General features: G+C 71.1%; 105 protein-coding genes, 1 pseudogene and 2 riboswitches (2 of these 108 running past the window's edge). Of the genes and pseudogenes, 51 read left to right on the top strand and 55 right to left on the bottom strand.

The window, feature by feature from the left end:
* A protein-coding gene (locus ACIA5D_RS30455; RefSeq protein WP_396033752.1) for a S8 family serine peptidase crosses the window boundary here: on the bottom strand, positions 1–1,407 show its 5' end (the start). Its footprint begins 1,749 nt before the window's first position; 1,407 of the gene's 3,156 nt are visible here — the first part of the coding sequence; it begins with the start codon at positions 1,405–1,407; its stop codon lies off the left edge, out of view.
* Positions 1,408–1,449: 42 nt separating this feature from the next.
* The gene (locus ACIA5D_RS30450; protein ID WP_396033751.1) at positions 1,450–3,726 is read right to left on the bottom strand and encodes a putative bifunctional diguanylate cyclase/phosphodiesterase; all 2,277 of its coding nucleotides are present in this window, start codon (positions 3,724–3,726) and stop codon (positions 1,450–1,452) included.
* Between the two features lie 137 nt (positions 3,727–3,863).
* Between ACIA5D_RS30450 and ACIA5D_RS30445 the strand changes: the two genes are divergently transcribed.
* From ACIA5D_RS30445 to pseI, 3 genes are read left to right on the top strand one after another with little or no spacing between them, the layout of a single operon-like run.
* Complete coding sequence (locus ACIA5D_RS30445) at positions 3,864–4,925, top strand: glycosyltransferase family 2 protein (protein WP_396033750.1); 1,062 nt, start codon at positions 3,864–3,866, stop codon at positions 4,923–4,925.
* 4 nt (positions 4,926–4,929) lie between these two features.
* Entirely contained in the window at positions 4,930–5,382 is a 453-nt protein-coding gene (locus tag ACIA5D_RS30440; protein ID WP_396033749.1) for a GNAT family N-acetyltransferase, read from the top strand.
* Positions 5,382–6,410: a pseudaminic acid synthase gene (gene pseI, locus ACIA5D_RS30435; protein WP_396033748.1), complete on the top strand. Its 1,029-nt coding sequence runs from the start codon at positions 5,382–5,384 to the stop codon at positions 6,408–6,410. The genes ACIA5D_RS30440 and pseI overlap by 1 nt, the downstream gene beginning before the upstream one ends.
* Before the next feature lie 144 nt (positions 6,411–6,554).
* Here pseI and ACIA5D_RS30430 read toward each other — a convergent pair whose 3' ends face one another.
* From ACIA5D_RS30430 to ACIA5D_RS30385, 10 genes are all read right to left on the bottom strand, one after another.
* Positions 6,555–8,363 carry a hypothetical protein gene (locus ACIA5D_RS30430; protein ID WP_396033747.1) on the bottom strand — a complete coding sequence of 603 codons (1,809 nt, stop codon included), beginning with the start codon at positions 8,361–8,363 and terminating at the stop codon, positions 6,555–6,557.
* Between the two features lie 388 nt (positions 8,364–8,751).
* A complete protein-coding gene (locus ACIA5D_RS30425; protein WP_396033746.1) occupies positions 8,752–10,974 on the bottom strand; it encodes an MMPL family transporter in 2,223 nt (740 codons plus the stop codon).
* 71 nt (positions 10,975–11,045) lie between these two features.
* The gene (locus ACIA5D_RS30420) at positions 11,046–11,690 is read right to left on the bottom strand and encodes a response regulator (RefSeq protein WP_396033744.1); all 645 of its coding nucleotides are present in this window, start codon (positions 11,688–11,690) and stop codon (positions 11,046–11,048) included.
* Between the two features lie 29 nt (positions 11,691–11,719).
* Positions 11,720–13,021: a sensor histidine kinase gene (locus tag ACIA5D_RS30415; RefSeq protein WP_396033743.1), complete on the bottom strand. Its 1,302-nt coding sequence runs from the start codon at positions 13,019–13,021 to the stop codon at positions 11,720–11,722.
* Positions 13,022–13,114: 93 nt separating this feature from the next.
* A complete protein-coding gene (locus tag ACIA5D_RS30410) occupies positions 13,115–15,385 on the bottom strand; it encodes a hypothetical protein (RefSeq protein WP_396033742.1) in 2,271 nt (756 codons plus the stop codon).
* Positions 15,382–16,569, bottom strand: a complete 1,188-nt coding sequence (locus ACIA5D_RS30405) for an acyl-CoA reductase (protein WP_396033740.1) — start codon at positions 16,567–16,569, stop codon at positions 15,382–15,384. Before ACIA5D_RS30405 ends, ACIA5D_RS30410 begins: the two co-directional genes overlap by 4 nt.
* Complete coding sequence (locus ACIA5D_RS30400; protein WP_396033738.1) at positions 16,566–17,600, bottom strand: acyl-protein synthetase; 1,035 nt, start codon at positions 17,598–17,600, stop codon at positions 16,566–16,568. The genes ACIA5D_RS30405 and ACIA5D_RS30400 overlap by 4 nt, the downstream gene beginning before the upstream one ends.
* Positions 17,597–18,829, bottom strand: a complete 1,233-nt coding sequence (locus ACIA5D_RS30395) for an AMP-binding protein (RefSeq protein WP_396033737.1) — start codon at positions 18,827–18,829, stop codon at positions 17,597–17,599. Before ACIA5D_RS30395 ends, ACIA5D_RS30400 begins: the two co-directional genes overlap by 4 nt.
* Entirely contained in the window at positions 18,826–19,560 is a 735-nt protein-coding gene (locus ACIA5D_RS30390) for an SDR family NAD(P)-dependent oxidoreductase (protein ID WP_396033736.1), read from the bottom strand. The genes ACIA5D_RS30395 and ACIA5D_RS30390 overlap by 4 nt, the downstream gene beginning before the upstream one ends.
* Positions 19,553–19,798: an acyl carrier protein gene (locus tag ACIA5D_RS30385; protein WP_396033734.1), complete on the bottom strand. Its 246-nt coding sequence runs from the start codon at positions 19,796–19,798 to the stop codon at positions 19,553–19,555. The genes ACIA5D_RS30390 and ACIA5D_RS30385 overlap by 8 nt, the downstream gene beginning before the upstream one ends.
* 277 nt (positions 19,799–20,075) lie before the next feature.
* On the opposite strand from ACIA5D_RS30385, the gene pseB reads away from it, so the two are divergent.
* The 6 genes from pseB to ACIA5D_RS30355 are packed head-to-tail and all read left to right on the top strand — an operon-like array spanning position 20,076 to position 26,279.
* A complete protein-coding gene (pseB, locus tag ACIA5D_RS30380) occupies positions 20,076–21,059 on the top strand; it encodes a UDP-N-acetylglucosamine 4,6-dehydratase (inverting) (protein WP_396033733.1) in 984 nt (327 codons plus the stop codon).
* Complete coding sequence (locus tag ACIA5D_RS30375; RefSeq protein WP_396033732.1) at positions 21,059–22,183, top strand: DegT/DnrJ/EryC1/StrS family aminotransferase; 1,125 nt, start codon at positions 21,059–21,061, stop codon at positions 22,181–22,183. Before pseB ends, ACIA5D_RS30375 begins: the two co-directional genes overlap by 1 nt.
* Before the next feature lie 4 nt (positions 22,184–22,187).
* Positions 22,188–23,030: a hypothetical protein gene (locus tag ACIA5D_RS30370; protein WP_396033731.1), complete on the top strand. Its 843-nt coding sequence runs from the start codon at positions 22,188–22,190 to the stop codon at positions 23,028–23,030.
* Positions 23,027–24,559 carry a hypothetical protein gene (locus ACIA5D_RS30365; RefSeq protein ID WP_396033730.1) on the top strand — a complete coding sequence of 511 codons (1,533 nt, stop codon included), beginning with the start codon at positions 23,027–23,029 and terminating at the stop codon, positions 24,557–24,559. The genes ACIA5D_RS30370 and ACIA5D_RS30365 overlap by 4 nt, the downstream gene beginning before the upstream one ends.
* Complete coding sequence (locus tag ACIA5D_RS30360; protein WP_396033729.1) at positions 24,556–25,281, top strand: cytidylyltransferase domain-containing protein; 726 nt, start codon at positions 24,556–24,558, stop codon at positions 25,279–25,281. Before ACIA5D_RS30365 ends, ACIA5D_RS30360 begins: the two co-directional genes overlap by 4 nt.
* Positions 25,278–26,279 (top strand): PseG/SpsG family protein, encoded by a 1,002-nt coding sequence (locus tag ACIA5D_RS30355; RefSeq protein ID WP_396033728.1) that lies wholly within the window; start codon positions 25,278–25,280, stop codon positions 26,277–26,279. Before ACIA5D_RS30360 ends, ACIA5D_RS30355 begins: the two co-directional genes overlap by 4 nt.
* Here ACIA5D_RS30355 and ACIA5D_RS30350 read toward each other — a convergent pair.
* From ACIA5D_RS30350 to ACIA5D_RS30335, 4 genes are read right to left on the bottom strand one after another with little or no spacing between them, the layout of a single operon-like run.
* Positions 26,266–27,279, bottom strand: a complete 1,014-nt coding sequence (locus ACIA5D_RS30350) for an NADPH:quinone reductase (protein ID WP_396033725.1) — start codon at positions 27,277–27,279, stop codon at positions 26,266–26,268. The genes ACIA5D_RS30355 and ACIA5D_RS30350 overlap by 14 nt on opposite strands.
* A 22-nt stretch (positions 27,280–27,301) precedes the next feature.
* On the bottom strand, positions 27,302–27,796 hold the full coding sequence (locus ACIA5D_RS30345) for a GNAT family N-acetyltransferase (protein ID WP_396033723.1): 495 nt from the start codon (positions 27,794–27,796) through the stop codon (positions 27,302–27,304).
* Positions 27,793–29,082 carry a type II toxin-antitoxin system HipA family toxin gene (locus tag ACIA5D_RS30340; protein WP_396033722.1) on the bottom strand — a complete coding sequence of 430 codons (1,290 nt, stop codon included), beginning with the start codon at positions 29,080–29,082 and terminating at the stop codon, positions 27,793–27,795. The genes ACIA5D_RS30345 and ACIA5D_RS30340 overlap by 4 nt, the downstream gene beginning before the upstream one ends.
* Positions 29,079–29,342, bottom strand: coding sequence for a helix-turn-helix domain-containing protein (locus tag ACIA5D_RS30335; protein ID WP_396033721.1), 264 nt, complete (start codon positions 29,340–29,342; stop codon positions 29,079–29,081). Before ACIA5D_RS30335 ends, ACIA5D_RS30340 begins: the two co-directional genes overlap by 4 nt.
* Positions 29,343–29,502: 160 nt before the next feature.
* Between ACIA5D_RS30335 and ACIA5D_RS30330 the strand changes: the two genes are divergently transcribed.
* Entirely contained in the window at positions 29,503–29,985 is a 483-nt protein-coding gene (locus tag ACIA5D_RS30330) for a response regulator transcription factor (protein WP_396033720.1), read from the top strand.
* 53 nt (positions 29,986–30,038) lie between these two features.
* Positions 30,039–31,523, top strand: coding sequence for an MFS transporter (locus tag ACIA5D_RS30325; protein ID WP_396033719.1), 1,485 nt, complete (start codon positions 30,039–30,041; stop codon positions 31,521–31,523).
* On the opposite strand, the gene ACIA5D_RS30320 is transcribed toward ACIA5D_RS30325, so the two are convergent.
* Complete coding sequence (locus ACIA5D_RS30320) at positions 31,507–32,529, bottom strand: LD-carboxypeptidase (protein WP_396033717.1); 1,023 nt, start codon at positions 32,527–32,529, stop codon at positions 31,507–31,509. The two genes, ACIA5D_RS30325 and ACIA5D_RS30320, sit on opposite strands and share 17 nt — an antisense overlap.
* 16 nt (positions 32,530–32,545) lie before the next feature.
* Positions 32,546–33,169: a response regulator transcription factor gene (locus tag ACIA5D_RS30315; protein ID WP_396033716.1), complete on the bottom strand. Its 624-nt coding sequence runs from the start codon at positions 33,167–33,169 to the stop codon at positions 32,546–32,548.
* Positions 33,170–33,407: 238 nt separating this feature from the next.
* Here ACIA5D_RS30315 and ACIA5D_RS30310 point away from each other — a divergent pair, with 238 nt between their 5' ends.
* The 7 genes from ACIA5D_RS30310 to ACIA5D_RS30280 all read left to right on the top strand — a co-directional run bounded on the left by ACIA5D_RS30310 (position 33,408) and on the right by ACIA5D_RS30280 (position 45,085).
* Positions 33,408–36,704, top strand: a complete 3,297-nt coding sequence (locus ACIA5D_RS30310; RefSeq protein WP_396033715.1) for a BTAD domain-containing putative transcriptional regulator — start codon at positions 33,408–33,410, stop codon at positions 36,702–36,704.
* Between the two features lie 149 nt (positions 36,705–36,853).
* A complete protein-coding gene (locus ACIA5D_RS30305) occupies positions 36,854–37,933 on the top strand; it encodes an ABC transporter substrate-binding protein (protein ID WP_396033714.1) in 1,080 nt (359 codons plus the stop codon).
* A gap of 91 nt (positions 37,934–38,024) precedes the next feature.
* A complete protein-coding gene (locus ACIA5D_RS30300; RefSeq protein ID WP_396033713.1) occupies positions 38,025–40,757 on the top strand; it encodes an AbfB domain-containing protein in 2,733 nt (910 codons plus the stop codon).
* A 4-nt stretch (positions 40,758–40,761) separates the two neighbouring features.
* Entirely contained in the window at positions 40,762–42,282 is a 1,521-nt protein-coding gene (locus ACIA5D_RS30295; protein ID WP_396033712.1) for a sugar ABC transporter ATP-binding protein, read from the top strand.
* A complete protein-coding gene (locus ACIA5D_RS30290) occupies positions 42,279–43,235 on the top strand; it encodes an ABC transporter permease (protein WP_396033710.1) in 957 nt (318 codons plus the stop codon). The genes ACIA5D_RS30295 and ACIA5D_RS30290 overlap by 4 nt, the downstream gene beginning before the upstream one ends.
* A 2-nt stretch (positions 43,236–43,237) precedes the next feature.
* Positions 43,238–44,248, top strand: a complete 1,011-nt coding sequence (locus ACIA5D_RS30285; RefSeq protein WP_396033813.1) for an ABC transporter permease — start codon at positions 43,238–43,240, stop codon at positions 44,246–44,248.
* A gap of 3 nt (positions 44,249–44,251) precedes the next feature.
* A complete protein-coding gene (locus tag ACIA5D_RS30280) occupies positions 44,252–45,085 on the top strand; it encodes an oxidoreductase (RefSeq protein WP_396033708.1) in 834 nt (277 codons plus the stop codon).
* Positions 45,086–45,098: 13 nt separating this feature from the next.
* Here the strand turns inward: ACIA5D_RS30280 and ACIA5D_RS30275 are convergent, their stop codons facing one another.
* The 3 genes from ACIA5D_RS30275 to ACIA5D_RS30265 form a co-directional block, all read right to left on the bottom strand.
* A complete protein-coding gene (locus ACIA5D_RS30275) occupies positions 45,099–45,809 on the bottom strand; it encodes a zf-HC2 domain-containing protein (RefSeq protein WP_396033707.1) in 711 nt (236 codons plus the stop codon).
* Positions 45,806–46,327, bottom strand: a complete 522-nt coding sequence (locus ACIA5D_RS30270; protein WP_396033706.1) for a sigma-70 family RNA polymerase sigma factor — start codon at positions 46,325–46,327, stop codon at positions 45,806–45,808. Before ACIA5D_RS30270 ends, ACIA5D_RS30275 begins: the two co-directional genes overlap by 4 nt.
* 145 nt (positions 46,328–46,472) lie before the next feature.
* On the bottom strand, positions 46,473–47,768 hold the full coding sequence (locus ACIA5D_RS30265; protein ID WP_396033705.1) for a neprosin family prolyl endopeptidase: 1,296 nt from the start codon (positions 47,766–47,768) through the stop codon (positions 46,473–46,475).
* A 276-nt stretch (positions 47,769–48,044) separates the two neighbouring features.
* Between ACIA5D_RS30265 and ACIA5D_RS30260 the strand changes: the two genes are divergently transcribed.
* The 4 genes from ACIA5D_RS30260 (at position 48,045) to ACIA5D_RS30245 (ending at position 50,639) form a co-directional block, all read left to right on the top strand.
* Positions 48,045–49,037, top strand: coding sequence for a magnesium transporter CorA family protein (locus ACIA5D_RS30260; RefSeq protein WP_396033704.1), 993 nt, complete (start codon positions 48,045–48,047; stop codon positions 49,035–49,037).
* 41 nt (positions 49,038–49,078) lie between these two features.
* Positions 49,079–49,522 carry a hypothetical protein gene (locus tag ACIA5D_RS30255; protein ID WP_396033703.1) on the top strand — a complete coding sequence of 148 codons (444 nt, stop codon included), beginning with the start codon at positions 49,079–49,081 and terminating at the stop codon, positions 49,520–49,522.
* A gap of 242 nt (positions 49,523–49,764) precedes the next feature.
* A complete protein-coding gene (locus ACIA5D_RS30250) occupies positions 49,765–50,238 on the top strand; it encodes a cysteine dioxygenase (RefSeq protein WP_396033702.1) in 474 nt (157 codons plus the stop codon).
* Positions 50,232–50,639, top strand: coding sequence for a rhodanese-like domain-containing protein (locus ACIA5D_RS30245; protein WP_396033701.1), 408 nt, complete (start codon positions 50,232–50,234; stop codon positions 50,637–50,639). Before ACIA5D_RS30250 ends, ACIA5D_RS30245 begins: the two co-directional genes overlap by 7 nt.
* Positions 50,640–50,649: 10 nt before the next feature.
* Here ACIA5D_RS30245 and ACIA5D_RS30240 read toward each other — a convergent pair whose 3' ends face one another.
* A complete protein-coding gene (locus ACIA5D_RS30240; protein ID WP_396033700.1) occupies positions 50,650–52,323 on the bottom strand; it encodes an MFS transporter in 1,674 nt (557 codons plus the stop codon).
* 52 nt (positions 52,324–52,375) lie between these two features.
* Between ACIA5D_RS30240 and ACIA5D_RS30235 the strand changes: the two genes are divergently transcribed.
* From ACIA5D_RS30235 to ACIA5D_RS30225, 3 genes are all read left to right on the top strand, one after another.
* Positions 52,376–53,089 carry a TetR/AcrR family transcriptional regulator gene (locus ACIA5D_RS30235; RefSeq protein WP_396033699.1) on the top strand — a complete coding sequence of 238 codons (714 nt, stop codon included), beginning with the start codon at positions 52,376–52,378 and terminating at the stop codon, positions 53,087–53,089.
* Positions 53,090–53,171: 82 nt separating this feature from the next.
* Entirely contained in the window at positions 53,172–54,707 is a 1,536-nt protein-coding gene (locus tag ACIA5D_RS30230) for a diguanylate cyclase (protein ID WP_396033698.1), read from the top strand.
* 473 nt (positions 54,708–55,180) lie between these two features.
* On the top strand, positions 55,181–55,498 hold the full coding sequence (locus ACIA5D_RS30225; protein WP_396033697.1) for a helix-turn-helix domain-containing protein: 318 nt from the start codon (positions 55,181–55,183) through the stop codon (positions 55,496–55,498).
* A 15-nt stretch (positions 55,499–55,513) separates the two neighbouring features.
* Here ACIA5D_RS30225 and ACIA5D_RS30220 read toward each other — a convergent pair whose 3' ends face one another.
* Positions 55,514–56,071: a hypothetical protein gene (locus ACIA5D_RS30220; RefSeq protein WP_396033696.1), complete on the bottom strand. Its 558-nt coding sequence runs from the start codon at positions 56,069–56,071 to the stop codon at positions 55,514–55,516.
* 133 nt (positions 56,072–56,204) lie between these two features.
* Complete coding sequence (locus ACIA5D_RS30215) at positions 56,205–57,203, bottom strand: LacI family DNA-binding transcriptional regulator (protein ID WP_396033695.1); 999 nt, start codon at positions 57,201–57,203, stop codon at positions 56,205–56,207.
* A 73-nt stretch (positions 57,204–57,276) separates the two neighbouring features.
* On the opposite strand from ACIA5D_RS30215, the gene ACIA5D_RS30210 reads away from it, so the two are divergent.
* The gene (locus ACIA5D_RS30210; protein ID WP_396033694.1) at positions 57,277–58,512 is read left to right on the top strand and encodes an MFS transporter; all 1,236 of its coding nucleotides are present in this window, start codon (positions 57,277–57,279) and stop codon (positions 58,510–58,512) included.
* Between the two features lie 57 nt (positions 58,513–58,569).
* Positions 58,570–58,998, top strand: coding sequence for a hypothetical protein (locus tag ACIA5D_RS30205; protein WP_396033693.1), 429 nt, complete (start codon positions 58,570–58,572; stop codon positions 58,996–58,998).
* Here the strand turns inward: ACIA5D_RS30205 and ACIA5D_RS30200 are convergent.
* Together ACIA5D_RS30200 and ACIA5D_RS30195 are read right to left on the bottom strand one after the other, a co-directional pair.
* Entirely contained in the window at positions 58,992–59,321 is a 330-nt protein-coding gene (locus ACIA5D_RS30200; RefSeq protein ID WP_396033692.1) for an Atu4866 domain-containing protein, read from the bottom strand. The two genes, ACIA5D_RS30205 and ACIA5D_RS30200, sit on opposite strands and share 7 nt — an antisense overlap.
* Before the next feature lie 88 nt (positions 59,322–59,409).
* Positions 59,410–60,009 (bottom strand): TetR/AcrR family transcriptional regulator, encoded by a 600-nt coding sequence (locus ACIA5D_RS30195; protein ID WP_396033691.1) that lies wholly within the window; start codon positions 60,007–60,009, stop codon positions 59,410–59,412.
* A gap of 179 nt (positions 60,010–60,188) precedes the next feature.
* Between ACIA5D_RS30195 and ACIA5D_RS30190 the strand changes: the two genes are divergently transcribed.
* Together ACIA5D_RS30190 and ACIA5D_RS30185 are read left to right on the top strand one after the other, a co-directional pair.
* Positions 60,189–61,085, top strand: a complete 897-nt coding sequence (locus ACIA5D_RS30190) for an ABC transporter permease (protein WP_396033690.1) — start codon at positions 60,189–60,191, stop codon at positions 61,083–61,085.
* A complete protein-coding gene (locus tag ACIA5D_RS30185) occupies positions 61,078–61,854 on the top strand; it encodes an ABC transporter ATP-binding protein (protein ID WP_396033689.1) in 777 nt (258 codons plus the stop codon). The genes ACIA5D_RS30190 and ACIA5D_RS30185 overlap by 8 nt, the downstream gene beginning before the upstream one ends.
* Positions 61,855–61,877: 23 nt before the next feature.
* Here the strand turns inward: ACIA5D_RS30185 and ACIA5D_RS30180 are convergent, their stop codons facing one another.
* Positions 61,878–62,852, bottom strand: coding sequence for a coiled-coil domain-containing protein (locus ACIA5D_RS30180; protein WP_396033812.1), 975 nt, complete (start codon positions 62,850–62,852; stop codon positions 61,878–61,880).
* Between the two features lie 40 nt (positions 62,853–62,892).
* A riboswitch (cyclic di-AMP (ydaO/yuaA leader) is annotated at positions 62,893–63,042 on the bottom strand.
* A 208-nt stretch (positions 63,043–63,250) separates the two neighbouring features.
* Positions 63,251–63,401: riboswitch (cyclic di-AMP (ydaO/yuaA leader) on the top strand.
* Between the two features lie 3 nt (positions 63,402–63,404).
* Between ACIA5D_RS30180 and ACIA5D_RS30175 the strand changes: the two genes are divergently transcribed.
* Positions 63,405–64,448 carry a coiled-coil domain-containing protein gene (locus tag ACIA5D_RS30175; RefSeq protein ID WP_396033688.1) on the top strand — a complete coding sequence of 348 codons (1,044 nt, stop codon included), beginning with the start codon at positions 63,405–63,407 and terminating at the stop codon, positions 64,446–64,448.
* Positions 64,449–64,504: 56 nt separating this feature from the next.
* Here ACIA5D_RS30175 and ACIA5D_RS30170 read toward each other — a convergent pair whose 3' ends face one another.
* From ACIA5D_RS30170 to ACIA5D_RS30145, 6 genes are all read right to left on the bottom strand, one after another.
* Positions 64,505–66,871 (bottom strand): glycoside hydrolase family 65 protein, encoded by a 2,367-nt coding sequence (locus ACIA5D_RS30170; RefSeq protein WP_396033687.1) that lies wholly within the window; start codon positions 66,869–66,871, stop codon positions 64,505–64,507.
* Between the two features lie 61 nt (positions 66,872–66,932).
* Positions 66,933–67,673: a beta-phosphoglucomutase family hydrolase gene (locus ACIA5D_RS30165; protein ID WP_396033686.1), complete on the bottom strand. Its 741-nt coding sequence runs from the start codon at positions 67,671–67,673 to the stop codon at positions 66,933–66,935.
* A gap of 91 nt (positions 67,674–67,764) precedes the next feature.
* Positions 67,765–68,235 (bottom strand): ATP-binding protein, encoded by a 471-nt coding sequence (locus tag ACIA5D_RS30160; RefSeq protein ID WP_396033685.1) that lies wholly within the window; start codon positions 68,233–68,235, stop codon positions 67,765–67,767.
* Between the two features lie 92 nt (positions 68,236–68,327).
* Complete coding sequence (locus tag ACIA5D_RS30155) at positions 68,328–69,620, bottom strand: ABC transporter ATP-binding protein (protein WP_396033684.1); 1,293 nt, start codon at positions 69,618–69,620, stop codon at positions 68,328–68,330.
* Between the two features lie 145 nt (positions 69,621–69,765).
* Positions 69,766–71,916, bottom strand: coding sequence for a CDP-glycerol glycerophosphotransferase family protein (locus ACIA5D_RS30150; RefSeq protein ID WP_396033683.1), 2,151 nt, complete (start codon positions 71,914–71,916; stop codon positions 69,766–69,768).
* Positions 71,913–73,775: a DUF5941 domain-containing protein gene (locus ACIA5D_RS30145; RefSeq protein ID WP_396033682.1), complete on the bottom strand. Its 1,863-nt coding sequence runs from the start codon at positions 73,773–73,775 to the stop codon at positions 71,913–71,915. Before ACIA5D_RS30145 ends, ACIA5D_RS30150 begins: the two co-directional genes overlap by 4 nt.
* Positions 73,776–73,973: 198 nt before the next feature.
* Between ACIA5D_RS30145 and ACIA5D_RS30140 the strand changes: the two genes are divergently transcribed.
* Positions 73,974–74,156 (top strand): PspC domain-containing protein, encoded by a 183-nt coding sequence (locus ACIA5D_RS30140; RefSeq protein WP_396033681.1) that lies wholly within the window; start codon positions 73,974–73,976, stop codon positions 74,154–74,156.
* Between the two features lie 45 nt (positions 74,157–74,201).
* Here the strand turns inward: ACIA5D_RS30140 and ACIA5D_RS30135 are convergent, their stop codons facing one another.
* The 6 genes from ACIA5D_RS30135 to pdxH form a co-directional block, all read right to left on the bottom strand.
* Positions 74,202–74,942, bottom strand: a complete 741-nt coding sequence (locus ACIA5D_RS30135; RefSeq protein WP_396033680.1) for a DUF4230 domain-containing protein — start codon at positions 74,940–74,942, stop codon at positions 74,202–74,204.
* A gap of 65 nt (positions 74,943–75,007) precedes the next feature.
* Positions 75,008–75,304, bottom strand: coding sequence for a type II toxin-antitoxin system VapB family antitoxin (locus tag ACIA5D_RS30130; protein WP_089296050.1), 297 nt, complete (start codon positions 75,302–75,304; stop codon positions 75,008–75,010).
* Between the two features lie 37 nt (positions 75,305–75,341).
* Positions 75,342–75,962 (bottom strand): nitroreductase family protein, encoded by a 621-nt coding sequence (locus ACIA5D_RS30125; RefSeq protein ID WP_396033811.1) that lies wholly within the window; start codon positions 75,960–75,962, stop codon positions 75,342–75,344.
* On the bottom strand, positions 75,962–76,882 hold the full coding sequence (locus tag ACIA5D_RS30120; protein ID WP_396033679.1) for an aldose 1-epimerase family protein: 921 nt from the start codon (positions 76,880–76,882) through the stop codon (positions 75,962–75,964). Before ACIA5D_RS30120 ends, ACIA5D_RS30125 begins: the two co-directional genes overlap by 1 nt.
* Positions 76,879–78,204 (bottom strand): MFS transporter, encoded by a 1,326-nt coding sequence (locus tag ACIA5D_RS30115; protein WP_396033678.1) that lies wholly within the window; start codon positions 78,202–78,204, stop codon positions 76,879–76,881. The genes ACIA5D_RS30120 and ACIA5D_RS30115 overlap by 4 nt, the downstream gene beginning before the upstream one ends.
* The gene (gene pdxH / locus ACIA5D_RS30110) at positions 78,201–78,857 is read right to left on the bottom strand and encodes a pyridoxamine 5'-phosphate oxidase (RefSeq protein ID WP_396033677.1); all 657 of its coding nucleotides are present in this window, start codon (positions 78,855–78,857) and stop codon (positions 78,201–78,203) included. The genes ACIA5D_RS30115 and pdxH overlap by 4 nt, the downstream gene beginning before the upstream one ends.
* 160 nt (positions 78,858–79,017) lie before the next feature.
* Between pdxH and ACIA5D_RS30105 the strand changes: the two genes are divergently transcribed.
* The 6 genes from ACIA5D_RS30105 to ACIA5D_RS30080 all read left to right on the top strand — a co-directional run bounded on the left by ACIA5D_RS30105 (position 79,018) and on the right by ACIA5D_RS30080 (position 85,648).
* Complete coding sequence (locus tag ACIA5D_RS30105) at positions 79,018–80,154, top strand: citrate synthase 2 (protein WP_396033676.1); 1,137 nt, start codon at positions 79,018–79,020, stop codon at positions 80,152–80,154.
* 29 nt (positions 80,155–80,183) lie between these two features.
* Positions 80,184–81,311 (top strand): phosphoserine transaminase, encoded by a 1,128-nt coding sequence (gene serC / locus ACIA5D_RS30100; RefSeq protein ID WP_396033675.1) that lies wholly within the window; start codon positions 80,184–80,186, stop codon positions 81,309–81,311.
* Positions 81,312–81,344: 33 nt separating this feature from the next.
* Positions 81,345–82,310 carry an intradiol ring-cleavage dioxygenase gene (locus ACIA5D_RS30095; RefSeq protein ID WP_396033674.1) on the top strand — a complete coding sequence of 322 codons (966 nt, stop codon included), beginning with the start codon at positions 81,345–81,347 and terminating at the stop codon, positions 82,308–82,310.
* A gap of 1,135 nt (positions 82,311–83,445) precedes the next feature.
* Complete coding sequence (gene sepH / locus ACIA5D_RS30090) at positions 83,446–84,522, top strand: septation protein SepH (RefSeq protein WP_396033673.1); 1,077 nt, start codon at positions 83,446–83,448, stop codon at positions 84,520–84,522.
* Positions 84,471–85,010: an RNA 2',3'-cyclic phosphodiesterase gene (gene thpR / locus ACIA5D_RS30085; RefSeq protein WP_396033810.1), complete on the top strand. Its 540-nt coding sequence runs from the start codon at positions 84,471–84,473 to the stop codon at positions 85,008–85,010. Before sepH ends, thpR begins: the two co-directional genes overlap by 52 nt.
* Positions 85,011–85,039: 29 nt before the next feature.
* Positions 85,040–85,648: an endonuclease/exonuclease/phosphatase family protein gene (locus ACIA5D_RS30080; protein ID WP_396033672.1), complete on the top strand. Its 609-nt coding sequence runs from the start codon at positions 85,040–85,042 to the stop codon at positions 85,646–85,648.
* Here ACIA5D_RS30080 and ACIA5D_RS30075 read toward each other — a convergent pair.
* On the bottom strand, positions 85,618–86,226 hold the full coding sequence (locus ACIA5D_RS30075; RefSeq protein WP_396033670.1) for a TetR/AcrR family transcriptional regulator: 609 nt from the start codon (positions 86,224–86,226) through the stop codon (positions 85,618–85,620). The genes ACIA5D_RS30080 and ACIA5D_RS30075 overlap by 31 nt on opposite strands.
* Positions 86,227–86,274: 48 nt before the next feature.
* On the opposite strand from ACIA5D_RS30075, the gene ACIA5D_RS30070 reads away from it, so the two are divergent.
* On the top strand, positions 86,275–86,607 hold the full coding sequence (locus ACIA5D_RS30070) for a cytoplasmic protein (RefSeq protein WP_396033668.1): 333 nt from the start codon (positions 86,275–86,277) through the stop codon (positions 86,605–86,607).
* On the opposite strand, the gene ACIA5D_RS30065 is transcribed toward ACIA5D_RS30070, so the two are convergent.
* Positions 86,604–87,056 carry a hypothetical protein gene (locus tag ACIA5D_RS30065; RefSeq protein ID WP_396033667.1) on the bottom strand — a complete coding sequence of 151 codons (453 nt, stop codon included), beginning with the start codon at positions 87,054–87,056 and terminating at the stop codon, positions 86,604–86,606. The genes ACIA5D_RS30070 and ACIA5D_RS30065 overlap by 4 nt on opposite strands.
* A gap of 104 nt (positions 87,057–87,160) precedes the next feature.
* Between ACIA5D_RS30065 and ACIA5D_RS30060 the strand changes: the two genes are divergently transcribed.
* The gene (locus ACIA5D_RS30060) at positions 87,161–89,824 is read left to right on the top strand and encodes an AAA domain-containing protein (RefSeq protein WP_396033666.1); all 2,664 of its coding nucleotides are present in this window, start codon (positions 87,161–87,163) and stop codon (positions 89,822–89,824) included.
* Positions 89,825–90,089: 265 nt separating this feature from the next.
* Here ACIA5D_RS30060 and ACIA5D_RS30055 read toward each other — a convergent pair.
* The 3 genes and pseudogenes from ACIA5D_RS30055 to ACIA5D_RS30045 all read right to left on the bottom strand — a co-directional run.
* Positions 90,090–91,358: pseudogene (locus ACIA5D_RS30055) on the bottom strand (MFS transporter); the annotation flags it as partial.
* Positions 91,359–91,426: 68 nt separating this feature from the next.
* Positions 91,427–91,873 carry a MarR family winged helix-turn-helix transcriptional regulator gene (locus tag ACIA5D_RS30050; protein ID WP_396033809.1) on the bottom strand — a complete coding sequence of 149 codons (447 nt, stop codon included), beginning with the start codon at positions 91,871–91,873 and terminating at the stop codon, positions 91,427–91,429.
* Positions 91,874–91,978: 105 nt separating this feature from the next.
* Positions 91,979–93,424 carry an NCS2 family permease gene (locus ACIA5D_RS30045; protein ID WP_396033665.1) on the bottom strand — a complete coding sequence of 482 codons (1,446 nt, stop codon included), beginning with the start codon at positions 93,422–93,424 and terminating at the stop codon, positions 91,979–91,981.
* Positions 93,425–93,589: 165 nt separating this feature from the next.
* Here ACIA5D_RS30045 and ACIA5D_RS30040 point away from each other — a divergent pair, with 165 nt between their 5' ends.
* Entirely contained in the window at positions 93,590–93,793 is a 204-nt protein-coding gene (locus tag ACIA5D_RS30040) for a DUF2530 domain-containing protein (protein WP_396033808.1), read from the top strand.
* An 18-nt stretch (positions 93,794–93,811) separates the two neighbouring features.
* Here the strand turns inward: ACIA5D_RS30040 and ACIA5D_RS30035 are convergent, their stop codons facing one another.
* Positions 93,812–94,684, bottom strand: a complete 873-nt coding sequence (locus ACIA5D_RS30035; protein WP_396033806.1) for a DUF3027 domain-containing protein — start codon at positions 94,682–94,684, stop codon at positions 93,812–93,814.
* A 53-nt stretch (positions 94,685–94,737) separates the two neighbouring features.
* Here ACIA5D_RS30035 and ACIA5D_RS30030 point away from each other — a divergent pair, with 53 nt between their 5' ends.
* The 3 genes from ACIA5D_RS30030 to ACIA5D_RS30020 all read left to right on the top strand — a co-directional run bounded on the left by ACIA5D_RS30030 (position 94,738) and on the right by ACIA5D_RS30020 (position 98,011).
* Positions 94,738–96,501: an MFS transporter gene (locus ACIA5D_RS30030; RefSeq protein WP_396033664.1), complete on the top strand. Its 1,764-nt coding sequence runs from the start codon at positions 94,738–94,740 to the stop codon at positions 96,499–96,501.
* Positions 96,501–97,127, top strand: a complete 627-nt coding sequence (locus ACIA5D_RS30025) for a futalosine hydrolase (RefSeq protein ID WP_396033663.1) — start codon at positions 96,501–96,503, stop codon at positions 97,125–97,127. Before ACIA5D_RS30030 ends, ACIA5D_RS30025 begins: the two co-directional genes overlap by 1 nt.
* Positions 97,128–97,198: 71 nt before the next feature.
* On the top strand, positions 97,199–98,011 hold the full coding sequence (locus ACIA5D_RS30020) for a 1,4-dihydroxy-6-naphthoate synthase (protein ID WP_396033661.1): 813 nt from the start codon (positions 97,199–97,201) through the stop codon (positions 98,009–98,011).
* On the opposite strand, the gene ACIA5D_RS30015 is transcribed toward ACIA5D_RS30020, so the two are convergent.
* The 3 genes from ACIA5D_RS30015 to ACIA5D_RS30005 all read right to left on the bottom strand — a co-directional run bounded on the left by ACIA5D_RS30015 (position 98,008) and on the right by ACIA5D_RS30005 (position 99,256).
* The gene (locus tag ACIA5D_RS30015; RefSeq protein ID WP_396033659.1) at positions 98,008–98,394 is read right to left on the bottom strand and encodes a cold-shock protein; all 387 of its coding nucleotides are present in this window, start codon (positions 98,392–98,394) and stop codon (positions 98,008–98,010) included. The two genes, ACIA5D_RS30020 and ACIA5D_RS30015, sit on opposite strands and share 4 nt — an antisense overlap.
* Before the next feature lie 62 nt (positions 98,395–98,456).
* Positions 98,457–99,065, bottom strand: coding sequence for an HAD family hydrolase (locus tag ACIA5D_RS30010; protein ID WP_396033657.1), 609 nt, complete (start codon positions 99,063–99,065; stop codon positions 98,457–98,459).
* Positions 99,066–99,067: 2 nt separating this feature from the next.
* Positions 99,068–99,256 carry a hypothetical protein gene (locus ACIA5D_RS30005; RefSeq protein WP_396033656.1) on the bottom strand — a complete coding sequence of 63 codons (189 nt, stop codon included), beginning with the start codon at positions 99,254–99,256 and terminating at the stop codon, positions 99,068–99,070.
* 83 nt (positions 99,257–99,339) lie between these two features.
* On the opposite strand from ACIA5D_RS30005, the gene ACIA5D_RS30000 reads away from it, so the two are divergent.
* Positions 99,340–101,799 carry a helicase-associated domain-containing protein gene (locus tag ACIA5D_RS30000; RefSeq protein WP_396033655.1) on the top strand — a complete coding sequence of 820 codons (2,460 nt, stop codon included), beginning with the start codon at positions 99,340–99,342 and terminating at the stop codon, positions 101,797–101,799.
* 138 nt (positions 101,800–101,937) lie between these two features.
* Positions 101,938–103,599: a DNA repair helicase XPB gene (locus ACIA5D_RS29995; RefSeq protein ID WP_396033654.1), complete on the top strand. Its 1,662-nt coding sequence runs from the start codon at positions 101,938–101,940 to the stop codon at positions 103,597–103,599.
* Between the two features lies 1 nt (position 103,600).
* Here ACIA5D_RS29995 and ACIA5D_RS29990 read toward each other — a convergent pair whose 3' ends face one another.
* From ACIA5D_RS29990 to ligD (ACIA5D_RS29970), 5 genes are read right to left on the bottom strand one after another with little or no spacing between them, the layout of a single operon-like run.
* Positions 103,601–104,131 carry an HAAS signaling domain-containing protein gene (locus ACIA5D_RS29990; RefSeq protein WP_396033653.1) on the bottom strand — a complete coding sequence of 177 codons (531 nt, stop codon included), beginning with the start codon at positions 104,129–104,131 and terminating at the stop codon, positions 103,601–103,603.
* A complete protein-coding gene (locus ACIA5D_RS29985; protein WP_396033652.1) occupies positions 104,128–104,463 on the bottom strand; it encodes a PadR family transcriptional regulator in 336 nt (111 codons plus the stop codon). The genes ACIA5D_RS29990 and ACIA5D_RS29985 overlap by 4 nt, the downstream gene beginning before the upstream one ends.
* Positions 104,464–104,466: 3 nt before the next feature.
* Complete coding sequence (locus ACIA5D_RS29980; protein WP_396033651.1) at positions 104,467–104,952, bottom strand: VanZ family protein; 486 nt, start codon at positions 104,950–104,952, stop codon at positions 104,467–104,469.
* Between the two features lie 22 nt (positions 104,953–104,974).
* The gene (gene ligD, locus ACIA5D_RS29975; protein WP_396033650.1) at positions 104,975–105,886 is read right to left on the bottom strand and encodes a non-homologous end-joining DNA ligase; all 912 of its coding nucleotides are present in this window, start codon (positions 105,884–105,886) and stop codon (positions 104,975–104,977) included.
* Positions 105,876–106,826 carry a non-homologous end-joining DNA ligase gene (gene ligD / locus ACIA5D_RS29970; RefSeq protein ID WP_396033648.1) on the bottom strand — a complete coding sequence of 317 codons (951 nt, stop codon included), beginning with the start codon at positions 106,824–106,826 and terminating at the stop codon, positions 105,876–105,878. The genes ligD (ACIA5D_RS29975) and ligD (ACIA5D_RS29970) overlap by 11 nt, the downstream gene beginning before the upstream one ends.
* Positions 106,827–106,915: 89 nt before the next feature.
* Here ligD (ACIA5D_RS29970) and ACIA5D_RS29965 point away from each other — a divergent pair, with 89 nt between their 5' ends.
* From ACIA5D_RS29965 to ACIA5D_RS29955, 3 genes are read left to right on the top strand one after another with little or no spacing between them, the layout of a single operon-like run.
* Entirely contained in the window at positions 106,916–107,791 is an 876-nt protein-coding gene (locus tag ACIA5D_RS29965) for a Ku protein (RefSeq protein WP_396033647.1), read from the top strand.
* A 13-nt stretch (positions 107,792–107,804) separates the two neighbouring features.
* Positions 107,805–108,290, top strand: a complete 486-nt coding sequence (locus tag ACIA5D_RS29960) for an NUDIX domain-containing protein (RefSeq protein WP_396033646.1) — start codon at positions 107,805–107,807, stop codon at positions 108,288–108,290.
* A 40-nt stretch (positions 108,291–108,330) separates the two neighbouring features.
* Positions 108,331–109,614 carry an MFS transporter gene (locus ACIA5D_RS29955; RefSeq protein WP_396033645.1) on the top strand — a complete coding sequence of 428 codons (1,284 nt, stop codon included), beginning with the start codon at positions 108,331–108,333 and terminating at the stop codon, positions 109,612–109,614.
* 226 nt (positions 109,615–109,840) lie between these two features.
* On the opposite strand, the gene ACIA5D_RS29950 is transcribed toward ACIA5D_RS29955, so the two are convergent.
* Positions 109,841–111,034, bottom strand: coding sequence for a DNA polymerase III subunit delta' (locus tag ACIA5D_RS29950; RefSeq protein ID WP_396033644.1), 1,194 nt, complete (start codon positions 111,032–111,034; stop codon positions 109,841–109,843).
* Positions 111,035–111,195: 161 nt separating this feature from the next.
* Between ACIA5D_RS29950 and ACIA5D_RS29945 the strand changes: the two genes are divergently transcribed.
* The 3 genes from ACIA5D_RS29945 to ACIA5D_RS29935 are packed head-to-tail and all read left to right on the top strand — an operon-like array spanning position 111,196 to position 112,410.
* Complete coding sequence (locus ACIA5D_RS29945) at positions 111,196–111,522, top strand: YbaB/EbfC family nucleoid-associated protein (RefSeq protein WP_396033642.1); 327 nt, start codon at positions 111,196–111,198, stop codon at positions 111,520–111,522.
* A gap of 1 nt (position 111,523) precedes the next feature.
* Entirely contained in the window at positions 111,524–111,820 is a 297-nt protein-coding gene (locus ACIA5D_RS29940) for a hypothetical protein (protein WP_396033641.1), read from the top strand.
* A complete protein-coding gene (locus ACIA5D_RS29935; RefSeq protein WP_396033640.1) occupies positions 111,820–112,410 on the top strand; it encodes a hypothetical protein in 591 nt (196 codons plus the stop codon). Before ACIA5D_RS29940 ends, ACIA5D_RS29935 begins: the two co-directional genes overlap by 1 nt.
* A 252-nt stretch (positions 112,411–112,662) precedes the next feature.
* Here ACIA5D_RS29935 and ACIA5D_RS29930 read toward each other — a convergent pair whose 3' ends face one another.
* Positions 112,663–113,854, bottom strand: partial view of a hypothetical protein gene (locus ACIA5D_RS29930; protein ID WP_396033639.1) — the 3' portion only. Its footprint extends 482 nt past the window's final position; only the last 1,192 of its 1,674 coding nucleotides appear in the window; its start codon lies beyond the right edge, outside the window; it ends in the stop codon at positions 112,663–112,665.

The following is a 113,854-nucleotide window of genomic DNA, read 5'->3' as shown; positions in this document are numbered from 1 at the left end:
GGTCCAGGACAGCGAGGGCCCGCCGACCACACCCGAGAGCGCCTTCGCCGCGTTCAGCCGCCCCGCCCCGCTCGTGTAGAGATCCCCCTCGGCGAGCGGATCGGAGGCTCCGACCAGCGCCGCCTTGAGCTGATCCGCCCGCCACGACGGATGCCGCTGAGCGAGCAGTGCCGCCGCCCCCGCCACGTGCGGCGTGGCCATCGAGGTCCCCGATGCCGCGACGTGCCGGTCGTCGATCACCTCGCCCATCGCGGTGCCCGCCGCCCGGGCGGCCACGATGTCCACCCCCGGCGCCACGATGTCGGGCTTGGCCGCGTGGCTGCCGGCCAGCGGCCCCCGGCTCGAGAAGTCCGCGAGCACGTCCGTCCCGTCCACGGCGCCGACGGTCAGTGCCTTGGCGGCCGCCGCCGGCGACGAGATGGTCGAGTCGCCCGGCCCGTCGTTGCCGGCTGCCACCACGAACAGCGCCCCGGTCCGGTCGGAGACGGCGTCGAGGGCGAGCGACAGCGGGTCGTTGCCGTCGCTGGGCTCCCAGCCGCCCAGGCTCATGTTCACCACCGGCGCGCGGGTCGCGGCCCATTCCATGCCCGCGATGACCTGCGAGTCGGTGCCGCCGCCCTCGTCGTCGAGCACCTTGCCGACGACGAGGCTCGCGCCCGGCGCCACGGCCCCGACGATCGACGCCACGTGCGTCCCGTGGCCGAAGTGGTCGACCGCGTCGCCGCCCTCGACCGTGAAGTCCTCGGCCTCGGCGACGCGCCCGGCCAGGTCGGGATGGGTGGCGTCGACGCCGGTGTCCAGCACCGCGACCTTGGCGCCGGCGCCGGTCCAGCCGGCGCTCCAGGCCCGCGGCGCGGAGATCTGGGTCAGGTTGTGACCGATGGCGGTGGCCTTCACCGGGCGGTCGAGCCACACCTTGGGCGGCGGTCCGGCGAGGCGCGCCGAGCCCGCCACGGCGGGAAGCCCGCCGCCCTTCGCCCAACGCCCGGCCACCGCGTCGATGCTGGGCAGCGAACGGGCGCCGGCAACCCGGGCGAGAGAGGCGCCCGGGTTGCGGACGATCAGCGGCAGATCCTTGGTGTGGGCATCGTCGTAGCCGTCGAGGATCAGCGTGGTCACGTCGAACAGCGCCGGGTCGAGAACCTCGCCGATCAGCGGTGCGACCCGGGCCGGCACGACCCGCACGTGGCCGTCGGGGCCGCAGCTGCGGTGCAGGACGCCGCTCGCGGCGGCCGGGCGCACGCTGACCGCCGGGCATCCGGTGGGTCCGCCGCTCACGGTGACGACGTCGCCGGTCAGCAGCGTCACCGTGTGGGCCGGGCCAGGCGGCAGGGAGGCGGAGGGAGACAGGGTGGACGGGACGGCGCCGAGCGAGGCCAGCAGCACCGCCACAGCAGATATCGGCACATTCACATCTATGAGACGTGATCGGCCGCCCGGAAGGATGCTTCAGGCCGCCGACGGCGAGGTGAGCAGTTCCCCGAACTCCTCTGGCGAGAGCGGATGCGCGAAAAGGAAGCCCTGCGCCGACCGGTAGCCGAGCTCGTGCAGCCGCTCGGCCTGATCCGGCGTCTCCACCCCCTCGGCGATCGTCTGCAGCCCGAGCGAGTCGGCCAGCCGCAGGACGGTCGCGGCCACCGGAGCCCGCGCGGCCTGGGTGAACGAGCCGTCCAGCTTGAGCTGGTCGATCGGGTAGTCGTGCAGCATGGTCAGCGTCGACTGCCCGGTTCCGAAGTCGTCGAGCGACACGCGTACGCCCAGCGACCGCAGCGCCGACAACGTCGTCGCCGACTCGTGCGGGTCCACCGGCATCGCCTCGGTGACCTCGAGCGTGATGCGGTGCGGCTCGATGCCGTACTCGTCGAGAAGGGCCGCCACCGAGGCCGCGAACCCGGGCTCGCGCAGGTCCCGCGGAGAGACATTGATGTTGAGGACGCCCGGCGCGTCCACGCCGTGTGCGGCCGTCCAGTCGGCCAGCTGCCGGACGGCGGCCCGCAGGACCCACCGGCTCAGCGGCACGATCAGCCCGGTTCGCTCGGCGACCGGCAGGAACGTCTGCGGCGGCATCGTGCCGTGTGTCGGATGCGCCCAGCGCACCAGTGCCTCCGCCCCGAGCACCCGGCGGTCCGGCAGCGCCACGATCGGCTGGTAGAGCAGGTACAGCTGGCCGTCGTCGATCGCCTCGCGCAGCTCGGCCCCGAGGTGGGCGTTGTCCGTGCCGGCCTGCGCCATGGCCGGCGTGAAGTGCTGCGACGCCGTGCCCGCGATGGCCTTGGCGGCGTACATCGCGATGTCGGCGTGGCGCAGCAGCAGGCTGGGATCGTCGCCGGAATGCCCGTCGGCGATGCCGATGCTCGCCCGGATCGCCAGCTCGTGCCCGTCGGCGACCACCGGCACGCGCAGCGCCTCGATCATGCGCTGGGCGGCGAGGTCGGCCGCGGCCGGATCGGCGCCGTCGAGCACCACCACGAACTCGTCGCCGCCGAGCCGGGCCACGGTGTCCTCGGCGCGGATGCAGGCGTCGAGGCGCTGGGCCACGGCGATCAGCAGCAGGTCGCCGACCTCGTGGCCGAGGGTGTCGTTGACCTCCTTGAAGTCGTCGAGGTCGATGAGGGCGACCGCCACCGAGCGCTCGCCGGGCGCGCCGAGCGCCTTGTCGAGGCGCTCGTGGAAGAGCGCGCGGTTGGGCAGCTGGGTGAGCGCGTCGTGGGTGGCGCCGTGGTCGAGGCGGTTGAGCAGGCGGCCGTTGTCGAGGAACGCGGTGATCTGGCGGACCACGACCAGGGCGGTGAGCACCACCGCGCTGATCACGATGACCCGGCGGTCGGGGGCGTTGTCCGGCAGGGCGACGCTGAGCAGCAGACCGTCGACGGCGGCGATGGCGACGTAGGGCAGGACGCTGAACGAGCGGCGGCGGGGCTCCCGTACGCCGCGGCGCGGGCTGTAGTCGGCGGCGCGCTGGCGCTCGGCGGCCCACGACGCGAAGAAGAAGATCAGCGGCATGCTGACGATGTCGGGAAACAGGTGCGGGTCGAACGGCTCGAGCAGCGGACGCAGGGTGGGCCCGACCGCGCCGATCAGCACCGCGATGCCGATCCGCTGCAGCGCGCCCCGGTCGAGGTATCCGACCGGCCGGGTCAGCACCACCTTGGCGACGGCGAAGACGGCGACCAGCGCGAGGGTGGTCAGTGCCAGCGAGATGTAGATGATCTTCTCGTCGCCGCCGTGCAGGGCGTACCGGGTGGAGAAATGCCAGGCGAAGACGGCGCAGGCCAGCATGACCGTGCCGGCGTCGAGGGCGATGCGGAACAGCTCGCCCCGGCTCTGTCTCCCGAACGGCAGCCGCAGCAGCGCGTAGATGATCAAGACGATCGCGAGGCCGTCGAAGACCATCTGGCCGGCGCTGACGTGCTGACCGGCCGGATCGGCCGCGGTGACGATGTTGTACGCCTGGGCGAAGCTCCCGAGCCCGACCAGGATCGCCACCGTGAGCAGATGCCGCCAGAACCGCCGGGTGGGCTCGGGCAGGCGCTCGTCCCGGGCCGTACGCCGGAAGTTGGCCATCAGCAGCAGGGAGCCGAGGACGCTCGGCAGCCACAGGGTGAACCACGGCAGCACCGGGTCGACCGCGTTGATCACGAAGAACAGCGCCGCGATGAACGTGAGCACGGCCGAAGCGACCAGCGCCCGGCCGGACATCGTGATCCGTGACCAGAGCACGCTCATCCGCCAGCCTCCTCGACCCTGCTTCTGCGGGCCTTGGATCGGCCGGGGACGGCCGGACGTGAGGAATTGCTCTCGGAAGCAGGCTCCGGCCAACTTGGGTTCGCCTGAACTTCACCTGGGTGCACAACCTTTGCTCGATGTCCGTGCGATTGAGCGTCGTCGTGCCGGTGTACCGCGTCGAGCCGTACCTGATGGAATGCCTCGACTCGATCCGTGCCGGTCTCACCCTCGACGAGCTCGCCCGAGTCGAGATCATCGCCGTGGACGACGCGTCCCCCGACCGGTGCGGCGCGATGCTCGACGATTTTCAGGCAAGGCACGATTTCGTACGGGTGGAGCACCTGCCCCACAACGTCGGGCTGGGGCTCGCCCGCAACGCGGGTCTGGCCGAGGCGACCGGCGACTACGTGTGGTTCGTCGACAGCGACGACCGGCTGCCCGACGGCTCGGTCCGTGCCGTGCTGGAGGCGTTGGACGCCGAGCGCCCCGACGTGCTGCTCATCGACCATCTGCGGGTGCACGAGGACGGCCGCCGCAAGGTCGACGCCAGCTCGCATCTGCTGGCCGGCGAGCCGGCGCTGGAGCGCATGCTCGGCGTGCAGCACACCGCGTGGAACCGGATCGCCGGCCGCAAGTTCCTGCGGCGCAACGGCTTGCGCTTCGGCCCCGGGTGGTACGAGGACGTCTCGTTCAGCCACCCCGTCCTGCTGGCCGCCGACCGGATCGCCGCGCTGAACCGGGTCTGCTACCACTACCGCGTCGGCCGCCTCGGCGCGATCACCGCGACCCGCAGCGTCCGCCACTTCGAGGCCTTCGACCAGTACGACCGCCTCCAGGAGTGGGTGGCCGCGCACGCCGTCTCCCCCGAGATTCGGGCCCGGCTGTTCACCCTGATGATCAGCCACCTGCTCGTGGTGGCCGGCAACGACGGCCGGATGCACCCCGCGCACCGGCGGCGGTTCTTCGAGAAGACGGCCGCGCTCCACCGCCGGCACCGCCCGCAGGGGTACCACCCGCCGAGCGGGATGAGCGGTCTCAAGCACCGGCTGGTGTCGTCCGGGGCGTACGGCGTGTACTCCCTGCTCAGGACCGGCTACCGGGTGGCCGGGAAAAGGCGCCGGAAACCCGAACGGACACCTCTGGTTTCCCGGGAGGTTCCTTCTGCGCCACACCCGGCACAGTCCGCGTCCATAATTTGAGGTTGTGCTTCGACCTGCCGCGTACGCCGATCGCGATCTGATCCTTCCCTGGCGCAACCACCCGTCGGTGCGGGCCGTGAGCCTCACGACGCACGAGATCAAGCCGGAGGAGCACGCGCGCTGGTGGGAGAAGCGATGGCCGGACGTCCTGATCTACTCCGACGACCAGGGCACTCCGGCGGGTGTCGTGATCTTCGACGGCAACACCTGGTCGTTCTACCTGGATACGGTGGGCCTCGGCGACCGGCTGCTGCCCGCGTGGATGCGCCTGGAGAAAGAGGCCGTCGAGTACGCGTTCGGCACCCTCGGGCTGGAGACCCTCGGCGGCGAGACGCTTGCCGACAACAAGCAGGTCCTGGCGCTGCACCGGCGCTTCGGCTTCAAGGAGACGCGCCGCTACGAGCGACTCGTCGACGGTGAGATGAAAACGATCGTCTGGACCGAGAGAGGTAAGTAATGGCACAGTTCGGGCCCGACAAGCGGCCGTACATCGTCGCGGAGATGTCCGGGAACCACAACGGCTCCCTCGACCGGGCTCTGGCGCTGGTCGACGCGGCGGCGGACGCCGGCGCCGACGCGATCAAGATCCAGACGTACACCGCCGACACGTTGACGCTTGACGTGAAACACCCCCGGTTCCGACTCTCCAAGGGCCACGAGCTCTGGGGCGGCGAGTACCTCTACCAGCTGTACGAGCGGGCCCACACGCCGTGGGACTGGCACCAGCCGATCTTCGACCGGGCTCGCGAGCTCGGCATCACCCCGTTCTCGAGCCCGTTCGACCCGACCGCCATCGACCTGCTCGAGAAGCTCGACGCGCCGATGTACAAGATCGCGTCCTCGGAGATCACCGACCTGCCGCTGATCCGCCTGGCCGCGAGCACCGGCAAGCCGGTGATCATCTCGACCGGCATGGCGTCGGTCAAGGAGATCGCGGCCGCGGTCGAGGCCGCCCAGGGCGCGGGCGCTTCGGAGGTCACGGTCCTGAGCTGTACGGCCTCGTACCCCGCCCCGCCGGAGGAGACCAACCTGCGGCGCATCCCGGTGCTGGCCCAGATGCTCGAGCTGCCGATCGGCCTCAGCGACCACACGCTGGGCATCGGCGTCCCGATCGCGGCGGTGGCCTTCGGCGCCTGCCTGATCGAGAAGCACGTGACCCTCGACCGGGCCGACGGCGGCGTCGACTCGGCGTTCTCGCTCAACCCGGCCGAGCTCAAGCTGCTGCGCGAGGAGTCGGAGCGGGCCTGGCAGGCGCTCGGCACCACGCACATCGGCTCGACCGAGCACGAGAAGGAGGGGCTGCGGTTCCGCCGCTCGCTCTACGTGGTGGCCGACGTGAAGGCCGGCGACAGGGTCACGCCCGAGAACGTCCGCTCGATCCGCCCGACCGGCGGCCTCGAGCCCGACGCCATCGGCTCGGTCCTGGGCCGCACCTTCACCGCCGACGCTGAGAAGGGCACCCCGCTGACCTGGGACCTGATCTGACGCCGACAGACCCCGGCTGTGGATAACGGCCAGAAACTGTCAGACCCGAGTGGTTGACTCGGCCCCTCCCTACCGGGTGGGGCCGAGTAGAACAGCCAGGTACGACGATCACCGCGCCGGGTACGCCGGCGGCGCCCGGCTCGGCTAGCGGCGCAGCAGGCGCTTGATGGCCTTCTTGCCGTCGCGGGCCGCGAGCCGGTACGCATGGCGGCCGGCGATCAGGGCCTTGCCCGCGAAGCGGCGACGGTAGAACTGGATCTCCAGGTCGAGCTTGCTGAGCGTGTTGTCGCGCGACTGGATGATCTGCTCGGTCCACTCCATCATCGCGAGCAGGTGGCTCGCCTCGTAGCGCTGTCGCCAGAGCGCCTCGGTCAGCTCGCGGAAGCCGGGGATGTCGACGCTCCCCGTGCCGGCGGTGACCGCGAGCAGCTGCAGTCGCCGGGCGTCCTGCTCGGCGAGCGTGAGCTCGAACTCGGCGGCCTCGAGCCTGACGTGCAGATCCACCGCGGCTCGAAGCTGATCGTCGGTCACGCCGCGGCCGACCATGCCGAGCAGGGTCGAGGTCAGCTCGACGGCGCTCGACGTGATCGGCCATGGGTGCGGCCGGGCCGAGGTGATCAGCTGGACGGCGAACGCCCAGAACGCGCGGACCAGGGCGGTCTCGTACGCGATCGGCTCGATCGGCGCCCAGCGGGTCGGCAGCGGCACCGGGCCGTCGGCGGCGACCATGACGTCGGCGAGGTCGGCGAGCGCCATTGGCCCGGCGAGGGCGCCGTCGACGGCCTGACCGGACAGCCATGACTCGTACTGGCCCAGCTCGACCCGCAGCTGACGCAGGCCGGCCGTGGCGCAGAGGTGGAGGAGCCGCTCCTCGAGCACGTAACCGTCGTCGGCGCCGGCGGCGAGCGGCTCGGCGACGCGACGCAGGCCCTCGCGCTCGATCGGGGACGCCAACGGCTCGAGCACGGTGGTCACGGTGCTCACCTCGTACGCGAAAGTGCCGCGTGCGTCGCCCACCAGAAGCTCATGCGGGTCGACGGCGGGCGTGTCGCCCGCCCGGGCGATGATCAGCCAGGCCGGCGCCACAGTCTCTTCGGCGCCGGCCCGCAGCGCGCGGGTGACCAGCACGCGCGGATCGCTGAGCACCGGACGGCCACGGTAGGCGAGGGCGAACGCCTGCGACAGCGCGGTGCCGAGACGGGGACGCAGCGGCGACGAGACGTTGCCGAGCAGGCCCGGCCCGATCAGCACGGTCGGCGCGCCCGGCTCGGGAAAGGCCGCGTACGCCACGTCGACCGCGAGGCCCGCGCCGGCGAGCCGGTCGGTCAGCTGCTCGCGGGAGGCGGGGCGGTGGGTGTCGTGGTCGTCCACGGGGTACCACGCCGCGTCCTGCGCCTCGCGCGAGCCGGGCTCGAGCCGCACGGTGTGGTGCACGCCCAGGCGATTGTCGTGCATGAGGAGAAGGACGCCGTCGGCGCGCACCGCCTCGGCGAGCCGGTCGACGAGCTGACCGGCGTCCATCTGCTCGCCCTCGGACGAGTTCAGCCGGTCGACGCCGTCGACGGCCACCACCAGGTCGAAGGTCTCGGCGGGGTCGAGTTTGACCGCGGCGCCGGCGAGCACGGTGACCTGGGGGTGGGCGCGGGCCGATTCCTCGGCGTCGACCAGCGAGCGCAGCAGCCAGGTGACCGTGGCGCCGCCGTCGACGAGCAGGGTGACCAGGTCGTCGGCGATCGGGCCGGCGACGAGGACGGCGCGGCCGGGGGCGGCGAGCCCGCCGATCAGATGGCAGAGGAGCGCGCCGCGGGGCAGCGAAGGGCCGCGCCGGGGGTCGCGATCGGTCCAGTTGAACATCTCGCCGCCGAGGCGGCGCAGATTGTCGACCGGCGGTGTGGCCAGGGCGGCAGCGTAGTCCGAACCCTGCGCGGGAATCAGGGCAGCGGCGTCGGACATACTTCGACCCTCTCGTTGCGGTACGGGCGCCGGAAGTTACCACCCCAGGGTAAATCGGGGATGAATTCCGCGGGTGTGCAGTGACATCGGTCTATTGCCGGATTTGCCCTGCAAGTCGGATGAGTGAGTGAGATCACGTTACCCCCGCCCCGGCCGCGCGATCGTTGCCACCCGGAACAACAATTCGCCGAGTGGTCGCCTACAGTGGACGCTCAACGTGAATAATTTTCAGGGCCCACGATTTCCAGGACCGAGGTCGAGCCCTCCCCCGGGCTCCCACGGAAAACGGCCGGGGTGGACGCCGCCACGTCTCCCCGGCCGCTCGCCGCCGGCCCGGCGCGGGGTTCTTGCCCCCACCCTGCGCCGGGCCGGCTCGCGTGCATTTTTCCTACGAAGTAGTGATCAATTCTCGTGAGGAGCGCTCCGGGGCCGGCTGCGGCGCCGGCGCGTGGGCGATCTGCGGGAGCCAGCCCAGCCACCGCGGCAGCCACCAGTTCTTCTCGCCGAGCAGCGCCATCACCGCCGGCAGCAGCACCGCCCGGATGATCGTCGCGTCCAGCAGGACCGCCGCCGCCAGGCCGATGCCCAGCTGCTTGGTCGAGGCCAGCGGCAGCGTCGCGAACAGCGCGAACACCGCCACCATCACCACGGCCGCGCTGGTGATGACGCCGGCCGTGCGGCCGATGCCTTCCCGCACCGCGTCCCGCGTGGACAGGCCGCGGTCGTATCCCTCGCGGATCCGGCTCAGCACGAAGACGTGGTAGTCCATCGACAGGCCGAACAGGATGATGAACAGGAACAGCGGCATCCAGTTGGTGATGCCGTCGGTCGCCTGGAACTGCAGCTGCTTCTCGAAGTGGCCGTACTGGAAGACATAAACCAGCATTCCGTACGCCGCAGCGACCGATAGCAGGTTGAGCACGACCCCGGTGATCGCCACCACGACCGAGCGGAACGAGACCAGCAGCAGCAGGAACGCCAGTCCGAGCACGAAGCCGAACACCCACGGCAGGCTCGCGTCGAGGCGGGCGTTGAAGTCGGCGTCACCCGCCCTCTCCCCGGTGACCAGCGCGGTCGCGCCGTCCACCGTGCCGAAGGTCGCGGGCACCACGTTCTCGCGCAGCGAGGAGAGCGCGTCGTCGCCGACCAGGCCGACCGAGACGATCGCGACCGTGCCGGCCGGGTTGATCCGCACCTCGACCGGGCCGGTGAGCTTGCCCTGGCTCTGGGAAACAGCTTTCTTGAAGGCGCCCAGCTGTCCGTTGAAGGCGGCGCTCTTGACTGTCGACGCCTCGACCACGACCTCGGCCGGCGACGTCTTGCTCGGGAACGCCGCGTCGACCGCCTTGAACGCCTGCACGATCGCCGCGTTGGGCGGCAGATCCTCGATGCTCTCGGCCTTGGTGCGCAGGTCGAGCACCGGCGAGGCGATCACGGCCAGCGCGCCGACCGCGACCAGCGCCGAGATGAGCGGCTTGGCCAGCACGACGCCGAGGAAGGCGTTCCAGGCGCGGCCGTCGCTGCGCCGCCGGTACAGCCCGGGAATCTTGACGGCATCGACCTTGTCGCCGAGCGCCGCCAGCATGGCCGGCAGCACGGTCAGCGAGCCCAGCACGGCGGTGGCGACGACCAGGATCGTGCCGACCGCGAAGCTCACGAAGGTGGTGTCGAAGGTGAGGAACATGCCGGCCATCGCCACGATCACCGTAAGGCCCGAGACCCAGATCGACCGGCCCGAGGTCTGCGCCGCGACCACCAGCGCCCGGTGGGCGTCGGCGCCGGCCCGCCGCTCGTCGCGTTCCCGCTTGATGTAGAACAGGCAGTAGTCGACCCCCACCGCCAGGCCGACCAGCAGCATCACGTGCATCGTGGTGTCGACCGTGGGCGCCAGCCGGCTGGCCGCCGCGAGCAGGCCGATCGCCGCCACCACCGCGGTGATCGCCAGCGCGACCGGCAGCAGCGCCGACACGACCGCCCCGAAGGCGACCAGCAGGATGCCCAGCGTCACGGGGATCGAGAGCATGCCAAGCCGCGAAAGTCCCTTGTCGAGGTCGTCGCCGATCAGCTTGTCGCCGCTCGCGTCGCCGCCCTCGGCGATGTAGAAGTCCGTGTGCGCGGCCTGCACCTTCGCGACCGTGTCGAGGGCCGGTGCCACCCGGTCCTTCGCGGTCTCCGAGTCACCGGCGATGCTGAAGGTGACCAGCGACGACCGCTTGTCCGGCGACTCGATCGCCGGCTGCACCCCGGTGACGTCGGCGGTGTTCTTCAGCTGCTTGGTCAGATCGGCGATGGCCGCGGCGCGGTCCGTGCCGGCCCGGTTCTGCACGATGACCATCTCGCCGGCCGGCTGCTCCGGGAACCCGGCCTGCTCGACGATCCGGTCGGCCTTTCCGGAGTCGCCATGGCCCTGGTCGGCGTTGGTGGCCTCGTGCGTCCCCAGCTGTCCACTCAGGATCGTCACGCCCACCACGAAGGCGATCCACCCCAGGATCGCGAGCGTCCGATGGCGGGCGCTCCACATCGCGGCCCGCGCCGCGATCCCCTTGACATTCGGTTCGCCTTTAGTCCGCTTATGGGTGGCGGGCGGGGCGGTTGGATGGCTGTTCCTCATGGGGAAAACGCTATGGAGAACGCCGATCCCGATCGATGCGGCTGACTCCCCGGTTCGGGGTAGTGCTAGCACTACCCCTGTAGATAGGCCAGCACGGCCAGCACCCGGCGGTGCTGTTCTTCGTCTTGGTGGAGGTCGAGCTTGGTGAAGATGTTGCGGACGTGCTTCTCGACCGCGCCATCGGTGACGACCATCTTGCGGGCGACCGCCGTGTTCGACAGGCCTTCCGCCATCAGGCTCAGCACCTCGCGCTCGCGCGGGGTGAGGTTGCGCAGCGGGTCGTCGCGGCGGCGGCGCACCAGCAGCTGGCCGACCACCTCAGGGTCGAGCACGGTGCCGCCGGCCGCGACCCGGCGCAGGCCGTCGAGGAACTCGGCGATCTGGGAGACCCGATCCTTCAACAGGTAACCGACCCCACCCAGGCGGTCGGCGAGCAGGTCGTCGGCGTACGAGACCTCGACGTATTGGGAGAGCACGAGGATCGGGCTGCCGGGCACCAGCGAGCGGGCCTCCACGGCGGCGCGCAGGCCCTCGTCGGTGTGCGTGGGCGGCATCCGGACGTCCACGATGGATACGTCCGGCCGGTGCTCGGCGATCGCGGACACGAGGGAAGGCCCGTCGCCGACGGCCGCCACCACCGTGTGGCCGTTCTCTTCGACGAGCCTTATCAGACCCTCGCGCAACAGCACCGCGTCATCAGCAATTACGACCCGCATGCTGCCAATGCTGTCAGATCGGCAGAGCTTTAGAGGGGCAGGGCGGCCGTAAGCCTTGTACCCCCACCCACGGGGCTGTCGACCGCCAGCACCCCACCGGCCGCGCGGACCCGGTCGTCGAGCCCGGCCAGGCCGTGCCCCTTGGCGAGGCTGGCGCCGCCGATCCCGTCGTCGGCCACGGTGACCATCAGGCCGGTCGCGATCCGCTGCACGCTGACCTGCACCTCGCTGGCCTGGCTGTGCTTCGCGACGTTGGTCAGGGACTCGGCGACCACGAAGTACGCGGTCGACTCGACGGCGGCGTCCAGCCGGCCGATCGCCGGGGCGTCGAGGTCGACCGGAACCGTGCAGCGCCCGGCCAGCGCGGTGAGCGCCGCCTGCAGGCCCCGGTCGACCAGGATCGGCGGGGCGATGCCGCGGGACAGGGCGCGCAGCTCGTCGAGGGTCTCCCGGGTCTGGGTGAGCGCCTCGGTGATGGTGGCGCGGGCCGCGTCGGGGTCGGTGGAGAACTGCTGCTCGGCGCGGCCGAGGTCCATGGCCAGGCGGACCAGGCGCTGCTGCGGGCCGTCGTGGATGTCGCGCTCGAGCTTGCGCAGGGCGGTGGCCTCGGCCGAGACGGCGGCGGCCTTCTGCTGCTGGGCGACCTCGCGGGCGGCCTCGGCCTGGGCGACCTGCTCGCGCAGCTCGTTCACCCCGCTGAGCAGGCCGCGGGCGAACCAGGCCTCGAGCAGGGCGGCCCCGCGGACCACCCAGAACAGGGTGCCGGCGAAGAAGATGCCGGCGGCCAGGTAGAACGCGACCTTGGTGCCGTAGCTGCCGTCGAAGCCGAGCAGCTCGGGGAGGTCCTGGTCGTCGGGGCCGCTCGGCAGCGACCAGCCCCACAGGCCCCAGGTGAGGCCGCCGAGCGCGCCCGCCCACCAGGTGACCACGAACGCGAACGAGATCGTGCTGGGGATGAAGCGGAACATGCCGTGCAGCAGGTCGAGCCAGCTCTGCCCGTCGGTCAGCGGGGTGAACACCCGGCGGAAGAAGCTGTCGTCCTTCGGCTTCTTGTAGTACGGGTGCTGGAGGCTGCGGTGGAAGACCGGGCCGATCCGGGCGCGCTCGAGCACGGCGAAGCCGCGGGCCACATACATCGTCGCGAGCAGGATCGGCAGGCCGACCCAGATGACGATCGTCCCGACGCCGACCCAGAACAGGCTCATGAGCAGCGAGATGGTGAGGATCCCGAGCGGAAAGCCGATCAGGACGTACTGCGTGTCGATGCCGATCTGGCGCAATACCCGAACGGGCGGGGCGGGGCTGGTCGTCATGTCATCGACGCTAGACATCGGCGACCTCTCCTCCGATCCCGCTGACCGCCCAATCGGCGGTAGGGCTAACCCTACGTTCGCCTGCCTGGTCGACGCGGGCAAGGTCGTGCTCTACCCCAGCTCGTAGATCGTGACCGGGCCGGCCGTGTGCCGCACGACGGCCGAGCGGGCCAGCTGGGGCGAAACCGGCCCGTATCGGCTGTCGGCGAAGAGCCAGCGCACGTGGTACTGCGTGCGCAGCTCGGCCACGTCGGCCGGGTCGCCCCGGGCGAAGACCCGCTCGTTGAGCGCGAACCGCTCGGGGTACGGCGCGGGCTGGTAGACGTATTTCAGGCCGTTCACGTTGTTGGCGGCCACCGCCTGGTCGGTGTATGACCAGCTCTCCACCACGGCGCGCCGGCCGGTCAGCGCGACGACCCAGAAGGCGCGGGCGTCGCACACCTTGGCGCGGTTGGGCAGCAGCTGGCAGTGCACGTTGGTGGCGATCACGTCGTTCTTGCCGGCCTGCCGGTCGAGCCACTGGGCCGCCGCCATCTCGTCCCGGCTGACCATGCGGCTGGGCGCCGGCGGCGCCGGCGTCTTCAAGGCCGCAGGCGTGGACTTGGCGGTCTGGAAGGCGAAGGCGCCCAGGCCGGCGCCGAGCACGGCCGCGAGCAGCGCGATCGGGATGGCCTGCCGGCGACGCCGCAGCAGGAGCGCGCCGACGGCGGCGACCAGGGCGGTGAGCAGGACCGGCCGCAGCAGCGCCCACGACCAGGAGACGATCGTGTGGGCCGGCGGGTCGAAGAACCACAACCCGATCAACGATGCGATCACCGCCCACACGAAGCCCGCGGCCAGACCGGCGAACACCGGGCGCAGGCCCGGCGACCGTTCGGCGAGCAGCCAGACGGTGAGGACCGTCGCGAACGGGAGCACGCCGGTGTAGAAGTACCCCTGGCTGGCCGACGGGTGCCAGAGCAGCCACATGCCGCCGGCCCCGGCCACGGTGATGCCGGCGAGCAGCCAGGCCGACGGATCGCGGCGAACGATCATGGTGAGCCCGGCCAGCCGGCCGGCCTGCATGAGGGCCCACCAGACGAGCAGGGCGGCCACGAAGAGCAGGCCACCGGCCGAGGCATGGGCGATGCCGGGCGGGAAGACGCCGTCGTTCAGGTCGTGCACGCCGAGCGTCTGCCGGTACGGCGCCACCAGGTAGAGGAACGTCAGCGGCTGGAACGTGAGCACGCCCGCGCCGCCGCCGCTGAACAGCTTGAGGCCGACGACCATGGCGGCGAGCACGAGGCCGAGCAGCGCCAGCGTGGACCTCAGCCGTTCGCGGTGCCAGAGGACGACCGGCAGGCCCGCCGCGACCAGGCCCGCCACGATCGGCGGCAGGCCGCTCGACTTCGAACCCGCGCAGGCCACCGCGAGCGGGAAGACGATCAGCCAGGTCCAGCCCACCCGGCGGCCGCGCAGCACGTCGACCGCGATCGACAGCAGCAGCGCGACCAACGGCAGCTGGTAGACCGCCGAGGGGCTCAGGAAGCTGAGCGCGTAGCTGCCGGCGGCGATGGTCGGCGTGCCGAGCACCAGCGGGAACCCGCCCACCGCGAGGGCGCCGCCGAGCGCGCCGGCCCACCATTTGCCGGCGAGCTGGCGGGCCAGCGCCGCGGTGACCAGGGCGGTCAGCGCGGCGATCGCGGGCAGCCAGAGACGGAGCAGCATGGTCGCCGGGTCGATCCGGGTGATCATCGACGCGGTCGCCATGTCGGCGTCGGAGAGGTAGTGATAGTGCAGGATGTCGCCGGCCAGCTGCGGCACCTGGAACGGCATCGAGCGCATCAGCTCGCGTACGAGCGCGAGGTGGTACCCGAGGTCCTGGTACCAGATCGCGTCGGCCGGGGGCAGCGGCGAGCTGCGCCAACTCGGCAGGAGCCAGAACACGACCAGGGTGACCCCGAAGGCCAGCGCCCAGTGCCAGCCCTGCGGGAGCGGCTGGGGCTCGGCGATCCGCCAGTGCCGGCGCAGCTGCGGCACGACCACGAACAGCGCGACGATCAGCACCGGCCAGGCCGGGAGCAGGATCTGCAGGCCGGTCGCGGCGGCGAGCGCCCAGTCGGCCAGCATCAGGAGAAGGCCGGTGGCGCCGCCGAGGCCGAGGTCCTCGGGGAGGTTGCCGCGGGTGCCGCGCAGCGCCCGGTGCACGAGCGTGCCGGGCAGCAGCACGGCGAGGCCGAAGTAGGCGGCGTAGCGGATGATGTCCCACGCCGGGGTGCCGGTTGCGAGCAGGGCCACGACCAGCACGGCCGCCGGGATCAGCCAGGGCAGTCCCGCCGGGATCCGGCTCGGTCGAGGACTGGGCGCCGAACGTACCTCGGGGGTACTCAGCACCTGTGTCATGAAGCGACCGTCGTCAGCCGGGTGAACTCGCGCGGCAGGTCGTACCCGTCCCAGATGGCGCTGAAGGTCAGCGCCTGGCCGAACGGCACGATCCGGTCGACGCCGCGCCCACCCAGTTCCAGCGCGAACGCGCGCAGCTCGGCGGGGGAGAAGCCGAAGTGGCTGAACGTCTGGTCCTGCCGGTTCATCGCGGGCACCAGGTCGAGCAGCGAGCCGACCTCGGCGAACGGGAAGGCGCCCGCCCCGATCCAGCGCCGGGGCGCGTCCGCCACGGCGGCCAGCGACAGCGCGGTCACCGTGTTGGCCGGGAAGTCCATGCGCGAGACTGCACCGGCGGCCGCCAGCCCGTACGCGTTGACCCGCTTCTCCACCGCCATCGCCGCGTCGACCTGCCAGCCGCGCTTGTCGACGACCTCGAGCAGCAGGTCGACGAACTCGGCGCGGACGTCCGCGGTGTCCTCGCCCACGAGGAAGACGGTCCGCGGCGAGGAGCACGCGGCCTGGTCGAACCAGTAGGCGTCGTTCGAGAAGCCGACGACCGCCTCGCGCCGGGTCGCCGGGTCGGCGGCCCGCCAGCCGGCCGCCGAGATCGCGGCCCATGAGGTGCGGTCGGGAAAGGTCAGATCGCGGGCCGAGGGCCGCAGCGGGTGCTTGCGGATCGCCTCGACCGCCGCGTCGCCGCCCCAGATCACCCGCAGGTCGCACCACTGGCTGAGCGCCGCGGTCACCGCGTCGTCCCGGCCGTAGGTGACCATGCGCTGGGTGCGCCCGATCACCGGGTCGGCGTCGCCGAGCACCTCGTTGAGCGCCTCGAGGATGGTGTCGGCCGCGTTCGCCGAGCGCTCGGAGATGCGTACGACGTTGTGGTTGCCGGCCAGCGCGGACAGCGCCCAGGAGTACACGAAGATGGTGTCGACGTTCGCGGGCGGCACGTGGAAGACGTTGCCGCGCGGGAAGACGAACGCGTCCTCGCGCCGCATCCGCGTAACGGCCCGGTGCAGCTCGGCCGGGCGCATGAAGAAGCCGAGCGAGCCCAGCTCCGGGTGCCGACGGGCCACCGCGGGCGCGAGCAGCTTGCGGGCGACCTTCGCCAGGAAGTCGATCACCCGATCATCGCCGACGGTCAGCCGATCATCGACCGGCGCCGTGACGTCGCTTTCCGAGCCGAAACGGAACCTGATCACGCCGCCTCCCGGTACGTGTCGGAGCACCCGCGCGCCTCGGCCCGCGGCAACCGCCCGAGCACCGAGAACCGCTTGCCGGGCCAGTCGCCGTCGTCGATGCCGTGCACCACGCCGAGGTCCTCGGTGAGCAACACGTGCCCGGGGTACGAGGTGGGCAGCGTGCTCACCACCTCGAGGAGACCCGGTTCGCCGGGCGGCAGCTCCCGCCAGGTCTGCGGGTCGCGAACCACCACGTCCGCGAAGTCCGGGCAGTACAGCGACCCGCCGGACGGGGCCTCGAGAAAGATCGTGCCAATTTGCTCGACCATCCCGTAGAAGTTGTGGGAGTGAACCAGCCCGAGCCCGGCCAGCCGCGCCCGGAAATCGGAGGGCGAGACGGCCTGGTCGACCAGCTTCTTCCAGCCGCCGGAGTGGATCAGGATGCCATGGGTCAGGTCGAGCCCGTTGTCCCGGGCGACCTCGTAGAGGTGCAGCCAGACCATGTAGGTGAAGCCGAAGATCAGGAAGGGCGCGTCGCCGTGCTTGGCGAGGAAGCCGCGGATCGCGTCGAGATCGACGTGGCCCTCCTCGTCGAGCGCCCAGACGTGGTCGCGGCCGAAGGTCGACATGCCGAGCACGCCGGCGCCGCGGGCGCTGAACGAGCGGCGGTCCTTGAGCATGGCCTTGGTGTCGACCAGAAGCATCGGCAGGCGCTTGGGGCCGAGAACGGTCTGCACGGTGGCGCCGAGCAGCCGGGTCTGGGTGGCTGCAGCGGCTTTGTCCAAATAAATCCGGCTGACCTCGCCGGTCGTCCCGCTCGAGGTCAGGACCTTGAACACCTCGTCGTCCGGGATGCTCTTCAATTCGAGATTCTTGAAGAGCCGAACCGGCAGCCACGGCAACTCCGCGACCGATTCGGCTTGTGCGAACCCGGAAGCCGCCAAGATCCGGGCGTACGGCTCACAACGCGCGCGGTGATGCTCGGTCAGCGCCGAGAGCTCCTTGAGCAGGACCTCTTCCTTGGCGGCCTGCGGAAGGGTGAAGACACTCACAGCGACGCCTCCAAGGCGCGGTAATCGATCTTGCCGTTCGGGAGCAGCGGCAGCGCATCGATGCTGCGCACGACCACGCCGGAGAAATGCGTCCCGAGCCACTCGGCGATCTTGGTGCGCAGGTCGCGCGCCTCGTCGTCCGATATGCCCTCGGCGAAGACCTGCAGCTTGTCCTCGCCGGCCACGGTCGCGACCGGGAAGTTCTTCTCCACGTCGTCCAGGTTGATCCGGACGCCGAAGACCTTGCCGATCCGCTTGGCGCGGCCGGTGATGAACAGGAAGCCCTCGTCGTCGAGCCGGCCGAGATCGCCGGTGGGCAGCACGCCACCCATCTCGTCGCCCTTGGCGAGATCGGCGGCGGTTTCCGCGTACCCCATCATGACGTTGGGGCCGCGGTAGACGACCTCCTCGTCGGCCGAGATCGAGAAGGACCCGCCGGGAAGCGCGAGCCCGACCGACCCGAGCTTCTCCGGCAGCCGGGCGGGCGGCAGCGTCGCCATCCGCGGTGCGGCCTCGGTCGTGCCGTACATGACGTAGAGCGACCCGCCGACCGTCGTCATCCGCTGGGCGAAGTCGGTGACCAGGTCGGGGCGCAGCCGGCCGCCGGCCTGGGTGAGCTTGCGCAGCGCCGGGTACTTGGCCGGGTCGAAGCGCAGCCGCCGCAGCATCTCGTACTGGTAGGGGACGAAGGCCATCGAGGTCGCGCCGTGCTCGACGGCGGCGGTCCAGAAGTCGCGCTGCATGATGCCCGTCCGCTCGAGGACCACGGTCGCGCCTCGCAACAAATGCGAGTTCAAGACCGATATTCCGTACGAGTAGAAGAGCGGCAACGTGGTGATGGCCACGTCGTCGGCCCCGATGTCGAGCACGGTGGCGATCTGCTCGGCGTTGGTCAGCACCGCCTCGCGGGAAAGGCGCACCAGCTTGGGGTTGCCGGTCGAGCCGCTGGTGGTGAGCAGCAGCGCCAGGTCGGGATGCACCTCGTCGGTGGCGAAGCGCTCGGCCCAGTGCGCGTTGTCGCCGTCGGGGTCGAGCAGCACGATCGGCCGGCCGAGCCGCAACGCGGCGAGATAGCGCGCAATATCGGGAATCGTCGTCGAGATCGGGTGGAACACCACCGCGCCCGGCTCGGCGGCCAGGGCATCGGCCGCGGCCCGAACCAGGTCGGCGGAGAGCGTCTCGCCGGTCGCGGCGTCGATCACGCGCGCGCCGGGGTGAAGCAGGTTCACAGCGTCAATCCCCCGTCCACTCCGAGAACCTGGCCGGTCACGAACCGGGCCTGCTCGGAGAGGAGGAAAGCGATCACGTCGGCGACCTCGCCGGCCTCGCCGAGCCGGCCCAGCGCGGTGCCGGCGACGCGCTCCGCGCGCCCCTTCTCGTCGAGCGTGTCGAGCATGTCGGTGGCGATGAACCCGGGCTCGACGGCGTTGACCCGGATGCCCTGCGGGCCCAGCTCTTTGGCGGCCGACTTGGCCAGGGCCGCCACGGCGGCCTTCGACGCGGCGTAGACGGCCTGGCCGGCGATGCCGCGCGTCGCGGTGATCGACGACACCAGAACCACCGCCGGGATACGCCCGCGGGCGAGCAGACGGGCCGCGCCCCGCAGCGTGTAGGCCGCGCCGGCCGAGTTGACCGCGAACAGGCGCTGGATCGTCGCGTCGTCGGTCATGCCGAGCATGCCGGCGGCGTGTGTGCCGGCGTTGACCACCAGCGCGTCCAGCCGCTTGAAGTTGGCGAACGCCAGCTGCATGAGCGCCTTGCTCGTCGCCGGGTCGGCGATGTCGCCGTGGCCCGCGAAAGCCGCGACGCCGTACTTGGCGGCGACTTCCTCGGCAACTGCCGCAATTGACTCACGGTGGCCGTGCAGCACGAGGTCATAACCGCGCTCGGCGAGCTTTTGCGCGGTGGCGCGACCGATTCCGCGGGAGGCTCCGGTTATCAGAGCCACCCGATCAGTCATTGATGTTCACCTCGTATTTGCCAAGGATTCGTACGGCCTCCGCAAAGCTTGACATGTTGATCACATCGTCGGTGTCAATCATGATCGAGAACTCGTCCTCGATGGTCGCAATCAGCGACATGTGCGCGAGGGAATCCCACTTCTCGTTGTCCTGGTAGTGCAGATCATCCACGGGCGCATCCGCCGGGAGGTCCAGGGCGGTGCGGAAGGCTTCCCGCAGTCTCTGCAGCTCAGTCACAGTTGCTCCAAGTCGATGGGATGTCTTCGGTCCGGTCAAGGGTGGTGGGCGGGGCGGTTGGATGGGGACAGAGGACTCCTACTTTCTTACAGGGTTCTGGACGACATGACCAATCTCGCCTGAACTCCAGTTGAACGAGTGTTGTCCTTTTCCATCTGGCCTGGAAAGCGCAGCAATCGTGGTTATGCTTCCGCCTCGTACGGCCTTCCTGACCCCATCCAACCGCCCCGCCCACCTCCCTTAAGCGGACTGAAGACGAACCCCTCGGAGCTTCAACGTGTCTGAAATCAGCGGATCCTCGATCCTCGTCACCGGTGCCACCGGGTCATTCGGGAAGGCGTTCCTCAAGTACGCCATCGAACACCTCGACCCGCAGCGCATCGTCATCCTTTCCCGGGACGAGCTGAAGCAGTACGAGGTCCGCCAGATGTTCGGCGACGACAAGCGCCTGCGTTTCTTCCTCGGCGACATCCGCGACCGGGACCGGCTGGCCCGCGCCGTGCACGGCGTCGACTACCTGATCCACGCGGCCGCCCTCAAGCAGGTCGACACGGCGGAGTACAACCCCTCCGAGTTCGTCGCCACCAACATCAACGGCTCGCAGAACGTCATCGACGCCGCGATCAACGCCGGCGTGAAGAAGGTGGTGGCGCTCTCGACCGACAAGGCGTCCAGCCCGATCAACCTGTACGGCGCCACCAAGCTGGTCGCCGACAAGTCGTTCATCGCCGGCAACCACTACGCCGCCACCCACCCGACCCGGTTCGCCGTGGTCCGCTACGGCAACGTGATGGGCAGCCGCGGCTCGGTCGTGCCGCTGTTCCGCAAGCTGGCCGCCAACGGCGAGAGCCTGCCGATCACCGACAAGCGGATGACCCGCTTCTGGATCACGCTCCCGGCGGCCGTGAAGTTCGTGGTCGACTCGTTCGACGCGATGGAGGGCGGCGAGCTGTTCGTGCCGCGCATCCCGAGCATGCGGATCATGGACCTGGTCGAGGCCGTCGCGCCCGGCTCGGCGACGCACGAGACCGGCATCCGCCCCGGCGAGAAGCTGCACGAAGAGATGATCGCGGCCGACGACAGCCGCCGTACCCTGCGCTTTCCCGACCGCTACGTGGTGCAGCCGGTCGTCGCGAGCTGGGGCTACCGGACCCCGCAGGGCGGCGAAGAGGTCGCCGACGGCTTCAACTACCGCTCCGACAACAACGACCTGTGGCTGAGCATCGACGACATGCGCAAGCTCATCGACGAGGACAACTGATGCTGCCGTACGGGCGGCAGTCGATCGACGACTCCGACATCGAGGCGGTGGTCGCCGCGCTCGGCAGCGACTGGCTGACCACCGGACCCCGGGTCGCGCAGTTCGAGAAGGACATCGAGGCCGTCGCCGGCGCGCCCGCCGTGACGGTGACCAACGGGACGACCGCCCTCAACACCGCGTACGCGGCGGCCGGCATCGGGCCCGGCGACGAGGTCGTCGTCACCCCGATGACGTTCGTGGCCACCGCGTCCGGCGCGGCCACGCTCGGCGCCACGGTCGTCTTCGCCGACGTCGAGGACGACACCGCCAACCTGGACCCGGCGGCGGTCGAGGCCGCGGTCACCTCGCGCACCCGGGCGATCGGCGCGGTCGACTACGCCGGCCACCCGGCCGACTACGACGCGCTCCGCAAGATCTCCGACCGGGTCGGCGCGGTGCTCATCGGGGACGCCGCGCACGCGATCGGCTCGACCGACCAGGGCCGGCCGGTCGGCACGCTCGCCGACCTGACCACCTTCTCGTTCTTCCCCACCAAGAACCTGACCACCGCCGAGGGCGGCGCGGTCGCCTCGACCCGGCCCGACCTGCTCGATCGCGCCCGCACCTACAGCCGCATCGGCATGGTGCGCGAGCCCGGGAAGCTCCGGCGGCCCGACGAGGGCGGCTGGTTCTACGAGGTGCACGAGTTCGGCAACAACTACCGCCTGCCCGACTTGCTCTGCGCGCTCGGCAGCTCCCAGCTGAGCCGGCTCGCCGAGTTCAAGGCGGCGCGGCAACGGCTCACGGCCCGCTACGACGAACTGCTCGCCGACGTGCCCGGCCTCCGGCTGCCGATCCAGCGCGACGGTGTCGACCCGATGCGGCACCTCTATCCCGTACGCGTGCTCGACGGCCGCCGCCGCGAGGTGTACGACCGGCTGCGCGCGGCCGGGATCGGGGTGCAGGTCAACTACATCCCCGTCTACTGGCACCCGGTGTTCGAAGACCTCGGCTACCGGCGGGGGATGTGCCCCGTGGCGGAGGCCTTCTACGCCGAGGAGCTGTCGCTGCCGCTCTTCGTGGACCTCACCGACGCCGACCAGGATCGCGTCGTGGAGGGGCTGCGGCAGATCCTGGGGAGCTGACAGGGTGCACCACGCGAACCACTTCTACGGCCACGCGCACGTGCTCGCGCAGTACTGCGGCCTCGATCCCGAGCACCCGCCCCGGATCGAGGGCTACGTGCAGCACGGGTGGAACGTGGTGGACGGGCTCGGCGCCGGCACGCCGTACATGCCGGGCCGGCCCATCTTCGTCTGGTCCGAGCAGACCCGCCGGCGTGCGTGGTCGATGGGGCGCCGGCAGGCCACGGTGATCGGCGCGCCCTTCCTCTATCTGCTGGAGGTCGCCGCGGAGGAGGAGCCGATCGCTCGCGAGGGAACGATCTGGTACCCGTTCCACGGCTGGGAGAGTCAGCAGGTGCGGGGCAGCCACGCCCGGCTGATCGACGAGATCATGGCGACCGAGGACGGCCCCGTCACGTTCTGCCTGTACTGGAACGAGTACCGCACCGACCGAGTCCGCGCCGAGTACGAGAAGGCCGGCCGGGTGGTGTGCCACGGCTACCGCGGCTTCCAGTGGCTCGACACCGACACCCGGTTCCTCCACAACCAGCTCGCCGAGCTGCGGCGACACCGGCGGGTGGCGTCGAACAGGCTCAGCAGTGCGATCTTCTACGGTGTGGCGGCGGGCTGCCTCCCGGCCGTCTACGGTGACCCGATGCGCCTGGAGAACGAGGACCGGCCGACCGCCGAGCGCATCCGCCGGCAGTGGCCCGAGCTGCACGGCACGCATCCCGACCCGGCCGCGGCCCGGCCGGTCGCGATGGCCGAGCTCGGCGCCGGCTACCTCGCCTCCCCGGCCGAGCTGCGCGCCATGCTGGGCTGGTCCGGGCCGGTCCGGTCCGACGACCGCGCGGCGGTGGCGGCGTGATCCGGTTGATCGGCGGCGAGATGCCCGGCTTCGCGGAAGACCGGCCACCGGCCGGCGGCGCGCTGCTCGGCTACCTGACCGGTCGGATGCCGGCCGGCGTGAGCGTGCTGGTCGCCGGCCCGCACGAGCCCGCGCTGGTCGACGAGCTCGCCGTGCGCACCTCGGTGACCTGCCTGGTCCGCTCCGAGCCCGCGGCGATCGAGCTGGACGGCCGCGGTCTCGACGTCCTGTGCGGCACGCTCGCCAAGCTCCCCGAGCCCGGCCGCTGGGACGTGGTCGTGGCGCTCGACGGCCTCGGCCGGCTCTGCTCGGCCGAGGGGCCGCAGCTCGACTGGGCCGAGAGCCTTCAGGCGGTCAAGCGGGCGCTGCGCCCGGGCGGCACGCTGCTGCTCGCCGTGGAGAACGAGCTCGGCGTGCACCGCCTGGTCGACCCGGCGACCGCCACCTCGGCGCAGACCGACGACGCGTGGCGGCCGCTCGGCGAGTTCGACGACACCAAGCCCGGCACTCCGGCCCGGCTGGCCGCGCGGCTCGCCGCCGAGGGGCTCGCGGTCGACTGGCTCGCCGCGGGCTGGGCCGAGCCCGGCCGGCCGGCGTTGCTCGCCACGCCGAGCGCCCTGCGGGACGGGCCCGTGGACGCGCTCGCCGCCCTGACCGCGCGGGCGGCCGGCACCGGGTACGCGAATCGCAGTGTCCTCTCGGATCCCCGCCGCCTCGCCGCCGCGGCCGTGCGGGGCGGACTCGGACCCGAGCTCGCCGCATCCTGGCTGGTCGTCGCCCACCTCGCGCCCCGGCCCTCGGCGGTTCTCTCCCTACCGCCGGTACTGCTCGGCGACGGCCCGGCCCTGCTCGGCGACGGCCCGGTTCTCGAGGTGTCGCCGGGCCCGGACGGCGTCTGGACCCGGCGCGTGCTGCGCGAGGCTGCCGGACGCGACCTGTCGGCTCTCGACGGACCGCTGCCCCGGGGCCGGCTGGTCGAGGAGCTGCTGATCGGCGCCTGCCTGCGGCACGACCTGCCCGCCGTGCGCCGGCTCCTGACCGGCTGGATCGCGGCGCAGCCCTGGGCCACCGCCGACAACGTGGTCGTCTCCGGCGATACGTTCACCGTGCTCGACGCGAGTGTCCCGGCCTCGGCGGACGCGCTCCGCGAACTCGCCCGGACGCTGCTCACCGGCGGGTACGCGCATCCGTGGCCCGCCGCCACCGACCTGCGGGCGCTGACCGCGATCCTGCACGGCGCCGCCGGGCTCACCGGCGACGTCCCGGCGGTCCCGGCCCGCGACGACCCGCCGCGGCCGGACTCCCGCCGAGAGCACGAGGAACAGCTGCGGGCCCTCGACCGCCGGCTGGCCGACGCCGCCTCCCGCGCGCAGTGGTACGAGCGCGAGCTCGCCAAGCGGGAGGAGGAGCTGCGCAAGGCCCGTGTCCAGATCTCCGCCTTCAGCGGTAATTTCGTCTACCGCTTCGCGAAGCTGGGGTACGGGGTAGCGCGCAAGGCACGAAATCGCCTTCGAAAAGGAAATAGATGACATCCCTCGGCATCATCCAGGCGCGGATGGACTCGTCCCGCCTCCCCCGCAAGGTGCTGCTCAAGCTCGGCGGCCGCACCGTGCTCGAGCGCGTCGTGCTGGGCGCCCGGCAGAGCGGCGTGCTCGACGAGCTGGTCGTGGCCACCACGGTCGAGCCGGCCGACGACGCGATCGTCGAGGAGTGCGAGCGGATCGGCGTGGCCTCCCACCGCGGGCCGGTCGACGACGTGCTCGGCCGCTTCCTGGGCGTGCTCGACCGGCACGAGAGCGACGTCGTGCTGCGGTTCACCGCCGACAACCCGCTGATCGACCCCGAGCTGATCGCCCGGGCGCACCGGGTCTTCGTGGCGTCGGGCGCCGACTACCTGACCACGTCGATCGCGCACACGCTGCCGCGCGGGCTCGACGTCGAGATGGTGCGGACGCCGGTGCTGCGGGCCGTCGACGCGCTCGCGACCGACCACCACCGGGTGCACGTGACGTCGTACATCTACACGCACGCCGACGACTTCGACGTGATCGGCCTGACCCTGCAGCCCGATCTCTCCCACCTGCGGCTGACCCTCGACACCGAGGACGACCTGAAGCTGATCGAGGCCATCGTCGGAGAGTTCGGCGACGAGCCGGTCGGGTATCGCGCGCTCACCGCGTGGCTGCTCTCCCGGCCCGACCTCGTGGAGATCAACGCGCACGTCCTGCAGAAGGCGCTCGTGCAGGCGTGACGATCGTCGGCATTCGCTGCGATGCCGGTGCCCGCACCGGCGTCGGGCATCTGGTGCGGTGCGTGGCGCTCGCCGAGGAGCTGGTCGCCCGCGGCGCCGGGGTTCGCTTCCTGAGCGACCTGGGCGGCGTCGAGTGGGCCGAGGTCCAGCTCAGCCGGCGCGGGCTGCCGTGGCATCCGCCGCCGTTCGACCCGGTCGCCCTGGTGGCGGCCATCGAGCGCCTCGAGATCGACGCGCTGGTGATCGACTCGTACACGCTGCCGCCACCGCACAGCGCGGCGGTGCGCAGGACCGGGCGCCGGGTGCTGGCCGTCGTCGACGGCGACTTCCGCGGACAGTCCGCCGACATCTACGTCGACCAGAACCTCGATTCGGTGATCCACGTCGAGGACGCGATCGGGCTGGCGGGCCTCGACTACGCGCTGTTGCGCTCATCGGTGCGCTCGCTGCGGCCGGTGACCCCGCCCGTGCACCGCTCCGGACGTACGCCCAAGGTTGTCGCCTTTTTCGGCGGCACCGACGCCTACCGCGCGGCGCCGCAGGTGGCGCGACTGCTCACCCGGACCGGCGTGGGTTTCGAAGCGACGATCATCGGGGCGGACGAGGAGCTGCGCGCCGAGCTGGCGGGTATCGAGGCCGGACCGGGGCAGCGCTTCGAGGTCATCGCGCCCACCGACGACCTGCCCAAGCTGCTCGCCGGCGCCGACCTTGCGGTCAGCGCCAGCGGCACCTCGACCTGGGAGCTGCTCTGCCTCGGCCTGCCCGCCGCGCTGGTCTGGGTCGTGGACAACCAGATCCTCGGGTACGAGCGGGTGATGGCCCGCGGCATCGCGGCCGGGCTCGGGCAGCTCGGGCACTTCGGCGACGACGCGGTGGCGGCGCTGCGCCGGCTGCTCACCGACGCGTCGCTGCGCACCGAGCTGGCCGCCCGGGCGTGGGCGGCCGTCGACGGGCGCGGCGTGGAGCGGGTCGCCGACGCCTTGCTCAGGGCTGGGTGACCTCGATGACCACCTTGCCGACCGCGTGCTGCTCGACCGCCTCGTGCGCGTCGGCCACCCGCTCGAACGGGTAGCGCAGGATCGGCAGACCGGCCTCGTCGCCCACCCGGAACATGCCGGCGTTGACCGCCTCGGCCACCGCCGCGACCGCGTTGTCCTTCTCCTCGGTCGTGGTCGTGTAGGTCAGCACGAAGTCGAGGCTGGCGTTCTTGAGCATCGCCTTGAAGCTCGGGATCGTCACCTCGCCGCCCACGTAGAGCGCGATGTTGCCGCCCGGCGCGACCGCGCTCAGGTCGGTTCGCAGGTTCTCGGTGTTGACCTCGACCACGATCTGGCAGCCGCCCGGGGCGAGCTCCTTCACCCGGGCCGCCACGTCCTCCTCGCGGTAGTTGATCACCACGTCGGCGCCGGCCGCGGCGGCCAGACCGGCCTTCTCCTTGGAGCTCACCGTGGTCAGCACGGTCGCGCCCGCCCACTTGGCGAGCTGGATCGCGGCGTTGCCGACGGCGCCCGCGCCACCGGCGACCAGCACCGTGCGGCCCTCGAGCGCGCCCGGCCCGAGCCGGGCCGGCCCGTCGCTGGCCAGAGTGAGGCAGCGGTGCGCGGTGAGCGCCGGGATGCCCAGCGCCGCGCCGACCTCGAACGGCACGTCGTCGTTCATCGGCACGACCTGGCGGCGGGGCAGCACCACGTACTCCTGTGCGGTGCCGTTCACCCGGCCGTAGCCGGCGTCCCACACCCAGACCCGGTCCCCCGGCTCGATGCCGGTGACCCCGTCGCCGACGGCGTCGACCACGCCGGCGCCATCTTGGTTGGGCACCCGCGGCGGCGCCACTCCGTCGGGCACGCCGCGCCCCGCACGGGTGCCGGTGTCGGTCGGGTTGACCGCGGACAGAACGATCCGGACGCGAACCTCACCGGCGCCGGCGAGCGGGGTCTCCCGCTCCACGATCTGCAGGACGGCGGCGGGACCGGGCTCTTCGAAGACAGCAGCACGCATGCATCACACATTAGGCGTGTTGCTAGGAGAGCTCACGGCGCATGGCGAGGCGCGGCCATCGATCGAGGCCGAACTCGGCCTCCCGCTGCCGGATCCGCCGCAGCTCCGGCGTCAGCTCGGCGTCGGCGAGCCGCCGGAAGCCGAGCCGCTCGTAGTAGGGCGCGTTCCAGGCGACCTCAGCGAACGTGGTGAGGGTCAGAGCCGGCGATCCCCGCTCCCGGGCCCACGCCGCGACGTGCTCGATCAGCGCCGCGCCCAGCCCGCGGCGGCCGTGGGCGGGATCGACCGAGACCTGCTCGACGTGCACGTTCCCGTCCACCAAGTCGGCGACGAGATAGGCCACCGACCCTTCTGCCACCCACGCCCGCCCGTCCCGCACGTACGCGAGCAACGTCTCGGCCGTCGGCGGCTCGCCCGCCGGCCCGAAGTCCATGCCGATGTCGCGGAACATCCGGTCGGCCGCCACCTCGATCGCCCGCATCGCCTCGACGTCCGCTTCCCGCGCCGCCCGGATCATCCCTCCGCCAATCGCCGCCGGCAGCTTCCGACGTGCTCCTCGACCGCCGTGGCCAGCCGCTGCGGCAGCGCCGACCGCAGGGCAACGACCGCGTCCGCGCTCGCCACCTCGCGAAACGCGCCGGGCAACCGGCCGGCCAGCGCGTCGATCCGCTCGATCGTCCGATCTGGGTCGAGGCCGTTCCGCGTCGCGAGAGCGCGCCAATGCTTCCCGGTGATCGCCTCGACCCGGTACTCCGAGCCGATCTTCATGGCGAGTCGCAGCCGTGGCAGGTACATGTCGTCGTAGGGCAGGCTGCTCGCCACGTCGTACAGCGGCGCCAACCGAACCTGCCGCTGCACCCGCAGGAGCGAGTAGTTCTTGGCGTGGGCGTCGGTCCCGGCGATGAGCCAGTTCAGCGCGAGCGCGTCGACGAACCGCTCGACCTCGACCGTAGCCACCGGCGGCGCGATCGCCCGGCGCACGAGCGCGATGATCTGCTCGGGCGATGGCCCGCCTTCGCTCTGGTACTTGGCAGTGGGTGGCAGACCGAGCGCCTGGCACATGTCTTCCTGGTGGATCCGCCCGACCTGCCCGTCGCCGAGCGGGAAACGGTCATATCGCTCGACCACGATCGCTCGCTCGTCGCCGAACGACATCACGCGCGCGGTGGCCGTGCGCAGCCCGGCCATTCGAGCGGACCGCAGGCAGAGGTGCTCGTTGAGGTCGTGGTCGTCGAACCCGGCGATGGCCGGCTTGAGGATGTGCGTCGTCGGCACCGCTCCCGACGGGTCGCCCCACTTGCCGGTGGTGACGTCGACATGGAGCGCGGTCTTGGCCTGCGCTCCGGCCAGGCTGAACTGACCGGTCCCGGCCAGGTGCCACGCGGACGGGTCACGCCGCAGCGTCCGCAGCCGCTCCGCGATCTGCTCCTCGGTGAGCGGCACGATCGCGCCGACCCGGGCGATGGTCGCCGCGACGCGCTCGGGCGGGACGAACATCACGGCGCCGGCGCAATCTTCGCCGACGTGGCTGAGCAGCGCGAACGGATTGCCGGCCGACACGTGGAAGTCTCGGCCCCACCGCTCGAGGACCCCCTCGTTGTCCGGCAGGAGACCCTGGCAGAAGGCGCGGACCACCCGGTCGGGGTAGGCCTGGCCGGTGAGCGGCATGGACAGCGAGATCGGCTGCGCGTCCGGTGAATCCAGGTACGCGTGGGCGTAGGCGAAGAACAGCGCGCCGCCCTCACCCTGCGACAGCCGGCCGACCACCCGGACGCCGAGCAGCACGGTCAACTCCCCGCTCACGGCGCCCCGCCGAGTGAGTCGAGGTAGGCGTCCAGGTCGATCTCGGGCTGGGGCTCGGGGCGGCAATCCAGGTACAGCCCCAGGGCCGCGATCACCTTGAAGACAAGGCCGACCTCGACGGTGGGTTTGCCGGTCTCCAGGTCGGAGAGCCAGCGCCGGCTGACCGTCGCCCTGGTCGCCAGACCGACCTGGCTGAGGCCGGCGGCGTGTCGTCGATCGCGCACGTACCTGCCGAGATCCTCGGCGTCACTCAGGCGCATGTGGCCCCCCTCTGCGCGCGTACGTGCACATTCTAGCCGCTGTGCACGTACGCGCACAACGCTCGCTTGGTGCGCGTACGTGCACAACGCAAAAACGGCTCAGCGGGTTCCGGCGGGATGCCGAACAGCACTGTGTCCGCCCGCAGCCCCTGGAGGCCCCGTGTCAACCGTGCTCATCGCCGACGACGACGCCGACCACCGCGAACTCCTCACCCTCGCCCTGCACCGCGCCGGGCACGAGGTGGTCACCGCCGAGCATGCCCGGGACGCGTTGGCCGCCCTTCTCGCCGGCGGGATCGACGCCGCGCTGCTGGACGTGCGGATGCCCGGCGAGTCGGGCATCGAGCTCTGCCGCAAGCTGCGGGCCGAGCCGGCCACCGCCCTGCTCCCGGTGATGCTGATCAGCGCCGACGTCAACGACCAGCGCATCCTCGCCGCGCTCCAGGCCGGGGCCGACGACTTCCTGACCAAGCCGTTCCACCGCGCCGAGCTCTGCACGCGGCTGGAGAACCTGATGGTCCGCAAGCCGGGGACCGTCCGGAAGTCGGCGACGGCCGCCGCGGCCGCCGCGATGGCCGCCACCCGGGCGGTGCGCGCCGCCGCCGTCAGGACTCCGGAGCCGCGCAGTCGCCGTACCGCCTGATCATGGTCATCTGAGGTAAGCCCGGAGTCGTTCATGCGGCGTAAGGTCGGCCCATGACCGTCGGGGACACGCTGATCCACTATCGCAGCGCACGGGGCCGCTGGGTTCTGCTGGGCACGGTGCTCGGCTCCAGCCTGGCGTTCATCGACGCCACGGTGGTCAACATCGCGCTGCCGTCGATCGGGGAGGACCTCGGCGCCGACGCGGCCGGCCTCCAGTGGACGGTCAACGGGTACGCGCTGAGCCTGGCCTCGCTGATCCTGCTGGGCGGCTCGCTCGGCGACCGGTTCGGCCGCAAGCGGATCTTCATGATCGGCGTCACCTGGTTCGCGATCGCGTCCCTGCTGTGCGGGCTCGCTCCGACCATGGAGCTGCTGATCGGCGCCCGGATCCTGCAGGGCATCGGCGGCGCGCTGCTCACCCCCGGCGCGCTGGCCATCCTCCAGGCCTCGTTCGTCCGCGACGACCGGGCCCGGGCGATCGGCGCCTGGTCGGGGCTGGGCGGCATCGGCGGCGCGCTCGGCCCGTTCCTCGGCGGCTGGCTGGTCGAGGCGGGCAGCTGGCGGTACATCTTCCTGATCAACGTGCCGGTGGCGGCGCTGGTGCTCCTGGTGAGCGCACGGCACGTGCCGGAATCGCGCAACCCGGAGGCGGCGCACCACTTCGACGTGGCCGGCATCGTGACCGGCGCGATCGGGCTGGGCGGCCTCACCTACGGCTTCACGGCCTGGCCGATGCGCGGGCCCACCGACCCGGTCGTGCTGATCTCGCTGGCGGTGGGCGTGGCCGGGCTGGTCGCGTTCGTGCTGGCCGAGCGCCGGTCGCCGCAGCCGATGGTGCCGCTGGAGATCTTCCACCACAGGGCGTTCACCGGCGCCAACCTGGTCACCTTCGTGGTCTACGCGGCCAACGGCGGCGTGTTCTTCCTGTTCGTCATCAACTTGCAGGTGGTGGCTGGGTTCAGCCCGCTGGCCGCCGGTATCGCGCTGTTGCCGACGACCGTGATCATGCTGCTGCTGTCGGCCCGCTCGGGTCAGTTGGGCCAGCGCATCGGCCCACGTATCCCGATGACGGTCGGACCGCTGATCTGCGGGGCCGGCCTGCTGATGATGGCGATGATCGGGCCGGACGCGTCGTACCTGACCGACGTGCTGCCCTCGGTGATCATCTTCGGGCTGGGGCTGACGACGCTGGTGGCGCCGCTGACCGCGACGGCGCTCGGCTCGCTCGACGACGCGCACGCCGGCATCGCCTCGGGCGTGAACAACGCGGTGGCGCGGGCCGCGAGCCTGCTGGCCGTCGCGATCCTGCCGCTCGCGGCCGGGCTGGGCAGCGGGAGCCTCACGGTCGCCGACCAGCTGCAGCCGGTCTACCGCAACACGATGCTGATCTGTGCGGGCCTGATGGCCGGCGGCGCGGTGGTGGCGTTCCTGCTGATCCCCAACCGGATCGAGAAGCCCAGCGAGTCGCGGAGCTTCTGCGACCCGTGCTCGCCGCCGCTGCCATCGGCCCACGACGCCGTCAGAATTGCGCGATGATCCGCCGGGCGGGCCCGTCCACGGTCATCCGGCCGCCGTACGGGAGGATCCACTGCGGCGCCGTGTGTCCGAAATCGACACCGAAGACGGCCATCGCCGACGGGTGGTAATCGGCCAGCGCGCGCAGCACCGCCTCGCGCTGCTCGTCGCGGTAGCGGGCCCGCTCCTCCTGCGGCGGGCGGTTGCCGATGTTGCTTGCCTTCGCGGTCCCCACCAGCACGGCCGGGAACTGTTCGAGCAGCCCGCGCTCGCCGGCGTTGCGCAGCATCCGGAACACCTCGTCGGCTGGCGGCATCTCCTCCGAGGTCTCCAGCAGCAGGATCATCCCGGCGTACTCGGCGGACGGCTTGATCCACCGGTTCGCCGCGAGGTTCCAGTGCAGGATCTCGAGGTTGCCTCCCCAGGTCGGCGCGGTGACCACCCGGTCGGCGTTGTGCCACTGAAAGCCGGGGCTCGGCACGTACGGCGCCGAGGACGTCAGCGAGGCCGGGTCGGCCCAGCTCAGCTCCTCGTCGCTGAACTCCTTGACCGGGGTGATCTCGAGGTCGGCCGTCTCGAAGAGGGCCGCCCGCAGCGAGGCGAGGTGCTCGGGGTCGACGCCGGCGCCCCGGGCGAGGTGCACCATCGTCGAGCCGCCGTGGTACCCGGGCACGCCGTGCCGCCACAGCCAGTTCAGCAGGTTGGTGTTGTCGGAGTAGCCGAAGAACGGCTTGGGGTCGGCCACGAACGGCGCGGGATCAAGATGCGGGAGCACGGTGATCTGGTCGCTGCCGCCGATGGTGGCGAACACCGCGCGGATCGTCGGGTCGCCGTACGCGGCCATCAGGTCGGCCGCACGCGCCGCCGGCGACGCGCCCTGACGGCGGGTGGCCGGAAACTCCACCGGCTCGAGCTCGAGCAGCTCGCGAAGCCGCCGCATGGCGAGATCGTGGGTCGCGGGATAGACCGCGGGACCCGCCCAGGAGGGGGACACGATGGCGACCTTGTCGCCGGGCTTGAGCTTCATGGCCCCCATTCAAGACTCAAATCATCCCCGCCCGCAGCGCATATGCGACCGCATGCGAGCGGTTGCGCAGCTTGAGCCGGTGCGTGACGCCATAGATGACGTTCTTCACGGTCCGCTCCGAGTAGCAGAGCTTGCCGGCGATCTCGTTGGTGTCGAAGCCGTCGGCCATCAGCCGTAGCACGTCGATCTCGCGCGGCGTCAGCCCCGACGCGTTGAGGCCGTTGGGCGCGAGCACGTCGCGCTGCATCCGGTCGACCTGCTTGAGCAACTCGCCCACGAGGTTCGGCGGCATGACCCCGCCGCCGGCCGCGGCCGCCCGTACGCTGTGCGCGAGCCGGTCGGCGGTCACCGCGGCGCGCGGCAGGATCGCCACCACCTTGCACTCGACCGCGGTCATCAGCTCGGCCTCGACGACCTCCTGGCAGACCAGCACAATCGGCGCGGCGGTCTCGGCGCCGGCCCGGCGCAGCGTGGCCACGACGTCCGGGGTGAGCCGCTCGGCCGCCGCCACCAGCACTTCCGCGTCGGCGCGCTGCTGCGTGCGCAGCACCGTGATGTCGCCGCGGAACTGGAGCAGCGCGGCCAGCCCGGCATGGTTGATCGGATCCATCGCCTGCAACGCGACCTTGACGTGTTCCATGGCCTGCCCCTTCCCCAGCGACGACGACACGCGACGTGGAACGAGTGTCGGAGAAGGTTCTTCAGGAATTCTTCAGAGATCCTTCATCGCCGGAGGCAGGCCGATAGGCCAGTTCAGCAGAGGTGCGTTTCGGCACGGAAGGGCTGCGAACGAGGTGTGCCCGTAAGTGCGGTTTCCGTTATCCATTGACACCCGGCCCGTCTCCACCGAAGTTGGGTTCACCGACCCGGGAGGACACGTGCCGGAAGTTCTGCGCGTCTGTGTGCTCGGGCCGGTCCGTGCCTGGATCGGCGAGCGCGAGATCGACCTGGGCGCCGCCCGGCAGCGGGCGGTGTTCGCGGTGCTCGCGGCCCATGCGGGCCGCCTCGTCGGCCGCGACGAGCTGATCACCGCGATCTGGGGCGACTCGCCGCCGGCCACCGCGGCCGGCAGCGTCTACACGTACGTCTCGGGCCTGCGCCGGGCCCTCACACCCGGCCTGCTCACCTCCGCCTCGGGCGGTTATCTGCTGCGGGTCGAGCCGCAGGATCTCGACGCCGACCGCTTCCAGCACCTGCGCGCCCAGGCGGCCGAGCTGCTGGCCACCGGCAACAACCGCGAGGCGGCCGACCGGCTCGACGAGGGGCTCGCGCTGTGGCGCGGCGACGCGTACGCGACATTGGCCGGCCCCTTCCTCGAGCTGGACCGCCAGCGCCTGGCCGAGCTGCGCCTGGCCACCGCCGAGCAGCGCGCCCGCGTCCTGCTCGACTCCGGCGGCGACGACGGCCTGATCGCCGAGCTCACCGGCCTGGTCAAGGACAACCCCCTGCACGAGCCGCTCCAGGAGCTGCTGATGCGCGCTCTGCACCGGGCGGGCCGGCACGCCGAGGCGCTCGAGGTCTTCCGCACCGCGCGGCGCACGCTGGTGGCCGAGCTCGGCATCGAGCCGGGCCCGGCGCTCCGCGAGCTCCAGCGGCAGGTGCTGGCCGGCTCGGCGGAGGAGCCGGCCGCGCTCCCGGTGCCCGAGCCGCTGCGCACGGTGGTGCCGACGGCGGTGGCCAAGGCGTTGCGCGACGGGCTGGCGGCCCGCGACTGGTTCGGCCGCGAGGCCGAAATCGATCAGCTGCGCGGCTTCGTGCGGCGGCTCGCATCCGGCGTCGGCGGCGCGGTCTGGATCGAGGGCGAGGCCGGCATCGGCAAGACCGAGCTGCTCACCCACGCGTTCGCCGACGCGGCCCGCTGCGGCTGCCGGGTGGCCTGGGGCGCGGCCGACCAGCTCGGCTCGCGGGTGCCGCTGCAGGTGCTGTCCCGGGCGCTGGGCCTGGAGACGGCGTCGCGCCGCCCGCGCAGCCCGCTGGCCGAGCCAGACGTCGCCGAGGACCAGATCGTGGCCGCGGTGCGCGCGGCCTGCGCGGCCGGGCCGCTCATCCTCATCGTCGACGACATGCAGTGGGCCGACAGCGCCACCGTCCGGGTCTGGGAGCGGCTGCGCGTCCTGGTCGGCCGGCTCGCGCTGCTGCTGGTCGCCTCGTCCCGGCCCGGCGACCGGGCCGCGCCGGCGCAGGCGCTGCGCCTGCGCCCGCTCTCCACCGCCCAGCTCGACCGGCTGGTGGCCGCGCTGGTCGGCGCCCCGCCCGGCGACAACCTGCGGGCGCTGGTGGCCCGCTCGGGCGGCAACCCGCTGTTCGCCCGCGAGCTGGTCGGCGCGCTGCGCCAGCGGGACGTCATCGAGGTCGCCGGCGGCCGTGCCGACATCGGCCCCGAGGTGACCGTCGAGCCGCCGCGCACGCTGATGGCGGCCGTGCACGCCACGCTCGACCTGCTCTCCGGGCCGACCCGCGACGTGTTGCGACTGGCGGCGCTGCTCGGCTCGGAGTTCTCGGTCAGCGAGGTGGTCGCGGTGACCGGCCGCTCGGCGCTCGACCTGGTCGGCGCGCTGGAGGAGGCGCTGGCCGCGAGCGTGCTGGTGGACAGCGGCACCGACCTGGCGTTCCGGCACGCGTACCTGCGACAGGCCTTGGTCGGCAGCGTTCCGCCGGCGCTGCGGGCCGGCCTGCACCGGCACGCGGCCGAGGTCCTCGCGGCCGGCGGCAGCCCGGTCACCCGGGTCGCCGAGCAGCTGGTGGCCGAGACGCCGGCGGTCGACACCTGGGTGCTCAACTGGCTGCTGGCCCACCACGCCGAGGTGGTGCGCCGGGCGCCCCAGATCGCCGGCGACCTGATCCGCCGGGCGCTGCGCACCGATCTGCCGTCGGCGGCGCAGCGCGGCGTGCTGCTGGTCGGCCTGGTACGCCTCGAGTTCCGCCGCGAGCGCTACCCGATGACCGAGGCGGAAGAGGCGATGAGCCTCGCCACCGATCCGGCCGACCGCGCCGAGATGCGGCACCTGCTCGCCACCATGCGGCATCGCAAGGGCGAGGAGGCCGAGGCCGTCGCGATGCTTCGCGAGGCGGTGGACGACCCGCGGGTGCCGACCATCTGGCGCACGAGGCACCGGGTGCTGCTGGCCAACTTCCGCCGCGGCGACCTCGACGACCTCGACCGCGCCGAGCGGCGGGCGCGGGTGGTGCACGCGGAGGCGGTGGCGGCCGGCCAGCCGTACGAGACCGCGTTCGCCCTGCAGACGATCTGGCTGACCAGCTCGATCCGCCGCGATCACGAGCGCGCGCTGCGCCACGTCGACGAGGCGCTCGACGTGGTGGCCGGCCGAACCGACCTGGCCGGCACGTACTTCGACCTGCTCGACAACCGCCTGTTCTCGCTGCAGAATCTGGACCGCCTGGACGAGGCGCAGAGCACGCTGCGCCGGGCCGCCGAGTTCGCGGCCGAGCATCGCCTGCCGGCCGGCCTGCAGGTGGCGACCGCGGTGCAGGACTACTGGCTGGGCCGGTGGGACGACGCGCTGGCCGAGGTGTCGGCGGTGACCGAGGACGGGCCGGGCATCACCCTGCACGGCATGCGCGAGCCGGGCGCGGTGACCATGCTGCTGCACGGGGTGGCCGCGCTGATCGCCCTGCACCGCGACGCCCGCGACCTGGCCGCCGCCCACCTCGACGCGGCCGACGCGGTGCCAGCCAGCGAGGCGGAGCGGGAGAACTGCGACTTCCTGCTGGTGGCCCGGGCGCTTGCGGCCGAGCAGCGGGGGCGGACGGGCGAGGCGCTGGAGGTGCTGGCGCCGCTGCTCCAGCCGTCGTACGCGCCGATGATGCTGCGCCACCAGTGGCTGCCCGACGTGCTACGGCTGGCCCTTCGCGAGTCCAGGATGGACATCGCGTCGCGGGCCGCGGAGATCTGCGCGGCCGAGGCGGCGCACGAGGTGCGGCCGGCCCGCGCGCACGCCGCCCATCTGCGCTGCCAGGCGCTGCAGAGCGGCGATCCGGCACCGGCGCTGGCCGCCGCCGAGCACTACCGGCGGGTGGGCCGCCGGTTCGAGCTGGCCGCCGCGCTCGAGGACGCGGCGACCGCCGGCGGCGAGCGCCCGGACGAGGCGTTGCGCATCTACACCTCGATGTCGGCGCGCTGGGACATGGCGCGCATATCGAGCGCTGTCGTTTAATCTGCTCGGAATCCCTCCCGCACGCGCCGCGACGCGTGCGTTTGTGATTGGTTCTGGTGGAGGACCTTGACAGGAAAAGTTTGATAGTGCGTGAATGTGTTTCCAGGCGGTTACTCCCCGATGTCTCATCACCGCTAAGGAGCTCATTCATGACCACATACCGGGGCCTTTTGCGCCCTGCGGCCGTCACCCTCGGTGTAGCCCTGCTCATGCTCAGTGCCTGCGCCAAGTCCGAGGACTCCGGTTCGGACACCGCCGCCGCGCCGCCGAGCGCGGCCGCGCAGGTCGCTCAATCCGCCGCTCCCGGCGCCGCGACCTGCACCATCGACCAGTACGGCGGCTCGAAGGTCGACCTCAAGTCGGCAAAGGTCGGCTTCTCCCAGTCGGAGAAGGAGGCCAACCCGTTCCGTATCGCCGAGACCCAGTCCATCAAGGACGAGGCGGCCAAGCTCGGCATCACCAACCTCACGACAACGAACGCGAACTCCCAGTTCAACAAGCAGATCAGCGACGTCGAGCAGATGATCGACTCGGGCGTGCAGCTGCTGGTCATCGCGCCGCTCAACTCGGACGGCTGGGACTCGGTGTTCGCCAAGGCCTCGGCCAAGAAGATCCCGATCATCACGATCGACCGCAAGATCAACGCCGCGGCCTGCAAGGACTACCTGACCTTCATCGGGTCGGGCTTCGCCGAGCAGGGCAAGCGCGCCGCGGACGAGATGGCCAAGGCGATGGGCAACAAGGGCAAGGTCGCGATCCTGCTGGGCGCGCCCGGCAACAACGTGACCACGCTGCGCACCAGCGGCTTCAAGGACGAGATGGCCAAGGTCGCGCCGGACATCAAGATCGTCTTTGAACAGACGGGCAACTTCGCCCGTGAGGACGGGCAGAAAGTCACCGAGCAGCTGCTGCAGTCCAACCCGGACATCAATGGCATCTACGGCGAGAACGACGAGATGGCGCTGGGCGCGATCACGGCGCTCAAGGGCGCCGGCAAGAAGGCCGGCGACGTGAAGGTCGTGTCGATCGACGGCACCAAGGGCGCTGTGCAGGCCATTGTGGACGGCTGGGCGTCGGCGGTCATCGAGTCGAACCCGCGCTTCGGGCCGCTCTCCTTCGAGACCGCCACGAAGTTCTTCGCCGGTGAGCCGGTGGGCCAGGACATCATCATCCAGGACTCGCAGTACACCGCCGACAACGCCAAGAGCGACCTCGCCAAGGCGTACTGATCCCCGTTGCGGGTGGCGGCGCCGGATCGCGGCGCCGTCACCCGATGTTCGTCTGTGTTCCCCAGGACGCACTCCGGGCAAGGAGCGGAACGTGACCGCACATCCCCGACGGCTTACCCGAATTCTCGCGGTGGCGCTGGTCGCCTCGGCCGGCACCCTGATCGCCACCAGCCGGCCCGCCGCGGCGTTCGCCCCCAAGACGCCGCCCCTGACCACACCGTGGACTTCTCAGGTCTCCACGACCAACCCCCTGCCGGAGTATCCCCGTCCGCAGCTCACCCGTGCCGACTGGCAGAGCCTCAATGGCATCTGGCAGTTCGCCGGCGCCGCGAACATCAACACCCCGCCCACCGGCCAGACGCTCGGCGAGGAGATCCTCGTGCCATACCCGATTGAGAGCGCGCTCTCCGGGATCATGCGACGCCAGGACTACTCGTACTACCGGCGCACATTCACGGTTCCGGCTGGCTGGTCGGGGCGCAGCGTGCAGCTCAACTTCGGCGCCGTGATGTGGCAGTCCAAGGTCTGGGTGAACGGCGCCCTGCTCGGCACCCACGAGGGCGGGTACGACAAATTCTCGTACGATATAACCAATGCCCTTAAATCCGGCAGCAACGAGATCGTCGTCGGCGTCTGGAACCCGGTAGAAACCCAGGACATCCCGGTCGGCAAACAGCGGATCAGCCGCGGCGGCATCTTCTACACGCCGTCCTCCGGCATCTGGCAGACGGTCTGGCTCGAGCCGACCAACGCCGCACACATCACCCGCCTCGACCCCGCGCCGAACGTCGCCGCCGGCGGTCTCGACCTGGTGGTGCAGGCGGCGAACGCGTCCGGCCAGCCGGTCACCGCGCAGGTTCTCAGCGGCGGCACGGTCGTCGGCACCGCCACCGGCACGGTCGGATCGAGCCTCAGGATCCCGGTTCCGAACGCGCGCCTCTGGTCGCCCGACGATCCGTTCCTGTACGACCTGCGCGTCACGCTGGGCACCGATGCCGTCGGCGGCTACTTCGGCATGCGCTCGCTCGGCAAGGCGATGCTCGGCGGGGTGCTGCGGCCCACGCTGAACGGCAAGTTCGTCTACCAGCTCGGCACGCTCGACCAGGGCTACTGGCCGGACGGCATCTACACCGCGCCGACCGACACGGCGCTGCGCTTCGACCTCGAACAGCAGAAGGCCATGGGCTTCAACATGGTCCGTAAGCACATCAAGGTCGAGAACGACCGCTGGTTCTACTGGGCCGACCGGCTCGGGCTGATGGTCTGGCAGGACATGCCGGCGCTGGCCAGCGGGCGGGAACCGTCGACGGCCGGGCGCACGCGCTTCGAGAAGGAGCTGCGGGCGATGGTCGACCAGCACAAGGGAATCACCTCGATCGTGCAATGGGTCCCGTTCAACGAGGGCTGGGGCGAGTACGACGCCGGCCGGATCACCGACCTGGTGAAGAGCTGGGACCCGACCCGGATGGTCAACCACGACTCCGGCTCGAACTGCTGCGACTCCGACCCCGACCCGGGCAACGGCGACGTGATCGACGACCACGTCTACGTCGGCCCCGGCATGACGCGGCCGCCGACGGCAACGCGGTTCGCCGTCAACGGTGAGTACGGCGGCCTGGGGCTCAGGACCACCCACGAGTGGCCTACCAGCGGAAAGTTCGCCTATGAATGGCTGCCGAATTCGACAGCGCTCACGAATCGCTATGTCCAAATATCTACCAGATTAATTGAGCTTATCTCGACAAATGGTCTTTCAGGATCGGTCTACACCGAGCCTACGGACGTGGAAGAGGAGCTCAACGGCTTCTACACCTATGACCGGCAGCTGGCCAAGATGGACCTGGCCCGGGTGCGCGAGGTCAACCTGCGGGTGCTCGGCGCCGCCACCGGCGCCACACTGTCGACCGGCAAGCTGGTGTCGCTGCGGGTCACGACGCCGGGCTACACCAACCGCTACCTGCGGCACTCGAACGGCGCGGCCCGTACGGACGTGATCGGCACCGCGCAGACCGACCGGCAGGACGCCTCCTTCTGGGTGCGGGCCGGCCTGTCGAACAGCGCCTGCTACTCGTTCGAGTCGCGCAACTTCCCCGGCCAGTACCTGCGGCATCGCGGCTACCGGGTCTACCAGGAGGCCAACGACGGCGGGTCGACGTACAACGCCGACGCCACCTTCTGCGCCCGGCCCGGCCTCTCCGGCGGCGGCACCTCGCTCGAAGCGTCCAACCTGGCCGGCTACTACCTGCGACACCGCAGCGAAGAGATCTGGATGGACCAGAACACCGGCGGGTCATTCACCGACGACGCGACCTGGGCGGTCGTCGCGCCACTCTGGCGCAGCGGCACCGACCTGGCGGTGGGCCAGAACCGGTCGTTCCGGGTCACCACGGCCGGCTACGACACCCGCTACCTGCGGCATCGCGACGGCCTGGCCCGCACCGACGTGATCACCACGAGCAGCGCGGTCACCGACCGGCAGGACGCCACCTTCACGGTCCGCGCCGGCCTCGCCGACAGCGGCTGCTACACGTTCGAATCGGTCAACTACCCGGGGCAGTACCTGCGGCACGCCGGCTACCGGCTGCAGAAGGCGACCAACGACGGGACGACGACGTTCCAGCAGGACGCCACCTTCTGCGCGCAGCCGGGCCTGAACGGCGGCAGCGGCAACGTGTCGCTCGAGTCCTTCAACTACCCGGGCTACTACTGGCGGCATTACGCCGAAGCGGTCTACATCGCCACCAACGGCGGCGGCAACACCTGGGACGCGACCGGTAGCTATGCCGCCGACGCGACCTGGAACAACGCGAATCCACTGGGGTAAGAAGATGCTGGAAGTCGTCGACGTCGCCAAGATATTTCCGGGGGTGAGGGCCCTCGACGGAGTCTCGTTCCGCCTGCGAGCGGGCGAGGTGCACGCCCTGGTCGGGGAGAACGGCGCCGGTAAGTCCACTTTGATCAAGGTGCTCACCGGCGTCTACCAACCGGACTCGGGCGACCTGCGATTCCAGGACGAGCCGGTGCAGTTCGCGACGCCGATGGACGCCCAGCACGCCGGGATTTCCACGATTTATCAGGAAGTCAACCTCATCCCGCTGATGAGCGTGTCGCACAACCTGTTCCTCGGCCGCGAGCCGAGGAACAGGCTGCGCCTGCTCGACGAGGCGCGGATGCATCGCGAGGCGCGGGAGATCCTGGCCGGCTACGGCGTCACCGCCGACGTCCGGCTCCCGCTCGGCACGCTGGCGCTCGGCGCCCAGCAGATGGTCGCGCTGGCCCGGGCCGTGATGATCGACGCCAAGGTCGTGATCATGGACGAGCCCACCTCGTCGCTCGAGGCGCGCGAGGTGGAGACCCTCTTCGGGGTCATCCGCGACCTGCACGCGCACGGGATCGGCATCATCTACGTCAGCCACCGGCTGGACGAGCTCTACCGCATCTGCGACGCCGTCACGATCCTGCGCGACGGCAAGGTGGTGCACACCGGCAAGCTCGCCGACCTGGAGCGGATCCAGCTCGTGGCCCTGATGCTGGGCCGGGAGATGTCGGAAATACGCCGAGAAGGCGCCACGGCGTTCTCCTCCGACAAAACGGGCGACACCGACGCGGCGCCGGTCCTGCGGGTAAGCGGTCTGACCAGCCGCCGCAAGCTCCACGACATCAGCTTCGAGGTGCACCCCGGGGAGGTGGTCGGACTGGGCGGCCTGCTCGGCGCCGGCCGCAGCGAGACGATCAAGGCCATCGGCGGCGCCTACCCGCTCGACAGCGGCGACGTGCAGGTCGACGGCGTCGATCTCAAGAAGCCGACCACGGTCCGGGCGGTCAAAGCGGGCATCGCCGTGCAACCGGAGGATCGCAAGGCCGAGGGCATCGTCGCCGGCCTTTCCGTACGCGAGAACATCGCGCTCGCCGTGCTCCCGAAGATGTCCCGGTTCGGGCTGGTCTCCGACTCGAAGATCGACGCGATCGTCGAGCGGTTCATGACCCGCCTGCGGATCAAGGCATCCGGCCCGGACCAGCTCGTCGGCGACCTCTCCGGCGGCAACCAGCAGAAGGTGCTGTTGGCCCGGCTGCTCGCGACCGGGCCGAAGGTGCTGCTGCTGGACGAGCCGACCCGCGGCATCGACGTCGGCGCGAAGGCCGAGGTGCAGTCGCTGATCGACGAGCTCGCGGCCGAGGGGCTCGGCGTGGTGCTGGTCTCGTCCGACGCCGAGGAGCTGATCGAGGGCGCCGACCGGGTGGTGGTGCTGCGCGACGGGGTGATCGTCGGCACGCTCACCGGCGCTTCCGTGACCACCGAGGAACTCATGGCGACGATCGCCGCCGCCGCACCGCCGGAGGAAGAATGACCACCGCGACCCTCGCCTTCGACGCGAGAGACCTCAAGGCCTGGCTGCCGAGATACGGCGTCTACCTGGCGATCGTCCTGCTGGTCCTCTACAACGTCTTCTTCACGCCGTACTTCCTGACCTGGAGCAACCTGCGCATCCAGCTGATCCAGGTCGCGCCGATCGTGATCGTGGCGCTCGGCATGGCGCTGGTCATCGGCACCGAAGGCATCGACCTCTCGGTCGGGTCGGTCATGGCGCTGGCCGCGGCCCTGATACCCCTCTATCTCGGGTACGGCGTGGCCGGCGCGATCCTCGTGTCGCTGCTGGCCGGGGTGGCCGTGGGTCTGATCAACGGCGTGCTGGTGGCCCGCGTCGGCCTGCAACCGATCGTCGCCACCCTGGCGCTGTTCGTCGGCGGGCGCGGACTCGCCGTGGTGATCAGCGAGGGCAAGCTCAAGGACGTACGCAACCCGGATCTGATCACGCTCGGATCCGGTGACCTTCTCGGCATCCCGATCCTGGTGTGGATCGCCGCGGCGCTGGTGCTGGTCGTCGCGTTCCTGGTGCGCCGCACGGTCTTCGGACGTCGGCTGCTCGCCATCGGCGGCAACCGCCCGGCCAGCGAGCTGGCCGGCCTCCCGGTGAAGCGCGTGCTGATCACCGTGTACGTGCTCTGCTCGGTGCTCGCCTCGATCGCCGGCCTGTTGTCGGTGGCCCGCATCCAGTCGAGCGACGCCTCGGCGGTCGGGCTGCTCATCGAGCTCTCCGCGATCACCGCGGTGGTGGTCGGCGGCACCCCGCTCACCGGCGGCCGGGTCCGGGTCCTCGGCACGGTCGCGGGCGCCCTGCTCATGCAGCTGGTGATCGCCACGATGATCAAGCACAACCTGCCGCCGTCCACGACCGAGATGGCGCAGGCCGTCATCATCCTGATCGCGGTCTACGTGGCGCGAGAGAGGAAGACCCGGTGACCATGGGAATCGCCGCCGGCCCCGAGACGCCCGCGGCCGCCGTCGAGGACATCCGCAAGGCCGAGCGCACCGACCGGATCGTCGGCACGATCCAGCGTCAGGGCGCGCTCGCCGTCCTCATCGGCGTCGTGCTGATCTCGATGGTCGCCTTTCCGAACTTCCGCAGCTTCGACAACACCGCGACGATCCTGGTCGCGGCCGCCCCGCCGATGCTGATCGCGCTCGGCATGACGTTCGTGATCATCACCGGCGGCATCGACCTGTCGGTCGGGTCGCTCTACGTGCTCGGCGGCGTCCTCGCGGCCTGGGCGTCGCAGTACGGCTTCGTCGCCGCGTTCGCCGCCCCGTTGCTGGTGTGCGGGCTCATCGGCGTCGCGAACGGGCTGCTCATCGCGTACACGAGAATGGCGCCTTTCATCGTGACGCTCGCGGCGCTGCTCGGCGCCCGCGGGTTGATGCGCGCGATCAGCGACGAGGGCTCCGAGACCTATCTGGTCAAGAGCGACGCTTTCCGGAAGCTCGGCAACGGGTCGCTGCTGGGGATCGGCTATCAGGTCTGGCTGGTCACGGTGCTGGTGCTGCTGGGGATGGTGCTGCTGAGCCGCACCCGCTTCGGCCACTCGGTCTATGCGGTCGGCGGCAGCGAAGACGCGGCGGCGCTGATGGGCGTGCCGGTGCGCCGGATCAAGGTGTGGGTCTACGTCATGTCGGGGCTGCTCGCCGGCCTGGCCGGGGCGATCAACGCGGCCAAGCTCGGCTCGGGCGTCACCGTGCTGGGCACCGGTATGGAGCTCGACGCGATCGCCGCCGTGGTGATCGGCGGCACCCTGCTCACCGGCGGCGCGGGCACGATCGCCGGCACCGTGGCGGGCGTGCTGCTGCTCGGCGTCATCCAGAACCTGATCAACCAGGTCGGCAACGTCAACAGCAACTGGCAGCAGGTGATCAGCGGCGCGTTCCTGGCGCTGGTGGTGGTCGCACAGACCTACCTGGTCAAGCTGCGTAGGGTTTGAGGGGTGAAGATCGGAGAACTGGACGTCAACCGGGTCGGCTACGGAACCATGAAGCTCACCGGCTGGCCGCAGGGCGACCGCCCGGACCGGGACACCGCGCTCGCGGTGCTGCGCCGAGCCGTGGAGCTGGGCGTCAACCACCTCGACACCTGCCACTACTACTCGCGGGACGGCGTGGCCGCGAACGAGCTCATCCGGGCCGCGCTGTACCCGTACCCGAAAGACCTGGTGATCGTCACGAAGGTCGGCGCGCTGATCGAGGGCGACGACATCACCCGGCCCGCGTCCGAGCATCGCGGCCTCACCCCGGACGGCCTGCGCCGCGGCGTCGAGGCCAACCTGCGCGAACTCGGCGTGGACCGCATCGACGTGGTGAACCTGCGGATGGGCGACCGGGGACACGACGGCTCGGGCTTCGAGACGGCGCTGGCGACGCTGATGGAGCTGCGGGCCGAGGGTCTCATCCGGCATCTGGGCATCTCCAACGTGAGCCGGGCACAGTTCGACCGGGCTCGCGCCGTCGCCGACATCGTGTGCGTGCAGAACCTGTACAACATCGCCGACCGCGACGACGACCCGCTCGTCGACGCGTGCGCGGCGGCCGGCGTCGCCTACGTCCCGTTCTTCCCGGTCGGCGGGGGCTTCCGGCCGCTCGCCGCCGATCGTCTAGAAGCGGCGGCCAAGCGCCTCGGCGCCTCCGTCCAGCAGGTGGCGCTGGCCTGGCTGCTGGCGCGCTCGTCCGCGATCGCGCTCATCCCGGGCACGAGCTCGCTCGCGCATCTCGAGGAGAATATGGCGGCCGGTGACCTGCCGCTGAGCGTCGCCGACCTGGACTAGGGCCGGACTGGCGCTAGTCGACCGTGGCGGTGCCGAGCAGGTGGCCGTAATGGTCGGCGACGCTCACCGATTCCACATCGCGCAGCTGGATGGAGCTGGCCCCGATGACCTTGGCGTTGCCGCTCGGGGTCGGCCCCCACGCCGCCGCCTGCTCGACCGTGCCGCGCATGCTCTTCACCCGGCAGAGGAACGGCCCCTCACCGCGCAGCTTGGTCACGTCCAGCGCGATCGACACGCCCCAGGTCTTGGGCGTGAGCACCGCCTCGCCGGTCATCCCGCTGCCCTGGGCCGCCTCGAACTGGGCCGTCACCAGCTGAGGGCTCGGTAACACCTGCGGCGGCTGACTTTCCCGGCTGCCGCGGATCACCCCCACCCCGATGACGGCGGCGACCAGCACGACGGCGGCCGCGGCCAGCCAGCGTACGCGCGCCATGCGATTTTCCCGGGACCGCTCGGCGCGCATGCGGCGCAGCAGACCCTCGACGTTCTCCTGGCTCGGGCGGGCGGCCAAGCTGATCGGTGGTTGCGCCGCGCCGCCGGCCGCGCGCTGGGCATCGGGCAGGCGTTGCAACAGCTCGGGTACGGGCGCCAGCCGGTCCAACTCGTCGCGGCACTCGTCACAGTCCCGCAGATGAGAGTCGAGCCGATCGGTGTCCGCCTCGTCCAGGCCGCCGAGCAGGTAACCACCGAGCAGCCGCCGCAGGTCGTCGTGATCGAGGCTCAACGCAGCACCCCCATCTCTTCGAATGCCGTGCGCAGCGCCCTTACCGCGTAATATGCCCGGGATTTCACCGTTCCCTCGGGCACGGACAGCCGTCGCGCCGCCTCCGCCACGCTCTGCCCCTCGTAGTACATGGCCCTGACCACCGCCTGATGATCGGCGGACAGCCGCTCGAGAGCCTCGGCCACCAGCCAGCCCTCGACCAACTGGTCGACGTTGTCCTCGGTCGGCATGGTGTTGACCGCGACCTCGTCGGCCACCAGGTGTGGGCGGCGCTGCTCGGCCCGCCAGGCGTTGGTCACCACGTTCCGCGCGATGGTCAGCAGGTACGAGCGGGTACGCCCCTGGTCGGTGTCAAGGTGGTCGATGTGCTTCCAGGCCCGCAGGAGGGTCTCCTGCACCATGTCTTCCGCACGGTGCCGATCGTGCACGTAGCGCAGGACGAAGCTGAGCATGACCGCGTAGTGCTCGTTGTAGAGCGCGGTCATCAGCTCCTCGTCGGGGCTCACCCGTCGCCTCATCCGCGCCATGCCCTCCGCCCGAGTCCGCCTGCCACCCACTTGTACACCGTCGAGGTGAAGCCGGTTCGATCGGCGGGCGCGGAGCCCGCAACAGGGCGATGCCCGGTCCCCCTCGCCGGGGCCGGGCATCGCGTCAAAGAGAACCTCAGCCGCTGCAGGTCTTGGGTTCGAGGGGCTTACCCGGCCCGCCGTACCGGAATGTTCGAGCGCTCAGGATCGTCAGCGGATAGAAGCCGGTCGTGGAGCGCATGTACATCGCCACGGCCGGGCCGTTGATGTAGGTGATGCTCGCCATGTAGGCCGAGCTGCTCTTCTCGACGTCGGCGGACTGGCCGTTGCCCATGTCGGTGCTGCACGGCTCCAGCCGGGAGGCGGCGACCTCACCGAAGACCTGCACGAGACCGGACTTGCTGAACTTGACGCCCTCGTCGTTCCACAACTGCTCGGGGAAGTAGCCGATCCACTCCGAGTCGAACGCGACCCACCAGGCGCCGTTGAAGTACTGGATGGCGAACTTCTTGGTGGTGTCGGCGGCGAGGGTGTCGCCCGGCTTCATGTTCTTGCTGTACTGCACGAAGCCGCAGCCGTTGTAGCAGCTCTCTTCGCGGTTGACCCAGTGGTAGACGAACAGGTGCGGGTCGTCGTCGCCGTTCACCACGCGGTCGACGGTCCAGCCGACCTCGACGATCTGCTTGCCGTCGGCGGACTGCACAGCCAGCTCGCCCAGCGTGTGGTAATCGGCCTTGTTCAGCTTCGGCTTGGCGATGTAGGCGTTCGTGTAGAAGCCGTCGGTCTCGGCCGCCTGCGACCCGACGTTGTAGAGGTAGTAGACGTCGTCACTGCCGGTGGCGCCGCTCGGCTCGGGCGCGGCCGACTTCGACGAAGCGGTGGGCTCCGGCGTCGACTCCTCGGGAACCGACTCGCCCGTCGCGGTCTCCTCGGGCGCCGCGGTCTCCTCGGTCGTCGCCTCGGTCGTCGCGTCCTCGGTCGGTTCCGTCGTGGCGGTCGTCGCCTCAGGCCCCGTGGTCGGTTCGGTGGTCGGTTCGGCCGACGCTTCCGGCGGCCCGGGCGGAGCGATGTCCGTCTGCTCCGTCTTGAGGTACGTGTTCTTCGCCCAGCGGCCCTTCGGCGCGTACCGGCCGCGGGGCTGAGTGGAGCCGCTCGTGTCGTTGGCGGCGGCGTCGAAGCCTTCGGCCCGCAGGGTCCTGGCAGAGGCGCCGGCGCGGCCCTTGCGCACCCTCTGCGGACGCTCGCCCCAGGGCAGGTTCGTGGGAGGTGTCGCGACGCCGGGCATGCCGGCGGCGGCTGCCGCGGCGGGCGCCTGCTCGGCAGCGCCCGTGATCTGTTCCGCGCCCGCGTTCAGGGTCGAGGCAACGCCCAGGGCGCCGACCACGGCTACCGCAAGGCCGGCGGCAAGAAGGCCGCGGCGTGACTTCAACACGTGTCCGTCCTCGTTGATCGTGGAGTCGGAGGTGTGGGCGAGGTAGCCTCCGGCACCGGTTCTCGGCGGCGCAGGTCACCATATAGCTTTCTCGATTCGAGTTGACCCTGCTGACGGGTTTTCCGCCTTAACGGCTGAGGCCCCGAGCCGATCCGGTGATTCAAAGCCCAATTTCACGTACGGAGCGTGTCGGCGCGATCGCTGAGGGCGGCTTTTCACGTGTTGTTCGGAAAGAGGCAAAGCGCTACGAGCTTCTTTCAGGTCTAGCGTAAAGCAGTGGCCGGGATCCGTGTGTTGTCACTGTCCGCCGACGGGGTGGAGACGCACACCCTGGCCGAGGTCGAGGGCCTGCTGGAACGGCCCGGCGCACTGGTGTGGGTGGACATTCCGGAGTGCTCCGACGAGGCGATCACGTTGCTCACCGACGTGTTACGTTGCCACCCTCTCGCGGTCCGCGACTGTATGCATCGGAATCGCGTGCCACGTGTCCGGATTTATCCGCATCATCAGCTGTTGATCCTTCACGGTCCGGAGCGGGGACCATCCGGACACGTCCACTATCTCGAGCTCGATCAGATAATCGGCGAAAAGTATGTCGTGACCGTGCATGGCCCGATCAATCCGAGCCTTTCCCCCGAAGTGGCGCTGCGCGAGACCGACGGGGTGCGCCGGCGGCTCGAGGCGGGACGTTTGCGGCCCGATTCGCCGTACGAGCTGTCGTACGCGATCACCTCGGCCCTCATCCACCGGCTGGAGGCGTTCATCGAGGAGGTGACCACCGACGTGTGGCACCTCGAGCAGCGGGTCACCGGCGGCCACATGGGCAATCCCGAGGAGTTCCTGGAGGAGCTGTTCCAGGCGCGGCACGGCCTGCTCTCGGTCCGCACGATGGGCGCGCTCGGCGCCGAGGTGTACGGCCGGATCGCCGCGCTGGAGGCCCGGATCCCGGCCGGCGACCTGCCGCTGGTCAACGACCTGGTCGACCAGCTCAGCAGGATCCGCGGGCTGGCCGACGGCGAGCGGGAGTACCTCCAGGGCGTGATCGAGTTCTACCGCGCGCGGGCCGAGACCAAGATGACGGTCGCCGCCGAGCGGCTCGCCGTGATCGCCGTGGTCACGCTGCCGATCACGGCGCTCTCCTCGGTCTACGGCATGAACATCATCGTCAACGAGCACACCAAGGTCCCGCAGCTGGTGGCCGTCCTGCTCGTCATGGCCGTCATGTCCGCGTTGCTGCTGACCTGGGCCAAGCGCCGCGGCTGGTGGTGAGAGCCACCCATCCGCGCGGGCGGGCGCGCCGAATGGTGGGCATGACCGCGGCGTGCGTGCTTTCCCGAAGCGGGCCCGGATCCGAAAAGGAACGGGTCGACGACCGATACCGGCTGATCACGGTGATCGGCCAGGGCAGGACGGGCCGTATCTGGCTCGCCGAGGACGAGCTGCTGTTACGCACCGTCACGGTCGAGGAGTTCGCCACCGAGGCCGCGGCCCGCGAGGCGCTCGACGTCCGGTTGCACGACCCGGCCGCCGCGAAGATCTTCAACGCGATCCCCTGGGACGGCCGGTGGTGGGTCGTCATGGAGTACGTCGCGGCCGAGCCCGCGATCGGCATCGCGCGCCCACCGGCCACGGCGGCCCGCGGCGTCGCGCGTGCTGCCGGCGCTCGTCTCCCGGCCCCGCCGGCGACCAGGCTCAACTGGCGCGGCTGCGCCGCCGTCCCCGCTCCCACATCGCGGAACAGATTTGACCGCTGATCATCGCCACGCCACCATGAGGGTCATGCAGCGGACGGGTATCCCTCTCGTCGCCGATCTGGCGACCGATCTGGCGCACTGCGCCAGCGCTTGCTGTCCCAGCTGAGCTGCGATTTTCGGCGTCTCGTAGTACTGATCGGCTGACATTCCGCCCCACCTGCCGGGCCAGGCGCTATCCTTGGCCGCATTAGGGCGGTAAACCTATAGGACCGATAGGCAATGGATACAATCGAGGAGCTTTTGTGACCGCCGTCGACGTTCGTCTCGACCACCTCGCCATCGCGACCCGGTTCGCGGCCGGCCCGGAGCACTGGCCCGTCGCCCCGCGCTTCAACCCGGTGAGCCGCTGGTACGAGCGCCTCCACGTGGCCGACGACCACGAGGTCTGGCTGCTCACCTGGCTGCCCGGCCAGAGCACCGACCTGCACGACCACGGCGGCTCGGCCGGCGCGTTCCACGTCTTCGCCGGCAGCCTCACCGAGGACACCGTCACCACCACGGCCGGCGGGTCACCGCACCTCACCGGCCGTGAGCTCGGCGAGGGCGCCGGCCGCCGGTTCAGCACCCGGCACATCCACCGCATCACCAACCGCTCCTCGCGCCCGGCGGTGAGCATCCACGTGTATGGCCCGGCGCTCACCACGATGACCCGGTACCGCCTCGGCCGGGACGGTCTCGAGGTGCGCACCGTCGAGAAGGCCGGGGTGCAGTGGTGACATCGCTGCTGACCCCGCCCGCCGGCTCGGTCGGCATCGACGAGATCCTGGCGAGCGCCCGCGCCCGCCTCGACCGGGTCGGCCCGCACGAGACGGCCACCGCCCTGCGCCGCGGCGCCGTCCTCGTCGACATCCGCCCGGCCGCGCAGCGAGCCGAGTTCGGCGAGTTCCCGGACGCGATCGTGATCGAGCGCAACGTCCTGGAATGGCGGCTCGACCCGCGCAGCGAGGCCCGGCTGCCGTTCGCGAACAGCTACGACCTCGAGGTGATCGTCACCTGCCAGGAGGGCTACACGAGCAGCCTGGCCGCGGCGTCGCTGAAGGACCTGGGCCTGCACCGGGCGACCGACCTCGCCGGCGGTTTCAAGGCCTGGCGCGAGGCCGGTCTCCCGGTTCGCTAGTGCGCGTTCGCTAATGCGCGCCCACCTCTTCGGGCCTGGCCTTCTTGGGAAGCAGGAAGGCCAGCCCGAAGGCGAGCAAGAGCAACAGCAGGGTCACCCCCGTCGTCCGGACCGTGGCGTTCTGGAACCCGGCGCGAACCTGCTCCTGCCCGTACGCCTGGATCTCCGGCGACGGTGAGCCGGCGCCGGTGCAGCTGGCCGGCACCACGTCGGGGTCGTCTTCCGCGGTGCGGTCGCGCAGGCAATCCCGCAGGCCGGCGATGACCGCGGGCTGCGCGTCGGACGGCACGCCCGACGTGGTGAGCACCGTCCGCAGCTCGGCGGCCGAGCCGTCCACGTGGGACGCCACCTGGCCGGGCAGGATCGCGAAGAAGATCGTGCCGAGGACCGCGATGCCGAACGCCCCGCCCAGCTGCTGTACCGAGGTGAGAGCCCCGGACGCCGAGCCGGTCTCCTCGTGGTCGACGCCGGCCAGCACGATGTTGAAGAACGGCGCCATCGCCAGGCCCATGCCGACGCCGAGCAGCACCATCGCCGGGATGAAGTGGTACGGCGTGATGCTCGCCCCCGCGAGCCGCACGGTCAGCGCGAACCCCACGGTCGCGACGATCATGACGGCCGTGCCGATGAGCAGCAGCTTGCGGCCCATCTTCTCGGCCAGCCCGGCGCCCGCCGCGACGAAACCGGCGACCGTGCCCAGCGCCTGCGGCAGCGTGGTGAGGCCGGCCTTGAGCGGCGAGTAGCCGAGCCCGATCTGCAGGTAGAACGTGAAGACCAGGCCGGTGCCGATGAGCGAGGCGAAGAAGACCAGGCCGACCGCGAGACCGCCGGAGAAGGCGCGCTTGCGGAACAGGCTGGGCGTCACCAGCGGGTCGAGCCGCCGGCGTTCGCGGCGGGTCTCGTACATCGCGAACAGGCCGAAGACGATGATGCCGACGGCCAGCAGCAGGAAGCACCACACCGGCCAATCCAGCTCGCGGCCCTGCACCAGCGGGTAGAGCAGCAGGAACGCGCCGACCGCGGCCAGCAGCACACCGAGCACGTCGAGACGCGGCGCCCGCTCGCTCTTGAACTCGGGCAGGAACTTGATCGCGCCGAAGACCGCGAAGACGCCGAGCGGCAGGTTGATGAAGAAGATCATCCGCCAGCCCGAGCCGAAGTAGTCCGCGTCGACGAGCCAACCGGCCAGGACCGGGCCGGCCACCGAGGACAGGCCCATCACCGGCCCGAACGCGCCGAACGCCTTGGCCTGCTCGCGGTCGGAGAACATCTGCTTGATCATGCCGAGGCCCTGGGGCAGCATGACCGCGCCGAACAGGCCCTGCACGGCCCGGCCCACGATCAGCTGGGTCGGCGACTGGGCGATGCCACAGGCCAGCGAGGCGACTGTGAAGCCGGCGGCGCCGATCAGGAACATCCGGCGGCGGCCGTAGATGTCGCCGAGGCGGCCGCCGGTGAGCAGGCCGATCGCCATGGCGAGGGTGTATGCCGCGCCGAGCCACTGGATGAGGCTGTACGACCCGCCGAGCTCGAGGCGGATCGACGGGCCGGCGATGTTGGTGACCAGGGCGTCGAGCAGGTCCATCACCTCGACGCTCAGGATCACGAAGAGCGCCACCCAGCGGTAGCGGTAGGCGCTCGCAGCGGGAAGCCTTGCGGCGTTCTGAACGGTGTTCGTTGTCACGAACACCGTTCTACTAGCGAACATCGTTCGCGTCAAGGTAAATTGGCCGACAATGAAGGAGTCACCGTTCCTCCGGCGGGCGATCAAGCCGCAGCGCACCGCCAAGGCCCCGTTGAGCCGCGACCAGATCGTGCAGGCCGCCCTGCGCATCGTGAAGGTCGAGGGCATCGACGGGGTCAGCATGCGGCGCATCGCGGCCGAGTTCGACACCGGCCCGTCGAGCCTCTACGCCCACGTGACCAACAAGGACGAGCTGCTCCAGCTCATGTTCGACGAGATCTGCGGCCTGATGCCGATCCCCGTGCTCGAGCCGGCCCGGTGGAAGGAGCAGATCCTCGAGATGGCCCGGGCCGGCCATCAGGTGCTGCTCGACCACAACGACCTGGCCCGCGCCGCGCTCGCCACCATCCCCACCGGCCCCAACGCGCTGCGCATCTCCGAGGCGATGCTGGGCACGATGCTGGCCGGCGGCGTCCCGCCGCGAGTCGCCTCCTGGGCGATGGACCGGATCTTCCTCTACATCACCGCCGACGCGTACGAGATGTCCATCTGGCGCGGCGAGGTGGGCGTGGCCGGCTCCGGCCGGGAGAACTTCGTCGTCGAGCTCGGCAACGACCTGGTGAGCTACTTCGAGCAGCTCCCCGAGGAAGAGTTCCCCAACCTCCGCAAGCACGCCAAGGACATGGTCGGCGGCGGTACCGACGAGCGTTTCGAGCTCGGTTTGGCGATGCTCGTCGACGGGCTCGACAAATATGTCACGAAATGAGCGATCAACGATGTCTTCAACATCGACCATGCCGGGCCGTCACCCATAGTTGATCTGACCGGTTTTGTTGATACTGGGTCGCATGGAAGGCCTACCGGTCCCGGTCACCGCGTTCGGTCCGCTGCATCTGCACGCCCTCCGCGTGCACCGGCTGGCCAACACCGGCCGCGGGCACGAGGCGATCGAGGCCGCCGACGCGTACCTGGCGCTGGCCCGGCTCTGCGGCGACCGCAAGACCATCCCGTTCCTCGTGCAGGGCAAAATGTACGCCAACCTGCACATGGGCCGCTTCCAGGAAGGCGCCGAGCTCGCCGCCGAGCTGCTGCGCATGCACCGCGCCGCCGGGTCGGCGCTCGGCGAGGCCAAGACCCTGTGCGACCTGGCCCAGTTCGACGTGCTGCGGGTCCGCTACGTCGACGCCATGCGCAACCTGGCCCGCGCCGCCGTGCTCCTCGACGTCCCGCACCCCGGCCGCGACCGGCGAATCTCCGCGCTCTGCTCGTTCGCCGAGGCCGCCACCGCCGCCGAGATGTACGAGACCGCGGCCGCCAGCTACGAGCAGCTCAGCGAGGCCACCTCGGCGTTCGACCTGGTGCACGCGACCACGCTGCTCTACTGGGGCCTGCGCCTCGACCACGTCGGCCGGCACGACGAGAGCGCCACCCGCCTGCGCCGCAGCGCCGCGATCACCCGCCGGCACGTCGACCAGCGCCCCGACGACGTCGGCGCGGCCGCGATGCTGGCGCTCGCCCAGGCGAAGCTCGGCGACGTGATCCCCGCCGAGAAGCTGGCTCGCGACGCGATCCTCCCGTTACGCGCGGCCGAGAGCTTCCAATACGCCCGGATGGCCCACCTCGCGCTCGGCATCAGCCTGCGCGCCCAGGGCGCCCTGCACGAGGCGCGTACCGAGCTGATCGCGGCCCGCGAGCTGTGCGCCTTCGGCGGCCGCCCCGACGAGAAGCCGATCATCCGCTTCGAGCTGGCCATCACCGCCCTCGAGATCGACGACGGCCAGTCCAGCCGAGACATGTTCGACGCGGTCGAGGGCCAGACCCGCGAGCTGTGGCGGGTGCGCCTGCAACGCCTGGCGATGCTCCGCCAGGCCCGCCAGCAGGAGGAGGCCGAGGCGGCGAGGGCCAGGGCCGAGCGCGAGGTGCTCCGCGACCCGCTCACGGGACTGGGCAACCGCCGCCGCTTCGACCTGCTGCTGCACCGCATCGACTCGGCGAGGCTGACCCCGCCGCTGGTCCTGCTGTTGGTCGACGTCGACCACTTCAAGGCGGTCAACGACGCCTACTCGCACTCGGTCGGCGACCGGGCACTGCGCGAGGTGGCCCGCATCCTTCGCGCGCACTGCCGCGCCGAGGATGTCCCGGTCCGCTACGCCGGCGACGAGTTCACACTCTTCCTCCGCGGCGATCTGACGGTGGGCCGGGAGGTGGCCGAGCGCATCCGCACCGCGGTCTCCCACTCCGACATCATCCCCGGCGTGCGCCTCACGGTGAGCGTCGGCCTCGCCACCCTGACCCCCGACATGACCGGCGACGCCTTGTTCCGAGCGGCCGACGACCGCCTGTACGCCGCCAAATTCAGCGGCCGCAACACCATCGCTTCCTAACCCCCGTTCGAGCCACATCGCCGGAGTCACGCTTACCACACGGACAAACTGCCTTTTCCGTACGGCGTCGGCCCGCCCACAAACGCAAAAGCGCCCGGCCCGTTCGAGCAGCGCGATCTCCTGCCAAGACAGCCCGTGCCGCGGCCACCGGGCTGAGCGCGGTGGCCGGCCTACCCATGCCGCGGCGCATGCGTGGTCGCGGTAGGCGCAGCCCGTCGCCGTTTCGGTGGCCACGCCGGACCGGGATGGCCAGATTGGGCCGCGATGGCCAGACTGGGCCGCGATGGCCAGACCGGGCCGCGATGGCCAGACCGGGCCGCGATGGCCAGACCGGGCCGCGATGGCCAGGCTGGGCCCCCGGCCTGGCCCCCCGGCCAGGTGCCTGCGTGGCCGGCGTGGATGCGGCCCGTCGCGGCGGCCGAACAGCGATACGAGGTCTACTTGAAGGAACGCGGCGATCGGGAGGACGAGGCATGAGCGAGTACTCGCGCTGGCGGGACATCCGAGCCGAGTACGTCGAACGGGCGGGCGGCGAGGAGGCGGTCGCGGCCGGCAAGCAGGAGCTGCTCGCCGCCGTCGTGGGACACCGGCTGGCCGAGGTGCGCCGGGCCCGCGGGTTGACGCAGCAGCAGGTCGCCGAGCGGATGGGGATCACCAAGGGCCGGGTGTCACAGATCGAGCAGGGCAAGGTCTCCGGCCAGGACGTCGTCGCGCGCTACGCCGAGGCGCTGGGTGGCCGCCTCCATCAGGCGATCTACTTCGACGACGGCGACATCGCCGCGATCGCCTGATCGACGCCCACGCCGCTACAGGGGTTTCACGACGCCGGATTTGCCGCTGTAGAGGCTTCGGGCGCCGTCGGCGCCGCGTGGGGTGTCCGGGGCGTCCAGCCAGATGATGTACGGCGCGCCCGACGTCAGCCCCGTGAGCGTGGTCGACACCGTGCAGCCGGAGCCGGCGTTGACGGTCGCCCAGGACGGCTCGGGCTGCGGACCCGCCACCAAACCCTGTGGGACAGCCGTGATGCGGTAGTAAGACCCGTACGCCGAAGGCCATTCGATCTTGAATCCGCCCGCGACCGGGGTGATGTTCATCGGGATCAGCACCTGCCCGGAATCGGGCCGGCCGACCGCGCAGGACGCCGAGTCGGTCGGCAGGAACGACACCGGCGGCAGACCGGCCGGGCGCGAGCCGGTGTACCACGAGTCGCGCGGGCCGGGCGTCGGGCTGCCCGAGTCGAGGAGCACCCACGGCCCGGAGGTCGGGGTCGGCGACGACGAGGCGGTGGGCGACGGTGTGCCGCCGCAGCCGGTCAGCCAGAGCGGCAGTGCCGCCAACGCCAGCGCGAACGACCGGCCTCGCATCCGACCCCTCTCCTAGCCCCTACCTCCCGATCGGCCTGGGCGCCGCCGCGCTTAGCGACGGCGCGAACACCCAGCGCCGCGCCTGCAGGTCGTCGGTCACCCCCACTGCCGCGCGCAGGCCGAGGATTTATTTTCATCGCGGCGGCCCGGTGGTGCCCCGGATGACCAGGTGCGGTGGGATCACGGTCTCGCGATGGGCGATGGGCGTGCCGGCGATGCGCTCGACCGCGCGGGACACCGCGAGTGTGCTCATCGTGTCGATGTCCTGGGCGACCGTGGTCAGGTCGATGTGGGCGAGCCGGCTGAAGCTGCTGTCGTCGTAGCCGACCACGCTGATGTCGCCGGGCACCTCGAGACCGCCGCGGCGCAGGCCGTCGAGCAGGCCGGTGGCGGCCAGGTCGTTGAACATGGTGACCGCGGTCGGCGGGTCGTCCAGCAGGCGCCGGGCGGCCCGGGCGCCGTCCTCCTCGCCGGAGCCGCCGGGGATGACCCGGATGAACTCCTCGAGGCCGTGGCGGCGCATCGCGTCCTTGTAGCCCTGGCGCCGGTCGCCGGATGCCACCCAGCGGGCGCCGTCGACGTGTGCGATCCGGCGGTGGCCCAGCCCGACCAGATGGTCGACGGCGAGGGAGAGACCGCGCGAGTCGTCCGTGCGCACCACGTCGACGGCCCGGTGACGTACGGCCTTGAACATCACCACGACCGGCATGCGCTCGGCCAGCGCGGCCAGCTCGGTGGTGGGCGACAGCGGGCCGAGCAGGATCAGCGCGGCGCAGCGGTCCTGGAGCAGGCCGGCGAAGGCGGTGCGTTCGTCGCGGCGCGGGGTCACGGCGCTGAGCGTCAGCTCGTACCCGATCCGGTCGGCCGCGTCGTAGAGGCCGGTCAGCACGTCGTCGTGGAACGGGTGCTGGACGGCGAAGACGACCCCGAGCAGCCGGCTCTGGCCGCTGCGCAGCAGCCGGGCTCGGCTGTCGGGCTGGTAGTCGAGGCGGCGGGCGACCTCGAGGACCCGCAGGCGGGTGGCGGCGCTGGCGCCGGGGGCGTCGCGCATGACGATCGAGACCAGCGCGACCGAGACGCCCGCCTCGGCCGCGACGTCGGCCAGCGTCGGTCGCCGCTCCCCTGCCCGCATGACCGGGAAGTCTACGTGTGATCACTAGAACGTTCTACGATGCCACCATCTAGAACGTTCTAGAGTCGAGGACGTGGAGAAACTCACCGCCGGCCGCCGCTGGGCAGCCCTGCTCACCCTCGCCCTCGGCGGCTTCGGCCTGGGCCTGACCGAGTTCGTGGCCATGGGCCTGCTGCCCGACATGGCCCGCGATCTGCTGCCCGACGCGTACGCGCACTCCAGTGCCGACGCCGTGGCCCAGGCCGGCTGGATGATCACGATCTACGCGCTCGGCGTCGTGGTCGGCGCCCCGACGATCGCCGTGCTCACCGCCCGCATGCCACGCCGCCGCCTGGTGGTCGGCCTGCTGGGCCTGTTCGTGATCGGCACGGTGGCTTCCGCGCTCGCGCCCACCTTCGGCCTGGTGCTCGTCGGCCGGTTCGTCGCGGCGCTGGCCCACGGCGCGTACTTCGGCGCGGCCGGACTGCTCGCCGCCGCCATGCTCGGCCCCGGCAGCCAGGGCCGCGGCTTCGCCGTCGTGCTGGGCGGGCTGACCGCGGCCAACGTCTTCGGCGTACCCCTGATCACCAGCCTCGGACAGGCCGCCGGCTGGCGGATCGCCTATCTCGCCGTGGCCGGCGTCTTCGCGCTGACCCTGGTGGCCGTGCCCCTGGTCGTACCCGAAGTCGCGGCACGCCCCGACGGCTCGCCGCGCGACGAGCTCGCCGCCTTCCGCCTGCCCCAGGTCTGGCTCGCGGCGCTTGTCGGCGCGGTCGGCTTCGGCGGCTTCTTCGCGGTGAACAGCTACATCGCGCCCGTCACCACGCACGTCACCGGCTTGAGCGAGTCGGCCGTCCCGTGGGTACTGGCCCTGATGGGCCTGGGCATGACCGTCGGCAACGCCGTCGGCGGCATCGTCGCGGACCGCAACCTCGAGCGCACCGTCCTGCTGGGTTTCGGCGGCATCGTCGGCACGGTCGCGCTGTTCGGTCTCGTCGCGCGCTACCCGGTCGGCCTGTTCGCCGCCGCGTTCCTGGTCGGCGCCGCCAGTCTCTTCCTCGGCCCGGCCCTGCAGGCCCGGCTGATCGCCGTCGCGCCCGGCGCCCAGCTCATGGGCGCCGCCGTCAACCAGTCGGCCAGCAACGTCGCCAACAGCGTCGGCGCCGCCCTGGGCGGCGCGGTCATCGCCGCCGGCTGGGGCTACCTCTCCGCGGCCTGGATCGGTGTGGCCCTCGCCGTCAGCGGCCTGGGCCTCGCCGTGCTGAGCTTCCGCCTGGACGCCCGCAAGCCGGCCGAGCCGGCGCCCGAGCCGGAGCCGGCGCTCGCTTAGCGGTGGTTTTGCGCGGATTGAACACATCCTGAGCGGCGGTCGTGATGTGCTCGACGCATGCGCAAGGTCATCAGAACTCTGTTCACCGTCTGCGCCATCGCGGTGCTCACGCCGGCCGTCGCGTCGCCCGCCCAGGCCACGTCGCCCGCCCAGGCCAAGTCGGCCGCCCAGGCCACCAGGATCGTGCTCGATCGCGAGGGCGGCTTCGCGGGACTCCGGAACTCGTACGTGGTCGACCGCTGGACCGACGGCGGCCGGCGGCCGCTGCGGATGGCCGGGAGCAACGCGTTCCTCCGGCTGCGCGGCTCGTACCAGCCGGCGAACCCATGCTGCGATCTCTTCGCCTACCGCCTGACCGTCACCTATCGCGGTGGCTGGCAGAAGGTGGTCTCGACCGTCCAGGGCACCGCCGCGCCGAGCATCCTGTGGGACGTCATCGCCGACGTCCAGCGCGTCGGTGTGGACAACGGCGCGATCAGTCAGTAGCCCACCGGGCTCAGGTGGTACCCGGCCATCTCCAACTCACCCTCGCCCAGCATCACCGGCGTGTAGAGCCCCGAATCATCGCTCAGAGTCATCGTCGCGCCGTCGATGTGGTAAGTCCCGTGTGCATGGCGTTTGCGGCCGGCGACCTGCCCGTCGTACGTGCCGTCGTCGAAGATGTCGAGACGGACCGTGCCGTCCTCGCTCAGCCAGACACCCACCGGCGCCGTGGTTCTGACCCTCGCCGGCTTGCCGGCGTCGCCCATCGCGCGCTTCAGCAGGGCGCTGGCGTCCAGGGCGTGGGTGTCGACGACGCGCTTGCGCATGGCGGCTCCTGGCTCGAGGGAGGGAACGGCCTCTAACTTCGGCCTCGCGGGCCGATCTCGGAGTGCAACCGGGTTGCGGAACGGGAGTTCAGCTCGACGCGCGCAGCGCCGCCGTCACCGCCGTGATCATCTTGTCGAGGTAGTCGTCGCCCAGCGGGGTGCGCGCCACCGCGAGCCGCCAGTAGAGCGGGCCGAGGATCAGGTCGACCGCCACGTCGGGGTCGGTGCCCTCGGGTAGCTCGCCGCGGGCCATCGCCTGGCCGATAAGCTTGTCGCCGACCGCCTGCTGGTGGGTGCGCAGCGCCTTCTGGAGGGTCTCGGCGATCTGCGGGTTGCGGGATGCCTCGGCCATCAGGTCGGGGATGATCTGCGACGCGATCCGGTGCTGGAGCGCGCGGCTTACGATCATCATGAGCAACTGGAGGTCACCGGCGAAGCTGCCGGTGTCGGGGAGCGGGACGCTGCGGCCCGCCACGTCCGAGACGATCTCGAGGACCATCTCGAGCTTGTTGCCCCAGCGCCGGTAGATCGCGGTCTTGCCCACCCCGGCGCGGCGGGCCACGGCTTCGATGGAGAGCCGGCCGTAACCCACGTCGGCCAGCTCCTGCATGACCGCGTTGCGGATCGCCACGGTGATGTCGCCTCGGAGCACTGCCGCTCCGGCTGGTGCACGCTTCGCTGTCGCCACGCGGTCACTATACGCCAGGACGTAACGGTTGCGTTCCGCCGTTTGGTCGGTTAGCCTTCCGTCACGTCGATACGAAGCCGTTCCATCGACAGCGGCTTGACATGCTGAATGTTGTGTTCTCGCGGAAAGCAGCAGGACCCGATGACCCCCTCGGGCCGACGAGATCGGAGCACCACCCCATGGCTCAGACGACCGTCGTCGAGTCCTACACCGGGCCGACCCCCAAGGAGTTGGCCCGGAAACATGGACTAGGCGCAGCCGGACGACTGCCCAGCCTGCCGGAATACACCAGGCAGATCTGGTCGTACCGGCACTTCATCTGGGAGTTCGCGAGCGCCAAGGTCTCGGCCGCGCTGGGCAACACCCGGCTCGGCATGATCTGGCAGGTGCTGACCCCGCTGTTCAACGCGGGCGTCTACTACGTGATCTTCGGCGTGCTGCTGAACACCAAGCACGGCGTCAGCAACTTCATCCCGTACCTGTGCACCGGCGTCTTCATCTTCGGCTACACGCAGGCGGTGGTGCAGGCGAGCGTCCAGGCGATCAGCGGCAACCTCGGCCTGATCCGGGCGCTGCACTTCCCCCGGGCCAGCCTGCCGCTGTCGATCACCCTGGTCGAGGCGCGCAACATGATCGCCTCGATGACCGTGCTGATCTGCATCGTGCTGTTCACCGGCGAGCCGGTCACGTGGGAGTGGCTGCTGCTGGTCCCGGCGCTGATCCTGCAGACGATCTTCAACGCGGGCTTCTCGATGCTGGTCGCCCGGCTCGGCTCCAAGCTGCACGACCTGCGCCAGCTCATCCCATTCATCATGCGCGTCTGGATGTACGGCTCGGCCGTGCTCTACCCGGTCACCCAGTTCACCGAGCACCTGCACGGGTGGAAGCTGGCCGTGGTCCAGGCGAACCCGATGCTGGTCTTCATCGAGCTCATGCGGCACGCGCTGATGGAGAACGTCGAGCTGGCCGGGCCGCCGCTGCGGCTGTGGATCCAGGCGATCGTCTGGTCGCTGGTCGCGGGCATCGGCGGGTACGCCTACTTCTGGCGTGGAGAGAAGGGTTACGGCCGTGGCTGACGACGAGCGGATCCCCACGATCATCGCGGACAACGCGCACATCATCTACCGCATCCACGGCTCGGTCTCGGCGGCGCAGAACTCGCCGGTGAGCAGCTTCAAGCGGCTGGTCACCCGCACCAAGAGCGCCGCGGTGCGCGAGGTGCACGCGGTCAAGGGCGCCAGCTTCGTGGCCTACAAGGGCGAGGCCATCGGGCTGATCGGCACCAACGGCTCGGGCAAGTCGACCCTGCTGCGGGCGATCGCCGGGCTGCTGCCGGTGGAGCCGGGCGGCGCGATCTACGCGGCCGGCCAGCCCTCGCTGCTCGGCGTGAACGCGGCGCTGATGAACGACCTCTCCGGCGAGCGCAACGTGACGCTCGGCTGCCTGGCCATGGGCATGACCCCGGCCGAGGTGAAAGGGCAGGTCAAGGACATCATCGAGTTCTCCGGCATCAACGAGCGGGGCGACTTCAGCTCGCTGCCGATGCGGACGTACTCGTCCGGCATGGGCGCCCGGCTGCGCTTCGCGATCGCCGCGGCCAAGAGGCACGACGTGCTGCTCATCGACGAAGCACTGGCCACCGGCGACGCGAAGTTCCGCAAGCGCAGCGAGCAGCGGGTCCGTGACCTGCGCGAGGAGGCCGGCACGGTCTTCCTGGTCAGCCACAGCGAGCAGTCGATCCGGGACACCTGCGAGCGCAGCATCTGGCTCGAGGGCGGCGTGATCAAGGCGGACGGCCCGACCGAGGACGTGCTGAAGGAGTACGAGACCTTCGTGAAGAAATGAGGTCTCGTACTCCTCCAGTCCAGCTATCTGACCGATAGATGCACGTGGTTGGTGTGGTCGCTCGACGGGTCGCCGTTGCCACCCGAGTACGACTTCCAGCCGCTCGAAGGCAGCCAGATGCGCCGGAACCAGATCACGTAGAGCACGCCGATCTTGCTCGAGTTGTTGATGAAGTAGTTCGCCAGGTTGTTCCCGTACGTCTTGCTGCTGCCGGTCGCCACCCCGCCGAACCCACCCTTGTCGGCCGCGAAGTCGCAGGCCCGGCCCTTCGGATGCTCGCCGCTGTTCTGCTCGCGGAAGCAGTGCACGTAGTGGGTGAAGCCGGCCGCCTGGGCCTGCTGCATGGCGTGCAGCATGCGCTGGGTGATGCGGCCACCGCTGGTCGGGTCGTCCACCATGCCGCTGCCACCCTGGAACGCGGACGCGCCCTTGCTGCTGCCGCCGTCGCTCGGCTGCGGGTCGTCCTGCCCGGCGTTGGCCGCCTTCAGCGCGCTCTCGGCCTGTGCCTTGCGCTTGGCCATCACGTTGACCTGCTTCTGCTGGTCACGGATGGTGGCCTCGATCGCGAGCTTCGCCTGGGCCTGGCCGTCGCGGGTGGCCTGGAGTTCGCCGAGAACGGCCTTCTCCTTGACCGCGACCGTCTGCAGCGTCTCGGCCCGGTCCAGGAATCCGCCCGCCGAGCCCGCGGTGAGCAGCGCGCTCATCGGCCCGAGCCGGCCGCTCTTGTACGACTGCTGGATGATCTGGTCGAACGCCTTCTGCCGGGGTCCTAGGTCGGCGTCCAGCTGCTTGAGCTGGGCGGTCAGCCCGGCCTGGCGCTTCTTCGAGGCGGCCAGCGCGTCCTTGGCCTCGAGGTAGCCCTTGGAGGCCGCCTCGACCTGCTCGATCACGGACTTGGAGCCGCCCTCGCCGTCGTCGCCGGTGTCACCCGGGGCCGCGGTGGCCGGGCCCGCGACCGCGATGGCCAGACCGCAGGCGGCCACCAGCATGGCGAGCATCGCCGCTAATCGCCGGCGGACAGTAATGTGCCGCACAAACTGTTCCTTCCGTCGGCCGCCGACCGAGTTAGCTGACGGGTTCGGGACGGAAGTTCCCTACCACGCCTCGTCTTGCGACTCGGCGCGGATTCACCCCAATGGAACTCATGGTTCCCCGGCTCGCCGAAAGGCGATTAGGCGGCGGCCCCCGGGCGGGGACCGTGACCGACCATACCCATGATATCGATTGATCGACAGATCTCGCACTCTGCGCCATTGCCCGATAACCGCCGGTCACTTTCTTACGGAACGTCGCCGAAGGATTACCGAATTTGCGTTTCCTGGGTCCTGAAGTGTTCAGCGACCTCGGGTAAACTCACCCGCGGCTCTGCCGCCGAAGGCGCCGCCCCCGAGGCGCCGGCAGGCCGCCGCCCAATCGCCGCGAGGCGAGCCGGGGACCCATGGTTACTTGGGGTGTATCCGCGCTGAGTCGCAAGACGAGGCGTGGTAGGGATCGCTTCCGTCCCGAACCCGTCAGCTAACCCGGTCGGCGGTAACCCGGAAGGAACCTGGATGACCGTACGCCCCCGTCGCCGGTGGCTGACCCTGGCCCTGGCGCCGCTCGTGGCTGTCTCGTTCTTTGCGGCACCCGCCGCGCCCGCGAGCGCCGATCCCGACGACTCGTCGTCGTCCTCGTCGGCTCAGCCCGACGAAAAGGGTGACGAGATCGAGTCGAACTCCACCCTCAACGACATCCTCGAGTCGTCGAACCGCAAGTTCGTACAGGCGAAGGCCGCGGTCGCGAAGTCGACCACGACCCAGAAGAAGCTGGCCGTCGAGATCAACCTGGCCGAGGCCAAGCGCGACGCGCTGATTCCCGAGGTCAACGCCATCGCATCGCAGCAGTACCGCACCGGCCACCTCGGCGCCGCGAGCTTCCTGCTCGGCAGCCAGGGGTCGGACGACTTCCTCGCCAAGGCGGTCTCGCTCGAGGAGATCAACACCCTGCACGACCGGAAGTTGCACGAGCTGAACGCGGCGATCGACGAGGTCACGGCGAAGAAGAGCGCGCTCGACGCCGAGGTGAAGCAGCAGCAGACCAACCTGGTCGCGATGAAGAAGCAGAAGGACGCGGCCGACAAGGCGCTCGCGCTGGTCGGCGGCAAGAACCTCACCGGCGGCTTCGTCGACGCCGTGTCCAAGGAGGCGGCGCCCGCCCCGCGCAACTCCGACGGCGGTTTCTCGCCGGAGAAATGCACGGTGAACGATCCGACCACGAGTGGTTGCATCACCGCCCGTACATTGCACATGTACCAAGAGGTGAAGAAGGCGGGCTTCAATCGCTTCGTCGGTTGTCACCGCAACGGCGGCCCGTTCGAGCACCCGAAGGGCCGGGCCTGCGACTGGTCGTTGCAGAAGAGCGGATTCTCGGTCGCGCACAACACCGACATGAAGAACTACGGCAACGACCTCATGGCGTTCCTGGTGCGTAACGCCGATCGGCTGGGCATCTACTACGTCATCTGGTTCCAGCAGATCTGGTTCCCGGCGACGGGCTGGAAGTCCTATCACGGCGCGAGCACTCACAAGGACCACGTACACGTCTCGATGCTTTAACGGCCCCGCCGAAGAAGGCCCCCGCGGCATTCCCGCGGGGGCCTTTTCAATATCGGTCAGTCCTGCGGCGCCCGGCGCACCGGAGCGCGCCCGGCCGGCTGGGTCGGCGACGGGCCGACCGGGCCCGCCGGCGGGATCGGCACGGTCACCGGCTTCACCTGGGTCACCTCGATCTCCTTGCCGTGGTGGCTCAGCACGAGGCGGGCCGAGCCGCCGCCGTTGCGCAGCGAGTACGTCACGTCGTCGGCCGTCACGTTCACCCGCAGCCGCAGGCCGCGCCAGAGCATCGAGAACTCCAGGTTGCCGATCCGGCTGGGCAGGCGCGGCGCGAACGACAGCTGACCGTTGAAGTCGCGCATGCCGCCGAGGCCGGCGACCAGCGAGATCCACGTGCCGGCCAGCGACGCGACGTGCACGCCGTCCCGCGAGTTCTGGTGCAGGTCGTGCAGGTCCATCAGCGCGGCCTCGCCCAGGTAGTCGTGGGCGAGCTCGAGGTGGCCGGTCTCAGCGGCCAGGATGGCCTGGATGCACGCCGACAGCGACGAGTCCCGGACGGTCCGAGCGTCGTAGTAGGCGAAGTTGCGCTGCTTCTCCTCCGGCGTGAACGCGTCGCCGCGAATGAACATCGCCATCACCAGGTCGGCCTGCTTGACCACCTGCTTGCGGTACAGGTCGAAGTACGGGTAGTTCAGCAGCAGCGGGTACGCCTCCGGCGGCGTGTTCTCGAAGTCCCACTCCTGGAGCCGGGTGAAGCCCTCCGACTGCTGGTGCACCTGAAGCTCCCGGTCGTACGGGATGTGCACGGCCGCCGCCGCGTCCCGCCAGGAGGCCATCTCCTCGTCGTCCACGCCGAGCTGGCGGGCCAGGTCGGGGTGGCGCTTGGCCGCCTCGACCGCGCTGAACATGTTCTGCTGGGCCATCAGGTTGGTGTAGATGTTGTCGTCCACAACGGCCGTGTACTCGTCGGGGCCCGTCACGCCGTCGATGTGGAAGCGGCCGTGCCGGTCGTGGTGGCCCAGCGAGCGCCACAGCCGGGCGGTCTCGATCAGCAGCTCGAGGCCGACCTCGCGCTCGAAGTCGTAGTCGCCGGTGGCCTGCACGTAGCGGCGGACCGCGTCGGCGATGTCGGCGCCGATGTGGAATCCGGCGGTGCCGGCCGGCCAGTACGCCGAGCATTCCTGCCCGCGGATGGTGCGCCACGGGAAGGCCGCGCCCTGCAGGCCGAGCGTCTGCGCGCGCTCCCGGGCCAGGTCGAGCGTCGAGTGCCGCCAGCGCAGCACGTCGGCCGCCGCGGCCGGCTGGGTGTAGGTGAGCGCCGGCAGCACGAACGTCTCGGCGTCCCAGAAGGTGTGCCCGTCGTAGCCGGGGCCGGAGAGGCCCTTGGAGCCGATCGGGCGCTGCTCGGCCCGGGCGCCGGCCTGGAGTGTGTGGAACAGGCCGAAGCGGACCGCCTGCTGCACCTCGGGGTCGCCCTCGACCTTGACGTCGGAGTGGTCCCAGAAAGCGTCCAGGTATTCCTGCTGGGCCTCGACGAGGCCCTCCCAGCCGTCCAGCCGAGCGCTGGCGAGCGCGGCGCCCACCTGGTCGCGGATGGCGGGCAGCGAGCGGCTCCCGGACCAGCCGTACGCGGCGAGCTTGACCACGCGTAGCTTCTGGCCCGGCTCGAGCTTGGTGGCGACCGTGGTGCGCAGCCAGTCGGGGTGGCCCTCGGTGGTGATGGCGTGCTTGCCGGGCGCCTCGACGAGGTGTTCCATGGCCGCGGCCATCCGCAGGTCGCTGGCCTTGGTGCGGTGCACCAGCAGGCCACCGGTGCGCTGCTCGAGCATCTCCTCGGCCTGCAGCGGGTGGTCGAGCACGGCCGCGACCCGCGGGTCCTTGCTCATCGGCGGCAGCTGCTCGTTGGCGACCAGCTCGGACTGCAGGATCAGCCGGCAGGAGGCGTCGAGCGGCTCCACCTCGTACAGGAAGGCGACCACGGCGCGCTGGGTGAACGAGACCAGGCGCACGGTGCGTACGCGGATGGCCTGGCCGGACGGGGAGACCCACTCGACGTTGCGCTCGAGCGTGCCGGCTCGCAGGTCGAGCACGCGCTCATGGGAGCGCAGCTCGCCGTACCGCACGTCGAACGGCTCGTCGTCGACCAGCAGCCGCATGAGCTTGGCGTTGGTCACGTTGATCATCGTCTGGCCGGACTCCGGGAATCCATAGCCGGCCTCGGCGTACGGCAGCGGGCGCAGCTCGTAGAACGAGTTCAGGTAGGTACCCGGCAGGCCGTGCGGCTCGCCCTCGTCCAGGTTTCCGCGCATCCCGATGTGCCCGTTGGCCAGCGCGAAAACCGACTCGGACTGGGCCAGCAGGTCCAGGTCCAGCCGGGTCTCCCGGATGTGCCAAGGGTCCACGGGATATGCCCGTTCACGGATCACGGTGGTGCCTCTCGCGAATGAAAAGAGAAAGACGTCGAAAGATATAAACGCTGATACGGGTTCAGCGCGTCAGGAGTTCGGACAGGTCCGTGACAACGATGTCGGCCCCGTGCTCCACCAAAGCGTCACGTTGTCCGACCCGGTCCACGCCGACCACGATCCCGAAATGACCGGCCCGACCTGCGGCAACGCCGGCCTGAGCGTCCTCGAAGACGGCACACGCCTCCGGGGGAAGACCCAGCAGTTTCGCCCCATACAGGAAAGTGTCGGGTGCCGGCTTGCCAGGCAAGTTTTGCTCGCGTGCGGTCACACCGTCCACGCGCTCCTCTATGAGGTCGGCGATACCCGCCGCCTCGAGCACGTCCTTGCAGTTGGCGCTCGCCGAGACCACCGCGCGGCGCAGGCCCGCGGCGCGTGCGGCCTCGAGGTACTCCACAGAGCCCTGGTAGACCTGGACGGCGCCCTCTTTGATCTTCTGCAGGACGAGGATGTTCTTTCTGTTGCCGAGCCCGTTCACGGTCGGTTGGTCGGGACCGTCGTCGGGAGTGCCCTCGGGCAGGGTGATACCGCGAGAGGCCAGGAAGGTGCGGACACCATCGGCGCGTGGCCGGCCGTCGACGTAGTCGTGATAGTCGGCGCCGGAGTCGAACGGCACGAACTCTTGCCCGTGCTGTGCTGACCACATCTGGAGGAACGCGTCGAACGTCTGTTTCCACGCAGCATTGTGCACAAGTGCGGTCTGCGTGAGCACGCCATCAAGATCAAAAAGGCATGCCGTCACATGCGGAGGTAGTCCGAGCACGCGCCCAATGTAGTCGCATGCGGCTCGCCGCGAGCACCGAAGGGCGGCTTCACATTTTCTGTGACCTTTACGCCCAGTTCAAACTGCTGTTTCAGGTGGATGTCGCCCGGCGTGGCAAAGCGATCCGCAGCCCGATCGTGGTACCGATCGGGCCGGTCGCCACCGTCACCTCGTCGCAGAGCTGATGGGCGAGCCAGATGCCCCGGCCGCCCACCTGGAACGAGTCGGGCATCTCGGGGGGCCGCAGGTAGCGCGCCGGGATGCCGGGGCCCGAGTCGGTGACCGTGCACCACGCCGAGCCGCCGGCCAGCCAGAGCACCGCGCGCCCCTGGCCGCCGGCGTGCAGCACGACGTTGGTGATCACCTCGTTGACCGCGAGCACGAAGCCCTGGAGCCGGTCGCCGGACAGGCCGACGGCGGCCAGCCGGCCGGACACCTCGTGCCGCACCACGGCGATCTCGTCCCGCCCGAAGCGCCGGTCGAGAAGCTGGGACGCGTCGGCAGGCGAGCCGGGCAGGACGGTCGACTCCGTAGCCGGCGCCGAACGCACGCTCTGTCCCATTCTCTCCTCCACCGTCGTGCAGCCTACGCGGTGTGCTCGTCCCGTGGCACGAGGCCTCTCAGAACAGATGCGAGATAGTGGGGAAGCCTGCGTTATCGCCAACCGACGTCGATGCGGGCGCCGCCCTCGTCGAAGAAGTGGAGCATGTCCATCCGCACCGCCACCGAGAGCGGGTGTCCAGGGGAGACGGCCGGATAGGGCGCCAGACGCACGGCCAGCTCGGCCGGCCGGCGGTGGTGCCGGCCCGGGTCGAGCACGCTGGTGCGCTCCTCGCGGGTCTGCACCGCCGTGGCGCCGGCGTTGCGGCCGGTCAGCTTCTGCAGCGCGCCGCCGAAGCGCCGGAGCGCGCCGCTCGGCTCCGGATCGGGCTTGCCGGTGCCCATCTCGTCGACCACGATCGCGGTGGCGCCGATGTCGAGATAGGCCAGCGACTCGTGCCCGTGGTGCTCGAGGTAGCGGATCCGGCCACGGAGCACGTCGCCCTGCACCTCGGGCGCCACCGGGGTGAGCGCCTCGGCCCGCATGCCGACCACGATGCGCTCCCCGTGGTAGTGCGCCACCGCCCGGGCCCGGATGTCGTTCCACGGCAGGTACAGCGCCTGCTCGCCGAAGTTCAGCGCGACGTACTGGTCGAGGTGCACGTAGACGGACGCCTCGAGCAGGTTCATCCGGGGCGAGCCCAGGAACGCTGCCACGTACAGGGTGGCCGGCCGCCCGTACACCTCGGTGGGGGTGCCGACGTCCTGGAGGATGCCCTTGCGCATGATCGCCACGCGGTCGGCCATGGTGAGCGCCTCGGCCTGGTCGTGCGTGACGTACATGGTGGTGACGCCGAGCTCGCGGGTGAGGCCGGTGATCTCGGCACGCAGCTCGGCCCGCAGCCCGCTGTCGAGGTTGGACAGCGGCTCGTCCATCAGGAAGAGGCCGGGGCGGCGCACGATGGCGCGGCCCATCGCGACGCGCTGGCGCTGGCCGCCCGAGAGCTGGCTCGGCTTGCGGTTGAGCACGTCGCCGATGCCGAGCGCGCTCGCGACGTCGCCGACCCGCTCGAGCCGGTTGTTCTGCTCCATACCGGACAGACGCAGCGGAAAGCCAATATTGTCATTCACCGTCATATGCGGATAAAGAGCAAAATCCTGGAAGACCATGGCAATGCTGCGGTCACGCGGCGCCAATTCGAGCACTGGGTCGCCATTGAGAAGGATGTCCCCTTCGGAGGGATCCTCAAGACCCGCGATCATTCGCAAAATCGTCGATTTCCCGCAGCCGGACGGGCCCAGGAGCACGAGAAACTCGCCATCGTCGACGTCGAGGCTCACGTGATTGACGGCAACCGTGCCATCGGGCCAGACCTTGGTGACGTCCTTGAGCAAGACGGTGGACACCGTCTCTACCTCCTGCCGGGAAAGTACGCAGTGATCCCGGTCCCACGAAGGCCGGCGATCTAGCTCACTTTGACGAGGAGTATCGATATGCCGCCATCGGGTGAACGTGCCATTTGCCCACAGTAACGGAACGATTACCCCGAAACTATCGCTGGTCGAGAAACACCCGGCGAACCACGCGCTCCGCTGCCCCGCCGTCGTCGAGGTAGCAGAACCGCTCCCGGAACGCGGCCCGCGCGGCGTCGTCGCGACGATCGTCGTTGAAGATCGCCACAAGCTCGTCATATGTGGTGGCGACCGGCCCGGGCGGCACGGCCATCAGGTCGAAGTAGACGCCGCGCAACTCGCGGTAGACCGGCCAGTCGGGCGCGTAGATCACCAACGGCTTGTCAAGGACTGCAAAATCGAACATCGCGGACGAATAGTCGGTGAGCATGACGTCGGCCGCCAGATAGAGGTCCTCGACCGTCCCGTACCCGGAGACGTCGACGATCCGGCGAGCGCCGACCGGGCGAGGAGTCCGGGCCACGTCGACATAGAAGTAATGCGCCCGGACCAGCAGCACCGTGTCGGGTCCCAGCGCGGCCGACAGCCGCTCCACGTCGAGCACCTGAGTGCCCTTGGGCAGCCACTCCCGATGCGTGGGCACGTAGAGCACGACCCGCTTGGCGGGATCGATCCCGAGCCGCTCGCGCATCGCGACGGCCTCCGCGTGGGTCGCGCCGGCCAGCCGGTCGTTGCGCGGGTATCCGACCTCGAGCGTCTCGTACGCGCACGGGTACGCCCGTTCCCACGCGATCGTCGTGTGCGCGTTGGCCGTGACGCTGAAGTCCCACCGGTCGGCCCGGCGCATCTGACCGGCGAAGTCGACGTCGCTCACCGAGGCCGGGTGGTCGAGCTGGTCCATCCCCATCATCTTGAGCGGGGTGCCGTGATGCGTCATCACGTGCGTGGTGCCACGCCGCTTGACCATCATGTTCGGCCAATTGACGTTGTTGACCGCAAATCGGGCGCGGGCCAGGGCGCGGTAGTACGGAAGCGAGCCGGCCACCACGTGGTCGACGCCGGGCGGGACGGCGGCCACCCGCGACGGGTTCACCACCCACACCGCGCGCACCTCCGGCACGAGCTCGGCGGCCTTCGCGGCAATCGCGGCCGGGTTACAGGTGACACCCCGGTACCAGTACGCGGCGTAGAGCGCGAGCCCCTTGTCGACGGGAAGCAGCAGCTGAAGCCGGTAGTACAGGCGACCGGCCGCCTGCCGGGACCGCTTGGCGAGCCGCCGGCGCGTACGGCTCAGCGCGGCCTGGGCCGAGCGTGCCACGCGCATCGCGACCTCCGCCGCGCGGAACGCCCGGTAGGAGCCGCGGGCCACGAGCCGGTAGCGGAGCCCCTCGCCGCCGCCGGGCGACGGAAATCCCGCCGGCAGCAGGTGGCGGTGATACATCTCGTTCATCCGGGCGAAGAAACGGCGTCGCGACGACGGCGGCACCCGGGTATCGTGCCGCAGCACCCGTGTGAGGTGCCAGAGCATCCGGCGGAAGAGCAGGCCACGTACGACATCGCCGGGCTCGGCGAGTTTGGCGCAGAGGCCGAGCGCGTGCTCCCAGTGGTCGAAGACCTCGAAGTGCCGGTCGCCGACGGTGCGGGTGATCGCCCCGGTGCGCCGCTGCCGGTAATGCACGCAGGTGCGCGGCAGCGCACTGATCCGGCGGGCGGCCAGCAGCAGCGGAAAGGTGAACGAGACGTCCTCATACCAGCCGGCCTCGAACGCCAGCCCGAGCCGCGCGAGCAGGTCGCGGCGGATCACCCGGTTCCACGCGACGTGCAAGGTCTCCAGAATCTGCGGGCACTCCTCAGCCGTGAAGACCCGGGGCGCGTCCCGGAGGATCCGCTTGGCCGAGCCACCCTCCACCCGGCCGTCCCCATGTACCCGGTCGAAGCCGACAACCAGCAGGTCGGCCTGGGTCGCGCGGAGTCGTTCGCGCACCGCTGCGAGCGCGCCGGCGGCCAGCCAGTCGTCGCTGTCCAGGAACCAGACGTAGTCGCCGCGGGCGTGCCCGAGGCCCAGGTTGCGGGCCAGGCCGAGGCCCACGTTGGACGGCGAGGTGATCACCCGGACGCGAGGGTCGCGGGCCGCGTACTCGGCCAGGATCCGGCCGCTGTAGTCCGGCGAGCAGTCGTCCACCGCCACGATCTCGAAGTCCTCGAAGCTCTGGCTCAGCAGCGAGTCGAGACACTGACCCAGATAGCCCTGGACCCGGTAGACCGGCAGAACGATGCTCAGGAACGTCACGAGCGCTGCCAGTCCGCGATCGCGTGCACCAGGAACGAGCCGCCCACCAGCGCGGCGAGCCCGGCCTCCGCCGCCGTCGCGTGCCCGGCGAGGGCGAGCGCGGCCAGCACCACCACCCGCACGTCCCAGCCGAACAGGGCGCCGCCGCGAACCCCGGGCGCGCCCTTCTCCATCCGGGCGGTCAGGTCGTAGTGGCGCAGGGCCAGCGTGAACAGCAGCAGGAACATCACCGGCGGCGGCACCGGGCCGGCCAGTCCCACCGCGACCACGAAGAGGTATTCGGCGGCCCGCAGGAACGCCGGGACCAGCCAGTCGAGCGGGCCGTCGTGCCGGGCCTTCGCCGGAATGCCGGCGGCGAGCAGCAGCAACGCCACGACCCCGATCGCCACCTCGGCCGGCGGGTCGAGCCGGCCGAACAGCAGCCCGGCGACCAGGGCCAGCGAGGCCACGGCGGCGAGCGCGGCGAAGGCGAGCGGCGCGGGCGCGCCCGGGAACGCGAGCAGGTGACGCACGAGCGGCCCGTCGTCGCGGTGCCGCATGGTGTCGACCTTGTCGAGCACGCCCACCCGCATCGAGATCGACCGCAACGAGCGAAGAGCCAGCGTGTACGCGAACGCGAGCAGCCCGACGCCGACCACGGCACCGAGGGCGACCCGCCCGTTGGTCAGCATGGCCAGCACGGCGATCAGCGCCCAGCGCTCACCGATCGGGAAGACCACGATCCGCTTGAGCCAGTACGCCGCCGAGCCGGTCTCGCCCTGCACCCGATTCGAGGCGGCGCTGAGCCGGGCGCCGACCCCACCGGCTGCGGGCGACCGTGGCCGGGAGGCGGCCTCGTCGTGCAGCGCGCCGTACCAGGTGTCGGTCATGTGCCGGACGGTCTGCAGCAGGATCGCGGCGATCGCCAGCGGCCACGCGTACGGCAGGCCGATCCGCTCGGCGCCGGCGGCGAGGCCGGCGTACACCGCGTACTCCTTGGCCCGGTCGGCCATGGTGTCGAGCCAGCCGCCGAACGCGCCGAACCGGCGGGTGTAGCGCGCCAGCTGACCATCGACGCAGTCGAGCACGAAGCCGAGGTAGAGCAGGATGCCGCCGGCGATCATCGCGGGGCGCGAGGCCTGCCAGAAGGCGAGCGCGGCGGCCACCGCGAACAGCACCGAGAGCCAGGTGACGGCCGTGGGCGACAGGCCGAGGCGGGCGGCGGCCCGGGTCACGATCGGCGACCAGGAGCTGACCGCGTACGTCGTGAAGAAGTCGTCCTTCTCCTTGACGGCCAGACGCAGGAGCGCGGCGTCCTCGTCGACGGCGGCGACCTCGGCCCGGGCGTGGGTCAGCTCGGCCGACGTGTGCACCTGCTCGGCCCGCAGCAGCCGCACCGGGGTGGCGACCGGCACCACGCCCGCATCGAGCAGGGCGGCCAGCAGGTCGGGGCGGTCGGCGACCTTTTCCAGCGTGGGCAGGTCGGCCGGGGCGAGGCAGAGGGCGCCGAGGTAGCGGACGGTGCCGCCGCCGGGCTCGGCCGCCAGCAGCTTGCCGCGGTCGTCGCGCAAGTCGCCGGCCGGGTCGGCCACGACCAGCGCGGTGCTGCGGCCGCCCGGCTCGGTGGCGAGCGTGCGGAGCAGGCTGGGGTGGGCGACCAGGTTGTCGGCGCAGATCAGCAGCCGCTGATTGGCGTCGTGCGCGCGCCGGGAGATCGCCCGCAGGCGTGCCGGGTCGCCGGGGCGCGCGGGATCGTCCAGGCGCTCCACCTCGGAAGCGCCTGCCGCCCGCAGCGCGATGACCAGGTCGTTCTCCAACCGGTCGGCGTCGCTCGGGTCGAGGGCATTGCCACTGCCGGCGGAGAGGACGGCCAGCGTCACGGAACTATCACCGCCTTGACTCCGGGCCCGTAATCGGCGTTCAGGTTAACAGCGAGTGTCTCTCGGGTACGGGTCACCCTTACGGGAACGGGGCCGCCCATCTCCGTCCGGAGGCCGAGGGAAGCCGGTCGCGGCGCCCTTACCGTCGAGCCTGGTCGCGGGGCACGCCCGTGACCACCCGAGAAGGAGTGAGTGACCGTGACCCGCCGCCTCGCCCGCCCCCGTGACGACCGCTGGATCGCCGGGGTCTGCTCCGGACTGGGCCGCCGCTTCGGACTCTCGTCCGGCGTGGTCCGCCTGATCTTCGTGATCTCCTGCCTGCTGCCCGGACCGCAGTTCCTCATCTACCTCATCCTCTGGGCCCTGCTGCCCAACGAGTGAGGCCGGGCCGGGGCTCGCGCCCCCGCCAGGGCGCGAGCCCGCCCCTCACGGGGTGGTGAACTCGACCGTCACCGAGGTGTAGCCGAGGCGGGTGAACAGGCTCTCCAGCATGCGCTGGGTGTTGTCGCGAGCCCGCTGGTCGAGGCCGCTCGACCGGGCCGCCTCGGTGATCCGCTGCTGGGCGGCCTGGTAGACCCGCTGCTGCTTGTCGGTGTCGCTCTTGAACGCGTCGCCGATGCTGGTCAGCAGGCCGCGATTCTCTTCGACGACGTAGCTCTTCTGCAGATCGAGCGCCGCGTCGCCCTGCTGCGGCGGCGGCAGGGTGATCTTGATGGTCTTCTTCTCGTTGTCGACCTCGAGCGCCTTGCCGGAGAGCGAGGAGAAGTCGACGTACTCCTCGACCGTGCCGGAGCCGACGAACAGGATCCGCCGGTTGAGCAGCCAGTCGGGGACGTACTTCCGGTCTTCCTGGAGGTCGACGATCACCTGGAAGGTGCCGTCGGCCGCCACGTATCGGCTGAGGTCGCGCATGGACTGCAGCAGCACCGGCTGGCTGCGGTCGGTCGTCTGGCTGTCGAACGGGTTGTCGAAGCTGGGCAGCACGTTCAGCGAGCGCAGCCCGAAGCAGGCGGCGACGATGACCGCGAAGACCACGCCGAAGAAGATGAGGACGCGAGCGACGATGCTCTTGCGTGGGGGATCGGGAACAGCGGCCGGCGACTGCTCGTCGTCGGGGACGGCCGGATATTCCCTCGTCGGTTCGTCGACATCCGGTGACTGGGACATACCAATAAGGTACGAGGGGGATACGACACTCGCACGCCGTCAGCCGGCGAACGCACTCAAACCGGTCAGCCCTCGACGACCAGGACCCGGGCGTGGATCTGGTTGCGCTGCTGCAGGGCGGCCCGCAGCGCGCGGTGCAGCCCGTCCTCGAGATAGAGGGCGCCCTTGTATTCCACGACGTGCGGGAAGAGGTCGCCGTAGAAGGTCGAGTCTTCGGCCAGCAGCTTGTCGAGCGCGAGCTCGCGTTTCGTGGTGATCAGATCGGCCAGGCGAATCGGCCTAGGCGGAATCTCGGCCCAGGCCTTCAGCGTGGTGTGGTGGTCGGGATACGGGGCTCCGTCCCGGACCGCTTTGAAGATCACGTCGGGTTGCCCCCTCTCTCCGCGAAACAGCCTAGCCTTACTGCGGCGCGGCCCATCGGCCATGATGCACCACTTCGTCCACCGGGCGGTGCCCGCGCTTCAATGACGGCGACTTCTTGTCGGCGGCCTTGTAACCCACCGTGAGCGTCCCGATCGGGTTGAACTCCTCGGGCACCCCGAACGCGTCCTTGAAGCTCAGCGTCGTCTCGACCGGGATGCCGAAGAAGCACGAGCCCAGGCCCTCGTCGACCGCGGACAGGTGCATGAGCAGCGCCGCGAACCCGGTGTCGATGTCCCAGTACGGCACCGGCCAGTGCTTCTCGGACTTGTCGGTCCAGCCCTTGTCGGGCTGCGCGTACCGGTCGAGGTAGGCCGACTTGTTGGCGAGGCAGACGATGATTACCGGGGCGATCCGCATCCGGGTCAGCCAGTCGCCGCGCCACACCGGCTCGGCGTCGCCGCCGGTGGTGACCGCCCAGTACAGATCGCGGTCCTTCTGCTCGGTGAGCACCAGGAAGCCCCAGCCCTGGGAGAAGCCGGCACTCGGCGCCCGCAGCCCGTGCTTGACGATCTTGTCGACGATCTCCGGCGACACCGGGCGGTCCGGGTCGTAGGTGCGCACCATCCGCCGCTTGCGGACGACCTCGGCGAACTCCATCAGTTCTTGATCCCCCACGCCGCGGTCCAGCTCTCGCCGGGCGCCAGCACGATCAGGTCGCGGCCGGTGCGGAACGCGTCGGGCGGGCAGGTCATCGGCTCGATCGCCACCGAGCGGCGGAACCGCTCGCCGTGCAGGGTGTCGCCCGAGAAGATCTGCCAGTACTTGAACTTCTCGTCGGCCCAGACCACGACCTTGGCGGGCGAGCCCGGGTCGGCGATGGTGACCTCGGTGATCCCGGACGCGTCGTGCTCGATCTCGCCGAACGTCGTGTCCAGCACCAGGTCGCCGATCTTGCGGGCCTCGGTGAAGTCGTACTCGGTGCCGGCCACCCCGACCGCGCCGATCGGCAGCAGCCGACCGTCGGCCAGGATGCGGGTCTTGCCCGGCACGTGCAGCAGGATGTCGTCCACCGCGACGCCCGCGAGCTGCAGGTACGGATGGACCGAGTACCCCCACGGCGCGTTGCCCGGGCTGTTGTTCACGACCTCCTGCTCGCAGCGCAGCCCGTCGGCCGAGACCGACCAGCGGGCCCGCAGCGTCAGCCACCACGGGTAGCCGACCTGGGCGGGCAGCTCGTACTCGAGGGTGATCGCGTCGGCGGACTGCTCGGCCGGCGTCCAGCGCGACCAGTTGGCCAGGCCGTGGATCGCGTTGTGCCGGGGCGGCTCGGTCAGCGGCAGCTGGTGGGACTGCTCCTCGAACGTGTACTTTCCGTCCCGGATCCGGTTGGGCCAGGGTGCCAGGATCTGACCGGCCGACGCGGGCGAGAGCTCGTCCGCCTCGAAGCCGTCCAGCACCTGCACGTCACCGACGGAGTAGTGGCGCAGCGTGCCACCGACCTCGACGATGACGGCCCGGGTGCCGCCCGACTCGATCGACCACTGGGTTCCGGATATCGCCGGCACGACACTCGTCATGGTTGGGACATTAGTCGTTCGGGGTCGTCAACCGGTGGCCGGTAGCGCACCAACGCCGGGAACGTGAGCCCCAGCACGACGGCCAGCCCGGCAGCCACGAAGCCACCACCGGCCCAGGAACCGGTCGCCCCGGTGAAGTCGGCCGTGGCGCCGGCCCGCAGATCGCCCAGGCGGGGGCCGCCGGCCACCACCACGATGAAGACGCCCTGCAGCCGGCCGCGCAGCCGGTCGGGCGCGAAAGTCTGCAGCATCGACTGCCGGTAGACGGCGCTGACCAGGTCGGCCGCACCACCCACGGCCAGCAGCAGCACCATCAGCCACAGCGAGTGGGCGAAGCCGGAGAAGCCGATCGCCACGCCCCAGGCGACCACCGCCACGACCAGCGCGACGCCCTGCCGTTTGATCCGGCCGATCCAGCCCGAGGTCAGGCCGGCCACCACCGAGCCGATCGCGATCGCCGCGTACAGCCAGCCGACCGCCGCGCCACCGCCGAACCGGTCGGCCGCCACCTCGGGGAACAGCGCCCGCGGCATGGCGAAGACCATCGCGACGATGTCGACCGCGAAGGAGAGCAGCAGCACCGGCTGGGTGGTCAGGAACCGCAGCCCGTCGATGATGCCGCGCATGCCGGCCGAGGGCTTCCCCTCGTCCTCGGCGTGCACGATCGGCGGGATCGGCGGCAGCTTCCAGGTGGCCCAGAACGAGATCGTGAACAGCACCGCGTCGACCAGGTAGGCCGCCGTCACGCCGGCGCCGGTCGAGGCCACCCCGAAGATCAGTCCGGCGGCCAGCGGACCGAGCACGCCGCCCGCGGTGGTGGTCGTGTAGCTGAGCGTGTTGGCCGCCGGGACCAGGCCGGTCGGCACGATCCGGGGCACGATCGCCTGCCGGGTCGGCGAGCTCACCGCGAAGCCGGCCGACTGCAGCGCGGTCAGCGCCAGCAGGAGCCAGCCGCTGTTCACCCCGATCAGCGCCTGCGCCAGCAGCCCGACCGTCGACAGCCAGGCCAGGAGCGAGCTGGCCAGCAGGAGCTTGCGCCGGTCGATCACGTCGGCCGCCGCGCCGCCCCACAACCCGAAGATCAGCAGCGGGATCAGGCCGGCGATGCCGAGCAGGCCCACCCACGCCGAGGAGTGCGTGATCGCGTACATCTCGACCGGAACCGCCACCGAGGTGAACTGGAATCCGAAGAACGAAACCCCGTTGCCGATCCACATGCGGCGATAGGCGGTGACCTTCAGCGGCCGGGTGTCGATCACCCAGGACTTGCGCTCCCGCTCCTCGACCAACTCTTCGGTGGCCTCCACGGCCTCCTGGCTCACGGGGCCAGCCTTTCCACAATCCAAGACCCATTTTCCGTACGCCGGAAGCGCAGTCGATCGTGCAGGCGATTCGAGCGCCCTTGCCAGAACTCCACGGTCTCCGGCACGACCCTCAGGCCACCCCAGTGCGGGGGCGCCGGCACCGGCCCGTCCCCAAATCTTTCCTCCGCCGCGGCCAGCCCCGCCTCGACCGCCTCCCGGTCGGGCAGCACCCGCGACTGCGGGCTGGCCCACGCGCCCAGCTGGGAACCGCGCGGCCGGGAGGCGAAATACTCCTCGGTCTCGGCCCGCGACACCCGCGCCACCGCCCCGGCCACGATCACCTGGCGTTGCATGGGAAACCACGGGAAGACCAGGCTCGCGTACGGGTTGGCGGCCAGCTCCGAGCCCTTGCGCGACTCGTAGTTCGTGAAGAACGTGAAGCCGCGCTCGTCGTACCCCTTGAGCAGGACCGTCCGCGCCGAAGGGTGACTGTCCGCACCCGCCGTCGCCACGATCATCGCGTTGGGCTCCGGCAGGCCGTAGGCCGCCGCGTCCGCGAACCAGGCCTCGAACTGCCTGGTCCAGCTGGTGGCGAGGTCGGATTCGAGGAACCGGCCACGCTCGGTGTAGTCGCGCCGCATGGCCGCGGGCGAGGGGGGTTCCACAGTCACGAGCGCTCCCTGAATACTTTTCGCTCAACGACCGTATGTCCGAGCGGCCCTTACGTCAGCTCGGTGAGGATGGGTGTCGCCGAGAGCACATCGCATCGCCCCCATCAAGCGGGCAATATGAAAGACTCGTAGCATTTCTTCGCAGGGAGCACTGTCTCAATTGTCCGACTTTAGCGGCGCCGTCTTCAAACCGGGCCTCGAGGGCGTCGTCGCGTTCGAGACCGAGATCGCCGAGCCTGACAAGGCCGGTGGCTCACTGCGCTATCGCGGCGTCGACATCGAAGACCTCATCGGCACGGTCTCCTACGGTGACGTGTGGGGCCTGCTGGTCGACGGCAAGTTCGGGCCCGGGCTGCCGCCCGCCGAGCCGTTCCCCGTCCCGGTGCACTCCGGTGACATCCGCGTCGACGTGCAGTCCGCGGTCGCCATGCTCGCCCCCTACTGGGGTCTCCAGCAGCTGCTCGACATCGACGACGAGCAGGCCCGCCGCGACCTCGCCCGGGTCTCGGTGACCGCGCTGTCGTTCATCGCCCAGTCCGCCCGCGGCCTCGGCCTGCCGGCCGTCCCGCAGAAAGACATCGACAAGGCGTCGACGATCGTCGAGCGGTTCATGCGCCGCTGGCGGGGCGAGCCCGACCCACAGCACGTCAAGGCCGTGGACGCCTACTTCATCTCGGCCGCCGAGCACGGCCTCAACGCGTCCACCTTCACCACCCGCATCGCCGCCTCGGTCGGCGCCGACGTGGCCGCCTGCATCTCCTCCGGCATCGGCGCGCTCTCCGGCCCGCTGCACGGCGGCGCACCCTCCCGGGTGCTGCACATGATCGAGGCGGTCGAGCGCAGCGGCGACGCCGAGGGGTACGTGAAGGGCGCCCTCGACCGCGGCGAGCGCCTGATGGGCTTCGGCCACCGCGTCTACCGCGCCGAGGACCCCCGCGCCCGGGTGCTGCGGCAGATCGCCCGCGAGCTCGGCGCCCCCCGCTACGAGATCGCCGCTGCGCTCGAGCGGGCCGCCCTGGCCGAGCTGCAGGCACGCAAGCCCGACCGGGTGATCGCCACCAACGTCGAGTTCTGGTCGGCGGTCGTGCTCGACTTCGCCGAGGTGCCGGCGCAGATGTTCACGCCGATGTTCACCTGCGCGCGGGTGGCCGGCTGGAGCGCGCACATCCTCGAGCAGAAGAAGCTCGGCCGCATCCTGCGGCCCAGCCTGCACTACGTGGGCCCCGCGCCGCGCAAGCCGCAGGAAGTCGACGGCTGGGCCGTGCTCGCCGCCGATGGGCCCGCTCATAATGCGTGACAGCTCGACGGCGGGCTCCCGCATAATGTGTGACCGTGACTGACATCCGCATCCCTGACGAGATCAAGCCGGTCGACGGCCGCTTCGGCTCGGGTCCCAGCAAGGTACGGCCGGAAGGCGTCGAAGCGCTGTCCGCGGTGTCACGCACGTACATGGGCACCTCCCACCGGCAGAAGACGGTGAAAGACCAAGTCGCCCGCCTCCGCCGCGGCCTCGCCGAGTTCTTCTCCCTCCCCGACGGGTACGAGGTGATCCTCGCCAACGGCGGCACCAGCGCGTTCTGGGAGGTCGCGACGTTCGGCCTGATCCGCGACCGGGCCCAGTTCGCCGAGTTCGGCGAGTTCGGCGCCAAGTTCGCGAAGGCCGCCGCCGACGCGCCGTTCCTCTCCGACCCGACCGTGCACAAGGCTCCCGGCGGGCAGGCGGCGTTCCTCACCGCCGAGGCCGGCGTCGACGCGTACGCCTCGGTCCACAACGAGACCTCGACCGGCGTCGCCGTCCCGGTCCGCCGCGTCGAGGGCGCCGACCCCGGCGCGCTCATGCTGATCGACGCCACGTCCGGCGGCGGCAGCCTCGACGTCGACCTGCGCGAGACAGATGTGTACTACCTGGCTCCGCAGAAGGCGCTCGGCTCGGACGGCGGCATCTGGCTGGCGCTCATGTCCCCCGCCGCCATTTCGCGCGCCTTCGAGGTGAAGGCCTCCGGGCGGTACATCCCGCAGTTCCTCGACCTGGTCACCGCCATCGAGCAGTCCCGCCTCGAGCAGACATACAACACGCCCGCCCTGGCCACGGTCTTCCTGGCGGCCGAGCAACTGGACTGGATGAACGCGCAGGGCGGCCTCGCCTGGGCGGTGAAGCGCAGCGCCGAGAGCGCGGCCGCGATCTACGGCTGGGCCGACCGCTCGCCGTACGCGACCCCGTTCGTCACCGATCCGGCGCTGCGCTCGGCGGCCGTCGCGACCATCGACTTCGACGACGGCATCGACGCCGCCGCGATCGCGAAGGTGCTGCGGTCCAACGACGTGGTCGACACCGAGCCGTACCGCAAGCTCGGCCGCAACCAGCTGCGGATCGCCCTCTACCCCACGGTCGACCCGACCGACGTCACCGCGCTGACGACCTGCATCGACTACGTGGTCGAGAAGCTTTCATAGGCTCTCCACAGGTCGATTCGCTTCACTGTCCGAATGCGGGATCCGGACAACGCGGCCTTCGTGCGCCGTGTCCACGACCAAGGGCTGCGCTTCGACCGGCGGCATCTGCTCGGCATGCTCGGCGGGGCGGGCGCGCTGGCCGCGCTCAACGCCTGCACCTCCCCCACTCCCTCCTCCTCTTCCTCCACGCTGAAAGAAGTGGAGTCGGAGACAGCCGGCCCGTACCCCGCGGACGGCTCCAACGGCCCTGACGTGCGCACCCTCGACGGCGTCGTGCGCAAGGACATCCGCTCCTCGTTCGGCACCGCCTCGGGCACGGCGCCCGGGGTGCCGCTGGAGTTCGCGCTCGTGGTGCTGGACCGCGCGGGCAAGCCGCTCGGCGACCTGGCGGTCTACGCCTGGCACTGCGACCGGGACGGCAACTACTCGCTGTACTCGAGCGCCGTGACCGAGCAGAACTACCTGCGCGGCATCCAGACCACCGACGCGACCGGCACCGTGAGCTTCACCAGCATCTTCCCGGCCTGCTACTCGGGTCGGTGGCCGCACATCCACTTCGAGGTGTACGGCTCGCTCGCGAACGCCACGGCCGGCGACGGCCCGATCGTGAAGACCTCGCAGATCGCGCTCCCCGAGGACGTGTCGAACACCGTCTACGCCACCGACGGATACACGCGGAGCGTCACCAACATGAAGCAGGTGACATTGGCCTCGGACAACGTGTTCGGCGAGGACTCGGCGGCCACCGAGATGGCAACGGTGAGCGGCTCGGTCGCCGAGGGCTACAAGGCCACCCTCACGATCTCGATCGACCCCGGCGACAAAGAGACCGGCGGCGGAATGGCCCCACCCGACGGCGGTGGCGCCCCTCCCAGCGGCATGCCGGGCGGCCCGGGCGGCGCCCCACCCAGCGGCCCCAACGGTGCCCCACCCAGCGGCATGCCCGGCGGCCCCGGCGGCGCCCCACCCAGCGGAATGCCCGGCGGAATGCCCGCCTAGAACGCCAAAGCCGACCCTGTCGATCATGCCCAACCCGGAGGACAACCCGCAGACCGGCCAACCCGGAGGCCCGCCCTCCCAGGGGGAAGCCCCCGCTGGCCATTCTCGCGGGAAAACGTGAGGGGGGCGGGCCGCGCCCGGTTTGGGCTGGGGACAACTCGCTGCTGTGGAAAACGCTCAATGATCGGTGAAAAGTGCTAGGCGGCTCCCGTCGCGGTAGGCGGGTGCCGGGCTGGGTTGCCATGGCCCGGGCGCCGGCTGCTCCTGGTGAGCGCGGCCCGTTGCGCTAGTCGGCGGCCGGGCTGGGTCGGCCATGCCTGGCTGTGCGTGGCTGAGGTTGGTGCGGCCGGTCGCGCTGGGATATGAATCCTGCGATGTGGCGGCAAGTCTCGGATGCCGGGACCGGCTTCCGCGCGTCCCGGCAGCTGGGCGAGTGGCCCACGTTGCGATGAACGCGTGGCGCATCCGCCGGGAATATCCGTTTATATACACCGGCGGCGATCGAGTGCCGCCCAAGGATGAAGAGTTGCTGTTCGCGTCGACCAGCACGTCATCATGATCTCGGGCCAGCGTCGGGGTCACGCAATGCGGAGGGCGACGCAGGCGGGCGATGCGGGTGAAAGCGGGTGAAAAAGGCCGAACGCATGCAGTCACCAAACTTCCGCGAAGAGAACGGGAAGAGGGACAGGACAGGCCGACCGCACCTGGCGCCCCGGCGAATGGCAACTCAGCCCGGTCACCGACCACCGCATGCACGCCCAGCCACGGCAACCCAGCCCCACCACCGACCACCGCAGATAGCCGGCCGCCAAGGAAAACCGCTCGCGGTGGCAGCTCAGCCCGGCGGCCGCGGCGGCGGGCGCGAGGGTGCAATCAGGTCGCGGGGAGAGCCGGGGACCGGGCCCGTGCTTCTGGTCACTCCCGCGGCCCGTACCCGATTTGGAGTCAATGGGTTTGAATGGGGGTTGATCTGAGAAGTTGAAGATCATCTTCGCAGGTCAGCGAATGTGAAGGCCACTTGAACACCGGCGCGTCTCCCCCCAAAGGGTGAGGTTGACGCGTACCGTGTTCCAGAACGCGCCCGGGTGACCGACTCTCGGGAGCACAGGCCAACGCGACGGGACGGAGGCAACGCATGCGGCCGGTACGCTTCGTCGCCCTCTCCGAGGACGGTCAGGCCCTGGTGCTTGCCGACGAGGTCGGCCGGCTCCTGACCCTCCCGATAGACGACCGGGTGAACAGCGCCTTCACTCACGAGACCCACCCGACATCGCCGGGCGCCGTGATGGCCGTGATGTCGCCCGACAGCACACCTTCGCTGTCCCCGCGCGACATCCAGGCGCGCATCCGCTCCGGTGAGTCCGCCGAAGACGTTGCTCGTGTCGCCGGCGTCCCGGTCGATCGCGTGCTGCGCTATGCCGGCCCGGTGCTGCAGGAGCGGGCCATGCTCGCGCAGCATGCGCGCCGCACCCGCCTCAAGACGTCCGACTCGGGCGCACCGCTCGCCGAGGTGGTCGACAGCCGCCTCGCCCAGCACGGCATCGACGCCGAGAAGATCTCGTGGGACGCGTTCCGCCGTGACGACGGCACCTGGCGCATCGTCGCCACCTGGCCGTCCGGCAAGGCGACCGCGCAGGCCATCTGGGATCTCGACAAGGGGCGCCAGGTCGTCTCGCCGCACGACGACATGGCGCAGTACCTGTGCGCCGAGCGGCCCACCCAGATCCTGGGCCAAGACCCGGTGCCCGAGCGCACGTTCCTCGAGCCCGCCCGCGGCGGCCACGGCCTGCCCGGCTCGTCCCGCAGCGCCGAGCCCGCTCGCGGCGGCCACAGCCTGCCCGCGGCCGAGGCTCCGGCGGCGCGATCCACGCGCGACCCGATCCGTGCCGGGCGCGACGCGCTTCTCGCGTCCCTCGACCGCCCGCTCTCCGGCGGCCGCGGCCTCGAGACCAACGAGCCCCGGCGCCCGGTTGCCGGCGGCGCCGCGGCCCTGCTCGGCGGCGGTTCCGGCTCGGCCTTCGACGACGACGCCGACCTGCCCAAGGAGGTGCCGGCCGTTCCGTCGCTCGCGGTGCTGCGGCCGCGGCGCACGGTCGGGCAGTCCGGTCAGCAGCAGGGCGAGTCCACCGACGAGACGAAGCCGCGCAAGCGTCTGCCCAGCTGGGACGATGTGCTGTTCGGTGGCGGCCCGGCGGCTCGCGAGTCGTCCTGACCCGCCTGTTCGTCGCGGTCTTTCCGCCCTCGTCGGCCGTCGAGCCGCTGAAGTCGTGCCTGCCTTCGGGCGCCGAGCTGACCCGGCCGTCCAAGTGGCACGTCACGCTGGTCTTCCTGGGTGAGGTGCCGCCCGATGAGGTGGCCGCGGTGCTCGATGACGTGCCGGTTGCCAGCAACTTCACGCTGCGCCTGGCCGGTGGCGGTCGCTTCGGCTCGGCGGCCTGGGCCGCGGTCCGCGGCGATCTTCCGGCGCTCGGCCGGTTGCGGGCGGATGTTCGAAATGCACTGACTGCCGCCGGCTTCCCCTCGGACGATCGCCCCTACCGGCCGCATCTGACGGTGACGTATCGCGGGGATCCCGCAATAGGCGGAGCACTGGCCGGCTACGTGGGCGACTCGTGGACGGTCGACGAGTTCGCGCTGGTCGACAGCCACGACGGCGAGTACGAGACGCTACGCACCTGGCCCCTCGATTCGAGCGGGTGAGATCGGGTACAGGTCTGACGATGCGGGTGATGACCTGGAACGTCTTCTGGCGATGGGGCGGCGACTACCTCGAGCGCGCGCCCGGCATCGTCGACACGCTGCGGGCCTGCCGCCCGGACATCATCGGGCTGTGCGAGACCTGGGCGGGCGATGACCTCCCGCACGACCAGCGCGGCGGACCGCCGCCGACCGCGTTGGTGACCACTCTCGCTCATCCCCGCGGACCGCTCCACGTGATCGTGACGTGCCTCGAGTGGGAACCGTCCTATGCGGCCGACCAGTTGGCCCAGGCTTCGGTGGTGGCGACGCTGGCGGCCGATCCCCGGCTCGACGGGCCGCTGCCGGTCCTGGTGCTCGGCGACCTGAATGCCGCTCCCGGCCAGGCGGAGATCGCGCCGCTGACGTCGGCCCTGAGTGACACGTTCGCGGCGGGCGGCGGCGACCCGGGCGCGAAGACCCTCGACTCGGCCGTGCCGTTCGCTCCGATCGAGGCCGCGCACCTGATCGACCGGCGGATCGACCACATCCTCGCCCGCCCGGCGGTGCGCGTGAGCCGCGCCTTCCTAGCCGGTGACCGGCCGGTGGCCGGACGCTACCCGTCCGACCACTATGCCGTCGGCGTCGACCTCGACCTGTAGAGCGCGGCCGTCAGCAGGGCGTGGGCCGAGTCGCGCATCAGGCTGACCGCGTCGTCGCGGGACAGGCCGGCGATGTCGGTCAGCCAGATCAGCGACTCGATGCCGGTGGTGGCGCGGATGGCGATCGCCAGGCGGCGAGTGTCGATGCCCGGGTGGGTGCCACGCAGCGGGAGAAGCGCCTCCTCGATCCAGCCGATGGCGCGGCCCTGACGGAGCACGGGCTGTTCGGCGCCCGGCTCGAGCGAGAGGCGCAGCGAGGTGCGCAGCTGCGGCTCCCAGTCGAGGTTGACCCGGGCGAAGGCGCGCAGCACCAGGTCGAGCCGGGTGGGCACGTCGTCGGGCGCGCCCGCGGGCAGCAGCGACGGCTGGACGATCTCGGGGTGGGCGGCGAGCAGCAGGGCCCGCCGGCTGGGGAAGTAGCGGTACGCCGTGGTGCGGGAGATGCGGGCCTGCGCGGCGGCCTGCTCGACGGTCGGGTCGATGCCGTCGGCCAGCAGGCGGCGGGTGGCGGCGACCAGGGCCTCGCGGGTGCGCGCCTTCTGGGCGCGCCGGCCGGTTGACTCATATGGCACTACCATAGCCATAATGGTACTGAAGTCCCACGATGGTGCGCAGAGAGGTTCGCGATGGATCCCACCGAGGTCAGCCCCGAGCTGTATCAGGTCGCCTTCGAGAACGAGCGGGTTCGAGTCCTGAGATATCGGGACAAGCCTGGGGATCAGACTCGCCCGCACGCCCACCCCGACTCGGTCATGATCACGCTGTCGTCGTTCCGCCGGCGCATCTCGTCGGGCGAGCGGAGCGTCGAGGTCGATCTGGGCGAGGGCGAGGTCCGCTGGCTCGGCGCGCAGGAGCACGCCGGCGAGAACATCGGCGACACCGAGACGGTGACGCTCTTCATCGAGCTCAAGGAGCCGGCGCCCGCAGCGGCCGAACCGGGCTCTCTGGGCCCGGCCTAGCGCAGGGCCAGCCCGGCGGCCTGCAGCTCGCTCTCGACCCGCAACCGCTCGAGGTCGCGATCCATCCCCTGCAGCGGCCCCAGGTGCTCGATCAGCCCCAGCGCGCGGCACGCCAGGCACAGCCGCTCGTCGTAGGCCCGCAGCACCGCGGCCCGCCACTTTTCCGATTGCTGGCTCGGCCCGCCGCGCCGCTGCTCGGCCAGCCGGCGCAGATCGAACGCCAGCTGCTCGATGGACGGCGGATCGAGGAGCGAGAGCGACGCGATCGGCTCATCGGCGCGCAGGGCATTATCGAGCTGCCGTAGCTCCCTGATCTCGCGCCTTTCCTGGCGGCGCCACCAACGACGGGGACCCGATTCATCGGCGCAGACCACGGCCGCCACGACGCACGGCAGACACAGCAGCGTCAGCAACGCTGCCGAAAGCACCACAATGTGCGCGATGGCCACGTCAAAACGCTAAGACGCCGGGGAGCCGGGCCGGAATGACCGTTCGGCCGACCCGGTCTGCCAATCCCACCAGGATGCGGCCGCGCGGTACTGTCGACCGCGCCATGCGCCCCTCGACCGTTCTCGCCGTGCTCGCCGAGCTGGCGCCGGCGGGCGGCGACCGGGTGCTCGACGTGAGCGGCAGCCGGCAACTCGCCTGGCTCGACGACGCCGAGCGCACCCGCCGCCGCAAGGAGATCGACCGGCTCGCCGCGCTGGACGCCCTGCATCGTGACGAGCGGCTGCTGCGCCGCGGCTGGGGTTTCCTGGCCGGGCGCACCGAGGTGGACGGCAAGGCCCGCAAGATCCGGGCGCCGTTGCTGAGCCAGCCGGTGCGCCTCGAGCGCGGGCTGACCGGCTACCGCGTCGTCCCGGCCGGTGATGTCGAGGTCACCCCGCTGGTCGCCGATCGCGATCTGGCCGCGGCGCTGGAGGCGGCGCCGGGACTGGCCGCCCCCGGATGGCTCGACGCAACCGGGAGCAAGGCGTGGCTGCGCTCGGCGGCCGCGGCGACCGGGATCACGGTGGACGCGCTGGTCGACGACGGCCGCCACATTCCGGCCGACCGGGTCGTGCTGGTCGCCAAGGCTGCCCTGTACGTGGCGCGCGACGTCTTCGGCGGCGGTCTTCAGGACAGTCTGCGCAGCTGGGCGGCGCGCGACCTGAGCGGGACGGCGCTCGCGGCGATCTACGACGGCTCGGTGCAGGACGATCCGGACGATGCCCCCGTGCTCTCCCCGCTGCCGTTGACCACGGCGCAGGCCGAGGTGGTGGCGCGGGCGCGGACCTCGCCGATCACGGTGGTGTCCGGTCCGCCGGGCAACGGCAAGAGCCACACGGTCGTGGCGGCGGCGCTCGAGGTGGTGCATCGGGGCGGGTCCGTGCTGGTGGCGACGCAGTCCCCGCACGCGGCCGAGGTGCTTTCGCAGCTGCTGGCCCGCTATCCGGGGCCGACGCCGGTGCTCTTCGGCGACGCGGGCCGCCGGGAGAGCCTGGCGGCCGAGCTCACGGCGGGCGCGGAGCGAGGACCAAGCGAACGAGACCTGCATGCGAATCTCACGGCCGTCGATCAAACCCATGATTCCGTACGCCGGAAGCGCGCCGAAATAGCCGAGGTGCTCGACCGGGAGCTGCGGGCGGCCGAGTTGCCGGGCTGGGAGGTACGCTTGCCGGCATTGGCCGCAGACGTGCCGGGCGCGTTCGCCGACGACTTCGACCCGGTGCGGTTGACGGGGAAGGGCCTGGTCGGGTGGTGGGCCCGCCGGCGGTTGCGCGTGCGTCGCGGCGTACCCGGGGAAAGGGTGACCGAGGCGATCGCCGCGGCCACCGCGCAGCGTGCCGCCGCTCGCCTGGCCGCGACCGGCGGCACCGACCTCGCGCCGCACTGGCTCGCCCTGCACGCGGCCGAGGAAGGTCTGGCCACCGCGGTCGGCACCGCCATGCGGCAGGCCGCACGCGGCGAGAAGCGCTGGGATCGCGACGCCCGCCGCGGCGCCGCCTCGCTCGCCGCCGCCCTGCGCGCCGGCCGCAACCGCCGCCGTGAGCTGCTCGCCCAGCTGGATGCGCCGCCGCTGGTCCGCGCGCTGCCGCTGTGGATCGGCACGGTGGCCGACGTGGAGGACCTGCTGCCGTCGTCGCCCGGGATGTTCGACCTCGTGGTGATCGACGAGGCGTCGCACGTGGACCAGGTGCGGGCCGCGCCGGTGCTGGCCCGGGCCCGGCGCGCGCTGATCGTCGGGGACCCGCGGCAATTGCGGTTCGTGTCGTTCGTGAGCGACGTCGACGTGGCGGAGGTGCTCGACCGGCACGGCGCCGACGAGCGGCTGGACGTGCGCCGGGTGAGCACCTATGACCTGGCGGCGGGCGCGGCGCCCGCGACGTGGCTGACCGAACACCACCGCAGCGCGCCGCACTTGATCGGCTTCTCGGCGCACCGGTTCTACGGGGACCGGATCGAGGTGATGACCCGTACGCCGGCGGCCGAGGCGACCGACGCGATCGACGTGGTGCGGGTGTCGTCGAACGAGGTCGACGCGGTTCTCAAGGTGGTGGGCGACCTCGTGGCCGAGGGCCGGCACGGCATCGGGGTGATCTCGCCGTTCCGGGCCCAGGCGGAGGCCCTCGAGGCGGCGCTCGTCGCGGCCTACCCGGTGGAGCAGATCGAGGAGCTGGGCCTGCGGGTCGGCACCGTCCACGCCTTCCAGGGCAGCGAGGCCGAGGTGGTGGTCGTGTCGCTGGGCCTGCTGCCGACCGACCCGGCCGGGCGTCGCCGGTTCGTCGCCGATCCGTGTCTCTTCAACGTGATGATCACCAGAGCCCGCCGCCGGATGGTCGTGGTGACGACGCTGGACGACGCGGACGGCCTCCTCGGCGACTACTTCACCTACGCGGCGGGGGCCCGGCCTCCTGCCCATTCATCCGGAACGCGGGACGGCTGGGTGGGCGAGCTGGCCGCCGAGTTGAGTCGTCTCGAGGTGGAGGTGCGGGCCGGCTACCGGGTCGGCCCGTGGGTCGTCGACCTCTGCATCGGGTCGGACGAGGAACCCGTGGGGGTCTTCTGCGGGCCGCATCCCGACGGCGCCGAGGCGCATCTTGCCCGCCAGCGCGCCCTGCACCGGGCCGGCTGGCGCCTGCTGGACGCCTTCGCCAGCCGTTGGGCCGATGACCCGCGCCGCGCCGCCCTGGAGGTAGCGGCGGCGCAGCGCCCGGCCACCACGCCGTCCCGTTAGCGGCGGCGCGGAATCCGATCGCCGCCGCCGACGGCGTGGCGCCCACTCACCGCGTCGAGCTGAGCGCCGGTGAGGGGCCGGTCTCGGAAGCGCCGGCCTCGCGAGACCGCGCGCTCGCGACCTGCCGGACGGGGTCGTGTGCGGCATCCGCCCCGGCGAGCTTCGCGATCTCGCCCGTGGCCGGCACCGGCACGCCGCCCCCGGCCACCGAGTCGACCGGCGGCCCATATTCAGCCGGGCCGGTCTCGGCCGGGATCTCCTCGCGCGCCCGCCGCACGACCCGCACGAGGGGCCAGGGCCGCGCCCGCACGACGATCCGGTCTCCGCTCACCCGCAACTGCCAGACGAGCGCCACCGCCGCGGCCACGAAGCACACCAGCCCGGCGCCCCAGATGCTCGACGGCACGCCGAAGTGTTCGCCCCACCAACCGGTCACGGACGCCCCGATCGGCGTCGTGCCGAGGAAGACCAGCACGTACAGGGCCATCACCCGGCCGCGGTACTCGGCGTGGACGCCCATCTGCACGCGGTGGTTCGCCGCCTGGGCGAGGAAGATCGAGAAGAAGCCGGTGGGCAGCAGGACCGCCATCGCGACCACGAAGCTCGGCGCGAACCCGACCGCGAACTCCAGCAGGCCGAACGCGAGCGCCGCGCCCAGCACCAGGTACGGGCCGGGCCGGGCCCGCCGGGCGCTGCCGGCCAGCGCCCCGACGAGCGCCCCGACCGCGAGCGTGGTGGTGAGCAGTCCGAACGACGACGGCCCGGCGTGGAAGTTGATTTTCGCGAGCGCCGCGAGCGTGACCGGGAAGTTGAATCCGATCATGCCGACCACCGCCATGAGGCTGATCGGCAGCAGCAGGTCGGGCCGCTTGCGCACGTACCGGAGGCCATCCATCACCCGGGCGTCCTTCTTGGCCGCCGTCCCCTTGCGGTACAGGTCGGCGGGACGCATGCGGGCGTAGCTGAAGATCGGCGCGATCGACAGCACCGTCGCGATCAGGAAGACCGGCCCGGTGTTGAAGGCCGCGAGCGCCACGCCCGCGAGGGCGGGCCCGCCGATCCGCGCGGTGTTGAAGGTCGCGGCCGACAGGGCCAGCGCGTTGGGCAGCAGCGGCAGCTCGACGAGCTCGGAGACGAACGCCTGCCGGACCGGGGTCTCGACGGCGTTGGCGATGCCGAGCAGGCCGGCGAAGAGGAAGACGTGCCAGAGGTGGACGACGCCGGCGGCGACCAGGACGGCGAAGACGATGGCGGTGATCGCGAACGCGGCGTTGGAGGCGATGAGGATCTTGCGCTTGTCGTACCGGTCGGCGAGCCGGCCGGTGTAGAGGGTGAGCAGCAGCACCGGCAGGAACTGAAGGGCGGCCACCGTGCCGAGCGCCCCCGGCGAGTTGCCGGAGAGGTCGAGCACCAGCCAGTCCTGAGCGGTGAACATCATCCACACGCCGACCAGCTTCACGAGCTGGCCGGTGGCGAAGAGCCGGTAGTTGTGGACCCTCAGGGAACTGAACGTGGTACTCAGCACTGCCCGCACTAGGCTGCGCCTCCTTCTCGGTCGTACGCGTCATCGCGATGTGATGAAGCGCGGCGACCGGAGGCCGGTCAGGCCCGGGCGACCTGCTGCATGATCTCCGCCGCCCGGACCAGCACGTCCCTGTCCTCGTCGCTGAGGGTGGCCAACTGCTCGGCGAGCCACTCGTTGCGCACCTTTTCGAACTGGGCGTACATCGCCCGCCCCTGTTCGGTGGGCGCCAGGATGACCTGGCGTCCGTCGGTGGGGTGCGGGGTACGGATCACGAGGCCGCGATCCTCCAGCTTCCCGACGATCTTGGTCATCGTCGGAGGCTGGACCCGTTCGACGTCGGCCAGCTCGCGCGGGGTCAGCGCGCCGGCCAGCTGGAGGCTGGTCAGGGCGGAGAGCTGACTGAACGTCAGGTCGCCGACGGCACGGGTCTGCCGGATCCGCCGGTTGAGCCGCTGGATGGCCTCGCGCAGCGTTCTGGCCAGCTCGTCCGCTGTCCCTCGCTCCGTAGCCACCGGCCACTCCATCACGATTCTTAGCCTAGCTAATGAGTTAGGCTAACGACCATCGAAAACGCGTATGACCGCCGTCACCGGCCGCGTTGCGCCCGGTGACGGAAGTCTAGGTAGGGCTCAGAGGATCCAGACCTCCAGGGGACCTCGGAGGAAGTACAGGACGAACAGCGCGGCCACGCCCCACAGGATGGGGTGGATCTCCCGCGCCTTGCCGGTGGCCGCCTTCAGCACCACGTACGAGATGACCCCGGCCCCGATGCCGTTGGAGATCGAGTACGTGAACGGCATCAGCGTGATCGTCAGGAACGCCGGCACCGCGATCGAGTAGTCGGTCCAGTTGATCTGCCGCACCGACATCATCATCAGGAAGCCGACCACCACGAGCGCCGTCGACGCCGCCTCGAACGGCACGATCTGCACCAGCGGCGACAGGAACATGGCGAACAGGAACAGGACGCCGGTGACCAGGTTGGCGACGCCGGTCCGGGCGCCCTCGCCGACGCCGGCCGCGCTCTCGATGTACGACGTGTTGCTGGACACGCTGGCCGCGCCGCCGGCCGCCGCGGCGACCGAGTCGACGAGCAGGATCTCCCGCGTACGCGGTGGCATGCCGCTCTCGTCGAGCAGGCCGCCCTCCTGGCCGATCGCGACCATCGTGCCCATGGTGTCGAAGAAGTCGGTGATCAGCAGCGTGAAGACGAACATCACGCAGACCAGCCAGCCGGCCGTCGACCAGGAGTCGAGCACGTTGAAGTGACCGATCAGCGAGAGATCGGGCGAGCTGACCACCTTCTCGGGCAGCTTGGGCACGTTGAGCGACCAGCCGTGCGGGTTGGTCGCCGAGGAGCCCACGCCGGCGATCGCCTCGACGATGATCGCCAGGATCGTGCTGCCCAGGATGCCGATCAGGATCGCGCCCTTCACCTTGCGCGCGAACAGCACCAGGGTGAACAGCAGGCCGATCACGAAGACGAACGACGGCCAGGTCAGCAGCACGCCGCCGAGGCCCATCTCGACCGGCACGGTGGTGCTCGCGGCGTCCGGCACCCGGTGCACGAACCCGGCGTCGACCAGCCCGATGAGCATCAGGAACAGGCCGATGCCGACCCCGATCGCGGTCTTGAGCTGCGTCGGCACCGCCCGGAACACCAGCGTGCGCAGGCCGGTCAACACGAGGATCGTGATCAGGACGCCCTCGATCACGACCAGACCCATGGCGTCGGCCCAGGTCATCTCCGGGGCGATCTCGAACGCGACCAGGGCGTTGACGCCGAGTCCGGCCGCCAGCGCCAGCGGGAACCGGGCCACGACGCCCATCAGGATGGTCATCACGCCGGCCACCAAGGCGGTGCCGGCCGCGAGCGCCGCGATCGGCAGCTTGCCGCCGTCGGCATCCGACCCCGACCCCAGGATCAGGGGGTTGAGCACGACGATGTAGGCCATCGTGAAGAACGTGGCGAAGCCGCCGCGGACCTCCCGGGACAGATTCGATCCACGCGCAGATATCTCGAAATATCGGTCGAAAGCGTTGCGTACGCCCGCATTGGTGGCGGTCGGCGTCATGCAAACCCTCCGCAAGGTCTGACTGAACAACGATGCGCGCATGTTGTCAGATGCAGTGAGCTGCGTAAATCGCCTACGCCTCCCGGCGCCACGAATGATCTCCGCGGACGTACCCTGTCGGGTGTGACTCAGCCGAAGCCCCGGGTCGAACCGCTCGACCCGCCGATGGTCCCGTTCGCGATCGCCGGCCTCGCCGCCTTCGTGATCGCCGGTGTGATCGTCTGGCTGGCGAACGGGCCGGACAGCTGGCTCGACACGTGCATCGCCGGGTTCCTCGTCGGCATACCCGGCCTGATCACGATGATCATCCACGACCGGAACCGGAAGCGGCGCCGCGCGATCACCCACGCCCGGTTCACGGAGAACTAGGCCCTGGAGAACTAGGCCCTAGCTGTGGCCGTAGTCTTCGGCGGGCTCTTCGTTCTCGACCGAGCCGTGGCCGCGGCTGACCGCGACCGACTCGACCTCGCTGTCGTCGTAGATGGTGGGTAGCTCGTCGACCGGCTGTTCCGCCGTGCCGAGCAGCGCCTCGGAGTGCGCGCCGCAGCCGTGGTCGGCGCTGACCGCCTTGCCGTCGTCGGGCGCGTACAGGTTGCCGCAGACGCCGAACATCGTGCGCAGCGAGCCGGCGAGCGGGAGGTAGAAGCCGCAGGTGCCGCAGCGGGCGTTGCGCGGGGCCGCGGTCGAGATCGGCGCCTCGGGGCCGGCCTCGCCGTCATACCACCGCTGGGCGACGTCGATGCGGCCCTCGCGGGACATCACCCGGGACCGGCCGAGGCCGAGTTCCCAGCTGACCTCCTCGACCGCGGGGTCGTCGCTCAGCACGTACCCCTGAGCCAGCCGATCGTCGTCGGGCGCGGTCGGCATGAGATCGCCCACACCGAGATCGCCGGGCTGAAGACGCTCGTTCCACGGGACCCACCCGGGGGCGAGCAGCGCGTCGGGCCCGGGCAGCAGCACCGTCTCGCAGACCGTCACGTGCCGGCTGCGCGGGACACGGGTCACCGTGACCGCCCACCGCCAGCCGCGATAGCCCGCGAGGTGGCTCTCGAAGAAGTGGGTCACGACCCGGTCGCCCTCGGCGATCGCCTCGAGATGCTCGCCGATGTCGGCCGGGTCCACCTCGGTGATCGCGCCACGAGCCACCCCGACAGCATCGGCACAAACCTGGTCGAGGCGGGCGGCGCGCGCGGTGGTCCTGGTCGTCACGAATCCATTGTCCCCTACCGGGGCTCGGGCGCCGCAGCGACTCCCCCGAATTCCGCGGGCGCGGGAGGGGACGCGGGTCGCCTGGATCAGTCAGGATGGTTGGCATGCCGCTGCTTCCCACACTCGGACGCACCGTCGGCAGCGGGATCAAGGCCGCCCGCGTGATGGTGCGCGGCTCCGTGCGCGGCGGCGCCTGGGCGACCCGCCGCGTCGGCACCGCGCGCGCCCGGGGCGCCGCCAACGAGATCGGCATGATCCGGCTCTTCGACCTGCACGCGATCTCCTGCGCCGGCGACACGCTGATCGCGATCGGCCTGGCCGGCACGATCTTCTTCAACGTGCCGCTCGGCGAGGCGCGCAGCAAGGTCGCGCTGTACCTGCTGATTACGATGATCCCGTTCGCGCTGCTCGCGCCCGTGGTCGGCCCGCTGCTCGACCACTTCCGGCACGGCCGGCGCTACGCCCTCGCCGTCACCATGCTGGGCCGGGCGTTCCTGGCCTATGTGATCTCCGATCACCTCTTCGGCTGGGGTCTCTATCCTGCGGCTTTCGGGGTGCTTGCGCTTTCTCGCGCGTACGGGGTGGCGCGCTCGGCCGCCGTGCCGAGGCTGTTGCCCGAGGGCGTGGGCCTGTCCCAGGTCGGCGCCCGGGCCAGCGTCTACGGAACGTTCGCCGGCGCCGTGGTGGCCCCGCTCGGCCTGCTCGCCTTCACGATCGGTCCGCAGTGGCCGCTGCGCGTCGCCACGGTCATCTTCGTGGCCGGCATGGTGGTGTCGCTGCGCCTGCCCCCACGCGCCGACTCCGACCCGCCCGAGGCCGTGCCCCGCCCGTGGCGGGCCGCGCTGGGCCTGGGCCGCAACGGCGACCGGCCGCTCTCCGGCAAACTGGTGATCGCCACCCTGATCGGCAGCGCCAGCCTGCGCCTGCTCTACGGCTTCCTGCTGCTGTTCCTGGCCTTCGTCATCATGGCCGGCCAGCTCGACACGGTGCTGCTCGGCCACGACATCGGCAACAAGGGCGCGGTCGGCCTGATCGGCGGCGCGCTGGCCGTCGGCACGTTCCTGTCCACCGCCGCCGGCACCCGCCTGCGCATCCGCCGCCCGCTGGCCCTCCAGTCGGCCGGCCTGACCATCACGGCCGGCGTCGCGGTGCTCTCCGCGATCTTCTACAGCCTCGCGCTGCTCGCGCTGCTCGCGCTGGTCACCGCGATCTTCAGCGGCATCTCGAAGCTGGCCATCGACGCGAGCATCCAGGAACGCGTCCCCGAGCGCCTGCGGGCCAGCGCCTTCGCCCACTCCGAGACGGTCCTGATGATCGCCTGGGTGGCCGGCGGCGGCATCGGCATCATCCCGCTCCCCGGCCGCCTCGGCGTCGCCCTGGCGGCTCTCATCGCGGTGGCCATGGCGATCCGCGCCGGCTGGGCCGCGGCCCGCCTCCACGGCGAACACCTGAGCGGCCGAGCCGGCGCCCCCGACGAAGAGCCGGCCGACCCCGAAAAGGCCGCCACCGACGATGCCGAGCCGGCCGACCCCTGGCCGGACGCCCCCACCGTCCCCGTCCGCAACAAGCCCAACCCACCCGCGGCCCCGGCCCCGCGTCGTGGCGCCGGCACAGCGACCCAGGCGCGTCCCGCCGATCGCACCCGGATCGACCCGGTTCCCGGTCCGCCCGACAAGCCGGCTGGCCGCAGGTGGGGCTTCGGCAAGCGGACACCACCGGCCCCGCAGCCCGCTCCCGCTCCCGCTCCACAGCCCACACCGCCGCCCGCGCCCGAGCCGGTCGAGCCCGCTCCCGCGCCGCCCGGGTATCACGTCTATCGGCCAAGCTCGGTCGACCGACCGGCGACCGCCGAGGACGACGAGCGCTGATGGCATACCCGCTCCTTGTGGTCACCGCGGTGGCCGCCGAGGCTGACGCTGTGCGTGCCGGGGCCGACCCCGACCACGTCCTCGTGAAGCCGGTGGGTGTCGGCCCGGCAGCGGCCGCTGCCGGCACCGCGCGGCTGCTCGCCACCGGCAACTACCGCGCGGTGATCAGCGCCGGCATCGCCGGCGGGTTCCTCGGGCGCGCGCCGGTCGGCGCCACCGTGCTCGGCCGCCGCAGCCTCGCCGCCGACCTGGGGGCCGAGTCGCCCGACGGGTTCCTTCCGATCGAGGAGCTAGGCTTCGGCGCGAGCGTGATCCCCGCCGACCCGCTACTGCTCAAGGGCCTCACCGCCGCGCTGCCCGGGGCGATCGTCGGCGACGTGCTGACCCTCGCCACGGTCACCGGCACGGCCGCCACCGCCGAGGCGCTCGCCACCCGCTTCCCGCGGGCCGTGGCCGAGGCGATGGAGGGGTTCGGGGTGGCGGTCGCCGCGGCCGGGCTGCCCTTCGCCGAGCTGCGCGCGATCTCCAACCCGATCGGCCCGCGCGACCGCGCGAACTGGCGGCTCAAGGAGGCGTTCGCCGCGTTGTCCACAGCTTCCGCGGCCCTGTGGACAGCCTGTGGATAACTTCACCATGTGGGATGGTAGACAGCTGTCGTGACACGCGGGGCCTCCGGTGCGGGTCTAGCGTGGACGCCGTGGCCCTTTCATTAGCCGTCTCTCCGTGCCCCAATGACACGTTCGTCTTCCACGCCCTCGTGCACGGGCTCATCCCCGGCACGCCCGAGGTCAACCTGACCTTCGCGGATGTGGACGTCACCAACACGGCGGCCGAGCGCGGCGAGTTCGACCTGGTCAAGGTGAGCTACGCGGCGCTGCCGTGGCTGCTCGACGACTACGACCTGCTTCCCGCCGGCGGCGCCCTCGGCCGCGGCTGCGGCCCGCTCGTGCTCGCCCGCACCGCCGGCCAGGAACTGACCGGAGCCACGGTGGCCGTTCCCGGCGACCGCACCACGGCATACCTGCTGTTCCGCCTCTGGGCCGCCGACCAGCGGCCGGCGAAGATCGAGGTGGTCCCGTTCCACCAGATCATGCCGGGCGTCGCCGACGGCACCTACGACGCCGGCCTGGTGATCCACGAGGCCCGCTTCACCTACCAGCGGCACAACCTCGTCGCGCTGGCCGACCTCGGCGAGTGGTGGGAGGGCGACACCGGCCTGCCGATCCCGCTGGGCGCGATCCTCGCCCGGAAGGGCTCGGTCGACCCGGCCGAGGCGACCGAGTGGATCCGCAACTCGGTGAGCATGGCCTGGGCCAACCCGGCCGCCAGCCACGACTTCATCCTCGCGAACGCGCAGGAGATGGAGCCCGAGGTCGTCCAGCAGCACATCGATCTGTACGTGAACGAGTTCACGCTGGATCTGGGCCGAGACGGACTCGCCGCCGCCGACGCCCTGTTGCAGCGCTCGGCGACGGCGGGTCTGACTCCGGCCGTGAAGCCGTTTATCTAGCTCTCGAACTCCCGCGCCACGGCGTGGACCACCTGCGCGATCGTCTGCGACGTCTTCCTGTCGGGGTACCGGCCGCGCGAGAGGCCCGGCTGCACCTGCTGTTCCAGCACCTTGATCATGTCTTCGATCATGCTGTGCAGCTGGTCGGCCGGGCGCCGGCGCAGCTCGGCCAGGGACGGCGGCGCGTCGATCAGCTTCACGCCCATGGCCTGAGCGCCCTTGCGGCTGTCGACCACCCCGAACTCCACCCGCTGACCGGCCTTGAGTTCGGCCACGCCGGCCGGCAGCGCGCTCTTGGGCAGGAACACGTCACCGCCCTCATCGCTGGTGACGAACCCGAATCCCTTCGCCGCGTCGTACCACTTCACTCGACCCGTGGGCACCGCTGACCTCAACTTCACTCAATGGAAACAACCGCTCACCGCAAGGCTACTGAAGCGGCGGGCTAGTACCCAACTGCAATCTGGCCGAGCAGGGCCGGAAAGGCCGTGAGCTCGGGCAGGATGTAGGTGGCGCCGGCCGCACGCAGCTCGCCGGCCGGGCACGGGCCGGTGGTGACGCCGATGCCGGGCACGCCCGCCGTGCGGGCCGCGACCATGTCGGCCACGTGGTCGCCGACGTACCAGCGGACCCCGTGCTCGGTGAGCGCGGCCGCCTTGCCCTCGGCGAACAGGTCGCCGACGACTTCGTCCGCGACCATGCCCAGATGATCGAGGTGCAGATGGGCCAGCCGTCCCAGCTTGGAGGTGACCACGACCACCCGCAGGCCGAGCTCGCGCACGGCGGCCAGCGCCGCGAGCGCGCCCGGGGTGGGCACGCTCGGCGTGATCGCGTAGTCCGGGTACAGCGCCCGGTAGGTGGTCACCGCGTCCTCGACGTCCTCGGCGGGGAACCACTCGCTGAGCTCGGCGCGCAACGGCGGGCCGAGCCGGGTCACCGCCAGATCGGCGTCGACGAAGACACCGGTCTTGGCGGTCAGCGCCCGGTAGGCCGCGTGGATCCCCGGCCGGGAGTCGATCAGGGTCATGTCCAGATCGAAACCGACCGCCGGCACTACTAGAACTTGTCGGCCGAGATATAGGTGAGGCGCTCCAGCGGCAGCGGGAAGGTCTGGTCGTCACCGAACGGCGACGGTGCGGCGGCCCGGTCGGACAGGAGCTCGGAGACGGCGTGCGGCCCGTGGTCGGGTCCCGGCTTGGCCACCTCGCGCGCGGCGTTGCCCGGCTTCTTGTTCTGTGCGGCCACGGATCTCCCCTTCAGTGTTCACAGCGCCGGGCGCGTCGCCCGGCCACTCCAATATCGTCCCACGGCGGCTAGCGTTGAGAACGATGGCCACCACATTCGCCGATCAGCTCCGGTCGCTCACCGACGAGGCGCTGGGCGCGCTCCTGCAGCTGCGCCCCGACCTCGTCGTGCCCGTGCCCACCGACGTCTCCGCCCTCGCCGTGCGCGCCCAGTCGCGCGGCTCGGTCGCTCGCTGCCTCGACGGGCTGGACGAGTTCACCCTGCGCATCCTCGACGCGGCCCGGCTCAGCCGCTCCGCCGACACCGCGCTGACCTCGGTCGGCGCCATTCTCGAACTGACCGGCGGGGTCTCCGCCGACGACGTGCGGGCCGCCATCGACCGGCTGCGGGTGCGTTTCCTGCTGCACGGCACCGAGGACGACCTGGAGGTCGCCGGGGCGGTCGACGAGGTCACCTCGCCCTACCCGGCCGGCCTGGGCCGGCCCGCCGACTACCTCGACGCGCAGGCCGCCGCGCTCGTCGCCGACCGGGCCAAGCTGCGCCGCACCGTGCTGGCCGCGCCGCCCGCCAGCCGCGCGGTGCTCGACCGGCTGGCCGCCGGACCGCCCATCGGCGCACTGAGCAGAGACGGAACGGGCCGAGACGGAACGGGCCGCGACGCGATGGCCGAGCCGGTGCGCTGGCTCGTCGCGGAGCACGTGCTGGTGCCGATCAGCGAGGCCGGGCGGGCCCCGCGGCCGGACGGCGAGCTGGTCGAGCTGCCTCGCGAGGTGGGCATGCTGCTGCGCCGCGAGACCGGGCCGCTCGGCGTGCTGCGCCCGTTCCCGCCGCTGCCCGAGGGCGCCTCCCGCGACCCGAAGTCGGTCGACTCGGCCGGCGCCGGGCAGGTGATGGAGGCGGTCCGCAGCGCGGAGGCCCTGCTCGACACGCTCGCATCCGAGGCGGCGCCGGTGTTGCGCGCGGGCGGTCTCGGCGTGCGCGACCTGCGCCGGCTCGCCCGCGCCGCCGGCCTCGACGAGCCGGCGGCGGCGCTGCTGCTCGAGATCGTGCACGCGGCCGGCCTGCTCGGCGAGGCCGACGCGCACGGCTCCTCCCGCTCGGTGACGGTGAGCCGGGCCGCCGGCCCGGTCGACGAGATCTTCCTGCCCACCGGCGCGTACGACCTGTGGCGGGCGCTGAGCACCGCGCAGCGCTGGCACACGCTGGCCCGGGCCTGGCTGTCGCTGACCCGCCAGCCCGGCCTGATCGGCAGCCGCGACGACCGGGACCGGCCGATCAACGCGCTCGCCCCCGAGGCCGAGCGGTCCGGCGCGCCGCAGGCCCGGCGGGAGGCGCTGCTGGTGCTCGCCGACCTCTCCCCCGGCGTCGCGCCGACCGCCGACGAGGTGCTCGAGCTGCTGGCCTGGCAGGCGCCGCGGCGCGCCCGCGGCCGGGAGGCGGCCCACCTCGACGCCCTCTCGGGTGCGGCCCTGCTGGGTGTCACGGCGTTGGGCGCGCTGACCTCGTACGCGAGATTGGTCTTGGAAGACCCGGACGACGACACGGAAACCGACCCGCTCGGGGTGCGCGCGGCCGCCGCCCGGCAGGCCCGCGACTCGGTCCGCACGCTGGACGGCTTGCTTCCCGCCCCGGTCGACCACATCCTGGTCCAGGCCGACCTGTCGGTCGTGGTGCCCGGGCCGCCGGAGCCCGAGCTCGCGGCCGAGCTCGACGTAGTGGCCGAGCCCGAGTCGGCCGGCGGCGCGAGCGTGTTCCGGGTGACCGCCGCCAGCGTGCGACGGGCGCTGGACGTCGGGTACACGGCCAACGACCTGCATGCGCTGTTCAAGCGCCGCTCGCGGACGCCGGTGCCGCAGACGCTGACGTACATGATCGACGACGCCGCCCGGCGGCACGGTGGCCTGCGCTCCGGTTCGGCGGGTTCCTACCTGCGCAGCGACGACGAGGCACTGATCGCCGAGGTGCTGGCGGACAAGCGGCTGGCCGCGCTGGCGCTGCGACAGATCGCGCCGACCGTGCTGGTCAGCCCGGCCCAGGTGGCCCGGCTGTTGCTGCAGCTGCGCGACGCGGGGTTCGCCCCGGTCGCCGAAGATGCGGGCGGCGCGGCCGTGCTGTCGCGTCCCAAGGTGCGCCGTGCTCCCACCCGTACGCCATTGGCAGCGCGACTCTCCGACCAGGCCGGAACCCCCGTCCTTGCCGGTCCCCGGCTGGCCGGGGTCGTCGAGCAGATCCGCCGGGGCGACATCGCCACCCGCGCGGCACGGCGCGCCCCGGTCACCGTGCGCGCCGCGAACGGCCAGGCGGTGACCGGCCTCACTTCGGTGCAGCGGCACGGGGAGGCGATGGCGGTGCTCCAGCAGGCGGTCCGCGAGAAAGCGCGGGTGTGGGTCGGGTACGTCGACTCGCACGGCGCGACGCTGTCCCGGCTGGTCCGGCCGGTGTCGCTGAGCGCCGGCTACCTGCGCGCCGAGGACGAGCGCACCGAGACGCTGCACACTTTCGCCCTGCACCGGATCACCGCGGCGGTGCCGGACGAGGAGTGAGGGGGTCGCACGCCCCCGAGAAATCGCGCGACCCCGTATAACCAAACGCGAAGCTCGCCGGGCAGGTTGCATCGGCTGATCCTCGAAGATTTGGTCCCGTGGCAAACTGGAGGGTCGGCTATTGCTAGGGAGACTTGGGTGAGCAGCGGACCACTGATCGTGCAGTCGGACAAGACTCTCCTGCTCGAGGTCGACCATCCGGACGCGCAGGCGTGCCGGATGGCGATCGCGCCCTTCGCCGAGCTGGAGCGCTCCCCCGAGCATGTGCACACCTACCGGCTGACCCCGCTCGGGCTGTGGAACGCGCGGGCCGCCGGGCACGACGCCGAGAGCGTGGTCGACTCGCTGATCCGCTTCTCGCGCTACCCGGTGCCGAACGCGCTGCTGGTCGACGTCGCCGAGACGATGGACCGGTACGGCCGGCTCCAGCTGGCCAACGACCCGGTGCACGGCCTCGTGCTCCGCGGCCTCGACAAGATCGTGCTGATCGAGGTGGCGAAGTCCAAGAAGCTGGCCGGTATGCTCGGCGGCCGCGTCGACGACGAGACCATCGTGGTGCACCCGTCCGAGCGCGGCCGCCTCAAGCAGGCCCTTCTGAAGCTCGGCTGGCCGGCGGAAGACCTGGCCGGGTACGTCGACGGCGAGGCGCACGAGATAGCGCTGGCCGAGAACGGCTGGCACCTGCGCTCGTACCAGCAGGAGGCGGTCGACGGCTTCTGGGCCGGCGGCTCGGGCGTGGTCGTGCTGCCCTGTGGCGCCGGCAAGACGCTGGTCGGCGCGGCCGCCATGGCCACCGCCAAGGCCACCACGCTGATCCTGGTCACCAACACGGTGGCCGGACGGCAGTGGAAGCGGGAGCTGATCGCCCGCACCTCGCTGACCGAGGAGGAGATCGGCGAGTACTCGGGCGAGAAGAAGGAGATCCGCCCGGTCACCATCGCCACGTACCAGGTGCTCACCTCCCGCCGCGGCGGCGCCTTCACGCACCTCGACCTCTTCGGCGCCCGCGACTGGGGCCTGGTCATCTACGACGAGGTGCACCTGCTGCCCGCGCCGATCTTCCGGTTCACCGCCGACCTGCAGGCCCGCCGCCGGCTCGGGCTCACCGCCACGCTGGTGCGCGAGGACGGCCGCGAGGGCGACGTGTTCTCGCTGATCGGACCGAAGCGCTACGACGCGCCGTGGAAGGACATCGAGGCGCAGGGGTGGATCGCTCCGGCCGAGTGCGTCGAGGTACGGGTCACGCTCACCGACGCCGAGCGGATGTCGTACGCGGTGACCGAGGCCGAGGAGCGGTACCGCGTGGCCGCCACCGCGCGCACCAAGCTACCGGTCGTGAAGGCGCTGGTGAACCGGCACCCCGGCGAGCAGGTGCTGGTCATCGGCGGGTACATCGACCAGCTGCACCAGCTGGGCGAGTTCCTGGACGCGCCGATCGTGCAGGGCTCGACGACCAACAAGGAGCGGGAGAGGCTGTTCGACGCGTTCCGCGACGGCTCGGTGAAGACCCTGGTGATCTCCAAGGTGGGCAACTTCTCGATCGACCTGCCCGAGGCGGCGGTGGCGATCCAGGTGTCCGGCACGTTCGGCTCGCGGCAAGAGGAGGCGCAGCGGCTCGGCCGGGTGTTGCGGCCCAAGGCCGACGGCCGGCAGGCGCACTTCTACACGGTGGTCTCGCGCGACACGATCGACACCGAGTACGCCGCGCACCGCCAGCGGTTCCTGGCCGAGCAGGGGTACGCGTACACGATCGTGGACGCGGACGACGTGCTCGGCCCGCCCCTGCCACAGATCGACTGACCTATCCCGTCGCGGTCGGCACCGGCGCGTCAAGGGGCGTCGGCCCATCAAGGAGCGTCGGCGCCGCCGGGAGGGACATCTCGGGCGCCGGGGCCGCCGGGGTCGCGATCTCGGGCGCCGGCGCCGGATTCCCCTGCCGGGAGAAGGCGAAGAAGCCGGCGCAGAGCACCATCAGCACCAGGAAGCTGACGAAGCCGACGCCGATCACCGGCAAGACCCACGGCGCGCGTTCGCGACGCGGCGCCGGCGGCATGGGTGGCGCCATGCGGGGCGGCAACGGTGGCTCCACGACCGGGGGCAGTGGGCCGGCCTCCTCGTAGGCCGCGCGGGCCACGACCTCGGGGCTGCCGAGCCGCTCGAGCACCTCGATCAGCTCGGCCTCGCCCTGAAGGTTGCGCTCGACGCGCTCGTTCTCGATGTGCGCGGCCAGGTCGGCGAGGAGCTCGCGCCGCTGCAGCACGGGCAGCCCGGCCAGGCGCAGGTCAACCTCGCGCAGGTACTCGGCGACGACGTCGGTGTGCTGGGTCTTCATGCGGCCTCACCGGTTCCCACGAGACGGTCGACGGTCTGTCGAAACGAAACCCATTCGGTGCGGAAGTGCTCGAGCGCGGCCCGCCCGGCGGCGGTCAACCCGTAGTAACGGCGGGGCGGACCCGAGGGGGACTCCGCCCATTTGCTGTCGAGCCAGCCGACCCGGCGCAGCCGGGAGAGCAGCGGATAGATCGTGCCCTCGCTCGCGGCGAGGCCGGGCTCGTCGCCGAGCCGGCGCACGATCTCGGTGCCGTAGCGATCCTCTCGCTCGACCATGGCGAGCACGCAGAACTCGAGCGTTCCGCGGCGCAGGCTGGTCGCCAGATCTCCCATGCCTCACACAGTATCTTGCGACGCAAGGTAGCTCAATCCCACGCCGAGTGCCGCACCGACGGTGTTGTGCACGACATCGATGGCGTCCCCGCCCCGGCCGATCAGCGACTGCCAGACCTCGAGCAGGAAACTGAGCCCCGCGCACGACCCGATCACCAGCAGCGGTCGCCGCCAGAGCAGCGTGGCGAGCAGCCCGAGCGGCAGGAACAGGCCGATGTTGCACCAGCGCTCGATATTTCCTCCGAAGCCGCCGAAGACGTAGATCGGGTCCGCGAACTGACGAAGGTAGGGCGACACCCCCGACAACGTGGGGTGGAAGACCCGCGCGGTGGCCGTGGCAGCCAGAATCCCGCCGAACGTCAGCACGAAAAGCACACCGACCTTGCCGCGCCGCCGCCCGAGCGGCCAGGCCAGGAGCAGCGTCAGCGCCAGCACCGCCAGCGTGGCCGGCCGCGTCGCGACCGCCCAGGCAACCCCCGTGTCCACCATGGCCCGACCTAATCAAAGCGGGTCAATGTGGCGGCAGCACCGGCCCCGGCGTCAGCAGATCGGCCAGCAGGTCGCCGTGCTCCTCGATCCGGTCGAGGACCTCGTCGGCCCGGTAGTGGTGCGGTTCCTCCGACCCGGTGCCCACCGCCTCGACCTCGTCCCAGGTCAGCGGCGTCGACGCGGTCGGATACTCCTGCGCCCGCAGCGAGTACGGGGTGACCGTCGTCTTGGCCGCGGCGTTCTGACTCCAGTCGATGAAGACCTTGCCGGGCCGTACCGCCTTGGCCATCTTCGCGGTGATCGAGCCGGGCACCATGGCCGCCAGTTCCTCGGCGACCCGCTTCGCGTACCCCGAGACCGTCTCGGCGTCCTGCGTCCCCGAGATCGGGCAGCACAGCTGCATGCCCTTCTTCCCTGAGGTTTTCGGGTACGCCGCCACCCCGTCGTCGGCCAGCCGGTCGCGCATCAGCACCGCCACCGCGCTGCACTCCCGCAGCCCGGCCGGCGCGCCCGGATCGAGGTCGACCACGAGCAGGTCGGGGTCGGCGCCGATCCGCCACTGCGGCGTGTGCAGCTCCAGGGCGGCCAGATTGGCCAGCCAGACCAGCGTGGGGAGGTCGTCGACCACCACGAAGTCGATGGTCTCCCGGCTCATCGTGGACCCCGGCACGGGAAGCGTCTCGAGGCGCACCCACCCGGGCGTACCCCCCGGTTTGTTCTTCTCGAAGAAGTGGGCGCCCTCGACGCCGTTGGGATAGCGGATGCGGGTCACGGCCCGGCCGGCCAGATGCGGGAGGATCGCCGGCGCTACGCGCGTGTAGTAGTCGATGACCTCGCCCTTGGTGAAGCCCGCGGCCGGGTACATCAGCTTGTCGAGGTTGGAGAGCTCCAGGTCGCGCCCGTCGATCGTGACGGGGAACCGGTCAGGCGCCATCCTCGTCCTCCTCCGCGCATTCCTGCGGGCTCTTGTCGTCACGCAACCGCAGGAACCGCGGAAAGCGCAAGCGACCGTCCGGCGTCCGGTTGCCGTAGCGGACCTCGACCACGAGCTGCGGGTCCACCCAGTGGGCGCCCTTCGCATCCTCCCGCGGAACCACGCCCGGCGCGAACGGTGAATCCCGCCGGGCCAGCGGCTCCAGCCGGGCCAGCAGCGCCTTCTCGGCCACCGCGCCGATGCCGCCGCCGACCCGCCCGCGGAAAACCAGCCCCTCCTCGGTCGGCACCCCCACCAGCAGGCCGCCCAGCTTGCGCGCCCCCGACCGCCACCCGCCGATCACGTAGTCGCCGGTGCGGTCGAACTTCACCTTGACCCAGTCGGGCGAGCGGGTTCCGGGCAGGTAGACCGAGTCGGTGCGCTTGGCGACCACGCCCTCGAGGCTGTTCTCCCGGGCCGCGGCCTCGGTCGCCGGGCCGTCGCCGAACGAGGGCGGCACCATCCAGCGCGGACCGGCGAGCTCGAGCTCTTCGAGCTTCTCGCGCCGCGCGAGATACGGCAGGCCGGTGTAGTCGTTGCCGTCGTGATAAAGAAGATCGAAGATCATGTACGTGACGGGCAGGCTCGCCGCGAGCCGCGCCGCCCGCCCGCGCTCGCGTACGTGCATGCGCTCGGCCAGCGCCGTGAACGACGGCCGCCCGTTCGCGTCGAGCACCACCATCTCGCCGTCCAGCAGCGTGCCCTCCGGCAGGTGCAGGTCGGCGATCTCCGGGTACGCGGCAGTCACCATCGCTCCGGAGCGCGCGAACAGGTCGGGTGGGCCACCGGCGAACAGGGCGAGAACGCGTACCCCGTCCCACTTGAACTCGTAGCTCCAGCCCGGCCCGACCGGCAGCGCGCCCGTGGTGGCGAGCATCGGGGACAGCGGCGCACCGGGCACCCGATCACCATAGGCAGGAGAGAACACCTTACGCAGGCGTCTCAGTGATGCGATCCTGATCAGGGGATCTGACGAGGGGATATTTGGCCATGCGCGCGATTTGGAAGGGCGCGGTCTCGTTCGGCCTGGTGTCGATCGCCGTGAAGCTGTACTCCGCGACGGAGGAGAAGGACATCCGGTTCCACCAGGTGCACCGCACCGACGGGGGCCGGATCAAGTACCAGCGGACCTGCTCGGTCGACGGCGAGGTGGTCAGCTACGACGACATCGCCAAGGGATACGACATCGGCGGCGGCGAGATGGTCATCCTCACCGACGAGGACTTCGCCGACCTGCCGCTGACCACGTCCCGGGCGATCGACGTGCTGGAATTCGTTCCCGCCGACCAGATCGACCCGATCCTGTTCGCGAAGGCCTACTACCTCGAGCCCGAGGGGCAGGCCGCGAAGCCGTACGTGTTGCTGCGCGACGCCCTGCAGGACGCCGACCGCGTGGCGATCGTCAAGATCGCGCTGCGTCAGCGCGAGCAGCTGGCCACCCTGCGGGTGCACGAGGGCGTGCTGGTGCTCAACACGATGCTCTGGCCCGACGAGGTGCGGGCGCCGGAGTTCGGCTTCCTCGACGAGGACATCGAGACCCGGCCGGCCGAGCTGGCGATGGCTTCGTCGCTCATCGACTCGATGGCGGGCAGCTTCAAGCCGGACGAGTTCACCGACAACTACCGGGCCGCCCTGCAGGAGGTGATCGACGCCAAGGTCGAGGGGCGCGAGATCGTCCAGCCCGAGGAGGCCGAGGAGGCGCCGGCCGCCGCGATCGACCTGATGGCCGCCCTGAAGGCGTCGGTCGAGCGAGCCAAGAAGGCCCGCGGCGAAGAGGAGAAGCCGGCCAAAAAAGCCGCTCCCGCCAAGAAGGCCACGGCCAAAAAAGCCGCCCCGGCCAAGAAAGCGGCCAAGAAGTCGGCGTGACTAGAGTTGGCGCGTGGCACTGACGTGGGCTGAGTCTTATCTGGGCAAGGTACGGGCGAGCATCGGCGACACCGACACGATCCTCTTCGTCGGGGCTCGCGGCGTGATCATCGACGACCAGAACCGCCTGCTGCTGATCCAGCGCTCCGACAACCATCGATGGGCGATCCCCGCCGGCGCCATGGAGCTGGGCGAGAGCATGGAGGAGTGCGCGATCCGCGAGGTGTGGGAGGAGACCGGGCTACGGGCGACGTCGCTCACCCCGTTCGCCTTCTACAGCGCGTACACGTACACGAACGACTACGGGCACACCTACCAGCAGATCCTGATGAGCTTCCGGATCCACACCTGGGAAGGCGAGCTCCAGCGGCAGACCGAGGAGTCGGTCGACGCCGCCTTCTTCCCGCTCGACGCGCTGCCCGCGAAGTCGTTCGTGATCGACGAGACTCTCGACGATCTTGCATCCTTCGAGGCCACCGGCCGTATCGTGCTGAAATGACGTCGCGTCCCGGAGGCGCTGCCACGTAGCATCGCGCCACGTGAGCAAGCGCCTGGGGCTCGATCTGAGCCCGCTACGAACGTCCCGCGACTACCGCCTGGTCTTTCTGGGCGGGTCGGTGTCGGCTTTCGGGTCGTTCATCACGTACGTCACCATCCCGTACCAGGTGGCGAAGCTCACCGGCGACCCGCTGATGGTCGGCCTGCTGGGCGTCTGCGAACTGGTGCCCCTGCTGGTCATGGCGTTCGTGGGCGGCGCGCTCGCCGACTACGTCGACCGTCGGCTGCTGGTCCGCGGCGGCGAGCTGGGGCTGACCGTCCTCACCGGCGTCCTGCTGCTGAACGCCTTCTCCGACCGCCCGCACCTGTGGCTGCTCTACGTGATCGCCGCCCTGGCCGCCTGCCTGGACGGCCTGCAACGCCCCGCCGTCGAGGCCATGGTCCCCCGCCTGGTCGAGCCCGAGCAGCTGCCCGCCGTGATGTCGCTGCAGTCGCTGAGCATGCAGATCGCCCAGCTGGGCGGTCCGGCCCTGGCCGGGCTCCTGATCTCCGCGGTCGACCTGGCCTGGGTCTACGCCTTCGACCTGCTGACCTTCGCGGTCTCGCTGACCTGTCTGACCCTGGTCCGCGCCGTGCCACCGCCGCCCGCAGCCGACCGCCCGTCGATCCGCTCGGTCATCACCGGCCTGCGCTACGCCAAGTCCCGGCCCGAGCTCCTGGGCACGTACCTGGTCGACATCAACGCCATGTTCTTCGGCATGCCCCAGGCCCTCTACCCGTTCCTGGCGACCCAGTTGGGCGGCCCGAAAATCCTGGGCCTGCTCTACGCCGCCCCCTCGGTGGGCTCGCTGATCGCCACCCTCACCTCGGGCTGGACCGCCCGCACCCATCGCCACGGCCTGATGGTTCTCATCGCCGCGGCTTTCTGGGGCCTGGGAATCGTCGGCGTCGGCCTCTCCAACACGCTGTGGCTGACCCTCTTCTGCCTGGCCTTCGCCGGCGGCGCCGACATGATCTCCGGCATCTTCCGCTCGATCATGTGGAGCCAGACCATCCCCGATCACCTGCGCGGCCGCCTGGCCGGCATCGAGATGCTCTCGTACACCACCGGCCCACTCCTGGGCCAGCTCCGCTCGGGCTTCATGGCCCGCACCCGCCTGGGCGTCACCGGCTCGATCTGGGTGGGCGGCGTCCTGTGCATAGCCGGCACCATGGCTTTGGCCGCGGCCCTGCCGCGCTTCCTCCGCTACGACGGCAAGGACGGCCTGGCCGGCAAGAAGGCCGCCGACCAACAGTGGCTCGCCACCGCGAGCGACCGTGGATAGGCGTGGATAGGCGTGGATAGGCGCCCGCGGCCGGGTCAGTCCTGGCCTGAACGGCCTTGTCGAGCTCGGCTCCGGCCCGGCGCCACGCGAGATCACCCTGCTGCTCCGCGTCGGCCAGGCCGGGCGGCTGCAGCTCACGCGATGCGAAGTAGCCCGCGTTCGTGGTCCCCCACACGTTCAGCCAGCTTGCGACCTGATCGGTGGAGAACGGGACAGAACGGGCCGGTCAGCCGCGCCAGAGGGTGAGCATCATCGCCTCGACGGCGATGTCGGGCTTGACGTTCTGGTCGATAGCGTCGCGGCAGGCCAGAACGGCCTCGAGGCGGCGCAGGGTGCTCTCGGCCGTCCACTTGCCGGCGGCGGCCCCGGACTGCTGGGCCACGTCGGTGTGCACGATCGGGACCGGCGCCTTCAGCGTGGTGACCAGGACGTCGCGGTAGAAGCCGGCCAGGTCGACCAACGCCCGGTCGAGGGCGTCCCGCTTGGAACGGGTTGCCCGCGACCGCTGGCGCTTTTCCAGATCTTTCAGCTGGCCCGCGGCGCCGCGCATCGCTCCCGCCGCGCCCCGGCCGGTGCCGCCGGCGCCCAGGGCCTGTTCCAGGGCGGCGCGCTCGGCGGCGTCGGACTCGGCGACCGCTTCGGCGGCCTCGGCCTCGGCCGACTTGATCAGGGCGGAGGCGGCCTCGAAGCAGGCGCCGACGCCGGTCAGACGGCGCGGGACGGCCAGCACCGCGTCGCGCCGTCCGCGGGCCTCGTGGTCGTTGGCCAGGCGTTTCGCACGGCCGACGTGCCCCTGGGCGGCCGCCGCGGCCCACGAGGCGACATCGGGGGCGATGCCGTCGCGGCGAGCCAGGACCTCGGCGACGGCCGGGGCGGGCGGCTGGCGGAGGGTGATGACCCGGCAGCGGGAACGGATCGTCACCGAGATGTCGTCGGGGTGGGTGGACGGGGCGCACAGCAGGAAGACCGTGCGCGGCGGGGGTTCCTCGATCGCCTTGAGCAGGGCGTTGCCGGCCTGCTCGGTGAGCCGGTCGGCGTCTTCGATGACGACCACCTGCCAGCGGCCACCGGACGGGGCGCTGGCGGCCCGCAGCACCAGGGCACGCATCTCGTTGACGCCGATGGAGAGGCCCTCGGGGACGACGAAGCGCACGTCGGCGTGGGTGCCGCCGACCGCGGTGTGGCAGCCGTGGCACTCGCCGCAGCCGACGCCACCGCGCTCGCATTCCAGCGCCGCAGCGAAGGCGCGCGCGGCGACCGAGCGGCCGGAGCCGGGCGGGCCCGTGAAGATCCAGGCGTGGGTCATCGCGCCGGCCGCCACCTGCTCGCCGGCCACGACCCGGGCGGCGGCCTCGGCGGCGCGGCGCAGTGTCTCGACCGGCTCGTCCTGGCCCACCAGGTCAGCGAAGACGTCTGTCACGGCACCGATGGTATTGCGCGGGTCCGACAGTTCTTCATCGGCAGCCCCGAAACGGGTTATCCACAGAGGACAACCGGGCGTAGCGAAGGGGTGACCGTTCCGGGTACGGTCTGGTCCCGGAAAGCGACGGCGTGCTGACGCGCGGTGAGGAGCCTGGGGGAATGGCGCGCGAGATCGACGAGGCGTGGATCGACGATGCGATCGATCGATATCGGCGCCTTGATGAGTTGCGCGGTGAGTTCAAACAGGTCGTGGCGTCGCATTCCGTGTCGGTTCATTCGCCCGACGATTCGATCGAGGTAGTGGTCACGGCCCAGGGAGAGATCACCGATGTGCGCATCTCCGGCTCGCTACAGCAGCGGAGCGCCGAAGAGTTCGCCCGCGAGATCCAGGCCGTCGTGACCAAGGCCGCCGAGGCGGCCCGGTGGGCCCGGGCCAAGCTGCACGACGAGTTCTTCGGCAAGCTGCATCCCCTGAAAGAGGATTGAGATGGATCACCTCGCCGACCGGCTCGACCGGGCGGCCGACACGCTGGCCACGGTCGACCGCCGGCTGCCGGCACTGGCCGTCAAGGCATCCGCGTTCGGGGCCGACGACGCCGGCGTGCCGGGCCGCCTCGGTCGCGAGCTGCACGACCGATGGGCCGCCGTGCTCGAGGCGCGCGGGCGGGAGGCGGCCGACCTCGCGAGCCGGCTCGCCGAGGCGGCGGGTGCGGTGCGGGCGGCACAGCGGGCCTACGCCGAGACCGACGAGGGCGTGCGCCGGCGACTCGGCCGGGAGATCTGATGGATCGTCTCGACTCGGTGATCGCCGCCGCGGCGCCGCTGCTGACGCGGGTCGACGATCTGCTCGGCACGGCGGGGGCGCCGGCCGATCACGAGGTGTGGCGGCAGCTTCGACGGGTGAGGCTGCTGCCGGGCGACGCGGTGCGAACGGTGGCGGCGTTGCGGCCCGGCGAGTTCGACGACGCGGTAGAGCTGCTGCGGGCCGATGCGCGGTCCTGTGCCGATGTGGCCGCGGGACTGCCGCCGCCGGTCGCGTGGGAGGGCGAGGCCGCGGACGCCTATGCCGAACTGCGCGGGCGGGTGGCCGACCGGCTGAGCGGCGACGGCGAGAGCCTCGACGAGCGGCTGGAGGCCTCGGCCGATCTCGCCCAGGCGCTGATCGAGTGGATGACGAGGGCGCGGACCGACCTGGCGGTGGCGCTGGCCGCGGTGCTCGTGTCGGAAGAGGCGCTGGCGCTGGCGGCCGACGATGTGCCGGAAGCGGCCGCCGGGGTGGGCGCCTACGTGCTGCGGACGATCGCGGAACGCTACGCCGAGGCCGACGACCTGCTCCAGGCCTCCGTCGGACTGGCCGAGGCCATCCCGATGTAGGCCCGATGTACGGCGATGGACGCGAGCGCGGCGCCGCATTCGGGTTGGTTGCACCGAATGCGGCGCCGCGTCCTCCTGCACCCCCCGCAGGTAACGCCCACTCAACGCCATTCATCGACCGTTGTCTCGCCCTCGGGCGGGATCGGGACGCTCGGCGGAGCAGGACGGCACGACCGTCGATGCGGGCTCGGCCGTCAGGGGATCGACGGATGTCCATCTGGGCCATTTCGGTTCCGGCCCGGAGGTGATGCGTCAGGAGTGCGAGCGGCGCCGACGCTTGCCGGCGAGAACGGCGGCCGCGCCGGTGAGCAGCAGCGCGATGCCGCCCACGGCCAGTCCGGCGACTCCCGGACCGGTGATCGGCAGGCCACCGCCGGTGCCCGACATGTCGGCCGGAGCGGTGACGCGCTCCGGGGCGACCGCGGCCGCCTCCAGCAGGCCGATGGAGAGATCGAGCGAGGCCGCGGCGGGCTTGCTGCCGTACCCGGCCTTGGTGCGGTCGTCGGAGACCTCGCCGCCCTGGCCGATCGACACGTGAATCGCGGTGGCGCGGGCCGCGATGGCGCGGCCCTTCGTGGCGCGCCGGGCGCTGCCCAGCTCGATGTGCAGCCGCGTCCCGGCGGCCGGCGCCGACTCGCTGACCGGGTTGGGGGCGCTCACCGTCGGCAGGCTGGGCACATGCGGCAGCGGCAGCGGCCGGCTGGCCGGGCGCAGGTCACCGAGCCCCGCGGCGTCGAGCACCCCCGATTCGGCCGGCTGCCGATCCGGGCGAAGGGTCACGTCGGCCGACTCGCCGGCCGCGTCGAGACGCCTGGTCGCGATGCCGTCTCCGGAGATCTCGATCAGCGCCGGCCGGTACCGCACGTCACCGCCCTCGCTGCCCATGCTCGCCACCAGGGAAGGCGCCTTCAGCACGCGCAGGCGCACCCGTCCGCCCGCCAGGTCGACGCGTGCGGCGGTCACGGTGGCCGAGGCCACCGAGCGGGCACCGCCGGCGCGTCCCTCCAGCGCCGTCGTGCTCAGGGCCGCCGCCTTTTCCGGTACGCGCACCAGCGCGCTCTCCGGTCCGCCGAGGATGCCGGCGCCGTTCACCGCCGCTTGCGCGCGAGCCGTCTCCCCGGTCGCCCGGCCACAGGCCATCGCGGCGTCCCACCGGGCGTGGCCCGACAGCTCGCCCCGCCCGATCTTCAGCGGACCTACCGCGCCGGCGGAGGTGGAGCGGGTCAGCGGCTGGGCGTTGTCCGGCGGCGCCTGCTGGAGGATCGGCTCGGTCCAGGACGGCTCCCCGTCCGCCGTGCCGTCGAGGACGCGGGCCACCGCGGCCGACTTGACCTTGGAGGTGCCGACCATCGCCGTACGCGCCTCGCCCAGCCCGACATCGCTCAGCCGCGCCGTCTTCGCGTCGCCGGAGTCGCCCGGGGCCTCCGCGACGACGCTGCCGCCG

The organism is Actinoplanes sp. NPDC051513 (assembly GCF_044454685.1).
Lineage (GTDB): Bacteria > Actinomycetota > Actinomycetes > Mycobacteriales > Micromonosporaceae > Actinoplanes.
Note: the sequence above shows the minus strand (reverse complement) of the source record. Positions and strands in the feature narration are given on the sequence as shown.

What these genes read in the sequence shown, in the direction of transcription:
- ACIA5D_RS30450 (WP_396033751.1), bottom strand. Translation starts at nt 3,726, where the DNA reads ATGAGCGTGCTCTGGTCACGGATCACGATGTCCGGCCGGGCGCTGGTC.
- ACIA5D_RS30445 (WP_396033750.1), top strand. Translation starts at nt 3,864, where the DNA reads ATGTCCGTGCGATTGAGCGTCGTCGTGCCGGTGTACCGCGTCGAGCCG.
- pseI (WP_396033748.1), top strand. Translation starts at nt 5,382, where the DNA reads ATGGCACAGTTCGGGCCCGACAAGCGGCCGTACATCGTCGCGGAGATG.
- ACIA5D_RS30430 (WP_396033747.1), bottom strand. Translation starts at nt 8,363, where the DNA reads ATGTCCGACGCCGCTGCCCTGATTCCCGCGCAGGGTTCGGACTACGCT.
- ACIA5D_RS30425 (WP_396033746.1), bottom strand. Translation starts at nt 10,974, where the DNA reads ATGAGGAACAGCCATCCAACCGCCCCGCCCGCCACCCATAAGCGGACT.
- ACIA5D_RS30420 (WP_396033744.1), bottom strand. Translation starts at nt 11,690, where the DNA reads ATGCGGGTCGTAATTGCTGATGACGCGGTGCTGTTGCGCGAGGGTCTG.
- ACIA5D_RS30415 (WP_396033743.1), bottom strand. Translation starts at nt 13,021, where the DNA reads ATGTCTAGCGTCGATGACATGACGACCAGCCCCGCCCCGCCCGTTCGG.
- ACIA5D_RS30410 (WP_396033742.1), bottom strand. Translation starts at nt 15,385, where the DNA reads ATGACACAGGTGCTGAGTACCCCCGAGGTACGTTCGGCGCCCAGTCCT.
- ACIA5D_RS30390 (WP_396033736.1), bottom strand. Translation starts at nt 19,560, where the DNA reads ATGACTGATCGGGTGGCTCTGATAACCGGAGCCTCCCGCGGAATCGGT.
- ACIA5D_RS30375 (WP_396033732.1), top strand. Translation starts at nt 21,059, where the DNA reads ATGCTGCCGTACGGGCGGCAGTCGATCGACGACTCCGACATCGAGGCG.
- ACIA5D_RS30360 (WP_396033729.1), top strand. Translation starts at nt 24,556, where the DNA reads ATGACATCCCTCGGCATCATCCAGGCGCGGATGGACTCGTCCCGCCTC.
- ACIA5D_RS30350 (WP_396033725.1), bottom strand. Translation starts at nt 27,279, where the DNA reads ATGCGTGCTGCTGTCTTCGAAGAGCCCGGTCCCGCCGCCGTCCTGCAG.
- ACIA5D_RS30345 (WP_396033723.1), bottom strand. Translation starts at nt 27,796, where the DNA reads ATGATCCGGGCGGCGCGGGAAGCGGACGTCGAGGCGATGCGGGCGATC.
- ACIA5D_RS30335 (WP_396033721.1), bottom strand. Translation starts at nt 29,342, where the DNA reads ATGCGCCTGAGTGACGCCGAGGATCTCGGCAGGTACGTGCGCGATCGA.
- ACIA5D_RS30325 (WP_396033719.1), top strand. Translation starts at nt 30,039, where the DNA reads ATGACCGTCGGGGACACGCTGATCCACTATCGCAGCGCACGGGGCCGC.
- ACIA5D_RS30320 (WP_396033717.1), bottom strand. Translation starts at nt 32,529, where the DNA reads ATGAAGCTCAAGCCCGGCGACAAGGTCGCCATCGTGTCCCCCTCCTGG.
- ACIA5D_RS30315 (WP_396033716.1), bottom strand. Translation starts at nt 33,169, where the DNA reads ATGGAACACGTCAAGGTCGCGTTGCAGGCGATGGATCCGATCAACCAT.
- ACIA5D_RS30305 (WP_396033714.1), top strand. Translation starts at nt 36,854, where the DNA reads ATGACCACATACCGGGGCCTTTTGCGCCCTGCGGCCGTCACCCTCGGT.
- ACIA5D_RS30295 (WP_396033712.1), top strand. Translation starts at nt 40,762, where the DNA reads ATGCTGGAAGTCGTCGACGTCGCCAAGATATTTCCGGGGGTGAGGGCC.
- ACIA5D_RS30290 (WP_396033710.1), top strand. Translation starts at nt 42,279, where the DNA reads ATGACCACCGCGACCCTCGCCTTCGACGCGAGAGACCTCAAGGCCTGG.
- ACIA5D_RS30285 (WP_396033813.1), top strand. Translation starts at nt 43,238, where the DNA reads ATGGGAATCGCCGCCGGCCCCGAGACGCCCGCGGCCGCCGTCGAGGAC.
- ACIA5D_RS30270 (WP_396033706.1), bottom strand. Translation starts at nt 46,327, where the DNA reads ATGAGGCGACGGGTGAGCCCCGACGAGGAGCTGATGACCGCGCTCTAC.
- ACIA5D_RS30255 (WP_396033703.1), top strand. Translation starts at nt 49,079, where the DNA reads ATGACCGCGGCGTGCGTGCTTTCCCGAAGCGGGCCCGGATCCGAAAAG.
- ACIA5D_RS30235 (WP_396033699.1), top strand. Translation starts at nt 52,376, where the DNA reads ATGAAGGAGTCACCGTTCCTCCGGCGGGCGATCAAGCCGCAGCGCACC.
- ACIA5D_RS30230 (WP_396033698.1), top strand. Translation starts at nt 53,172, where the DNA reads ATGGAAGGCCTACCGGTCCCGGTCACCGCGTTCGGTCCGCTGCATCTG.
- ACIA5D_RS30225 (WP_396033697.1), top strand. Translation starts at nt 55,181, where the DNA reads ATGAGCGAGTACTCGCGCTGGCGGGACATCCGAGCCGAGTACGTCGAA.
- ACIA5D_RS30220 (WP_396033696.1), bottom strand. Translation starts at nt 56,071, where the DNA reads ATGCGAGGCCGGTCGTTCGCGCTGGCGTTGGCGGCACTGCCGCTCTGG.
- ACIA5D_RS30215 (WP_396033695.1), bottom strand. Translation starts at nt 57,203, where the DNA reads ATGCGGGCAGGGGAGCGGCGACCGACGCTGGCCGACGTCGCGGCCGAG.
- ACIA5D_RS30205 (WP_396033693.1), top strand. Translation starts at nt 58,570, where the DNA reads ATGCGCAAGGTCATCAGAACTCTGTTCACCGTCTGCGCCATCGCGGTG.
- ACIA5D_RS30200 (WP_396033692.1), bottom strand. Translation starts at nt 59,321, where the DNA reads ATGCGCAAGCGCGTCGTCGACACCCACGCCCTGGACGCCAGCGCCCTG.
- ACIA5D_RS30190 (WP_396033690.1), top strand. Translation starts at nt 60,189, where the DNA reads ATGGCTCAGACGACCGTCGTCGAGTCCTACACCGGGCCGACCCCCAAG.
- ACIA5D_RS30180 (WP_396033812.1), bottom strand. Translation starts at nt 62,852, where the DNA reads ATGCTCGCCATGCTGGTGGCCGCCTGCGGTCTGGCCATCGCGGTCGCG.
- ACIA5D_RS30175 (WP_396033688.1), top strand. Translation starts at nt 63,405, where the DNA reads ATGACCGTACGCCCCCGTCGCCGGTGGCTGACCCTGGCCCTGGCGCCG.
- ACIA5D_RS30160 (WP_396033685.1), bottom strand. Translation starts at nt 68,235, where the DNA reads ATGGGACAGAGCGTGCGTTCGGCGCCGGCTACGGAGTCGACCGTCCTG.
- ACIA5D_RS30135 (WP_396033680.1), bottom strand. Translation starts at nt 74,942, where the DNA reads ATGTCCCAGTCACCGGATGTCGACGAACCGACGAGGGAATATCCGGCC.
- ACIA5D_RS30125 (WP_396033811.1), bottom strand. Translation starts at nt 75,962, where the DNA reads ATGGAGTTCGCCGAGGTCGTCCGCAAGCGGCGGATGGTGCGCACCTAC.
- ACIA5D_RS30120 (WP_396033679.1), bottom strand. Translation starts at nt 76,882, where the DNA reads ATGACGAGTGTCGTGCCGGCGATATCCGGAACCCAGTGGTCGATCGAG.
- ACIA5D_RS30095 (WP_396033674.1), top strand. Translation starts at nt 81,345, where the DNA reads ATGCGGGATCCGGACAACGCGGCCTTCGTGCGCCGTGTCCACGACCAA.
- sepH (WP_396033673.1), top strand. Translation starts at nt 83,446, where the DNA reads ATGCGGCCGGTACGCTTCGTCGCCCTCTCCGAGGACGGTCAGGCCCTG.
- ACIA5D_RS30080 (WP_396033672.1), top strand. Translation starts at nt 85,040, where the DNA reads ATGACCTGGAACGTCTTCTGGCGATGGGGCGGCGACTACCTCGAGCGC.
- ACIA5D_RS30075 (WP_396033670.1), bottom strand. Translation starts at nt 86,226, where the DNA reads ATGGTAGTGCCATATGAGTCAACCGGCCGGCGCGCCCAGAAGGCGCGC.
- ACIA5D_RS30070 (WP_396033668.1), top strand. Translation starts at nt 86,275, where the DNA reads ATGGATCCCACCGAGGTCAGCCCCGAGCTGTATCAGGTCGCCTTCGAG.
- ACIA5D_RS30060 (WP_396033666.1), top strand. Translation starts at nt 87,161, where the DNA reads ATGCGCCCCTCGACCGTTCTCGCCGTGCTCGCCGAGCTGGCGCCGGCG.
- ACIA5D_RS30050 (WP_396033809.1), bottom strand. Translation starts at nt 91,873, where the DNA reads ATGGAGTGGCCGGTGGCTACGGAGCGAGGGACAGCGGACGAGCTGGCC.
- ACIA5D_RS30045 (WP_396033665.1), bottom strand. Translation starts at nt 93,424, where the DNA reads ATGACGCCGACCGCCACCAATGCGGGCGTACGCAACGCTTTCGACCGA.
- ACIA5D_RS30040 (WP_396033808.1), top strand. Translation starts at nt 93,590, where the DNA reads ATGGTCCCGTTCGCGATCGCCGGCCTCGCCGCCTTCGTGATCGCCGGT.
- ACIA5D_RS30030 (WP_396033664.1), top strand. Translation starts at nt 94,738, where the DNA reads ATGCCGCTGCTTCCCACACTCGGACGCACCGTCGGCAGCGGGATCAAG.
- ACIA5D_RS30025 (WP_396033663.1), top strand. Translation starts at nt 96,501, where the DNA reads ATGGCATACCCGCTCCTTGTGGTCACCGCGGTGGCCGCCGAGGCTGAC.
- ACIA5D_RS30000 (WP_396033655.1), top strand. Translation starts at nt 99,340, where the DNA reads ATGGCCACCACATTCGCCGATCAGCTCCGGTCGCTCACCGACGAGGCG.
- ACIA5D_RS29990 (WP_396033653.1), bottom strand. Translation starts at nt 104,131, where the DNA reads ATGAAGACCCAGCACACCGACGTCGTCGCCGAGTACCTGCGCGAGGTT.
- ACIA5D_RS29985 (WP_396033652.1), bottom strand. Translation starts at nt 104,463, where the DNA reads ATGGGAGATCTGGCGACCAGCCTGCGCCGCGGAACGCTCGAGTTCTGC.
- ACIA5D_RS29980 (WP_396033651.1), bottom strand. Translation starts at nt 104,952, where the DNA reads ATGGTGGACACGGGGGTTGCCTGGGCGGTCGCGACGCGGCCGGCCACG.
- ligD (WP_396033650.1), bottom strand. Translation starts at nt 105,886, where the DNA reads ATGGCGCCTGACCGGTTCCCCGTCACGATCGACGGGCGCGACCTGGAG.
- ACIA5D_RS29965 (WP_396033647.1), top strand. Translation starts at nt 106,916, where the DNA reads ATGCGCGCGATTTGGAAGGGCGCGGTCTCGTTCGGCCTGGTGTCGATC.
- ACIA5D_RS29945 (WP_396033642.1), top strand. Translation starts at nt 111,196, where the DNA reads ATGGCGCGCGAGATCGACGAGGCGTGGATCGACGATGCGATCGATCGA.
- ACIA5D_RS29940 (WP_396033641.1), top strand. Translation starts at nt 111,524, where the DNA reads ATGGATCACCTCGCCGACCGGCTCGACCGGGCGGCCGACACGCTGGCC.
- ACIA5D_RS29935 (WP_396033640.1), top strand. Translation starts at nt 111,820, where the DNA reads ATGGATCGTCTCGACTCGGTGATCGCCGCCGCGGCGCCGCTGCTGACG.